Annotated in this window: 99 protein-coding genes (1 of these 99 running past the window's edge); 24 read left to right on the top strand and 75 right to left on the bottom strand. The window is 48.2% G+C overall.

Annotated elements, in window-relative coordinates:
- Positions 1 to 468, top strand: partial view of a hypothetical protein gene (locus C3F13_11700; protein PWB52418.1) — the 3' end only. Its footprint begins 924 nt before the window's first position; the window shows 468 of its 1,392 coding nt (coding positions 925-1,392); its start codon lies off the left edge, out of view; it ends in the stop codon at positions 466 to 468.
- 24 nt (positions 469 to 492) lie between these two features.
- On the opposite strand, the gene C3F13_11695 is transcribed toward C3F13_11700, so the two are convergent.
- From C3F13_11695 to C3F13_11640, 12 genes are all read right to left on the bottom strand, one after another.
- Entirely contained in the window at positions 493 to 792 is a 300-nt protein-coding gene (locus C3F13_11695) for a hypothetical protein (protein ID PWB52417.1), read from the bottom strand.
- A 324-nt stretch (positions 793 to 1,116) separates the two neighbouring features.
- On the bottom strand, positions 1,117 to 1,758 hold the full coding sequence (locus C3F13_11690; protein PWB52416.1) for a hypothetical protein: 642 nt from the start codon (positions 1,756 to 1,758) through the stop codon (positions 1,117 to 1,119).
- Between the two features lie 236 nt (positions 1,759 to 1,994).
- Positions 1,995 to 3,500 (bottom strand): hypothetical protein, encoded by a 1,506-nt coding sequence (locus tag C3F13_11685; protein PWB52415.1) that lies wholly within the window; start codon positions 3,498 to 3,500, stop codon positions 1,995 to 1,997.
- A 102-nt stretch (positions 3,501 to 3,602) separates the two neighbouring features.
- Positions 3,603 to 4,436 (bottom strand): hypothetical protein, encoded by an 834-nt coding sequence (locus tag C3F13_11680; protein PWB52414.1) that lies wholly within the window; start codon positions 4,434 to 4,436, stop codon positions 3,603 to 3,605.
- Positions 4,436 to 5,155: a hypothetical protein gene (locus C3F13_11675; protein PWB52413.1), complete on the bottom strand. Its 720-nt coding sequence runs from the start codon at positions 5,153 to 5,155 to the stop codon at positions 4,436 to 4,438. The genes C3F13_11680 and C3F13_11675 overlap by 1 nt, the downstream gene beginning before the upstream one ends.
- Complete coding sequence (locus tag C3F13_11670) at positions 5,133 to 6,158, bottom strand: hypothetical protein (GenBank protein ID PWB52412.1); 1,026 nt, start codon at positions 6,156 to 6,158, stop codon at positions 5,133 to 5,135. Before C3F13_11670 ends, C3F13_11675 begins: the two co-directional genes overlap by 23 nt.
- The gene (locus C3F13_11665) at positions 6,159 to 7,103 is read right to left on the bottom strand and encodes a glycosyltransferase family 2 protein (protein PWB52411.1); all 945 of its coding nucleotides are present in this window, start codon (positions 7,101 to 7,103) and stop codon (positions 6,159 to 6,161) included.
- The gene (locus C3F13_11660) at positions 7,100 to 8,008 is read right to left on the bottom strand and encodes a hypothetical protein (protein ID PWB52410.1); all 909 of its coding nucleotides are present in this window, start codon (positions 8,006 to 8,008) and stop codon (positions 7,100 to 7,102) included. Before C3F13_11660 ends, C3F13_11665 begins: the two co-directional genes overlap by 4 nt.
- 76 nt (positions 8,009 to 8,084) lie before the next feature.
- A complete protein-coding gene (locus C3F13_11655) occupies positions 8,085 to 9,296 on the bottom strand; it encodes a hypothetical protein (protein PWB52409.1) in 1,212 nt (403 codons plus the stop codon).
- The gene (locus tag C3F13_11650; protein PWB52408.1) at positions 9,293 to 10,444 is read right to left on the bottom strand and encodes a hypothetical protein; all 1,152 of its coding nucleotides are present in this window, start codon (positions 10,442 to 10,444) and stop codon (positions 9,293 to 9,295) included. Before C3F13_11650 ends, C3F13_11655 begins: the two co-directional genes overlap by 4 nt.
- Positions 10,428 to 12,935 carry a hypothetical protein gene (locus C3F13_11645; GenBank protein PWB52407.1) on the bottom strand — a complete coding sequence of 836 codons (2,508 nt, stop codon included), beginning with the start codon at positions 12,933 to 12,935 and terminating at the stop codon, positions 10,428 to 10,430. The genes C3F13_11650 and C3F13_11645 overlap by 17 nt, the downstream gene beginning before the upstream one ends.
- Positions 12,936 to 12,941: 6 nt before the next feature.
- On the bottom strand, positions 12,942 to 13,916 hold the full coding sequence (locus tag C3F13_11640; protein ID PWB52406.1) for a glycosyl transferase: 975 nt from the start codon (positions 13,914 to 13,916) through the stop codon (positions 12,942 to 12,944).
- Between C3F13_11640 and C3F13_11635 the strand changes: the two genes are divergently transcribed.
- On the top strand, positions 13,906 to 16,503 hold the full coding sequence (locus C3F13_11635; GenBank protein ID PWB52405.1) for a hypothetical protein: 2,598 nt from the start codon (positions 13,906 to 13,908) through the stop codon (positions 16,501 to 16,503). The two genes, C3F13_11640 and C3F13_11635, sit on opposite strands and share 11 nt — an antisense overlap.
- Positions 16,504 to 16,509: 6 nt before the next feature.
- Here C3F13_11635 and C3F13_11630 read toward each other — a convergent pair whose 3' ends face one another.
- The gene (locus tag C3F13_11630; protein PWB52404.1) at positions 16,510 to 19,875 is read right to left on the bottom strand and encodes a hypothetical protein; all 3,366 of its coding nucleotides are present in this window, start codon (positions 19,873 to 19,875) and stop codon (positions 16,510 to 16,512) included.
- Positions 19,876 to 19,877: 2 nt separating this feature from the next.
- Positions 19,878 to 20,318, bottom strand: a complete 441-nt coding sequence (locus C3F13_11625; GenBank protein PWB52425.1) for a dehydratase — start codon at positions 20,316 to 20,318, stop codon at positions 19,878 to 19,880.
- 140 nt (positions 20,319 to 20,458) lie between these two features.
- Here C3F13_11625 and C3F13_11620 point away from each other — a divergent pair, with 140 nt between their 5' ends.
- Positions 20,459 to 22,867 (top strand): hypothetical protein, encoded by a 2,409-nt coding sequence (locus tag C3F13_11620; GenBank protein PWB52403.1) that lies wholly within the window; start codon positions 20,459 to 20,461, stop codon positions 22,865 to 22,867.
- A 147-nt stretch (positions 22,868 to 23,014) separates the two neighbouring features.
- Positions 23,015 to 24,010 (top strand): ribose-phosphate pyrophosphokinase, encoded by a 996-nt coding sequence (locus tag C3F13_11615; protein ID PWB52402.1) that lies wholly within the window; start codon positions 23,015 to 23,017, stop codon positions 24,008 to 24,010.
- 15 nt (positions 24,011 to 24,025) lie between these two features.
- Here the strand turns inward: C3F13_11615 and C3F13_11610 are convergent, their stop codons facing one another.
- Positions 24,026 to 24,601 carry a hypothetical protein gene (locus C3F13_11610; protein ID PWB52401.1) on the bottom strand — a complete coding sequence of 192 codons (576 nt, stop codon included), beginning with the start codon at positions 24,599 to 24,601 and terminating at the stop codon, positions 24,026 to 24,028.
- A gap of 123 nt (positions 24,602 to 24,724) precedes the next feature.
- On the opposite strand from C3F13_11610, the gene C3F13_11605 reads away from it, so the two are divergent.
- A complete protein-coding gene (locus C3F13_11605; protein ID PWB52400.1) occupies positions 24,725 to 25,543 on the top strand; it encodes a hypothetical protein in 819 nt (272 codons plus the stop codon).
- Between the two features lie 358 nt (positions 25,544 to 25,901).
- On the opposite strand, the gene C3F13_11600 is transcribed toward C3F13_11605, so the two are convergent.
- The gene (locus C3F13_11600) at positions 25,902 to 26,171 is read right to left on the bottom strand and encodes a hypothetical protein (GenBank protein PWB52399.1); all 270 of its coding nucleotides are present in this window, start codon (positions 26,169 to 26,171) and stop codon (positions 25,902 to 25,904) included.
- A 106-nt stretch (positions 26,172 to 26,277) separates the two neighbouring features.
- On the opposite strand from C3F13_11600, the gene C3F13_11595 reads away from it, so the two are divergent.
- The 5 genes from C3F13_11595 to C3F13_11575 all read left to right on the top strand — a co-directional run bounded on the left by C3F13_11595 (position 26,278) and on the right by C3F13_11575 (position 29,887).
- A complete protein-coding gene (locus C3F13_11595; protein ID PWB52398.1) occupies positions 26,278 to 26,595 on the top strand; it encodes a hypothetical protein in 318 nt (105 codons plus the stop codon).
- A complete protein-coding gene (locus tag C3F13_11590; GenBank protein PWB52397.1) occupies positions 26,544 to 27,716 on the top strand; it encodes a hypothetical protein in 1,173 nt (390 codons plus the stop codon). The genes C3F13_11595 and C3F13_11590 overlap by 52 nt, the downstream gene beginning before the upstream one ends.
- A gap of 69 nt (positions 27,717 to 27,785) precedes the next feature.
- Positions 27,786 to 28,208: a hypothetical protein gene (locus tag C3F13_11585; protein ID PWB52396.1), complete on the top strand. Its 423-nt coding sequence runs from the start codon at positions 27,786 to 27,788 to the stop codon at positions 28,206 to 28,208.
- A 15-nt stretch (positions 28,209 to 28,223) separates the two neighbouring features.
- A complete protein-coding gene (locus tag C3F13_11580) occupies positions 28,224 to 29,054 on the top strand; it encodes a co-chaperone YbbN (protein ID PWB52395.1) in 831 nt (276 codons plus the stop codon).
- A gap of 284 nt (positions 29,055 to 29,338) precedes the next feature.
- Entirely contained in the window at positions 29,339 to 29,887 is a 549-nt protein-coding gene (locus tag C3F13_11575; GenBank protein PWB52394.1) for an ATP:cob(I)alamin adenosyltransferase, read from the top strand.
- Between the two features lie 56 nt (positions 29,888 to 29,943).
- Here C3F13_11575 and C3F13_11570 read toward each other — a convergent pair whose 3' ends face one another.
- The 11 genes from C3F13_11570 to C3F13_11520 all read right to left on the bottom strand — a co-directional run bounded on the left by C3F13_11570 (position 29,944) and on the right by C3F13_11520 (position 42,629).
- On the bottom strand, positions 29,944 to 30,684 hold the full coding sequence (locus tag C3F13_11570) for a hypothetical protein (GenBank protein ID PWB52393.1): 741 nt from the start codon (positions 30,682 to 30,684) through the stop codon (positions 29,944 to 29,946).
- 139 nt (positions 30,685 to 30,823) lie between these two features.
- The gene (locus tag C3F13_11565; GenBank protein ID PWB52392.1) at positions 30,824 to 31,681 is read right to left on the bottom strand and encodes a hypothetical protein; all 858 of its coding nucleotides are present in this window, start codon (positions 31,679 to 31,681) and stop codon (positions 30,824 to 30,826) included.
- Positions 31,682 to 31,695: 14 nt separating this feature from the next.
- Positions 31,696 to 32,013 carry a ribosome silencing factor gene (gene rsfS / locus C3F13_11560; protein PWB52424.1) on the bottom strand — a complete coding sequence of 106 codons (318 nt, stop codon included), beginning with the start codon at positions 32,011 to 32,013 and terminating at the stop codon, positions 31,696 to 31,698.
- Between the two features lie 54 nt (positions 32,014 to 32,067).
- On the bottom strand, positions 32,068 to 32,652 hold the full coding sequence (locus C3F13_11555) for an RNA 2',3'-cyclic phosphodiesterase (protein ID PWB52391.1): 585 nt from the start codon (positions 32,650 to 32,652) through the stop codon (positions 32,068 to 32,070).
- A 159-nt stretch (positions 32,653 to 32,811) separates the two neighbouring features.
- Positions 32,812 to 33,393: a hypothetical protein gene (locus C3F13_11550; protein ID PWB52390.1), complete on the bottom strand. Its 582-nt coding sequence runs from the start codon at positions 33,391 to 33,393 to the stop codon at positions 32,812 to 32,814.
- Complete coding sequence (yqeC, locus tag C3F13_11545) at positions 33,390 to 34,802, bottom strand: putative selenium-dependent hydroxylase accessory protein YqeC (protein PWB52389.1); 1,413 nt, start codon at positions 34,800 to 34,802, stop codon at positions 33,390 to 33,392. The genes C3F13_11550 and yqeC overlap by 4 nt, the downstream gene beginning before the upstream one ends.
- A gap of 60 nt (positions 34,803 to 34,862) precedes the next feature.
- A complete protein-coding gene (locus C3F13_11540) occupies positions 34,863 to 35,675 on the bottom strand; it encodes a molybdenum hydroxylase (GenBank protein ID PWB52388.1) in 813 nt (270 codons plus the stop codon).
- A complete protein-coding gene (locus C3F13_11535) occupies positions 35,672 to 37,861 on the bottom strand; it encodes an aldehyde oxidase (GenBank protein PWB52387.1) in 2,190 nt (729 codons plus the stop codon). Before C3F13_11535 ends, C3F13_11540 begins: the two co-directional genes overlap by 4 nt.
- A 122-nt stretch (positions 37,862 to 37,983) precedes the next feature.
- Positions 37,984 to 39,738: an ABC transporter ATP-binding protein gene (locus C3F13_11530; protein ID PWB52423.1), complete on the bottom strand. Its 1,755-nt coding sequence runs from the start codon at positions 39,736 to 39,738 to the stop codon at positions 37,984 to 37,986.
- A gap of 72 nt (positions 39,739 to 39,810) precedes the next feature.
- Positions 39,811 to 41,574: an ABC transporter ATP-binding protein gene (locus C3F13_11525; protein ID PWB52422.1), complete on the bottom strand. Its 1,764-nt coding sequence runs from the start codon at positions 41,572 to 41,574 to the stop codon at positions 39,811 to 39,813.
- Positions 41,575 to 41,729: 155 nt separating this feature from the next.
- A complete protein-coding gene (locus C3F13_11520; protein PWB52386.1) occupies positions 41,730 to 42,629 on the bottom strand; it encodes a multidrug transporter in 900 nt (299 codons plus the stop codon).
- Positions 42,630 to 42,782: 153 nt separating this feature from the next.
- Here C3F13_11520 and C3F13_11515 point away from each other — a divergent pair, with 153 nt between their 5' ends.
- Positions 42,783 to 44,132, top strand: a complete 1,350-nt coding sequence (locus C3F13_11515) for an aspartate aminotransferase family protein (protein PWB52385.1) — start codon at positions 42,783 to 42,785, stop codon at positions 44,130 to 44,132.
- Between the two features lie 51 nt (positions 44,133 to 44,183).
- Positions 44,184 to 45,647: an SAM-dependent methyltransferase gene (locus C3F13_11510; protein PWB52384.1), complete on the top strand. Its 1,464-nt coding sequence runs from the start codon at positions 44,184 to 44,186 to the stop codon at positions 45,645 to 45,647.
- 47 nt (positions 45,648 to 45,694) lie between these two features.
- Here C3F13_11510 and C3F13_11505 read toward each other — a convergent pair whose 3' ends face one another.
- The 17 genes from C3F13_11505 to C3F13_11425 form a co-directional block, all read right to left on the bottom strand.
- Positions 45,695 to 47,407 (bottom strand): hypothetical protein, encoded by a 1,713-nt coding sequence (locus C3F13_11505; protein PWB52383.1) that lies wholly within the window; start codon positions 47,405 to 47,407, stop codon positions 45,695 to 45,697.
- Between the two features lie 12 nt (positions 47,408 to 47,419).
- On the bottom strand, positions 47,420 to 47,821 hold the full coding sequence (locus tag C3F13_11500; protein PWB52382.1) for a hypothetical protein: 402 nt from the start codon (positions 47,819 to 47,821) through the stop codon (positions 47,420 to 47,422).
- A 40-nt stretch (positions 47,822 to 47,861) separates the two neighbouring features.
- Positions 47,862 to 49,301, bottom strand: coding sequence for a hypothetical protein (locus tag C3F13_11495; protein PWB52381.1), 1,440 nt, complete (start codon positions 49,299 to 49,301; stop codon positions 47,862 to 47,864).
- An 11-nt stretch (positions 49,302 to 49,312) separates the two neighbouring features.
- Complete coding sequence (locus tag C3F13_11490; GenBank protein PWB52380.1) at positions 49,313 to 50,077, bottom strand: xanthine dehydrogenase; 765 nt, start codon at positions 50,075 to 50,077, stop codon at positions 49,313 to 49,315.
- A 30-nt stretch (positions 50,078 to 50,107) separates the two neighbouring features.
- Positions 50,108 to 51,466 carry a hypothetical protein gene (locus C3F13_11485; protein PWB52379.1) on the bottom strand — a complete coding sequence of 453 codons (1,359 nt, stop codon included), beginning with the start codon at positions 51,464 to 51,466 and terminating at the stop codon, positions 50,108 to 50,110.
- Between the two features lie 45 nt (positions 51,467 to 51,511).
- On the bottom strand, positions 51,512 to 54,514 hold the full coding sequence (locus C3F13_11480; protein PWB52378.1) for a xanthine dehydrogenase: 3,003 nt from the start codon (positions 54,512 to 54,514) through the stop codon (positions 51,512 to 51,514).
- 13 nt (positions 54,515 to 54,527) lie between these two features.
- Positions 54,528 to 56,168: a hypothetical protein gene (locus tag C3F13_11475; protein ID PWB52377.1), complete on the bottom strand. Its 1,641-nt coding sequence runs from the start codon at positions 56,166 to 56,168 to the stop codon at positions 54,528 to 54,530.
- 9 nt (positions 56,169 to 56,177) lie between these two features.
- Positions 56,178 to 57,317 carry a hypothetical protein gene (locus C3F13_11470; GenBank protein ID PWB52376.1) on the bottom strand — a complete coding sequence of 380 codons (1,140 nt, stop codon included), beginning with the start codon at positions 57,315 to 57,317 and terminating at the stop codon, positions 56,178 to 56,180.
- 68 nt (positions 57,318 to 57,385) lie between these two features.
- Positions 57,386 to 58,153: a hypothetical protein gene (locus C3F13_11465; GenBank protein PWB52375.1), complete on the bottom strand. Its 768-nt coding sequence runs from the start codon at positions 58,151 to 58,153 to the stop codon at positions 57,386 to 57,388.
- An 8-nt stretch (positions 58,154 to 58,161) separates the two neighbouring features.
- Complete coding sequence (locus C3F13_11460; protein PWB52374.1) at positions 58,162 to 58,641, bottom strand: PaaI family thioesterase; 480 nt, start codon at positions 58,639 to 58,641, stop codon at positions 58,162 to 58,164.
- An 88-nt stretch (positions 58,642 to 58,729) separates the two neighbouring features.
- Positions 58,730 to 59,377, bottom strand: coding sequence for a 2-phospho-L-lactate guanylyltransferase (gene cofC, locus C3F13_11455; GenBank protein PWB52373.1), 648 nt, complete (start codon positions 59,375 to 59,377; stop codon positions 58,730 to 58,732).
- On the bottom strand, positions 59,374 to 60,333 hold the full coding sequence (locus C3F13_11450) for a 2-phospho-L-lactate transferase (GenBank protein PWB52372.1): 960 nt from the start codon (positions 60,331 to 60,333) through the stop codon (positions 59,374 to 59,376). Before C3F13_11450 ends, cofC begins: the two co-directional genes overlap by 4 nt.
- Positions 60,334 to 60,354: 21 nt before the next feature.
- Positions 60,355 to 60,744, bottom strand: coding sequence for a PPOX class F420-dependent oxidoreductase (locus tag C3F13_11445; protein PWB52421.1), 390 nt, complete (start codon positions 60,742 to 60,744; stop codon positions 60,355 to 60,357).
- Positions 60,745 to 60,749: 5 nt separating this feature from the next.
- Complete coding sequence (locus tag C3F13_11440; GenBank protein ID PWB52371.1) at positions 60,750 to 61,112, bottom strand: inorganic pyrophosphatase; 363 nt, start codon at positions 61,110 to 61,112, stop codon at positions 60,750 to 60,752.
- Complete coding sequence (gene cofE, locus C3F13_11435; GenBank protein PWB52370.1) at positions 61,109 to 61,879, bottom strand: coenzyme F420-0:L-glutamate ligase; 771 nt, start codon at positions 61,877 to 61,879, stop codon at positions 61,109 to 61,111. Before cofE ends, C3F13_11440 begins: the two co-directional genes overlap by 4 nt.
- A gap of 13 nt (positions 61,880 to 61,892) precedes the next feature.
- Entirely contained in the window at positions 61,893 to 62,555 is a 663-nt protein-coding gene (gene npdG / locus C3F13_11430) for an NADPH-dependent F420 reductase (GenBank protein PWB52369.1), read from the bottom strand.
- Between the two features lie 104 nt (positions 62,556 to 62,659).
- On the bottom strand, positions 62,660 to 63,319 hold the full coding sequence (locus C3F13_11425) for an NUDIX hydrolase (protein PWB52368.1): 660 nt from the start codon (positions 63,317 to 63,319) through the stop codon (positions 62,660 to 62,662).
- Between the two features lie 346 nt (positions 63,320 to 63,665).
- Between C3F13_11425 and C3F13_11420 the strand changes: the two genes are divergently transcribed.
- From C3F13_11420 to C3F13_11400, 5 genes are read left to right on the top strand one after another with little or no spacing between them, the layout of a single operon-like run.
- On the top strand, positions 63,666 to 64,352 hold the full coding sequence (locus tag C3F13_11420) for a hypothetical protein (protein ID PWB52367.1): 687 nt from the start codon (positions 63,666 to 63,668) through the stop codon (positions 64,350 to 64,352).
- Between the two features lie 54 nt (positions 64,353 to 64,406).
- Complete coding sequence (locus C3F13_11415; GenBank protein PWB52366.1) at positions 64,407 to 65,288, top strand: methionine synthase I; 882 nt, start codon at positions 64,407 to 64,409, stop codon at positions 65,286 to 65,288.
- A gap of 58 nt (positions 65,289 to 65,346) precedes the next feature.
- On the top strand, positions 65,347 to 65,814 hold the full coding sequence (locus C3F13_11410; protein PWB52365.1) for a hypothetical protein: 468 nt from the start codon (positions 65,347 to 65,349) through the stop codon (positions 65,812 to 65,814).
- An 11-nt stretch (positions 65,815 to 65,825) separates the two neighbouring features.
- Entirely contained in the window at positions 65,826 to 67,202 is a 1,377-nt protein-coding gene (locus tag C3F13_11405; GenBank protein ID PWB52364.1) for a dipeptidase, read from the top strand.
- Between the two features lie 43 nt (positions 67,203 to 67,245).
- Positions 67,246 to 68,130 carry a DUF1385 domain-containing protein gene (locus tag C3F13_11400; GenBank protein ID PWB52363.1) on the top strand — a complete coding sequence of 295 codons (885 nt, stop codon included), beginning with the start codon at positions 67,246 to 67,248 and terminating at the stop codon, positions 68,128 to 68,130.
- Positions 68,131 to 68,306: 176 nt separating this feature from the next.
- On the opposite strand, the gene C3F13_11395 is transcribed toward C3F13_11400, so the two are convergent.
- On the bottom strand, positions 68,307 to 68,804 hold the full coding sequence (locus C3F13_11395) for a hypothetical protein (GenBank protein ID PWB52362.1): 498 nt from the start codon (positions 68,802 to 68,804) through the stop codon (positions 68,307 to 68,309).
- A 404-nt stretch (positions 68,805 to 69,208) separates the two neighbouring features.
- On the opposite strand from C3F13_11395, the gene C3F13_11390 reads away from it, so the two are divergent.
- Positions 69,209 to 69,526: a hypothetical protein gene (locus C3F13_11390; GenBank protein PWB52361.1), complete on the top strand. Its 318-nt coding sequence runs from the start codon at positions 69,209 to 69,211 to the stop codon at positions 69,524 to 69,526.
- Between the two features lie 67 nt (positions 69,527 to 69,593).
- Here C3F13_11390 and C3F13_11385 read toward each other — a convergent pair whose 3' ends face one another.
- The 9 genes from C3F13_11385 to C3F13_11345 form a co-directional block, all read right to left on the bottom strand.
- The gene (locus C3F13_11385) at positions 69,594 to 70,013 is read right to left on the bottom strand and encodes a secondary thiamine-phosphate synthase enzyme (protein PWB52360.1); all 420 of its coding nucleotides are present in this window, start codon (positions 70,011 to 70,013) and stop codon (positions 69,594 to 69,596) included.
- 15 nt (positions 70,014 to 70,028) lie between these two features.
- A complete protein-coding gene (locus C3F13_11380) occupies positions 70,029 to 72,893 on the bottom strand; it encodes a hypothetical protein (protein PWB52359.1) in 2,865 nt (954 codons plus the stop codon).
- A gap of 1,216 nt (positions 72,894 to 74,109) precedes the next feature.
- The gene (locus C3F13_11375) at positions 74,110 to 75,357 is read right to left on the bottom strand and encodes a hypothetical protein (protein ID PWB52358.1); all 1,248 of its coding nucleotides are present in this window, start codon (positions 75,355 to 75,357) and stop codon (positions 74,110 to 74,112) included.
- Positions 75,354 to 75,983, bottom strand: coding sequence for a hypothetical protein (locus tag C3F13_11370; protein PWB52357.1), 630 nt, complete (start codon positions 75,981 to 75,983; stop codon positions 75,354 to 75,356). Before C3F13_11370 ends, C3F13_11375 begins: the two co-directional genes overlap by 4 nt.
- 141 nt (positions 75,984 to 76,124) lie before the next feature.
- Entirely contained in the window at positions 76,125 to 76,937 is an 813-nt protein-coding gene (locus tag C3F13_11365; protein PWB52356.1) for a hypothetical protein, read from the bottom strand.
- A complete protein-coding gene (locus C3F13_11360) occupies positions 76,918 to 78,258 on the bottom strand; it encodes a hypothetical protein (protein ID PWB52355.1) in 1,341 nt (446 codons plus the stop codon). The genes C3F13_11365 and C3F13_11360 overlap by 20 nt, the downstream gene beginning before the upstream one ends.
- A gap of 18 nt (positions 78,259 to 78,276) precedes the next feature.
- Complete coding sequence (locus C3F13_11355) at positions 78,277 to 79,713, bottom strand: hypothetical protein (protein PWB52354.1); 1,437 nt, start codon at positions 79,711 to 79,713, stop codon at positions 78,277 to 78,279.
- A 38-nt stretch (positions 79,714 to 79,751) separates the two neighbouring features.
- Entirely contained in the window at positions 79,752 to 80,027 is a 276-nt protein-coding gene (locus C3F13_11350) for a hypothetical protein (protein ID PWB52353.1), read from the bottom strand.
- Position 80,028: 1 nt separating this feature from the next.
- Complete coding sequence (locus C3F13_11345) at positions 80,029 to 82,224, bottom strand: hypothetical protein (GenBank protein PWB52352.1); 2,196 nt, start codon at positions 82,222 to 82,224, stop codon at positions 80,029 to 80,031.
- A 346-nt stretch (positions 82,225 to 82,570) separates the two neighbouring features.
- Here C3F13_11345 and C3F13_11340 point away from each other — a divergent pair, with 346 nt between their 5' ends.
- The 6 genes from C3F13_11340 to C3F13_11315 all read left to right on the top strand — a co-directional run bounded on the left by C3F13_11340 (position 82,571) and on the right by C3F13_11315 (position 87,367).
- Positions 82,571 to 82,765, top strand: a complete 195-nt coding sequence (locus C3F13_11340; GenBank protein ID PWB52351.1) for a hypothetical protein — start codon at positions 82,571 to 82,573, stop codon at positions 82,763 to 82,765.
- Positions 82,766 to 82,866: 101 nt separating this feature from the next.
- Positions 82,867 to 83,721, top strand: a complete 855-nt coding sequence (locus tag C3F13_11335) for a hypothetical protein (protein ID PWB52350.1) — start codon at positions 82,867 to 82,869, stop codon at positions 83,719 to 83,721.
- A 7-nt stretch (positions 83,722 to 83,728) separates the two neighbouring features.
- On the top strand, positions 83,729 to 84,694 hold the full coding sequence (locus tag C3F13_11330; GenBank protein ID PWB52349.1) for a DUF429 domain-containing protein: 966 nt from the start codon (positions 83,729 to 83,731) through the stop codon (positions 84,692 to 84,694).
- 10 nt (positions 84,695 to 84,704) lie between these two features.
- Positions 84,705 to 85,505: an NAD(P)-dependent oxidoreductase gene (locus C3F13_11325; GenBank protein PWB52348.1), complete on the top strand. Its 801-nt coding sequence runs from the start codon at positions 84,705 to 84,707 to the stop codon at positions 85,503 to 85,505.
- A 23-nt stretch (positions 85,506 to 85,528) separates the two neighbouring features.
- Complete coding sequence (locus C3F13_11320) at positions 85,529 to 86,560, top strand: class 1 fructose-bisphosphatase (GenBank protein PWB52347.1); 1,032 nt, start codon at positions 85,529 to 85,531, stop codon at positions 86,558 to 86,560.
- Between the two features lie 96 nt (positions 86,561 to 86,656).
- Complete coding sequence (locus tag C3F13_11315; GenBank protein ID PWB52346.1) at positions 86,657 to 87,367, top strand: hypothetical protein; 711 nt, start codon at positions 86,657 to 86,659, stop codon at positions 87,365 to 87,367.
- A gap of 82 nt (positions 87,368 to 87,449) precedes the next feature.
- Here the strand turns inward: C3F13_11315 and acnA are convergent, their stop codons facing one another.
- From acnA to C3F13_11210, 21 genes are all read right to left on the bottom strand, one after another.
- Positions 87,450 to 90,149 (bottom strand): aconitate hydratase AcnA, encoded by a 2,700-nt coding sequence (gene acnA / locus C3F13_11310; GenBank protein PWB52345.1) that lies wholly within the window; start codon positions 90,147 to 90,149, stop codon positions 87,450 to 87,452.
- A gap of 131 nt (positions 90,150 to 90,280) precedes the next feature.
- Positions 90,281 to 91,195 carry a dihydropteroate synthase gene (folP, locus tag C3F13_11305; protein PWB52344.1) on the bottom strand — a complete coding sequence of 305 codons (915 nt, stop codon included), beginning with the start codon at positions 91,193 to 91,195 and terminating at the stop codon, positions 90,281 to 90,283.
- A gap of 69 nt (positions 91,196 to 91,264) precedes the next feature.
- A complete protein-coding gene (locus C3F13_11300) occupies positions 91,265 to 92,242 on the bottom strand; it encodes a hypothetical protein (GenBank protein PWB52343.1) in 978 nt (325 codons plus the stop codon).
- Positions 92,226 to 92,786, bottom strand: coding sequence for a hypothetical protein (locus C3F13_11295; GenBank protein ID PWB52342.1), 561 nt, complete (start codon positions 92,784 to 92,786; stop codon positions 92,226 to 92,228). The genes C3F13_11300 and C3F13_11295 overlap by 17 nt, the downstream gene beginning before the upstream one ends.
- Before the next feature lie 69 nt (positions 92,787 to 92,855).
- The gene (locus tag C3F13_11290; protein ID PWB52341.1) at positions 92,856 to 94,319 is read right to left on the bottom strand and encodes a pyridoxal-5-phosphate-dependent protein subunit beta; all 1,464 of its coding nucleotides are present in this window, start codon (positions 94,317 to 94,319) and stop codon (positions 92,856 to 92,858) included.
- Between the two features lie 14 nt (positions 94,320 to 94,333).
- Positions 94,334 to 95,272 carry a glycosyltransferase gene (locus tag C3F13_11285; GenBank protein PWB52340.1) on the bottom strand — a complete coding sequence of 313 codons (939 nt, stop codon included), beginning with the start codon at positions 95,270 to 95,272 and terminating at the stop codon, positions 94,334 to 94,336.
- Between the two features lie 63 nt (positions 95,273 to 95,335).
- Entirely contained in the window at positions 95,336 to 96,583 is a 1,248-nt protein-coding gene (gene thrC / locus C3F13_11280) for a threonine synthase (protein PWB52339.1), read from the bottom strand.
- Positions 96,584 to 96,631: 48 nt separating this feature from the next.
- Positions 96,632 to 97,630 (bottom strand): ABC transporter permease, encoded by a 999-nt coding sequence (locus C3F13_11275; GenBank protein ID PWB52338.1) that lies wholly within the window; start codon positions 97,628 to 97,630, stop codon positions 96,632 to 96,634.
- A 3-nt stretch (positions 97,631 to 97,633) separates the two neighbouring features.
- Positions 97,634 to 98,680, bottom strand: coding sequence for an ABC transporter permease (locus C3F13_11270; protein ID PWB52337.1), 1,047 nt, complete (start codon positions 98,678 to 98,680; stop codon positions 97,634 to 97,636).
- Positions 98,673 to 100,181 (bottom strand): sugar ABC transporter ATP-binding protein, encoded by a 1,509-nt coding sequence (locus C3F13_11265; protein ID PWB52336.1) that lies wholly within the window; start codon positions 100,179 to 100,181, stop codon positions 98,673 to 98,675. The genes C3F13_11270 and C3F13_11265 overlap by 8 nt, the downstream gene beginning before the upstream one ends.
- A 70-nt stretch (positions 100,182 to 100,251) precedes the next feature.
- The gene (locus C3F13_11260; protein PWB52420.1) at positions 100,252 to 101,460 is read right to left on the bottom strand and encodes a BMP family ABC transporter substrate-binding protein; all 1,209 of its coding nucleotides are present in this window, start codon (positions 101,458 to 101,460) and stop codon (positions 100,252 to 100,254) included.
- A 175-nt stretch (positions 101,461 to 101,635) separates the two neighbouring features.
- Positions 101,636 to 102,598 (bottom strand): carbamate kinase, encoded by a 963-nt coding sequence (gene arcC / locus C3F13_11255; GenBank protein PWB52335.1) that lies wholly within the window; start codon positions 102,596 to 102,598, stop codon positions 101,636 to 101,638.
- An 11-nt stretch (positions 102,599 to 102,609) separates the two neighbouring features.
- On the bottom strand, positions 102,610 to 103,590 hold the full coding sequence (locus C3F13_11250) for an ornithine carbamoyltransferase (protein PWB52334.1): 981 nt from the start codon (positions 103,588 to 103,590) through the stop codon (positions 102,610 to 102,612).
- Between the two features lie 136 nt (positions 103,591 to 103,726).
- Complete coding sequence (pyrB, locus tag C3F13_11245) at positions 103,727 to 104,677, bottom strand: aspartate carbamoyltransferase (GenBank protein PWB52333.1); 951 nt, start codon at positions 104,675 to 104,677, stop codon at positions 103,727 to 103,729.
- Positions 104,678 to 104,738: 61 nt separating this feature from the next.
- Complete coding sequence (locus C3F13_11240) at positions 104,739 to 105,485, bottom strand: hypothetical protein (GenBank protein ID PWB52332.1); 747 nt, start codon at positions 105,483 to 105,485, stop codon at positions 104,739 to 104,741.
- Positions 105,482 to 107,269, bottom strand: a complete 1,788-nt coding sequence (gene ade, locus C3F13_11235) for an adenine deaminase (protein PWB52331.1) — start codon at positions 107,267 to 107,269, stop codon at positions 105,482 to 105,484. Before ade ends, C3F13_11240 begins: the two co-directional genes overlap by 4 nt.
- Positions 107,256 to 108,650, bottom strand: a complete 1,395-nt coding sequence (locus tag C3F13_11230; GenBank protein PWB52330.1) for an 8-oxoguanine deaminase — start codon at positions 108,648 to 108,650, stop codon at positions 107,256 to 107,258. The genes ade and C3F13_11230 overlap by 14 nt, the downstream gene beginning before the upstream one ends.
- A gap of 135 nt (positions 108,651 to 108,785) precedes the next feature.
- A complete protein-coding gene (locus tag C3F13_11225; protein ID PWB52329.1) occupies positions 108,786 to 109,670 on the bottom strand; it encodes a bifunctional methylenetetrahydrofolate dehydrogenase/methenyltetrahydrofolate cyclohydrolase FolD in 885 nt (294 codons plus the stop codon).
- A 230-nt stretch (positions 109,671 to 109,900) separates the two neighbouring features.
- A complete protein-coding gene (locus tag C3F13_11220; GenBank protein ID PWB52328.1) occupies positions 109,901 to 112,069 on the bottom strand; it encodes a hypothetical protein in 2,169 nt (722 codons plus the stop codon).
- A 105-nt stretch (positions 112,070 to 112,174) separates the two neighbouring features.
- Positions 112,175 to 114,175 (bottom strand): DNA topoisomerase (ATP-hydrolyzing) subunit B, encoded by a 2,001-nt coding sequence (gyrB, locus tag C3F13_11215; GenBank protein PWB52327.1) that lies wholly within the window; start codon positions 114,173 to 114,175, stop codon positions 112,175 to 112,177.
- Entirely contained in the window at positions 114,121 to 115,122 is a 1,002-nt protein-coding gene (locus tag C3F13_11210; protein ID PWB52326.1) for a hypothetical protein, read from the bottom strand. Before C3F13_11210 ends, gyrB begins: the two co-directional genes overlap by 55 nt.
- Between the last annotated feature and the right edge of the window lie 221 nt (positions 115,123 to 115,343).

Below are 115,343 nucleotides of genomic sequence, written 5' to 3'. Positions count from 1 at the left end.
AATCACACTTGGGTCGAAATTTCTCCGATGCCCACTGCTCGTTCTTACTCTGGAGCGGTCCTTGTTGGAAATAAGATCTATGTGGTCGGTGGCTGGGATGGAAAAATCGCCTTAACTGTAAATGAAGTTTTTCAACCCGAATCATCAAATCCGACCTCAGGTTGGTCACAAGCTCCTCCCTTACATTATGGGCGGTACGGGATGGGTACTGTAAATATCGCTGATATTATTTTCATTATTGGTGGAACTACATCGAATGACGATTCGACCTCGATTGCCTTCATCCCGGAAGAGACCGATTGGGGCCAGGTGGAAAATCCAATTAAAACAAGCTGGCAATTCCTCGGAGCGACAAATATCGGCACAAGGCTATACGCATTGGGGGGAATTATTAATAATGTTTTACTCGACCAAATGTGGAGCTATAAGGTACTTTTTTCGATCGTGTTACCCATCTTACCCAAGTAGTAAATCGATTTTCAGAAGATTTATTTATGGCACGTGGATATTTCCCAGGTCTTTTACTTCGCTAGAGGTAACTTCCACAAGTATTGTTTTTCCAGTTTCATCTTGCAATGGAGTCCCCCCATTTTGAGACCAGATCACGAACGCATATTGCCCAGGCGTGACCTCAGAAAAAACGAATTTCCCGGTTTTGATATCTTGGACCGCGATCGGATCAGTCAGTTCTGAATAATTTACTATCGGTGGTTCTCCTGCCGTTTCGGCAGGGCTGGCTGCTGACAGGTAAATCGACGTAATAAAAGGTCTAGTGCTCTCACCGCTTTCCATCAATACACCGGTAACAACTGCTTTTCCCGATATTGGTGTTGGAACAACCAATCCATCAACAAAATAAACCTGGGTAGACGATAATTGAGCTGCTTGAGTACTACTTGTTGGGCCTGGGTAAGCACTACTTTCATTTGAATTACCTGGTTCTATTGGACCCGGATAAGTAGACAACGTATTTTCAGGTGCTTGCTGATCATTTTTACTACTACATCCAACTAATAATACTAAACAGAACCCAATCAATAGGATTTTTTTAATCAAGGTTTTTATCTCCTACATGATAGCAATCTTGTGAAAAAACGTATATAACAAAAAATCATACTACTTAATTTTCTTTAAATAGCCATTAACGTTGAATGTTGCGTTTTTACCAAACAAGTCGCAGAAAGAGCGATCAATAATAAAATCATTCCTATCCCGTAAAAATTCTCGAATAGCTTTTAACGGACCCCCATGAAATCTGTTATTCATTCCCAGTTCATTAACAATTCCATCTTCGATTATAAAATATGAGTTTACCGTAACCATATCACAAAACTTATTAATAACATTTAATGTGTTTTCATATGTATGTGATGAATCTTCAATAATGAGTATTTTAGAAAAACCATTGACAGCTGTTGAGTCGTATTTTTCCCACCCATTCGTAAACAACCTTACTCTCGGATGGTCTTTTACCCTTTCATCACACAAATCTTCTATGTCAATTGAGTGGATTACACCATTACCAATGATATCCATTAGGTTTGCGAGATAGAGTGTCGTCCCTCCGTGAAATGTACCAACCTCAATGACTAAATCTGGCTGTAATTGTGTAATGATCATCTGGTATATAAGATAATCCATCGGACATTTCCAGACCTTTATGCCCCGATAGGTTGCCTGTAAATGTCCTTTATACATGGTCCTCATATTGAGATTAACTTGTTCATCCCACGGTGTAAATAATTTTGTCAAGATCATTTTAGTTCTTTCAATTGCTATAACAATATGAGATATTCATTCGAATGGTTGATATTGCGTTTCTAATAAATATCCAAATGTACTCTGTGAAAGGCAATTATAATCTAACCATTGGCTCTCAGAAAATTACCACTTTTGCAGATTTGTTGTAATGAATAACGTAATTTTTAAATAAACCAGACACATCTCTGGGTTTCACAAAGATGTGTCTGGTCTTATTAATAATTAGTTATGAGTTACGGCATTTTGAGCGCGTTATAGTTCGCTGCATCTACGAGGGTCGCTCCAAATCCTGAATCATTGACAACTGCGACGACTGCACCTGTCGAAGTCAAGACTGCAGAGCCATACCATCCGTAACCGCCTGCAGATGGAGGGACGGTGGGTAGACCCGTCAGGTTACCGTTCCAGTAGTTTCCGGAGCCATTGGCAGGGATCACCACATCAGGAGGATTGCTTGCGCTTTGTGAGCTTCCATCCCAGTTGAACAGCTCGAGATGTACGGTTACCGGTGAAGCAGTCAGATTCTGGATTTGAATACCAGTGGTAAGCTTAACGCTAGACAGGTGATATCTGCGTACTAGAGGCAGAGCAAAGCTTGTTCCACCAGCATCGGAAGCAACACAGTTGTATGTACCTGCGTTCTTCACGCTCCAACCAGCTCCAAACAAAGTATCATTGACGACAGCCATCAAATTCCCATCACCATGAATAGCTGCCACACCGTAGAAGCCGTTATTGGTCGGAGTAGGGTTGGCAGGAGTCTGAGAGCCGCCTGGTAAACCAGCGGCGCGTGAGCTTCCTCCTGGCCCCTGGAAGGAGATTGCTGAGCTATTTGCTGGAACAACTACATCTTCAGTATAGGTGCCTGTATGAGGGCTGCCAGCATCAGCATAGAATGTGATCGTAGCATCGATGTCAGCATTCGTCGGGTTCACCAACGAGATACCCGTGTCTCCATAGTAGTTTGCCCGGATCAATGGACAATATACGTCCGTCGCTGCCGATGCTGTCGGAACTCCGCTAAAGCCAGACACGCCTGGGCTTCCTGCAAGATCAATGAATGATTGGACAACGAGCTCTGTGGCAGACGTAATTTTTACTGAACCAACAAACCCGTGTGCTCCTAAACCAGCTGACCAACCAGTGTCAGGTAATGTACCCCAAACAGCATCTGCCATAGTGTAGGTTACTGACGTTCCTGCTGGGATGGGTTGATTGGTTAGTACTTTTACCGGAGCCGCTAACCCAGCCCCATAAAGGGTGATTGTTACATCATTGATTGCTGCAGCCGTATTCGTATTTTGAATTGAAAATTGGCTGGTCTGTTTAGCGTAGTTGCCGGTAATTAATGGTACAGTCACATCCGTGCCTGGGTCAACGGTTGAATAAATCGCTGCACCACCAGTGGCACTCCAGTCGGTGCGTGCGATTGCGGCGACGGGCAAGGTTGACATCGCAACCATCGAGAAGGAACCATTAGGTACCGCCGGAATGGTAGGTAAGTAATAGTTCTTTGCAGCAGATGGATTGATGCTATCACCACCCTCGGCGGATATTGTGATCGGGGCGGAGCCGTCTGTATTATACAGAAGCACGTCTACGCTCGCAGAATCAGTGTCGCTGAGGTTTTGAATCTGGATGCCGGATACACCGGAGCCACTCATTCCTGCACTTGCAGGTAGAGTAATTATGAGTGCAACCATCATTACAACAAACATTACATATAACTTTTTTGCCATGCGAACCTCCTTATCGGTTTGTTAATGTTTAATAATCTCTCTGAGCCTAATTCTACAGGATACTGAGAGGATGTCTATAATGCTTTAGTAGTAATCCTTGGATTAAGGTTTTCCACCCAGCATGCTTAATAAATTCCCCGCCTGGTAAAGTAGCTCGCTATCAACTTCCGGGTCACCTTTATCAATGATGGTGGCCATATCAGCCTTGGCTTTGTCGATTTCTCCACTCATATAATAAGCAAAACCGCGCTCCCAATAACATCTCAGCTGATCCGGATTAATGCTAATGCAATTCGATAATTCTTTAATCGCGTTAGGTAAATCACCCCCACTTGTATAAATCTGTGCAGAAACATAATACAAATCGGATGAGTTTTGTATGGCGGTTAACGCTTTATCGATAGTTTCTCGCGCAGCCGTAGCATTTTTCTCCTCCAGCTGAAGCATTGCTAGGGCTGCATAACCTTCAGCGTTATTTGGGTCAAGTTGTATGGCTAAACTACAATCTTGCTCAGCAGCTTTAAATTCTGCTAATAAACGGTATGCGTTACACCTGCTTGATAGCAATACAGGATTATTTTCAATCTTAAGCGCATTTGAATAATATCCAGCTGCCTCGTCATATCGACGCCACTTCATCGTAATGTCACCTAGCTTTCCATAGGCTTCTGCAAGGTTTTCCTGCGCTTGGACGGCTCTCTGATAATATAAAAACGCATCTTCAAATTTTTTTTGTTTAAATAGCTCATCCGCTCGTTGGATATCAGTCAGATTCTCCGATATCGGTTGTGGATTCTTTCGAAGGATATTCGTAAAAATCTCATTGATATTCCGATAATTGATCACAATACCAACTAGGATGACAATAAAAGTTATCAAAACCAGGCTTAAGATAGATCCCTTTTTCATCATTACTTTCCTTGTATGTAGATCCATTATATTTTTGGCTTACAAATAAAGACGAACTGGCCTGCTGCATTCACAGGAACAAAAGGAGCAACAAATAACATCGAAATTAATCGTTTTGGATGCTTAATGTAATTTAATAGATCTTTTTTCGTCCGAGGAAAAGCCCTTTCATGTTCATAACCCATCGCTTTTTTTATCGTTAATCCATTTTCCTCTAACAGTGACTGCCATTGGAGACGAGTGCCATAACGCTGCAAAGGCTGACCATCATCATCGACATCCCCGGTCCGCCAGGCAATTTGGACGTTCCACCGCAACCCGAATGTGTTCGGCACTGTCAGGCATGCGATTCCATCTGGTTTCAAAACGCGTGACATCTCTCGTATGGCCAATGCCATGTTTTCAAAGTGCTCCAGGCTGCCGAAATTAGTTACCACATCGAAACAATGGTCACAGAATGGGAGGATTTGCGCGTCACAATTGATTATCGCACCACACGATTGTTCGGCAGCAATTTTGCATGCAGTTAATGAAAAATCTAATCCATAAGCCTGTGCGCCGCGTTGCTGTGAATACTTCACCATCTGGCCTCTACCCGTCGCGATGTCAAGCACTCGCAGCCCTTGTCTGATAGACAATAATGAGCATGTCCAAATAAAAAAAGAGTCCATTTGGTGTATAGACGGACCCTCATAAATTTCGTTATATTTAGCCTGGGTTTCCTTAGTATGGCGAATCTCTATCAAGATTAACCGATCCTTTTCCTGTGTTGTAAGTTGATTTCAACTTTTGTAAATCGTGACCAAGGGCAATTGCAGATAATCCACCCAAAAATAATTCTAACAGAGTCCCCCATATTCGCCAGCTAAGGGTTACAACAGCTGCAAGAGAACCTCCGATGATGGTGCTTAATGCAATATACAGAAAACCATCTTTCAATCCAATATCTCCGGGTAGCCACATACCTATTGGACCCAGAGCCATGGCCATGCTTAAGGCTCCCAAAATTGTTGAAAAAGGGACTGCTGCATCAACGATAATTGATTTCATGAGGAAATAAAATACTCCACCGGCAAAAAAAGCGACGATCGTTTCTCCAATTATCCAACGTAAAGTATCCCAAGATTTTATTGTTGGTAGCTCAATAATTTCCTGACCGTTTTGTTTTTTTGTCGTGCGACGTACAGCATAATGGATAATTCTGGGACCGAGCATGGCGGTGCTGATAACTAAAATTGGTAATACAATAAAAAGTAATAACTTCGTGTCTATCCAACTCGCTTGTGCAAATCCAGCGATAATGCTTATGCCAAGCGCAACTAAGGCTCCCAAAGACATCATGATCATTTCAATTAAGACCGTTATCATGATTAAAGCCTTTGAAGCTTTATATCGAATATCATATAAATACATTCTACTAACTGCGGACCAGATAAATCCTGGTATTTTCCGTGCTACCGCACTGAGACACCAGGCTTCATAATCAAATATCTGGGATGATTTTACAGATAAACGATGAACAATATTACCCCAAACCAATCCTGCGAATGCCACGCCAATCATCTGGCAAACGAATGAAAGCAGAAGAAAAACAAAACTAAATTTAATTCCATTGCTGAAGATCTCTTTTACCCCAAAATAGGCCCTGTATATCAAGTATGAAAAAACCATAAGGGTAATACCGAGGGTAACGAGCCGCTTCCACGATAGCGATCGAGGTATTTTTATATTCCTGAAAAATGCTGACATTTATAAAATATTCTGCTTGATAAAATAACTACGACTTTCCTTGAGACCAGCCACTAATCCATCAATATAACTTCTAGGTAAATCCATCTTCAGGTGCATCATACCATCAATTATGACCCGGAAAAGTCGGATTATTTCCATAAATATGACCATAGGAATCTTTATTCCCCGAATATGTTTGCACAAAAACACAACCCTGGCTTTTTGATATAAGAAAATTCTCTTATTGGGCTGTTTTTTTGTACTGCTTGAAACTCGGTGAATAATGGTGCTTTTGGGCTGGTACCAAATCGAATAACCGGCTTGTTTTGCTCGATAACAAAAATCCACATCCTCGTGATAGAAAAAAAAGCGCTCATCGAGTAAACCAATTCGCTCAATAATTTCCCGTTTAATTAACATGCAGGTGCCGACTGCAAAATCTGTTTGGCATAACAGATTGGATTGACCTTGATCTGGTCTGCCCATACCAACCATCTCACCAATGATCCGTGGTTTTCGGAATTTTCCTCCGGCATACCATATCGTGCTGGCAGGTGCATCATACAGAATTTTAGGGCTGCATACACTTGCCTGAGGGTCATCTTGGAAAGGCTCAAGAAGTGGTTGAATAAAATCTCTTGGTAGTTCTGTGTCGTTATTTAAGAGCAGGATATAATCACAGGCTTGTTCTAGAGCTGCCCGAATTCCAACATTATTTGCTGCGGCAAAACCATAATTCTTGTCCAAAAGCAGTAAATGAATATTTTCTATCTTTTCTAGTTTGTTAATCGATTCATCCTGAGACCCATTATCAAGGATCCATATCTCCTTGTTGGGATATGAACAAATACGCAATGCTTCTATGCATTGAATGGTATCTGGCCAGTTATTCCAATTGAGAATAATTATTCCTACTTTTGGATATGGACCGGTACTACCAGGATTTTCCCTTTGGTCCGTCATATTTTTGTTTCCCGTAATGCCTTAATCATACCTAGCGTATGAGACAAATCGAGGATCAGGATCCCAGGTAAGTACTTTACCTTCTTGAGGAACGCTCCGTTAAACAATCTCATCATCCCCCGAATAATGATCCGCACGAAACCACCCAGTTCACCGATAATTGGAATTCGAACAAGCTTCATTCCCGTTCGCTGAAATATCGACCATTGGTCAGCATACATCGCTCGAAATTGACCCGTAACAATGCCATAATTAAAAATATGTCTGGCTGCAGAATGAAAATCCTTGCGCGGGTGATCATGGATAACGATTGCTCGTGGCGCATAGCGGATTTGAACACCATGTTGGATGATACGCCAGCAAAATTCACGGTCTTCTCCACCAGCGCCTAAAAATGACTCATTAAATCCACCAACCTCGTTAAAAAGAGGACGCTTGATAGCAAAATTTAATGTCGGCGCATAAGCTATTGATAAACGGTTTGCGAATCCGTATGCCGTTGTTGAAAATCCAAAATAATGATCACACATACCCCAATAAGACATGTTCTCCGGAACATCAACTGCGCCAGCGATGACAAGCTCTGTGGAAGAAATGGCTTCTGCTAATTGCTCTATCCAATTGGGTCTGGGAATACAATCCGAATCAGTAAATACCAACCAATCTCCCACGGCTGATCTTGCTCCAATATTTCTGTTGTGAGCAGGTGTGGGTAAGTCATCCACTTTGATATATTTCAGATTTTCCAATGCGGTAAATTTTTGGGTTTCTTGTTGACCGACAATAAGGATTTCATTAACCAAATCTAATCTCGTCTGACGTGCCAAAGAGTCAATCGTTGATTTCAATAGTTTGGCGTTACGTACTGGTATGATTACGCTAATGAAAGGTTGATTGCCTAACATAATATTAACGAGAAAATTTTATCCAATCACCTGAACAGGTAACACCCGAAGCTTTATGACTAGATTCGAAACTGCTCTATTTGGCTTGGTTTGCATAGGCTTTCTCTAATTTAGCAACAAGCTGCTCCCACGTAAAGTTTTCGATATTCTTAAGCCCTCTTGTTATTAACTCGTTTGCGATCTCCTGCGACCGAAGCACCTGGATGATTTCAAATGCTAGTGAAGTTGGTTCCCCTGCTTGTTTAGCCATCCTTCCGGCTGGTGGATCACCTAGCAAAAATGGACGATCACCTACCGGTGCAGTAACAAACGGAACTCCACATATCCAGCTTTCGAATAATTTTAATGGAGAACGTCCCCGCGCTGCATCGTTATCAAAAACCGGGTCGACGGATACTTCTGCGAGCGCGTAATAATCCGGCACCTTTTCAGGTAAGACCTTGCCCGAAAAGCAAACAGCTTGCCCTATTCCCAGGGCATCAGATTGCTTAATCAATATTTGATAATCTTCGCCACCACCCACTAATAATAATATTGTATCGGGAAACTCCTGATGAACCACGACAAATGCCTCAAGCAATAAATCGACCGGATGATTCACCAGGCTCATTGTTCCAATATAAAGAACAACACGTTTTCCTTCCAGGCTTAATTCCATCCGAAGTTGGTTCACCTCTGCTGGATCAGGTGCAAAAAACCGTCCTTTATCTATGCCATTGGGTAGATAGAGAATCCGTTCAGGCAGACAACCCCAATTCTGTAAATTTCGTCGCATAAAAGTAGTGTTTGTGCTCACCAGGCTTGCCCGGCGAGGCATTTTTGTTTCAAATAAAGCAACCAATTGTCTTTGCCAGGAACTTGAAAACCTGTTCGATCCTGCCTCATAATCATCACAATCAATACATAATACAGAACCTCGAATTTTCGCAGCCAGATAACCTGCAATGCTGTTCATTGGGTGGGGTTTGCATACATTGATGATATCTGCAGGTATTGATAGCGCCGCTTTAAGCAGAGCAAGGGTCGCAGATAATGTCACCCAGGCTAATCGACCCGGTGAGAAGTATTTTTTTTGGCTGCCGGTCTTCATGACATGCATCTGGGCAACATATTCTATACTGACTTTATCCCTAATAAATTTTCTGGTTTGTAAATTTGAAAAATCAGGGTGTAATGCGATGATAGTTACCTGATGTCCTCGTGTCGCCAAGGCCTTTGCCATTGGCCAAAAACGCCCTAATCCGGATGGGCTTTCCAAATCCTGGGTTAATAAAAAAAGGATTCTCATTGACTTAATTCATGTAAACATGTCTTATATCGTTGCCCATTGACGAGAAGGCTATATTTTTCCTGATAAAGCATGTATCCAGCTTGCGCGATATGTTCACGCAAGGTAGGCTTCTTCCATAAAGCAGTGATCGCATCCGCGATCGCTAGTCCATTAGCCCGTTCGCAAAGATAAATATTTTCGCCATGGGTAAATACCTGCCTGATTGCAGGTGAATCGCCACTGATCAACGGCTTACGCATCGCTACAGATTCATAGATCTTATTTTGAATCGTCATCATCGATTGCGGCGTGATGCCAAAAGCTCCCAGGCATATATCTACCTGGCTCATGTGGTGTTTAAGCTGCTCCTTTTCCAACCATTTGATAAATTTCACATTTGAGAGCTGATTGCGGTCAGAGAATTCAACGGCAGCTTGGAGTTCTGGCCCGGTGCCAATGAATTCAAACTGAATACATGGTTCGCTTTTGAGGATTTGTGCCGCTTCGATCATATATATCACCCCATGATTGGGGATGAACGTGCCGTAATAGAGCACAGTAAATTTGTCATCCTTATCTGGAGATTCCGAAACCGGCGAAAATGTTCGGTCATCGGCGCCGGTGGGCACCAAGTAGAATCGCTCCGGTTTGACCTGATACGTTTTGACAAACCATTGTACATAATCATTGGTATCCAATATCAATCTGTCGGGAAGTCTAAGTGCCAGCCACTCAATTGCTCGCAACATCTTCGCTGATAATTTATTTTGTTTATCCAATCCTCTCTCGATTGTGATCAGATAGATCGACATAAACACGTCCCAAACCAATGGTTTGTGTTTCATCCAGGAGAGGATGCGGGCTAGCAATACATCGAATTGACCAGGGTATCCAACGATCAAAATATCATGTGTATCTGTTTTCAGGTATTTTCGAAGCAAATGCCAGTACGCACTGATAACTCGTTTCCAGAATCCAGGCTTCAGCCATTCGCCACTGGCTATGCGAACTCGGTCTTCTATTCCATGCCATAATGTCTCGTGACATTCATTGACAACCACGCCATTCATGCGTAGTCCAGCGATCATCATCTGGTTTCGGCTGTAATTTTCACGGTAGGTGCCGAAATAACACACCCTCAGAGGTTGATTATTGTTCGCAGGCATTTTCGACCATATAGATGAAAACTTGATCGCTGTGATAGATAACCTTGATCTTCGGACTCATGGCCAGTTCCTGCGGAGTGAAGAGTGGATGATTATTACTGGTTGGGGAATCAAATTTCTGCCCAATATAGATGTGGGTAATCCCGTGCTCACACAGCAATCTCATTCCTTCCATAGAAACTGGGCTAGTCCGCTCTAATTCAGCTTGAAGCTCCACCAGCTTTTGCGTGTAATCCGGGTTAATCGGCTGCTCATTCGACATAGCATATTGTGGGGGGATTGTGTTTTCCCGCCCTGTCAGCAAGGGAATCCACCAGCCTGCATCCGTCCCGATCACATTCGTCACCCAATTCTCGTGAGTACCTTCGATGAGAAACCTCGCATTTTCCGAGACATTCTCCTTGATCCATTGCATAGCCCGCATATCAGGCCTTGTAACGAATGCATATCGATCAGGATTGGCAATATTTCTGAGATTCCATGCCCCAAAAATACCGAGAAAAATGATTACTGTAAATACGGCGAGTTTTCCCGGCTTCCAGTTTGCCACCCATCCGGCCAAATCGCCTCCAATATAACCAGTCAATAAACCAGCCGGTATGTAAAGCGTGATGAGTACAGCAAAGGACTGCACATATTGTACCCAAGGTACGTGTAGCACGATTAAGGCATAAAGTGAAGACATGCCAATCACCCACAGTCCAAGCGAGGCCGTCGCCCAATCCCTTTTAATGATCGCCCATAGAAGCCCCGCCAGGCTGATAACAAGTATTCCGATCGGGAGGTAAGACCGGATGTATATCCATGATTGATAATCGTGTGTGACCAACCCAGATAAAGCGCTCGTTGCTGCTCCAATCCCGGTGTAATCAACCAGCCTGCTTCCTTGAACGCGCAATCCCCATGGCATGAAAAACAGTAAACTGATAAATCCTATCAGCGCGATAGACCAAAGCACGCGTAGCCAACTGCGTAAATTCCGCAGAGTATATTTAAATAATTCAGCCACAAGCATTGCAATGATAAATGTCGCAATAATAAAGATCATGCGGAACTCACACAAGACCATCCCCGCAATTAAGCCTCCAGTGATGACAATCTTCATCCAAGGCAAATGGGTCCAGCCTGTAGAATATTTCTCATCATGAAGGCAATCCACCACCTCCCAGATCATCCACATGGCAACAGGTAGGATTACCTGGCCTGCCAGCTGGGCATACCTGCCCCAGTTGATGTAAAAAGCGGGCATGGGTGCTAACAATCCTGCGGTAAGAACAGCGATCACCCCTCCGATACGCTTACCATGGCACAACCTGATAGCCAGGGGGTAGAGTGCCAGAGGAGCGATAATATTTAATATTTGCCCCATGTAGAGCACAGCCTGACCACTCAAAACCCCGGTGACCCATGAAAGCATGGCAGCCAGAATTGGGAACCCGAAGTGCATGCTGTATGTTTGGTACTGTGCGTATGGCAGCCAGGAGGTAAACAATCCCTGGTGGTCGAGGATCAATTGCGTGACCACCGTATGGTGGAGTGAATCATTCCACATCGGCTGTTCCAGGCCGCGTACGGGCCAGAACCGCGTGAGAGAAATCAAGACAAGGATGATGATGAGGCTGATATCGATCCAAATGGTTGACTTGGAAAATATATGTCCCCCATGTTTAGCCTGGTCCGATTTATGAGACCTATTGCGCTTGGAAAACGTGATTATGTTTCTTGTGATGATATAGATACCACCGGAAATCACCGGCAGCCAGGCATACCACTTTCCAAGCTGGAGGTGAACCAGGTAGGTAACCAGCACAAAGAGGGTATAGAATGCCACGGATGTGCCGATTGCGAGGGGGAGCTTCTCAAGACTAGTGAATCTCTCCCAACCCATCCATAACGCGCTAAGAATAGCCCATCCCGGGATGGTCAAGACAAGTAAACCTGCGCTAAAGATGATTAAGTAGTGGAATATCTGCTCGGCTAATCCGAGAAACACTGAAAGCTTGTCATAACCAAGGCTAAATGTCAATTGTGCATCGATCGGCTGATGATTTTCGTATGCAGATCCATTCTGGTAGCTTACCGCCTGATCCGTTGCTATACGGACCATCCCACTCCCATCGATCGTCAGATAAGCATAGAAATATTGATCATTTGAATCATTGATCGCTTCAAAATCAAACCGGTAAGCCTTACTTGATTCAACCTCTGAAATGGGGAGTTTAACAACGGCAATATCAGCGGATGCTTGTGGATCCGCCCGCAGATGCACGGATACTGTACCCGAGCCTTGTTCGAGTGGCTCGAGTAAAAAGTTTACCGCTTGTAAACCTGAATAATCACTGACGAAGGTCTGGCCAATGCTGTTATTGGCACTTAACGTCATCCATTGGGATATGTTGCCCTGATGGATAACCACCCAGGGTGAACAGCCGGTAAGCGCTAAGATTAAAACCGAACCGATGAGTATCAGGATAAGCCGCAGTGATTTCATTACCGATCAACTGGGTCCTGAGGCGTCTTTCTTCGTGTCGGATTTATTTAGCTCTAACAATCGGACCTTATACAGTAATTCTTCCAATATCTTTCGATTGAAACCGATCAGATCCGCCACCAGGCCGATTAAAAGCACTTGAAAACCGACGATCAATAACACAGCTGCCAGGATCACCGATTGAAGGTGGCCACTTCCCTGTCCATTGAAATAGAAATATAGAAAACGCCCGGCTAGGGCTAACCCACCGAGGATGAAAACGCTTCCTAGGATGGTAAAAACGCGTAAAGGACGGTACAACGTATATGACCGAACGATGGTTGTGCTTGAATTGGCTAAATAATGCGGCACGCTGCGGATTAATCGCGAGGGTCGCGTTTGTGGATTTGTTCGAATTTTGACATACTCTACTGGTATCCTTCGAGCACCCGCTTGGATCAGGGTCTCTAAAGTATACGAATAGTCATTGAGTACCAGGGTGTGAAGGGCTGCTTCCCTGGTCAGTGCTCGAAACCCACTGGTTGCATCAGGGATGTTCATCCCTGAGATGCGCGCTACCACCCAGCTTCCCATCCTTTGAAGCAATCGTTTGACTGGTGAAAAGTTTTGTGAAGTGGCTACTCCCCGATCACCTACCACAATCTGGGCTCTTCCTTCCAAGATTGGCCTGACAAGCAGGTTGATATCCGCTGCATGATATTGATTGTCTGCATCGGTATTCACAATGATATCTGCGCCATTTTTAACGCTTGCATCCAAGCCGGATGTGAAGGCTACGGCTAACCCCATATGCCCAGGTAAGCGGACAATATGGTGCGCCCCTGCCTCAAGGGCAACCTCTGCAGTATGATCATCGCTGCCATCATCAACGATCAGGTATTCAACACAGTCAAAACCTTCCAGAGAGGATGGGAGTGACTTTATGGTATTGCTTATTTCTTGAGCTTCATTGTGGCAGGGGATTTGAATAATGAGCTTCATAGACAAAAGTATACCATTTTTATCCCTTGTGTTTTTGTTTTATACCGCTATACTATATTCAACGTATACAGACATGTTCGGATCGATACCATTCATAGAAGGTACTCTGTCCAAGAGAGCCGAACCACTCTCTCAATACCTGCCTCAAATCCAGGATGGCATCTGTTCAACCTGGCTGCAAAAAAACGTCCCTGTTGGAGCCTGTATCTTGGATCCATTCGGGGCGTCCCCCAAGGTTGCGATTGAAGCCGCCCGTGCTGGATATCCTGTCATAGTTAGCGCCAACAATCCCATCACCAGGTTTATCCTGGAAATGCTTGCAGATCCCCCGAAACCAGAGGATATGCAGGCTTCCCTGGCTGAGCTGGCAGCTTCATATGTGGGGAATGAGCGGATTGAGCCCCATATCCGCTCATTATACAATACAGTGTGTGCACGCTGTGGGTCACTGATCTCTGCGGAGGCCTTCTTCTGGGAGCATGGGAATCCATCTCCATACATACGCATCTATACTTGCCCGTTTTGTGGCGATACTGGAGAGCATGCCTGCACTGCAGCTGATATTGAGCTCGCCAGTCAATTTTCCATCAGTGGGATGCACAAGGCTCGTGCCTTGGAACGCGTCGTATCAGCGACCGACCAGGATCGTATCCACGTCGAGCAAGCATTATCAGTTTATATGCCGCGTGCCCTCTATGTACTGATCACGATAATTAATAAGATCGAAGGTTTACAAGCCACCCCGCTCCACCAAAAGTGTTTATCGGCTTTGTTGCTCCACGCCTTTGACCAGGCAACTGCGACGTGGAGAGTCCCAGCTCAAAAGGAACGACGCAGGCAGCTCACTATTCCGCGCCACTACCGGGAGAATAACATCTGGATTTCTCTTGAAGAAGGTATAAAGCTGTGGAGTACCGCTGATAGTAGCGACATGCCCGTCTCTGTTCCAGTTACAGCCTGGCCCCAGCTGCCTCCTTCCACTGGCGGAATTTGTATTTTTACCGGCAGGTATGCCAGCCTGGCTGAATCGGTCAAAAATATCGGGATAAGAGTAGTCTGTTCTGTCATACCTCGCCCAAATCAGGCATTCTGGACCTTATCTGCATTATGGGCAGGCTGGCTATGGGGTCGCGATGCAGTGGGATCGTTCCGCAGTGTGCTACACCGGCAGCGCTACGATTGGGCATGGCATACCGCTGCTCTCTTTTCAGTCTTCAAACAGCTGGTCCTGACCCTCGATGATGATACACCGATCTTCGGAATCGTTAATGAAGCAGAACCGGGTCTTTTAGGAGCGACCCTGGTGGCAGCAGGCATGTCTGGTTGCCGGTTGGAGACTATTGCCATCAGGGCAGAACAAGCCCATGCACAGATTTTCTGGAATTCTCACCACATCGCCCCATCAATTTCTCCAGATATTGGCTATGCGCATGCTGCCAGCCTGTACGCAAAAAGGTACCTCGAAGGCAGGGCTGAGCCAGCAGCTTACATTAAGACCATTTCTGCGGCATTCATGGGCATCATTAACTCCTGGCAAGCGGAACACCCGATGACAACTGATGGTGAAATAAATGATCTTCAGCGAATACCAGCATTGGAAAACATCGACCAACAAGATGAATTATCGCCATCAGCCATGTATTCCAGCGTATACAATACCGCCCGTGAAGTGCTCTCCTACCGTTCAGGTTTTTTACTGTACGGGCTACAGGATGTCACAACGGTTGAAGCTCCCAGTAAAAATTCGATCACACAAAATAGTTTCTTGTCAGTCGCCTCTGATAACATCGTTGTTGAGGACGAAACGACCGTCCTTACCCAGGTAAATTCTGTTGAGATTGAACAGGGAGCAGATCGGGAAAAACCGACCCGATCATCCGAGGTGTCATCCTCTGCATTAATTTGGCTGCGTGAACCCGACCCAAGCGATCAGACACCGATCACCGACCGTTATGAGCAAAAACTGGTCTCCCAATTAATTGATCATCCTGGTACGACACTCATCGAGATAGACACCGCCTTGTGCCAGGCATTCCCCGGTTTATTCACCCCACAACTGGAATTTATTGAATTGTGCCTCGAATCTTATGCGCTTCCATCTTCAGCAGATAATAACCGCTGGTACCTGCGCCCGGAAGATGCCCCTGTTGAAAGGCAGCGCGACCTGGAGCATGCGGCAAGATTTATCCAGGAAATCGGTGAACGCCTCGGATTTGTCTGCAAACAGCAGCGTACACCTCAATCTAAACCTTCCCTCGTGTGGTCGAATGGGGATAACATGCCGGAATATCGCTTCTTTCCCAACACATCTGCCGCAATCACAGATATTGTATTAACCCAAAATCTCTCTTCGATGAAAGGTATAATCGTGCTCCCAGCCAGTCGAGCGAACATATTGGTATACAAGCTGCGACGTGATCCACGTTTGAGCCGGGCGTTCCACCCAACGCAAGGGAATTGGCACTTCTTGAAATTTCGCCACCTGCGTTCATTAGCTGATTCTCCAGTATTGAATCGTGAAAACCTGGACCAACTGCTCAGTCTGGATCCGATATCATTTACCACACCTCAACTGTGGCTGATCTAACTTTGATTACGGATTAACGAAATCAGGGGACTGGGTTGGTGTTTCTGTAGCCGGCACATCGCTGGGCAGGGCTGTCGGTGATGGTGTAGCTGAAGGAGTGATTGTCGGAGAAGGTGTTGGCGTTATTGTAGCTGTGGGGGTAAGTGTTGGTGTTACGGTTGGTGTCGGCGTGGGCGTGGGGACCATGATGTTGAGGTGCACTTTCCGCTCAGCATAACCTCCCCTGATACTGATCATGGTTATCCGCAGGGTAACCAGACCGGGGGGCATATCTTTTAAATCCCATGCATATATTTTGCCTGTCTGACTGACCGGCTGATTACTGTCAAATAAGAATTTCCATTCACCCGGGTTGTCGCCTAAACCGTACTCGATTTTATACCCTTGAAAATCCGCAGATGCATCGATCTTTCCAAAGATATCTTGGGGAGAGACTGTGATAGATTGCCCTTCCGCCAACGATGACAATTCGATTGTTGCTTGTGGGTCGTTGGAGTTACATTCGCGTGTAGGCGCAAAGTGAACGGGGTCATCAAAACCCATTTGCCTGACGAACTCCTGCCCTTGTGCATCATTCTGCATCCAGCCAATTGCCCATGCATCCGTTACGTTGACCACGAATTCTTCCTTGGTGAAGTTTTGACAGTCACTAGAAGCGCGTAAGCCCGTCCAGGTATCCAAATTGACCTTCGTCCACAGGTCCTGAGAACTGGGTAAGGGTAGCTGGTCTGCAGCGAAATATTCTGTTCGTTGATCGGGGCACCATTGAGAAGGCTCGGTTCCGGAGATTTCACAAATCACCCGCTCAACGATGCCACTTGGCATTGAGAATGGCGTTGGGTTACCACTGGTGATCTGCGGAATAGCTGCCTCCATAAACTGCGCCCAGATCGGGGCAGCCCCGGCCACTCCAGAAATGTTTTGCATGGGTGAATAATCTGCGTTCCCCACCCATGTGCCCACCGTAAGGTCAGGCGTGTATCCAAGGGTCCAGTTATCTCTGTAGTCATTGGAAGTGCCCGTCTTGGCTGCAGCTGTAAAAGGCAATTGCAACACTGAACCAGGGCCGAACATTGGTGTCCGTGCTTCATTATCCGATAAGATTGATGTGATCAGAAAGGCATGTTCAGGCCGGATCACTTGCTCCCCGGCTGCGGGAGTGTATTCGAAGACCTTGTTCCCAGTGTGATCCAGGATTTTTAAGATTGCTACCGGCGGAACGTATCTGCCATCATTCGCCAGCACAGAATATGCTCCAGTCATCTCTAGCAAGCTGACCTCACCCCCACCGAGGGTGAGTGATAAGCCATAATCATCCCGAGTAAGCGAGGTAATCCCCATTTTTTTCGCAGTGCTGATCATACCATCCGGTTCAGCCGTGGCTGGGTCGTCATAGATGCCGGCAAATTCCAGGGTTTTTACGGCAGGTATGTTGAATGAATTAGCCAGGGCAGATCTAACCGTGACGGGGCCATGAAATTTTCCGTCATAATTTACGGGAACATAGGGTGGTCGTGGGTCGTTTGGATCCCCGGATGGTGGAAATTCCGATGGAACATCCCAAATCAATGTTGCCGGTGTCCATCCTTTTTCGAATGCCGAAATGTAGGTGATTGGCTTGATCGATGATCCTGGCTGCCTGGTTGGGCTGGTTGCCATGTTTACCTGGCCATCGATGGCATCATTGTAAAAATCTGCCGATCCAACCATTGACAGGATTTCACCACTGGATGGCTGGATGGCGACCAAAGCACCATTCGTGGCATTATATTCAGCCAATGAATCGACTTGCTGCTTAACAATTGCTTCTGCTTTGTCCTGTAGATCAGGATTAAGCGTCGTGTATACAGAAAAACCAGACCGGTAGATTGTCTGTGCGTCAAATTGTGTTTCAAGTATGGAGCGAACGTAGTTCACCCAATGTGGGTAGCGCATTAATACGTCGGGGGCGTGAAATTCGTAGTTCTCTAAGTCAGTATAAGCTGAAACAGCCGTATTAGCATCAACGCATACCCGCTGCGGGCTGTTACTGACGTAAATGCAACCCTGTTCATTGCTTACTTCATACATCAATGTCAGGACTTGCTTTTGTCTTTCCCTGGTAGCTTCGCGATCATGATACACATCATAGACTGCCGGAGCTTGTGGTAAGCCAGCCAGGAATGAAGCCTGTGACAGGTTCAGTTGGTCTGCGGTCATATCAAAATAGGTCTCAGACGCAGCTTCAATTCCATAGGCCAGGCTGCCATAATAAAATTCATTCAGATAAAGCTCCAGGATTTGGTCCTTTGAGTATCTGCGCGTGATTTCAGCTGCCAGCAGAGCTTCTCTCACTTTGCGCATGTATGAGTGTTCGTTACGCTCTTCCGGAGATAGTAACAGGTACCGGGCCAGTTGCTGGGTGATCGTGGAGGCACCTGATACTGTGCCTCTACCCTGGAAGTTTTGCCAGAACGCCCTGAGAATGGCAGTCCAATCGAAACCTGGGTGGCTGTAAAAGGATTTATCTTCAGTTGCGATCGTTGCAGCTACCAGGTACGGGGAGATTTTATCCAGGGTCCGAAAGGTCCGCCTTCCTGCAGTAGGGTCCAGGATCTCATATAATAGATTTCCATTACGATCATATATCCTGGTTGTCTCAAATGTCGATGCCCTTTGCTGCAGGTCAGCAACGCTGGGTAAAGTCGCTGCGATTTTATAATATTCATAAAGGACGAAAGAACCGCCGATAAGTAGGATAACTATGCCAGCAATCAGGGCTAATATCAGCATGCGGATGAAGCAACCTGCGCCTTCTTCACGGCTGATCAGCGCTCTTGCGCGCTTATTCTTCCTTTTCACCTTGCTTACGTTTATCCCATTACGCTGGCCATTAATTGCATTCTTATTGCCTTCATTCGTTTTTAAGCCAGCTTGAGCAGGTGCTGAAATGCTTCTCCCCACCTGGGTTCCTTTAAGGTTTGAGTTGTTCTGGTGATTAACCCGTGCTGGGATTGGCATTCCGTATTCATCGATTGCCAGTGGTGCAGATGTTTTCTGGTTATTCGTGTATGCAGGCACAACAAGACTGGATTTTTTCGTTTCCTGTTCTGGTGTTCCACTCAAATCTCCACCCGATGAAGTATTACCAGCCGGTACGATACCAGGTATTTCCTGACCTGTCATTGGCTGATAATTTTCTTCGTTGGTTTGGTCTGGTGAAACTGTGCTTTCGTGCGCGCTATCCGCTTTATCTTCGGCAGCTATGTTATCTTCATGCGACGGAGAGTCCTCCTGCGAAATATCCTCAGCTGACTCCTCGCTCGAATTCGCCAATCTGCGGAAGCGTTTGCTGATATATTGAGGTTCACCAGGAATTTCAGGATTCGACATATTTATTCAGGCTTGCTGGCAACCAATGCCGTCCATGTTCCTTTCATGGTAACTTCGTCCCGCTGATTTTTCAGTGCTATTTCGATAATGAGTGATCCACCCCCAATGCGTGGGATGGCTTTCGTCTCCAGGATGTTTAGTTCTGCGTGCACGGTATCGCCGATAAAAATTGGATTGGTGAACTTCCAATTATTGATCTCTCTGAAAGCGATGACTGTGCCTTCCAGCACACCGGTCCGCATGGCTAAGCCCGATGCAATGGAGAGACCAAGCAATCCATGTGCTACTCGCTGCCCAAATGGAGTGGTCTTGGCAAATTCGCCATCCGTATGGATCTGGTTATAATCACCGGATAAACCCGCAAATGTCACAATATCGCCTTCGGTGATGGTCCTGCCTGCCGAGATGACCTTCTGACCAACGATAAACTCTTCAAACCACATGCCGCGCTGCCCTTTGACGATTTCCATGCTGACCTCCGTAGTTTTCTACAAAGTATGAATACACCGGACGGAGATTATAACATTACCCTTTTGCAGAATATATCTTTGACCAATATTCCAATTACCCTTACAATATCCGAATGCGTGAATGGAATTTTTCTCCTGAGCAGCCCATCAAGTTAACCATCGCTGCAGATGCAAGATTAAACCCAACCGAATATATCGATGATCAAATCTGGGAGATTAATCTGGGGAATTCTGAGCCTCCAGCGCTCTCCTTGCAGACCACGTTTGGCCTCCGGGCACCGCTTTGTCGCATATTTCCCAGGTTTATCTTCAAGGACCAGGTCATCAATAACCCGGCTGAATTTCATCACGCGATCACCATCCACCAATATTACGCGAATTACCTCAGCCTATCGTTTAGACCATTCTCATGGTTAAACGTCATATGTGAGTATTGGGTTCCCGACTCTCACGCAGTTTGCTGCCGAACCAGGCTGGTGAATGCCAGTCATGATACCTGCCAATTCCAGGTTGAATGGGCAGAGCTTCTAATCCCCGCTGAAGATGGACATCGGATGGCAGCCACTGAGATTGGTTTGACCACGATTTTGGTTGGACAAACAGCCAACCTGACCCCATTACTCTATCTATTAGGCGGTGCTCAATCTGGTAAAAGCCCCTTTCCTTCTCTAAGTTCAACCTTCAGCCTTCGCCCGCGTGAAGAACAAACAATGCATTGGTGTCATGCTGCACTTGCTGATACACCTGCTTCATATGAACATGCTAGGTCAATGCTTGAAAATAATTTGGATGCCGAATATGCCCGAATTGTCAGGTTTGATTCGCAACAGCCTGAGATCATCACTGGAAATCATGAATGGGATAATGCCTTTCGCCTTGCCCAAGTCATCGTAAACCAGCTTTTGATCAGCCCAGGCAGCGATGGGAATGCGCCATTATGTGTCTATGCGAGAAATCCTGATCAGGGTTATTCCATCCTTAAAAATGGCTTGGATTATACTCACCTGTGGAATGGCTTGACACCACTCGACGCACATTATTTACTTCACTTCCTCCTCCCATGGGAACCAGGCGTGGTGAAGGCACTCCTTTATAGCTTTATCAATTCAAGAGCTGATACTGGCGAAATCGATCTGAAGCCCGGCGCGGCAGGCCAGCGTGCTCAATTACTGGCAACCCCCATAATTTCTCACATGGTTTGGCAATATTATTTATATACGAAGGATGCCGATTTTTTACGCAAGTCTTATCCGCAGTTAGTATCGTTCTTCAATTCCTGGTTCAACGCCCCACACGACCGGGATAACGACACCATTCCAGAATGGGATCAGCCAGTTCAAACGGGGTTCGAAGATCACCCCATTTTTTCAATCCACGGCGAGTCGCCAGATTGGCTCAATATTGAATGTGTAGAAAGCCCGGAACTATGCTCTTATCTCTTTCAGGAAAGTCTGTCCTTAATTTCTATCGCTAAAGAGATCGGCAACAGCGAGTCGGTCCTGCACCTGGAAAACATCTCCCTTGAATTGAAATCGATGATCGACCAGAGTTGGGATGATAGCACCGCATGCTACCAGTATCGAGATCGCGATTCCCATTTATCCCTTCCGCCCGAGGTACTTGGCAAGCGCAATGGACCAGGATTGGTTGATATTCACCGAGAATTCGATCAGCCACTGCGACCAGTCATCCGCATTTGGTGCACAAAGGAAGGTACACGGCCAGCACACATCTATCTGCATGGTACTTCAGAGACAGGCACCCACCGTGTGGACCATATCACACCCGCCGACATTCGCTGGTCTCAGAATTCAGGTAGCTACACGAGTAAATATATTTATCGCGGTATTGAGCAGGTCGAGATTTCAGGGATTTCAGCAGAAGATGAAGTTGACATCCAAAGCACAAACCTGAGAATATTCGATCACACCCTCCTGATGCCGCTCTGGGCTCATATACCGACTGCCGAAAAAGCCAAAATCCTGATCAACCTTACCATCCTGAATAAGAAAAAATTCCTCGGCCCATATGGATTGAATGCCTGGCTCAATGGTCCGCAAATTTCAGAAGGCAAACCCAAGTATTCCCTCGTCCACCTGCCTGCAGTTAGCATGGTCCTGGAAGGTTTGCTATATTACGGCCAGCGGAAAAAAGCGGCAGAACTGTTTTCCAGGATCATGAAAGCAGTCCAACTGTCTCTTAAGCAGGATCTGGCTTTTCACCAGAATTACCACATAGAGACAGGCAAGCCAATAGGTGCCGCGAACATACTGACCAGCCTGATACCCGTGGGGATATTCCTTGAGATTGCTGGGATAAAAGTTATCAATCCACATCAGATAGAAGTTCTGGGAGGCAATCCCTTTCCCTGGCCAGTCACGGTTAAGTATCGTAGTCTTACCGTTGTCCACCAGGATAAAAAGACCCTGGTCATCTTTCCTGATGGTCAAAATATTACCGTTGCTAATCATCAACCCCAGGTGATTAACACAAGCTTAGCGCCTTCATCTGCTTCCGAATAGTCCAAATCATTCGAGATAAAAGAAATTCATCAGGCAGATAATGTCCTGATTATTTTGCGTTCCTTTGCCATTGCTTGTATAATCTATAGGAGAGACTAACTATCACCTGATCACCACACGGTCGTAAAAATATAAAGGACTAACTTCATGGACTGTCAGCTCAATCCCGATGATGTTCGAATTTTTAGCGGACGTTCTCATCCAGAATTAGCAGCCTCCATCGCCTTACACCTTGGCATCCCGCTAGAGACGACTCATTTTTCTCGTTTTAGCAACGATAACCTGTATATACAGTTAGGTGCCAGTGTCAGGTCCCGTTCGGTCTACATCGTGCAATCGCTAATTCCACCCGTTAGCGAGCATCTCCTCGAATTGCTGATGATGCTAGATATTGCTCGAGGAGCTGGCGCTCGCGAAATCCACGCCATCATCCCCTACTTTTCATATGCCCGATCAGACAAAAAGAACGCCCCGCGAATTTCCATCACCGCCCGTCTCATCGCTGACCTGCTTGAAACAGCAGGGGCTACACATGTCATGACCGTGACACTCCACTCGCCCCAAGTGCATGGGTTCTTCAGGATTCCCACCGATCCCCTGACTGCGCGCGGAATCTTTGTTAACCACCTCCGCGAGCTTCAGCACGAGGTAAAATTTGATCACACCAACACGATCGTCGTCGCCCCTGATTACGGTCGTGCAGGGTCTGCTGCTCGCCTTGCTCACAATTTTAATTTGTCATCCATTTCAGCAGAAAAAACTCGTATCTCCGATACCGAGGTTTTGATTGGCGATTTGATCGGCAAACAGGTTGCTGGGTTTACACGCGCCATCATATATGATGACGAAATAGCTACCGGCGGTTCTGTAATAACACTGAGCAGGTATTTGGTAGCCAGCGGTGTCGAAGATATCATAACGGTTTGTACCCATGGGCTTTTCTTCAGAGATGCTCTGCCGCAATTATTAGCCATCCCCCAAATCTCGCATATCATCGCTACCGATACAGTTCCGATACCCTTTGAGAAACGTCCTCCGAACCTGACGATCTTATCTGTAGCTCCGCTGATCGCGGACGCAATTTTCCGCAATTACACGCGACAGTCAATCGGACCCTTATTCGACTTCGGTGATGAAGACTAAATCAAATAATTGTCTTCACTCATGAAATTCTTCGACCTGGTAAGTTAATACCTCAAGCTTCTTCCTTTTCCATGTGTCGGCTGGGGCTCCCATCTTCATACATAGCTGCTCCAGGAATTCTTCAGGATCAGGTACTTTTTCCCATACTTGCGGGAGGAAGGTAGCTCGCCTCACCCCGTCGCGGATAACCACGCCATCCATATTCGGTCGAATTTTCCTCAGTAAATCATCACTGTCTGTATACTTGAGTGGTTCCGGTCTGGTCAGGTAGGATATTTCAATTTCGATCTCATTCATCTCTTTGAGTTGAACAGGTGGAAAGCGATAATCCTGAAAGGCTGCATCCAGGGCGTGTTCGCGCACGTCTTCTGCCAGGCTCTGTATCGGCTCAAGTGAACCGATACAACCCCTAAGATATCCCCGGTAGGTCAGGGTGACGAAGGACGCTCCATCCGCTCTTAGTTGAGGAGATAGTCTTTCAAAATCCAATGCAGGTACCTTGTGACCCCGTAAATGATTTTCAATGGTTTGCCTGGCCAGCGATAATAAATAGGTCCGGTCGGCCTCCGATAGATGTTGTTCTGGCACCATACATGCACTCTCCTGGTAACATAATAAATTCAGCTACACTATACAATTGCATCAATCCCTCGTCAAGTGCTATCAAGGACAAAACACTTGCCAGCAAATAATTAATAAGGTAGTATCAAGGTGATGGACAAAGCCTCTAACGCTTCCACCGAAAATTCCGGGCAAACCATAGCTGTGAATCCCAAAGGGAATTCTGGCGGTATGTTCCGCCAGCTTGAAATCATCATCGTGGTGGCATTTGTCATCGCCACCTTGTTCACAGCCTGGACCGAACCTGGATTGTTGCCTGGCGGGCTCTCCGACAAGCTTACCAGCGCCTTGCAGTTTCAGAAGCTGACACCGGTCCCCGGGGTGCCTACTACAACGCCGCGTTCGAAACCCAGGATAGGAATTGTCGCCGGTCACTCCGGAAATGATTCAGGCGCAGTTTGTTCAGAAGCATTGGGTAGCACCCGCGAAGTTGAACTTAATATGAATATTGGCAGCCTGGTGCGCGAAAAGCTTATCGAACAGGGATATGATGTTGACTTGCTGGCAGAATTTGATCCCCGCCTGACTGATTACCGAGCATTGGCATTGGTGTCAATCCACGCCGATTCTTGTGAATATATCAATGATCAGGCTACTGGTTTTAAAGTTGCCGCTGCCATCTCGACCAAATATCCGGAACAAGCCCAAAGGCTTACTTCATGCCTTCGGAATCGGTATGAAGCGGCCACTGGCTTACCTTTCCACACTGGCAGTGTGACCAGCGATATGTCCAATTACCACGCTTTCAATGAAATCGATCCGAACACACCAGCAGCGATCATTGAGACTGGTTTTATGAACCTGGATCACCAAATCATCACCGAAAAACCCGACGAAATTGCCTCCGGTATCACTTCGGGCATATTATGCTTCGTGCGGAATGAAACCATTGAAGCAACCCAGGTACCATGAGTGATCAAGCTGAACTTCTTCGACAGGCATTAGAGAACGCCCGGATATCATACCGTCAGGGTGACCATACGCAAACCAGGTATTGGGCACGCGTGGCTGCCGGTATTAATCCCACTATCGAAGAACCCTGGCTGTGGCTGGCCGCGGTATCTTCACCTCGCGCCAGTATCGAGTACCTTGAGAAAGCTCTCTCGATCAATCCGAACAGTGAGCGAGCCAAACAAGGACTGCATTGGGCGGTCAAACGAGTGCGGGCACAACCCCAGGTGGAGCTCCAAAACGCTCCTGCCAGGCAACCCCAGGCGCAATCCATCCAGGCAGCGGCAGTTGCTAAACCTTCAGCTAAAAAACACCTTAGCTATCTCTGGTGGTTCCTGATCCTGGGCATGATCGTAGTTCTGACCAGCGCCCTGGTGTCGCCAGCTACAGGCGCTTTTGTCACCACGTTGCTGACCGGGCCGGACGTCCTGATGGCACCCCAGAGTGGCCTTGCCAAAGCCTCCAATACACCCACCCCCACAAATACCCCGACCATCACCCCCTCACCCACACCGACCAATACGCCAACTGCCACGCCTACGGAGACATCAACTTCAACACCGACCGACACTCCCACTGCCACCTTCACTCCCTATCCTACCGATACACCTTACCCGATCGAAGAACCGGTAGAATATCAGCCCCCGTCATCAGGTGGAGGGGAGCATTGGATCGATGTAGATTTATCTGATCAGATGACCTATGCCTATGAAGGTGATCAAATTGTGGCATCCTTCCTGGTCTCTACCGGAACCTGGCAGCATCCTACCGTCACTGGCCAATTCCATATTTATGTGAAATATGTCTATGCAGATATGGCTGGTCCAGGATACTATCTGCCTGATGTGCCATATGTGATGTATTTCTATTCTGGTTATGGCTTGCATGGAACATACTGGCATAGTAATTTCGGTACTCCTATGAGCCATGGATGTATCAACCTCACCATACCAGATGCTGAATGGCTCTTTTATTGGGCAGATGTGGGTACGCTGGTAAGTATTCACGAGTAAGGCTGATGCAGGAGCATAATATTGCTTCAGGATCACTGACAAGGCGGTCATTTTTAAAGCTAGGCAGCCTTGGTCTAGCAGCCGCCCTCGGAATGGTTATACCCATACCCTTAAACAAAACAAGTGCGATAACCATGGAAAACCTCCAGGAGTATCTCCAGGGTTTCCATGATACCCAATCTTTGGCTAAGTCTTTACCTCCCGACCAGCAAGGACGCGTGCTTGACCCATCGGTGATTGTCTACGATACTCCCTCGTTTGATGGGACTCAGGTTAACCGGTACTGGCACGATACAGTCCTTCACCTGACCGGGCTTACGGTCGGCAAGTCTATCGATTCGTTCAATATGGTATGGTACAAGCTTGGTGCTGAAGGTTATGTACACTCCGGATCGATCCAGCCCGTGTTCACCATCACCAACCCTATTGTCTCACACATCCCTCCCGAGGGTACATTAGGTGAAGTCACCGTACCATTTACCGATGCTCACCAGGATCCGGGCAATGATGAGCCAGTCGCCTACCGGTTTTATTATGCAACAACCTACTGGATCATATCTATTGTCAGCGATTCTTTGGGGAACCAGTGGTACGAGGTCCAGGATGACAAGTGGGAAGAACGGTATTATGTGCTCGCCCATCATATCCGCATCGTCCCTGCCGAGGAGTTGACGCCCATATCTCCCAACGTCCCTCCAGACCGTAAACGGGTTGAGGTCCATATCCCTGAACAAGTGATGATCGCCTTTGAATATGATTCGCCGGTATATATGGCTCGTGTGGCTTCGGGCGCGGTCTTCAGCAACGGTGATTTTTCTACCCCAACCGGCCCTCACACGATTTTTCACAAGCGTGCTTCGCGCCACATGGCACGTGGTAACCTGGCCGCCAACAGTTATGATCTACCTGGTGTACCCTGGAATTGCTATATAACAGAAGAAGGGGTTGCATTCCATGGGACTTACTGGCATAATAATTTTGGAAAACCTCGCAGTCATGGATGTATCAATTTGACCACTCAAGCATCAAAATGGTTGTATCTATGGACAAAACCTGATATCCCACCAGATCAGGAAGAAATATATGAAAAAACAGGAACAGTTGTAGAGATCATCGAATGATGACGCAGTTCTATCTACCAAGCGATTCGCAAATCGACGTGAATATTGATAAAGGTAGGTTTACTCAAAATGGCATATCAACCACTTTTTAAAGGTTTGATCTTTGATGAAGATGACCAACCCGTGGACGTCAGCCTGGTAGGTAATGAACCCTGCTATGTGGTGAATGATGCCGGATTTCACCGCCACATCCCCTCAGAAGAAGTAGATCGCCAGGTCTTAATGTCGATGGGTAAGATGATTGAAGGTCATGAGGACGAGCTGGCAGAACAGACGGCAAAGATGCTCGGTCAAGACGACATCTTCTCCAAAGCGCTGATCGAAAACCAGCTAAAGAACATGGATCAGCAATTCGAAGCAGTGCTTAAGGCTGGGATTCCCGAAGAGGGTCGCGCTTATATGGGGATGATGGGGTTTCGTGTGAAAATCAATGTCCATGGTGAAGTGCTGGAAGTGAACCAGCCAGGCACAATTGCCCCTGAAGACGAGTGACAGATTTCTCAGAATATGACATCAGATTTCATAAAAACTGTAAACGAAGCAGATTTTGAATACGAAGTGGTTGCTTACTCCAACCAGGTCCCTGTGATCGTTGATTTCTGGGCTGACTGGTGCCGCCCATGTAAGACGCTCACTCCGCTGCTCGAAAAACTGGCCCAGGAAGCTCAAGGTGCTTATCGATTGGCAAAGGTGAATGTGGATGATAACCCCAACCTGGCATTACGCTTTAACGTGAGGAGCATCCCGAACGTCAAGGCATTTCGTGACGGGCATGTTGTCTCCGAGTTTCTGGGGTTACAGCCAGAGCCACGCATCCGCGATTTCATCCGCAATCTGGCCCCGAGCCAGATCGACTTGCTATTGGAAAAAGGCCAGAGCCAGCTGGAATCGATGAGCTGGAATGAAGCCGGAAACTCTTTTCGCCAGTTCCTGGAAAAATCCCCCGACAATCCGGCAGGCCTCCTGGGATTGTTTAAGGCATGCTTGATGCAAGGCGCATATTCAGAGGCAAAGCGGTTGATGGACCATTTTTCAGCCAGCCCGGAATTTGCCCGCTTGGAGCTGCTCAAACCGCTCTACCATGCATTGGCAGATGACACCATCCATGTCCAGGACAGTGATGATCCACTCAATGCAGCCTACAATAACGCAATTCAATTAATTAAAAGGGGATTCTTACCGGCTGCCATGGATGGGCTGATCGACATCCTCCGCCAAGACAAGCACTACCACGATGACGCATCCAGGGTGATTCTGTTGGGGTTATTTGAAGTGTTAAGTGATAACCACTCCCTCACACAACAGTATCGTCGTGAGTTGGCGATGGTCCTGTTCTAACATACAACAAAAAGGTGTATCCGTTGATACACCTTTTTCGTATCGCTTTTTTAGCTGTCCGGTTGAGCTGCTTCCTTCCAATCAGGGGCTGCTCGTTGAAGCTCAACCCGCGAAACCTGGTTTGACTTCCCACAATGGGGGCAATGAACGTTATAATGCCCCTGATGTTCACTAGCTAGCTGGTCGAGTGCGGCATGAACGATGACTTTATCCAGACCGAATGGACGGTGGCAGTGTTGACATCGAATTTGCATAGGTTCACTCCTTTCTGGTAGATTATTGCCATGACAAAATTTTACACCAAAAAAGGCGATGATGGCTATACTGGCTTACTTGGCGAGGGACGGGTTCCCAAGTGTGACCTGCGTATTGAGACTGTTGGTGAAGTGGATGAGGCCAACGCAGCTATCGCAGTAGCCCGCACACTCAGTACAACCCAGGAAGCAGCCTCCATATTTTTGACTGTCCAAAAAGATTTATATCATGTGATGTCAGAGATCGCGGCATCCCCTGAGAATGCCGTTCGCTTCCGAACAATCAACCACGAGAAGGTTGACTGGCTGGAAGAGCAAATCGAATTGATTACTTCCATGGTTTCTATTCCGGACGAATTTATCATCCCTGGTGATTCCAAGGCAGGGGCAGCCATCGATCTTGCCCGCACGGTCGTCAGGCGCGCTGAACGGCATATCGCCCGTTTGGTGATTGCAGAAGAACTAGAAAATAGAGAGATCCAGCGATACATGAACCGCTTGTCTTCCTTATGTTTTATCCTCGAGCTCTATGAAAATCAAGCTTCAGGAGCTTCAGCCCCTACTTTAGCAAAGAAATAACAAAAACCTGCGAAAAAAATAAGAGAGCGTGCTTATGACGATCTCATTTTAGTAGTTTATCCACCACCCGCCAGCGCCGCATCGATGGCAGCCCTTATCTGCTCAAATGTAGGGATTTGCCCAGGCGTGATCTCCCTGCCATTCAACAATACTGTTGGCGTGCTGTTTATCCCGAGGGAGATAGCATCGTTGTATTCATTCTCGATCTCAGCAGAATACGCATTGGCTTTAAAGCACTTGTCGAAAGCGGTCATATCCAACCCCAGCGATTCCGCGAATGCTTGTAAACGTTTGTCAGTAAAATCTCCAACGTTTTCGCCTGTATGATTGGCAAATAAGATGTCATGATAATCCCAGAATTTACCTTGAGCCATTGCACACATGCTGGCATTGGCGGCTTGTAGCGATTCTTTAGTCACAACCTGAGAGTCAATGAACGGAAATTGCATGAACTCGTAATATAACTGGCCGTTGGTGATATAGCTGCTTTGGATTAACTGCGATTCGATCTGCTCGGTGAACTGTCTACAGGCTGGGCATTGGAAATCTTCATATACTGTGATTTTTACCTTAGCATCTGGATTGCCAATTGCCTTTCCATGCTCCATCGGCCTCGCAACAGGTGTTATTTGAACAAAACTACCTGCTGGTTTAAGTAAGTTGTAGATCAATGGAGAGATTAACAATAATATAACGATGAGGATGAATCCCCCCACCCATAGTATTGTGTTCATTCGTTGCTGGCGTTTTTTCCTGGTCCTCTGAGCCTTGATAGCATCACGTCTACTTTGGGTCATGCATGTCACTCCTGTTTAAATAGTCAAGCGAGAATTTTCCCACGAGAACCCATCTTTGTCTAGTATAAATCCTGCGTCTGACTCGCTTCTTAATCCCCTTATTATTTCTGGTGAGTAAACAAAAACCTAGGTATGCTTGCTAATGTTGGAGAAAATTTTGGTAGACCCGGTAAGACTCACCTGTAAGCTTAAATCCTGCCTTGGCATACAATGTTAAGGATGCCTGGTTATTCTTCTGTGTATTCACCGTCACGTGGGTTGCCCCCAGTTTATTAAATTGACTCAATACCTCGTGAATCAACAAATACCCAATTCCTTTTCCTTGCATGGAGGGCTCTACCGCCAGCCTGGCGAGATGCCCACCCATGGCACCCACGGTGCTGAATTGGTACCCAATGATTCGATCGTCAGATTCGGCGACACTCGCCAGGGAGGATTGCTGAAATGCCAGGCTTAGCGATTCCGATGAGTTTCTCCAGATCGAATCAAAGGCAGCATGATCTATCCTGGTAACTCTCTCCAGGTCTTCAGGTAGCATTGGCCTCACCAGGCATTGGCTAGCAGAAGCATCGGGGAATGAGGTGAATTTTTCCCACAATAAAACCACTACATCATCTGTGTGAGTGAATTTACTTCCGGTTAGCAAATCATTAAACCAGCTTTGCAGCGATATCGCGGCAACTTTAATGTCACCCCTATCACGCAGCTCCTCACTGGTGGCATTCCATAAATGTTCCCATGCTTTGCCTGCGCTTATTTGCGAGCTGCTGGCAAAAAGCCTGATCCAGCTGATTTCTGGTAATTCAGGTGGACAGGCCAACGACGCCAGGGCTTCCTGGCTGCTTTCTAACAACAAATATGGCCTGCTCCCGATCCAATCCAGGGGTGCCTTCCAATCCAGGTGCTGGTGGATATGCGTCCCAAAATGGATGAGATTTGCCAATCGAGAACGGTCAGCGGATAGTACAGTGCGAATGGTATAGTCGCTCTCGATCATTGCATGAGAATCGGTTATTGCAAATGTAGCAGGACTTTTCCGTGCGACCACAGGTCTTCTAATTTATAGTAATTTCTCTGCTCAGGTGAGAAGACATGAATAATAATTTCCCCTGCATCAATCAAGACCCAGCCCTCGCGTGGTTCACCTTCAGTGTGTACAGGCAATTGGTATTTGGTGTGGATGAACTCAGACACTGAGCTTGCCAGAGCCCCTATCATGCGGTCGCTTGTGCCTGAGCAGATAATGAAGTAATCGGCAAATACTGCCAGGTTCTTAATATCGATCAATACCAGATTTTCGCCTTTTTTTTCCTCTAACTGATTAACGATCTCGCGTGCAATATCCAATGTTTCCAGATCTCACCTCTTCATACAGATTTACCCTTATTTTATCAAGGAAGCAGAGAAAATATGAGTATAAACTGCGCCAGATGGCTGCAGGTCACTCCGGTAAAGATGCACCTTTTCAACGCAGGTAGCTCCAAGGAAACCTACCCTGGTAGTTTCCAATACTTTTGCGATCATCTTTGCATCCTGGGAAGTTGCGTTCCGTGATACTCTGCCCAGGGTCAGATGAGGCGAAAAAGCCCGATCTTCCCTGGCATACCCCAACCGGCTGGTGGTGGTTTCAATTCCATTCTGGATAGCTGCTAGCTCTGCAGGAGCTTCGACCCCCACCCAGATAACGCGCGGCTGGCGGTTATTCGGGAATGCTCCTGCGCCACCAACGCTGATATCAAATTGGTGATGTCCAGATATTTCTGTCTGGAGCATGTCGGTGAGGATCGTTAAGTTAGACAAAGACACATCCCCCAGGAATTTTAGAGTAAGGTGGATGTTGGCAGACGGTACCCAGCGGACCGCGCTGTGAGGTAAAAGGCTTTTAAAATTCACCATTACTTCATCTAATCGGTATTGGATATCAGTCGATAAGTCAATGGCTATAAATGCGCGGATGACTCCTGCCATAAGGTTATCCTTGAAATACAGGTCGAAGCCTCACCATCGCCTGGTCGGGTTTCGATAAATGGATCGTTTTTTTTCTGACTTCCAGAAGCGGTTATTGTTCATTTTTTAAACCATAGCATATGTGAAACAAGTTTACAAGGGTAAGAAACTCGCAGTTTATCACGGTTTGTAGTGTTGATAATCTTCCTGGGTATCCAGATCCTGCAGGATGCTAGGCGTATTTACCGTGATGTAGTCGATTTTATCTTCGCTAATACTCAAGAATGTACGCAGAGTATCCGGTCGTGTGAGTTTTAGGATAAATGGCCACATCGACTTCTCTACCAGCCAGGGATGGCCCCGGTGCATTTTGTAACTAGGTATGATGATTGGATAGTGAGTCTTTTGGTACCGGTCAATGATCTCCCTGGTAACTTCAGGTTTAATCTGCGGCTGGTCACCCAGCACAATCAAGGCAGCTTCCGATACATCGCTCAAGCTATGCAGACCCACCTGGACCGAGGTCAGCATCTCCCCGTTCGCATAATCCTCGTTTTGCTGTATACGTACAGGAGAGTCAGCTAAAACCTTGATAATTTCGTTGTGAAGACTCCCAGTGATCACACAAATATCCTTAATGCCCCCTTCCATCACGCTGTCAACGACTCTTCTAATGACTTTAGTCTCACCCCAGGGCATCAGCAGTTTAGGCTGTCGCATCCGTATCGATTGGCCGGCGGCGAGGATGATTGCGCTGATCATGCAACCTCCTCTGTCTCGGGAAAAGCTTCGAGGAATTTCCGATAATCTTCAGGACTGTCAATATCGATCAGGACCTTTGGGTCGTGCCAGGTGATCCACTGGATTGGATAGTGACTGAACAGGGCCCTACCCCCCCAATCTCCATCCAGCCCGGATAATGCTGGAAATGTCTCCCTATCAAATAAGACCGGGTTGCCTCGCATTCCATCGATTTGAGGGGCAACGATCGGACCGAGCGTGGTACGGTGTGCTTCTACCAGGCTTTTTACCAGCTGGCTCGGGATTTGCGGCTGGTCTGCCTGAAGGAATACCGCGCCACCTACATCTTCGCGCAAACCAGCCAACCCCGTGCATATGGAAGTGCTCACACCTTCCATCCATCGCTCATTATTGGCTATGCGAACATTCAGGTCTTTTAAGCTGGGCACGATCTCTTTCATCGCATCCCCTAACACCGCAATCACCGGGTCTAATCCTGCTCGCAAGGCGGTTTTCGCTACATGCCTTATCAACGGCTCGCCGCGCCAGGTTAAGATTTGCTTTGGCTGGCCAAACCGTCTCGAACCTCCTGCTGCCAGGATGATCCCGCAAACCGGTTCTACCACTGCGTGGATCGCATCTTCACCTGTTACAGTTTCATTACTTTTGGGCTGTGCTCGCCCGCTAACCGGTGCCAGCGAGCTGATGATGGCAGCCTGGTAGGCTGGGATGAGCATTTCCGCTATTCTCCCCGCTATTCCCTGCAGCTCTGGGGTATCTGCCTGGTTGAGCAACGCAATCCGCCGCGCTGACCTGGGAATATTCTTTAACCCGCCTTCCTGGCTCAGAAAAGCTTTAACCATGGCTTCTGCTGTAATTTCCTGCCCTGGTCGCAAGCCGGAGAGTTTACAAAATTGCTCCGGTCGGTGCACCCATTCCAGGCCCACGGGTTTGCCCAGCGCTTGCATTCCTAGCGTTACTACCACCACCTGTGAGAAACCGGGGATTGCTGGTTCGTGCTCTGCTGGAGCCTTGATCGGGTGCATGTGCGACCCGTCTGCTTCGATCAGCAGGGGAAGTTGTTGGCTCTCAGCCAATTGGTGGAGGTCGTCTAGCAATCGCTGGCTTAATCCTCCTAATAAGTTGCTATCTCGCTTGCCAGTCAGCAGCACGATCCCACTTGGAAGATTCTTCCTTAAATTGCGGACATCCTCTTCATTAACTAATATTAGATGATGGTCAGCTTGATCTGCTTGCCAGGCACTAAAATGGGTGCTCGTCGTTAGGAGGACAGTTTTTTGGGAAGGTACCTGTCTACCCGCTGTTAATAACTGCTTTGCAGCTGTGAAGATCGCAGTAGATTTACCTCCGGCGCCAACGAACGCAATAGCAAAAGGTTGGTTATATCTTAGTGATGTGATTAACTGCATGGCGTTTATTAAGATAAATGCAATCGAAGGTTATACTTTGGTACCTTCACATTCTTCTCATTACGTCCATAAATGGGGGCGTATGTCTGCCTTAGATAGGATCGCTTCAAGTACTGCCCCTCCAATCGCAAGGGCTTTATCTGATACATGGTTGCATAGCTGTGGGTCACCCCGTGGATCTACATCCCCGATCTTCATTCCCGCCTGAATTTTCACATCAGGATGAATCAGGCCACGCAGGACACCCGCACACGGAGCCAGGACAGCCTGCCCAGCCAGTTCCGCCACAGGTTCTCCTGCTTCAACGAGGTCACCAATTGCCTTATGTGGTGTCAAATTACCACTGACCATTGCGTACAACACCCGCTCAGATTTCTTTCCAGAGATGGGCTCTGGGAGGCTGCTGTCAGGTTGGGTTGGTCCGTCCCATAACACCCTTCCCAGCCACGGCCCTCTCTGCGTTTCTATGGCTGCGTGGCAGTTCTCTCCCCCGATAAACCCAGGGCCTAAGCCAAGATAAAGCTTCGCAGAATGCCGCAATGGCTCAGGTGCTGTTTTTAACATGCGCGCGTCCACAATGACCGTAGGATGGACGGATTGAATGGATTTTCCATCTGGGTCGACCAGCACCGGTATGCGTCCTTTCGAAAGCAGCTGTAAAATTCGCAGCGGATCATCGATGGCAGCCACTTTCTTTGCTGTTACCTCCTCAATTGTCATCTCACCCGCATAAATCGCTTCACTAAAGCTCGCCTGCCGCCTGACTGCCAGGGGTTTAGGCAGCTCATTGATGACAACTTTAAAACCCGACTTGTGTAACCTGTATGCAACCCCGCTTGCTAAGTCACCCCCGCCACGGATTAGGACGATCATAATTTGCCCAATCCTTTCAACACTCTTTCCGGTGTCAGTGGGAATTCGAAGAACCATACGCCTGTTGCCTGGTGAACAGCATCGATCACCGCCGCTGCCAGGGGTAAGAAGGGCATTTCTGCCATTCCGCGCGCCCCATACGGACCGATTGGGTCAGCATATTCAAGGATGACGGCTTTTACCTGCTGAGGTACATCATCAACAGTCGGGATCAGGTAAGTGGATAGCAATGGTGTGAGCACGTATCCATCCTTTTGGATGAAATTCTCCAGGACGGCATATCCTGTCGCTTGAACGACTGCTCCTTCTACTTGCCCCTGTACATTCAATGGGTTCACCGCCTTGCCCACATCATTAACTGAAATCACTTCTTGAAGGTGAATATACCCGGTTTCAGTATCAACATCCAGCGTAACTCCCTGGGCGACATAACCGTAGGCAAAGTTAGGCTCCGATTTTCCTGTTTGCGGATCAAGTGGTGTCGTACGTGGAGGCCGGTAAAGGTAAGTTGCCCCAGCAGGTCGGTCTTCTGCCTCCCATCTCTGCAACGCCAGCTCACACGCACCCTTAATGGAGTTGCCCGCCATGAAGGTCAACCGCGATGCCGAGGCACTGCCCGAATCCCCTGTGAATGCTGTATCAGAAGCAATTAAGCTGACCTTCTCGATCGGTAGGCCGAGTGTTTCTGCGGCGATTTGTACCATTACGGTGTGCGCCCCCTGACCAACATCAGCCCCAGCATGGTGCAGGATGGCCTTTTCGATTTCGCCGCCCCCAAACAGCTCCACAGTAGCTTCCGATTGTTCTGGTGCTCCGAATGAGAACCCAACGTTCTTAAACGCACACGCAAATCCGGTGCCCCGCAACACGTGGGATTCCTTTGCAGGTTCATTTACTGCTACCGATCGCTTAACTTCCTCTCCGCACTTTTCGACGACTTTATCGATAGTCACACCTTTTGGCAGTGGTGTTCCCACCGATAATAAGGCACCTTCAGTTAATACATTTTTTCTCCGGAGCTCAATTCGATCCATGCCGAGTTTCTCAGCCAGGCGGTTCATCTGGGTTTCGGCGGCAAAGGCTCCTTGTGGTCCACCAAAACCTCGGAATGCTCCGGCTGGCAGGTTGTTGGTGTACACTGCGTAGGAATCGACTTTGACATTCGGGATCTCATACGGCCCGGTGCACATCAACGTGGCATTTCCCAGCACTTTGGTAGACGTGTAGATATAAGCGCCACCATCAGCAATCACCTCCACCTCAACAGCTGTGAGCTTTCCTTGCTTCGTGGCACCCCAGCGTGTTTTCAGGATATATAAATGGCGCTTATGATGACCAATAATCGATTCCTCCCTCGACCAGATGATCTTCACCGGCCGCTCAATTCCGCGCTGGTGCAGTCTCCAAACAGCTAAGGCCAACACGATCTGCACCGACATATCTTCTCGTCCGCCAAATGCCCCACCGATCGCCGGGTAGATCACACGGATTTGATCGGCAGGGATGTCCAGTGCGTGAGCGATTTGCGCCTGGTCCTCGTGCGTCCATTGTCCCGCAACCTGGATAGTCACCCTGCCTTCTTCATCAATATAACCTACACCTGCTTCAGGTTGTAAATACGCATGTTCCTGACAGGGTGTATGGTACTCACCTTCAACAATAACGTCTGCCTTGGCGAATCCTTCTTCGACATCCCCTTTGCGGATGCGATAGTGGCAGAATATATTGGATCCGCGGTCAGGATGCAACTGTGGTGCATCGTCCCCCATGGCGCGTTCTACATCCGTGATGACTGGCAAGTCCTCGTAATCAACCCTGATCAAGTCACGAGCCACGGCCGCGATTTCCTCGCTTTCGGCGATGACCAATGCCACCTGGTCGCCGATGAAGCGTACCCGGTCGGTATATGGCTTGGCTGACCCGGGACCGCATAACACGGGTTGGTCGTTGTAGATCAAGCCATATTCGTTGACCGGTACATCTTTAGCGGTCAGTACTGCGATCACACCCGGGGTCGCTTCTGCCTGTGAGGTGTCTATGGAATGGATGATGGCATGGGGTCTACCGGCAAATAATATTTTCATGTAAAGTTGGCCGGGAAGTTCTATGTCACCAGGATACAGGGTTTCTCCGGTGACTTTCCCGTATGCATCAATGCGCTGAACAGGCTCTCCAATGATCTTCATAGCTCGCTCCAATGTTTGATCGGTACGATTTCGTTACGCCATGATTATTATACTCTGCTCAGAAATTAATCGAAAACCTCCAGCAACAACTGGAGGCAGGGTACTAATTTATTTCTCCTTGGTTAATCGGCTGAGGAAGTTGCTCCGGATAGAAATGGATCGAATTCCAGCTCGCGTTCTTCACGGAATTGCTGGGTATATAGCCGGTAGTAATGCCCCCGAGCACGCAGTAGCTCGTAATGGGTGCCCATCTCGGTAATCCGCCCATCTTCGACCACGATGATGCGGCTTGCCCGTTTAATTGTCGATAGACGGTGGGCAATGATGAAGCTGGTCCGTCCCTTCATCAGGTTTTCCATTCCACGTTGTATCAGCGCTTCTGTTAATGTATCCACTGAGCTGGTGGCTTCGTCCATGATGAAGATGTCCGGCTTCGCTAAAATCGCCCGGGCGATACTCACCAGCTGCTTCTGGCCAACTGAAAGCAGATTACCACCCTCCCCCACATCCTGGTCGTATTGTTTTTCAAAATTCAGGATGAAGTCATGTGCTCCTGCCAATTTTGAAGCCTTCTCCACCTCTTCGTCTGTGGCATTCAAGCTGCCATAGCGGATGTTTTCACGCACCGTACCTGAAAATAGATGGGGCGTCTGGAGCACAATCCCCACCCGAGATTGGATGCCATGTAAAGTGAACTCGGTATAATCACGCCCGTTTATCCGGATGACGCCTTTCTTCGGCTCATAAAAACGGCACAACAGGTTGACAATCGTAGTTTTCCCTCCCCCGGTTGGACCAACCAGGGCAATCATTTCGCCAGGTTTGATCTTCAGGGAAAAATCAGTTAAGACCGGTTTACCGTCTTCATACGTGAAATCCACATGGTCAAACTCAATATCACCTTTGATCGTGCCGGGATCCACTGCGCCTGATCGGTCAGACACCTCAGGTCGCGCATCAAGCAGGGTGAAGATCCGCTCGCCCGATGCCACCGAATGCTGCATTTCCGCATACACGCGTGCCAGGTCCTGGATCGGCCACATCATGAAGGTGAGATAGCTCACAAAAGCCTGGATGCCTCCAATGGTCATGATACCCAGGTTGGCCTGTAAACCGCCATACCAGACGATAAAACCCAACGCCACTGCCGATACGATTTGTACGGTTGGCAGGAATAACGCCGACAGCCAGGCCGCCCGATAGCTCGAGTTATACATTTCATCGGTGAGCACCTCAAATTCCTTCAGGTTCTCTGCTTCTCGTCCCAACGCTTTGACCACGCGTACACCGCTGATATTTTCGTTATACGCACCGGTGATTTTCGAATTCGCTCTCCGAGATCTGCGGAACTCCACCAGAATGCGCTTACGGAACTGGATGGCAATGACCAGCAAGATTGGAACAGCAAGAAGAACGATCAATGCCAGCCTCCAATTGATGATCAGCATGAAGATCGTCGATGTCACGATATTCATGATCGCCCAGGTGCTGTCTACCAATCCCCAGGTGACCAGATCGGCCACCCGCCCTGAATCTGAGGTCACCCTCGCCATCAATCTGCCCACGGAGGTCTGGCTGTAAAAAGCCAGGGATAACTCCTGAAGATGGTTGAACATTGTTTTGCGCAGGTCGTATTGAATCCGCTCACCCAGGATTCCTGCCAGGAAGATGAAAAAGAATACACATAATGATTGAACCAGGATCAAGCTGCCATAGATCGCCAATATCCTGACGAGTGCTGACTGGTTCTGTGCAATGATACCTTGGTCAATAATGTTTTTATTTAAATATGTAAATATCGCATCCAGTATCGATGTGCCGGCGATCATCACCCAAAATCCGACCACCCACTTCCAGTGTGGCTTGGTCAACCCCATAATCCTGGAAATGGTTTTTCCAGTGATCTGGCTGGTATACTCGTCTTCTTCTAGCTCAATTTCGGCCACGTTTTACTCTTTCGTCAAACTTTCGGTTAATTCCATTTCCAGCTCTTCATCAATGCGCGTTTGCAGCTCATATATCTTGCGGTACATGCCATCTTGGGTAAGCAGCTCTTCGTGCGTCCCTTTTTGGATGATCCGGCCTTTATCCATCACCAGGATCAGATCGGCATTCATCACACTTTGAATACGGTGTGCAATAATGAAGGTTGTTCGCTTGGGTGTTAGATCCTTTAATGCATCACGGATGCTGGCTTCGGTTTCTGTATCCACCGAGGAGGTGGAATCATCCAGGATTAATAACCGTGAATCTTTCAGCAATGTCCGGGCGATCGTCACTCTTTGTTTCTGACCGCCAGAGAGTGTCACACCTTTCTCACCCACAAGGGTGTTGTACTCATCCGGGAACGACAGGATCACGTCATGGATAGCTGCTGAATTGGCTACACCTTCCACTTCCACCTGGGGCACATCCCGGCCCACCCCGTAAATGATATTTTCCCTGATGGAGCGTGAGAACAAGAACGGCTCCTGGTCGACAATTCCGACCTGGTTGCGAAGATATTCCTTGGGGTAGTCTTTGAGCTCAATCCCATCCAGTTTGATACTACCGGTCGTATATTCATAAAAACGCGGCAGCAGGTTCACCAGGGTAGTCTTTCCTGAGCCAGTCGAACCTAACAGGGCCACCACCTGACCCGGCTGACAGGTAAAGCTGATGTCCTGTAAAACAGGAGGGTTATTCTCATACGCGAACCCTACCCGGTCGAATACCATCTCACCCCGGATGGGTAGTTGCGGCTTGTAAGCGCCTGTGGTCAACGATTCGCGTTCGTGCTTGATGATCGTAACCACCCGCTCAAAAGATACCATTCCTGTCGAAGTATTGACGATGAGCCGGCCGAGATTGCGCATCGGCCAGATTAGCCAGCCAACCAAACCAGCATAGGCCATATAGGTTCCTACGGTGATGGTTCCCTGGATAGCCATCGTACCGGCAATGAACAATCCGGTCAATGTCTGTGCGCTGCACACGATATCGGATATGGGCCAAAAAAAGGCCTGCATGGTGACCAGTTTTCGACCACGCCCGAATTTTTCCCAGTTTTCAGTGTTGAACTTGTCTTTTTCATAGTCCTGCCGAGCAAAAGCCTTGACTACACGAACCCCTGCAAGATTCTCCTGCAATGTAGTCGACAGGGTCGCTTCTTGTTCCTGGTACTTCTCGTATGCTGTCCTTACCCTTTTGAAAAACCACATCGAGGTAATGACGATCACCGGAACGATGATGATCGATATCAGCGCCAGCTTGACGTTCAATGCCATGATGGCAGTGAAGTTGATTACAAACAGGATGATGATCCGCCCTACACCGATCATCTGCTCGCTGTAGAACCGCCGTAAGGCATCCACATCCGAGGTGCAGCGTTCGATCATCTCCCCTGTAGGAGTCTTATCATGGTAGGTGAATTCCAGTCTTTGAATATGGTCGAATAGGAAATTCCGCAACCTGCGGGTGATTCCCTCAGCTGTATAGGCTGCCAAGCGGCCCGAGAAAAAGCTAAAACTCCCCTCAATGGTAGCTAATCCCACGAAACCAAGTGCAACAATCACCAGTGTGCGGCTCAGTGTACCGCCCACCTGGTAATTTCCTTGACCGAGGACGACGTCCACAAAATAACGCAGAAGCAGGAAAGTAGCTGTCTTCGCACAGGCCGCCACCGCCAGGCTGGATGTGGCGATGACATAGTACCATTGGAATCCGCTCATCATCTGCCACAGACCTTTGATGCGGTTTTGTGTCAGAGCTTGCCTGAAATCATATTCGTGAGCGGGAGTTGGAAACTTCAACAAAACCTCCAAGAAAATGCTTTCGACGCAATCTCTGAGTTTACTTGAATCACAAGAGAATGTCAAACTATGCCGATTTACATCTTTTGGGGTGGTGGCTTCTGAACTAGCCTGACCCCGATGAGGATGATCGCCCCTCCCACCAGGGCAATCGGTAAAATTTGTTCCCCAAGCAGCATCCAGGCTACTAGTACTGTTATCAGTGGCTCTATGTTCAAGAATGCTCCTACCTGCGTCGCCGGCAATACATGCAAAACATCATACCAGGCGATATAGGCCAGGCCAGAGCAGATGATTCCCAAAAAGGCAATCCCCAACAAACTCGTGCGGGTGATATGTTGGAGGTCTGCCCAGCCTCCTTGAGCGATAAAAAGCACCGTAGTTAGAATCCAACCGATCAGCATTACAAAAAACATCATCTGGGTAGGCTGGTATCGCTTCAATCCAGAACTTGATAGAATCGAGAAAACTGCCCAGTTCACCGAGCTGACTAAGACTAGGATATCCCCTGGTGTACCAAACTGGCCGCTAAAAACTTTATTGATATCCCCTTCGCTTACCACCAGTAAGACACCCATTGCCGCCAGAATAATCCCAAACACCTGCAACCAAACCAATCTCTCGCGCAAAAAAATGACACTCAGTATTGCAATGAAGATAGGTGAGGTTGCCAGAACCCAGGCCGTTGTGGACGCTTGCACGGTCACCAGCGCAGTCGATTGTAGCCACTGGTGAAATGTGATTCCCAGGAAGCCCAGCAAGATGAAATAGGGCCACTCATTTCTTTTAGGTATTGAAAACTGCCGTCTGGCTACCACTGCGCTACCGATGATGACCAAACCAATGGCGAAACGCACCCAGACGACCGTGACTGGAGCAAGATCACGTAATACAATCTTGGTGGCAATGAATGATGTCCCCCACGCAACCACGGCGAAGATGATTTCGATATAAGCAGTGATGGTCTTCGTGCGCATCGCCCTAGCATTATACTGCTGGAAATCTATTCCTTGGTGTAGAACTGACACGTGTTACCTTTTTCCCTTATCAATAGTACTTGACCCACCAACCGCCTGCTATTACACTATCTCCACCAGTATTGATTTAACATCTAGTTAGAAGAGGCGAATATGTTTGATATCCCTGATTCAGAGATCCTTCCCCTTTCGATGGAGCACAGCTTCTGGACCTGGTCAGCTCAGGCCAAGGTATCGCCTATCCCGGTAACACGTGCCAAAGGGGTTTATTTTTGGGATGTGAGCGGTAAACGCTACCTTGACTTCAATTCCATGACCATGTGTGTCAATATCGGCCATGGGGATGAACGCGTCATCAACGCTATCATCGAACAAGCCAGGGCACTGCCATATGCTGCCCCCGGAATGGCCACGAAACCGCGTGCCGTCCTTGGCCAGCTATTATCGACGATTACCCCTGGCAATCTGGATCATTTCATGTTCACCCTTGGTGGAGCTGATGCCAATGAGAATGCCGTGAAGCTGGCGCGCGGCTATACCGGCAAGCATAAGATCCTCACCCGTTACCGCTCATACCATGGGGCTTCTGCTGGAGCAATGGCACTCACCGGTGATCCCCGCCGCCTGCCCTGGGAGCCAACCTTGATGCCCGGTGTGGTTCACTTCCTCGATCCTTACCGTTATCGCTCGACCTTCCACCGTACCAATCCGGATATATCAGACGCAGACTTTACCCAGGATTACCTGAATCACCTGGAAGAGGTCATTCGATATGAAGGCCCTGAGACGATCGCTGCCATCCTGTTGGAATCAGTCACTGGCACCAATGGGATTATCATCCCTCCGGAAGGCTATTTATCAGGTGTGCGTGATCTGTGTGATAAATACCATATCCTGATGATTGCGGATGAGGTGATGAGTGGCTTCGGCCGTACGGGTAAGTGGTTCGCTGTCGATCACTGGAAAGTGGTCCCCGACATGATGACCATGGCCAAGGGGCTCACCTCCGCCTATGCCCCGCTGGGTGCTGTCGCCATGAAACCAGAAATTGCCGCTGCCTACAACGATGTCACCTATCAGGGGGGGCTTACCTACACTGCGCATCCCATCTCATTGGCTGCCGCGATTGCCAACATCAAGGTCATGCAAGATGATCACCTCATCGAGCATGCATATGCAATGGGTCCCGTGCTTCATCGCCTGCTCAATGATCTGGGTGAACAGCACCCATCGGTTGGGGAAGTCCGTTCCATCGGTTTATTCAGTGTCATCGAGCTGGTGCGCGACCGTAAGACCAAAGAGCCGCTTGCCCCCTGGAATAGCAGCAGCCCTGAGATGAATTTGCTCAAGAAAGAGCTATTGGAAAATGGTCTGTTCCTTTACTCACATTGGCACACATTGCTGGTCATCCCGCCATTGATTATCAACGAGGAACAGCTCAAAGACGGATTCGCCATACTTGATGAAGCCTTATCCAAGACGGATAAATCTGTCCGCGGATAACTCTAGCTTCTATCAACGACATGTAGTTCAGCAATACTTGCGCATCGGAGCATGGCGAAAAAACCACAGAAATCCTCTTCCCTCGCTGAGGTCGCCCTCCCCCAGCCCTTTCTCGAGCGCATGCAGCTCTTGTTGGGAGGTGAGTACCAGTCTTTCATGGATTCACTCGCTCTGCCCGCTTTTGCTGGCTTACGGGTGAATACCCTGAAGCTATCACCTGAGTCGTTTCTGCAAAAAAAACAATTCGATCTTGCACCTGTGGCCTGGTGCCCTGCTGGGTTCTTAGTAGATACTCATGGCGATAAGGTTATTCAGACCACGCCTGGTAAACACCCTTACCATGCAGCTGGTCTGTACTATCTGCAGGAACCATCTGCCATGGCCGCCGCCCTAATTTTAGCTCCCCAACCCGGCGAAAGCGTGCTCGATCTGTCTGCCGCACCCGGTGGCAAGGCGACGCATCTGGCAGCCTTGATGGGTAACACCGGGTTCTTGGTCGCAAACGAGATTCACCCCAAACGCGTATGGGACCTGGCTGAGAACCTGGAACGCTGCGGTGTCACGAATGCCATCCTGACCAATGACACTCCCGGTAAATTAGCCGTTACCTTCCCTGAGTTTTTTGACCGGGTGTTGCTCGACGCCCCCTGTTCAGGTGAAGGGATGTTCCGTAAGAGCCCAATCGCTCGCACCGAGTGGAAACCCAGCCTGGTTCATAGCTGTGCCATTCGGCAAATCGCCATCCTGAATGAAGCTGCCAAAATGGTCAAGCCTGGGGGTTACCTGGCCTATACCACCTGCACATTTTCTCCGGATGAAAATGAGGATGTACTGGTAAACTTCCTTGCCCACCACCCCGATTTTGAGCTTTCTGAGGTTCAGGCTGCTCCTGGCTTTCAGCCAGCCAGGCCTGAATGGGTTGGGCTTCCTGCCGATCATACGCTACGGCATGCCGTTCGCCTTTGGCCGCATCACGCCCCAGCGGAAGGGCATTTCATTGCCTTATTGAATAAACATGGTTCCGCAGTAATCCACCCCGGCATGAGCCAGGGCTGTTCCAGGGACCACCCGTCTCGCCCTCCACGGCATAAAAAGGTCAGCTCAGCCTGGCCTGCCTGGCATGATTTTTACCAGGCAAATTTGAACATTGAGCTGGATGAATCAACGCTGATCCTCGACGGTTCTTACCTTTATCGTGTGCCTGAAAATGCTCCTGGGTTTTCCGGGGTAAAGGTGATCAAGCCCGGCTTATGGTTGGGAAGCATATCTAAAGATCGCTTTATACCTTCTCACTCCTTGGCCATGTCATTGAAAAGCGAGCAAGCACAACGCCTGCTGGATCTAGCGGTGAATGACCGTAGACTTACAACCTACCTCGCCGGCGAGAGCATTTCTGAACCGGGCGAAGATGGTTGGATCTTGGTGACTGTGGAAGGTTTCCCGATTGGTTGGGGGAAAAGGGTTCAGAACGTAGTCAAGAACTTCTACCCCCACGGTCTCAGGCGACAGGTATAGCTTGAAGCACCTCTCTTCGAGTTAATCATTTCGGCTGGTTTTGATTTTTATTCCGCCAAGCGGGCTCGCTCCAATTGGAAAATCCTGCGTAAGATGGCCACCGAGGCAGCGTAGGTGGAATCCATACCATAGTAGGATAAGCTGCCCGCTCCCAGATTTTTCCCCTTCCCTAAGGGGTTGTCAGAAACATAGTGGATGATACCGGTATCGAACGGTACTTCGTATAAATTTACAATTTCATTAACCGGGTGTCGCTGGGGCCGGTACATTTCATACACCGCCGATAAATACGGCCCCGCTTCCATCTCAATATCGGTGTACCCTTCCCTGTAAAATACTTCCATATATCGTGAGTTTTGTAGGAAGGTTCCGCGCACCGAAACGCACTTTTGGTTATCCAAGACAGCTCCATACATCAAATATGGGCTGACATGTGCGGCTGTGAAACAATTCTTGAACAGGTAGGTGTTCATGGAGTGCTCATCGTGAACCACGTTAGGGATCACCACATCCCCCACAGTCCCATTCAGTGAGGCCGACTTCCCCATGATATAAATGCCCAATACTTTCACGACGTGCTCCGACACTTCCGATAGGATGTTGTAGGCTGCCATCCCCAATGGATAGTCAATATTTAATAGGATTGCATCACTTTTGCCTAGAAAGGAAAGGTCTTCATCGACAAGCCGTGGATCCAGGGTATCTGGGCAGATTTGCCGTATCTCGATGATTTGGGCATCCACATCGAAGCTGTGTTCGTTTGTGAAGCGCAGGATTCCGCAGTCCGCCTCAGCATTTTGCTGCTCCTTCACAAAACTTGATTCGGAGCTTGTTTGCTGAAATTTTTTCAGGATATAGTATAAGAAATTCTCCTCGCTGGAGGCTACCTGCTGCGCCTGGATATTTTCCCACTCTTCCAGTAATGCCCGGTTATCGGTTTCCTGCAGAAAATCGATCAACCTCTTTTTATTCCTGAAGGCATATCCAGACAACAAGTTAATCATGCTGTGAGGGTTGCTGGATATGAAATAAACTGGACGGTCGTTTAACGCCTCACATACCTGGGCAATACCTTCCCACCAGATATCTGTTGCCCGGCGGTATTCAACCATGGAACCGTTTAATAACCTGACCTTGATCTTGCGCGACCGATTAGCTATCTGAAGCAGGTTCTCGATAAACATATCCGCCCACACTGTCTTCAGCCGCTCAATATCTTCCCTGGGTAGATTGAGGGTTTTACAGAGCTCTTGATAGATGTACTCGTTTTCAAGCTCCACGGTTTTTAAATATGCTATTAGTGAAGGGTTGCCACTCAATAGCCAATGGATTTTATTCCACTCGATCTGATAAGCGGTCAGCATAGGGATTACATCATCGATGTCGCTTACGCTGGCGATAAAACAAGCCAGGACTTCGTTACCATTGAAGTAACATTTTCGCCGGCGGGCAGGTGCCGATACCAACTCCCAGGTCTCGATATCCTTGAACCCTGCTCGATTGAATACTTCTATGCTCTGGCCAAGCACAACCGATTCGACCATTGAGATACAGGCAGGCAGCCTTAGTAGGCAATATAAAAATGCCGACATGTCGGGAATCGCTTCGCGCACCATTGGATGCAATAACGATTTCATCCCAGCATGGGCTTCTTCCAGGGTTCGGATTTGAACGTCTGCAGAGGATCGCAGGAGAGAATAATATGTGCGGAGATAAAGCTCAACTTCTTCAGAAGCAGTGCTCGGTACGGTTCTTTCCATCAGCTTAATCCTTTACACTTTGTTAGGAGGCACGTCAAATGGGCCGTAGCGGGGCGGACCAGTCATCCGGTATATGATCCCATACAACAGGGCGATAATCCCAAAACCGATAAAGGAAAAGATAACTGTCAGGAAAATTTGCCCGAACATGAAATGTGTGTTGCTAAAATATTGGTTGGCTTGAACGATGATTTTGTCAACCGCTGCCACATGGATCCTGGGGATGGAAATGACCTGCGAAAACTCGTAAGGTAATACCACTTTCTTATTGCTCTCCAGGAACAATGTTGCAATATACCAGGACATGATTGGTACCAGTATTAACAGGATGCAGCCAATTCCGCGCCAGATTGGATGAATTTTGTAGCGTTCTTCCTCATGCCCCTTTTTATATTGCTGCATAGAGAAACCCATGATCCACCTCCGTTTTTATCGGTGCGGTTGATTGGTCCGCTCAATTAGCTTGTGCAGCTTGTTCGACAGCAGCCACGATCGAATAGTAACCCGTGCACCGGCATAAGTTCCCGCTGATGGCTTGCTTGATCTCATCGCGCGTGGGAGATTTCATTTCATCCAGGAGCATGACCGACGACATGATGAAACCTGGCGTGCAGTAACCGCATTGCACTGCACCTTTATCGATGAATGCCTGCTGGACGGGGTGCAGCATTCCTTCCTTCATGATGCCCTCAATGGTCACGATTTGGGCTCCGTGTGCCCGAACTGCTGGCACGAGGCAGCTCATCACTGCCATTCCATCCAGGAAAACTGTACATGCACCGCATTCTCCTTCAGCGCAGCCTTCCTTAGTACCAATCATGCCAGCTTCCTCTCGTAACAATCTTAACAGTGATTTTTTATGCCCCGAAGTGAAGGTGTAACGCTTACCATTGATGGTTGTTTCAATCGCAGGAAGCATGGTCACCGTTGAATGTTGGATGCTCTGGGCGAGGTTTTCGCACTTATTAAAATGATATCCATGCCGATCAGTGCATGCCCTCAGCATGATGGGATGCGCAGGATATCCTCTTCGTTCTTCATGATTCGCCAGCTGACTCAGAATGCGCCTGGTACATACTCGCACCATCTCATTTCGATATTCACCTGAGCTGCGGATATCATCGATCGGTTTCGCAGCTGATTGCGCTAGCTCTGCGGCTTTCTGAATCGTGTCTTCATCCAGAACTTTCCCTATTAAAAATTCTTCGGCTGCTTTGGCGTGTACGATCACTGGAGCAACTGCCCCAAGGGTAATCGAAGCCTCTGTCACCTTACCTTCGGAAAATAACAGGACCACTGCTGCGTTCACCAGGGAAATTGCCTGTGCTTTTCTCAAGCCTAGTTTATAAAAAGTCCCTCTCTGCTGGGCAGTTAATGTTGGGAACCAAATATCCACCAGCATCTCATCCGGCTGCATCACTGTCCGCCTGACACCCAGGTAAAAATCTGCCAGGGCGACTGTCCTCTTTCCACGGGCAGATTCCAATACGATCTGGGCTTTCAAGGCCATCAACGGAGGGATCGTGTCATTGGCTGGTGAAGCAGTGATCAAGTTCCCAGCAATCGTACCCCGGTTCCTGATTTGAGGTGCTCCCACTTCGATGCAAGCTTTTGCCAGGGGAAATGCCTGTTCAATGATCAACTTGGAAGCCGCACATTGCCCATGCGTAACCAGTGGACCGAGGTGGATTACACCGTGCTCATCCAACCGGATTTGGTCCAGGCCTGGTATGCGCGAGATATCTATTAATGTATCTATTCCTTTTCGTACTCCCCGCTCCATTTCCAGCATTAGATCTGTCGCACCCGCAATGATGCGGGCTGTCTGTCCTTCACTCTCTAGGATTTGAATGGTTTCTTCGGTAGAAATGACGGTATGATAGTTTTTCCACATAAAATCCTCAATTATTGCTGGTATAACGCGATGATCTCTGCCATGATGCTGACCGCAATTTCTTCAGGCGTCTCAGCGTGGATTTCCAACCCGATGGGAGAGTGTACTTTATCGATCAATTCGTAAGCTACCCCGTCTTCCACTAGCTTTTTCGTCGTAGTGGCCCACCTTCGCTTCGATCCAATCACGCCGATATAGCAGGCCTCAGATTTTAATAAGGATGGCAACCCCTTAATATCAACATCCACCCCGCGCGTCGTCAGCACGATATAAGTCCATGGGGTGATCTCCATTTTGCTGGCAAGTTCTTCCATCGGCATTGCATAAAAGAAATCCCCATCCGGAACCGCTTCAGGGTTGCAGAATTCGCTTCTATCGTCATTGACTGCCACGATAAAACCAAGCCACTTTGCCAGGTGAGCAACGGCCTTGCCTACATGACCAGCTCCTATGACCACCATTACTGGTTTTGGGATGATCGGTTCCACGTAAATCTCCAATTGACCCCCGCACACGCCAGGATCTCCGCGCTCGGGGTCAGCCATATTATAAGACAGCAATCTAGGCTTTTTGTCTGCGATTGCTTTGATCGCTTCCTTGATTACCCGATTCTCCACTTCACCCCCACCTACCGTTCCAGTGATGTGCCCATCCGGGTATACCAGCATCTTGCTGCTCACATGGCGCGGCGTCGAGCCTTTACTCTGAATAATGGTACACAGAGCACCAGCACCATTCCTGTCTTCAAGTTCAACCAGTGATTTAAAGATTGACATATTTACTCAGTAATATTATAGCTATCTCGATTATTCTTCTAATAAACCCAACACCACGGGCAGCAATTGCTTTTTCCGTGATACCACTCCTTCTGCCTGTAACGTACCATCTGGTAGGTGTGGATACGGCAGATCATCCAGCAACGGGGGCGGATTGACCAAAACCAGCCGGCTGGAGTTCCCCACCACATCAGTCACCATAAGCATGGCAAAATCCATCCCACGCTGTATCTGTAAGGCCTTTAGTGCGGTAGTCACACGCTCCAGGTTGTCAGATAATTGCATCAGGTTGGTGACCTCCGCCTGTGCGATGGCAAAATTTAATCCACCAGCTTGGTAGAGCTTTAAGTCAGTGGTGACGATATCCATTGCGTCGCGTGATTCCAGCCCAACGCCCGCCTGAATAATGGCTTGCCCATAGCTTTGGATCGACTCACCGGCCAGTGGGCTCGGTCGTTTAAATGCCCAGCGCGCCAGGCGTTCTGCTGCCTCCCGGTCTCGAGGTGTTGTCGTCGGCGAGGTGAGTACCAGGGTATCCGACATTAATCCTGCCAGCAGCATCCCAGCAATTTGCGGAGGCGCGCTCAATCCAGTGTCTTCGATCCTCTCTGAGATAAGCGTGCTCGTGCTACCCACAATGTCAACCGTAAAGCGAATTGGGATGTGGGTAGAATGGTTCCCTAACCGGTGATGATCGAGAATTTCGATTAACTCAGCCTCCTCCAAGGCTCCCAGCGCCTGTCCTGGCTCATTATGATCCACCAGAATCACTTTGATGCGCGGCGGATTGAGCACGTCTCTCTGGTGGGTCACCCCCAGGTAATGCCCCTTGTCGTCGACGACCAGAAATTCGTTGTATTCCTCACGCAACACACGCGAAATCACATCGCGGATCCTGGTGGTGGATTGAAAACATGGCACCTTATTGTCGCAGGCTTCCAGGCAATTCTGATTTAGCAGGTCAGTAATCTGCATCTCGCGCCGTTCCGGGTGCGGTCCAACCAGCTTGCTTAGGTACTGGAATAAGCTGAAACCGGTGATTAAACCAACTGGCGTGCCGTCCTCGGAGACCACTGGTGCGACCCCGCCAGTACGGCTGGCGATCACCCAGGCATCCCTGAGCGGGCAATCAGGCGTAATGCTATCCAACCGGTGGCACACGGCCTCAAAGCGCGGCGATGCATCCGTCAGCAGGAATGGCGGTTCCAACCCCAGGCGTTTCAAGATCCACGTTGTTTGAGGATTGATTGCTCCCGCCCGGGCAGCGATTGTATCCATGCCATCACGTTCACGCAGCAGCCAGGCATATCCCATGGCTGCCGCGATTGAATCTGTATCTGGGTTTACGTGACCGATGACGTATACTCGATCTGCCATAACCTCATCCATTCTCTTCCACGGTAGTTTTCCAATTCCCTGCCTGGTATATAATGCCTACGGTTCGCCAGGATTGTGGTTTAAATTGCTCGTTTTAATCGCTTTCCATACCTTTTCGGGCGTGAGTGGATTTTGATCGATATTTACACCACTTCCCCCAGCTATGGCACGGCTGGCATCCATTACGGCGTTGGCAACTGCCGGGGCAATCCCATCCATCGGGATTTCTGCGACGGCTTTTACTCCGTAAGGATGGCTCGTTTCAAATGTTTCCACAAAAATTGTCTGTAAATCAGGCACCTCATGCGCCTGGTAGATGTGGTAATCGGAAAAATCGCATTCCCGAGGTTTTCCGTTCTCATCATAAACCATTTCTTCGCACAGAGCATACCCCAGCGCCTGGGTCATGCCACCTTCGATTTGTCCGGAGGCAGTCAGCGGGTTCACAATGATCCCCGAATCGACCGCCGAAACAAGTTTATCGGCAGTGACCATGCCAGTCTCGATATCCAGGGTGATCTCTGCAAATTGGGCTTCAAAAGGAGTCGGTGCGTTGGGTGAGTAATACGATGCCACAGCCATGATTTGCTCTTGCTCGGCATGATGCAGGCTATCCAGTGCGATTTCTGCCAATGATATCTTGCGCCCGTCCGGTGCGATTGCGTATCGATCCAGTAGCTTGATCGCTTCTGGTTCCACCTTCACAGCCGGTTGATCGTTATTAAGCAGCAAGGTTGCCCTGGCTTTGATCCTCTCAGCTACCTGCCTGGCCGCCTTCACCACCGCCATCCCCGATATATAGGTGGTGCTGGATGCGTAGGCACCTTTATCAAAGGGAGTAAAATCGGTGTCTGACGAATAGACGATCACATCTTCCAAGGGAACACCCAATACTTCTGCAGCCAGCTGCCCCAGCACAGTATCGGAGCCTGTCCCAAGGTCGGTTGCGCCGACCAGTAAATTAAACGAGCCGTCATCATTGATCTTGATGCTAGCTCCCCCCATATCGAGGTAAGGGATCGCCGTACCTTGCATGACCAGGGCAGCGCCAATCCCCTTTCGCAGGTGAGGTTTTCCAGGCACCTGGTGCCAATCCTTCACGTTATATTTCTTTTCCCATTCGATAGCCTGTTGGCCCTGCCTGGCGCACTCAACTAGCCCGCAGCTCCGGATCATCTCCGGTCGCGGCGCTCGTCCTTCGCTCCAGGCCGTACTGAACGGCTGCATCTCACCGGCATGCAGGGCATTTTTCAATCGGAAATCGATCGGGTCAAGCCCGAGCATCTGGGCGATTTTTTCCATGTGGCGGTCAACAGCCCAAAAGCCTTGCGGTACACCGTAACCGCGATAAGCACCCGCAGGTGGGTGGTTGGTATAGACGATATCAGCATAAAAGCGAATATTGGGCGTCTGGCGATATTTTCCATCACCCACATAGAGCGCCATGGCCTTGTGCCCAGTGTTGCCGGTGACGGTAAGCGCATGACAGCCATAAGCACCCGTGTCGGTCAAGACATGCATGGCATTAGCAGTGATCGTACCGTCATGCTTCACCCCTGTCTTCATATGGATGCGCATTGGATGGCGGGAACGCGAGGCCGTGAATTCTTCTACGCGTGTGTATTCGAATATTACTGGCCTTCGTGTGGCGATGGTGAGGTGGGCAGCTACATCCTCAATCAGCACTTCCTGTTTCCCGCCGAATCCCCCACCGATGCGGGGTTTGATCACCCTGATACGCTTGGCTGGCAAACCCAAGACTGGTGCCAGCATTCTCCGAGCATGGAAGGGTACTTGCGTGCTCGTGCGGATGACCAGGCGGTCATCTTCATCCCAGTAAGTGACAACGACATGTGGTTCGATGGCAGCCTGCTGTACTTTTGGAACTTCGTAATCCGCTTCGATCACATGATCGGCTTCTTTGAAGCCTTGCTCAACATCGCCGATATCGATTCTTATTTCTGCGGCCAGGTTCTTGTTCGGGTCAGATCCGGCGAAATTAACATAATCCACTTCGTCATGCAAAATCGGTGCACCAGGATTCATCGCCTCCCCAGGATCCAGCAATGCAGGGAGCTTTTCATACTCAACCTTGATCAGCTTTATGGCCTCATCAGCGATGGCTTCGGTTTCTGCTGCCACGAATGCTACCCGGTCACCCACAAAACGCACCTTGTTATCCAGCGAAAATGAATCCAACGGTCCAGGGATGGGATCGGATTGCCCGGCAGTTGAGTAAGCCACGCGTGGGATGTCCTTCCACGTCAACACCGCTGCAACTCCTGGAAGCGCCTGCGCCTGTGTGGTATCAATGTTTGTAATGCGTGCGTGGACGTATGGGCTATGCAGCACCCTGGCAACCAACAAATCCTTTAAATCGATATCAGCCGTAAACGATGGTTTTCCTTGGGTTAGCTTGAACGCATCAATCTTGATCTCCGGTTTACCAACCCGTTGGAAAGCTGCTGCTTCTTTGATCGGAATGAGCTTCGGCAGGCATTCTTTGACCAGCTGATCGTATTCACCCGCATTCAATACAGTCGATTTTTTGTCATCAGTACCCGTTTCGGTCTTTCTGTCTCGCAAGACTTTGGCTGCATAGAGTATGGCTCGCACAGGCTTGTCATACCCCGTACAACGGCACAACACCCCTGAGATTGCCTGCCGGACCTCTGCCTCGGTTGGGTCGGGGTTATTGTCCAACAAATGCTTGGCTGCCAGGATCTGACCTGGAGTACAGTAACCACATTGGATCGCCCCGTTTACCGCAAACGCCATTTGGATCGGATGTAAACCCGGGCTGGCTTTCCATCCTTGTTCAGGATGCTCTCCCAAAGCTTCGATGGTTTGGATCTTATGCCCCACTGCCTGGGCAGCCAGGACCAGGCATGAATTGACGGGTTTTCCATCCAGCAACACGGTACATGCTCCACAATCACCACTTTCACAACCATGTTTCGCCCCATGCAACCCGAGATCCCGTAAAGACTTTAGCAGGGTATCACCGGGCTGAATAATTAATTGTCGAGGTATACCATTTATATTAAGCGTGATATCCATCATATCTCCAAATTTATTTTCCCTGTGAAAAATACCCCAGCAAGGGTGATATTCCTGTCAGGAAAAGGCCGATCAAGGCCACAACTAGCGCTTGGATCAAAAATATCAACCCTAAGAAGCTAAATAAGAAATTGGGTAACACCCAGGTCACAACAGCTCCGTCAATAAAGTAGTTGAAAAATATCGGCACTGCCAGGAAGGACAGGGCTACCAGAACAAATTTCATGGTCAGCTCTGCCGCCTTGCGAGGTTTAAGGTGATAAATTCTAGTACCCAGGATCACCAATAACCAGCCCAAAAATAGTGCCAACAAAGTGGTTAATGCTGTTGAAGTGATCAGGTTGGTAGCATCAATGACTGAGCTAAGTGAATACGTTTTTTGATCAATGAACAGATATTTTATATTAAAGATCACCAGGTAACTAACCACGCCAAGCACCATCCAGCAATAATTTGGTCCGGCATACCAGCCAGCTAGGACCAGCAACCCTAAAATTACAACAAACGCAACAATCCCACGCGGGATTCTTTCGTTGGTGAGCTTTGTGCTCTCGGCTGCAGCCATCGCCTTTTGGGTAGCAGTGACGACGTCTTCACTCGCAGCGACTTTGACTGGCTGACCAATCGCATCCTGGTATGCCAATGCTAGCTGGGCTTGTTGGGCAGCTAAAGCAGCGTTGATCGCGCCGACCTTGTCTAGTGAAAAGTCAAACATAGAGATGAGCACGTGCCCCTGGCTTGTAGCCGGGATATTGGTTCCCAGGATTGCCGCCAGTGTGGGGGCAACATCCACCATCTGCACATCACTATACTCTCCCTGGATAACACCCTTGCCTGCCAGGACAAATGGCTCCCGTAAGACAATGGGATCCTGACCTCCATGACCACCAATATCAATTTGTCCGTGATCACTCAGAACCAGCAGGGTATCCTGCGTCAGGTCCATCGTAGTGGCAATCTCTTTGAGTAAAGCATCCGCTCTGGATGCAGCTTCATCCCAACGTAGGTCAATCGGGCCGCCTTCGTGATGACCCGCGTAATCAACCTGGTCGATATGGATAAGCACCAGCTGGTAATTGCCATTTCGCAGCCAGGGCAAGGCAGCCTCAACAACCTGTTGATCTGCAACCTGGTCTTCTCCCGCGGTATAAAAACTTGCAGTTACAGCTTGTTGGGGGACAAGCTTTTCAAACCAATTGAACGCTGAGATGGCTGTGCTCAGGCCAGCTCTGTGTGCGGCTGAGTAAATATTATCCTGGGTAAAAGTGGGGATATCGGCGTAATCCAGGTTGATGGCTGGTCCATCACTGAGATCAGGCCATGCACCAGTTAATAAGACCGAGTATCCAGGTTCAGAGTATGAAGGGGGTCGGCTGTGCATCAACGCCGACGCTCCTTCGCTTCTTAGTTGATTGAGGAACGGCATCACATCTGCATTCATCGATGTGTCATACCGTAAAGCATCAATCAAAACGATGACCAGGCTGCGCGGGATTGGTTTTCCAAGGTTCTCACCCGGTTGAGGGGGTGTGTAGCGCAGTGGTGATCGGTAGGCATATACAGAATCCATCAGACTGGTAGCCCAATAATAGGAAGCACCGATCACAGCCAGGCAGATTAAGATCCCGATGATTAAGCCAATATACTTCTTCATAACTCCTCATCACGACTTACTAAATGATTGATCACCTGATGCCACCTCATTTTGCAGGCGTTTTCGAAGCTCATTAATTTGCCGCCAGAATCCGCTTTCTTCGTCAATATAATACCATGCAGTCCATCCGTTGCAGGGTGATTTCTGTAGTTCACGGCCCACCTTATGGATTGAGCCAGTAAACTCACCACACTTTATCTTCCCATCTGCCTGAAGAATTGCCTGTATGTCGCTACGTAGACCAAAATACAGGATCTGTCCTTCTTTTAATAATCCAGTTTCGATCAAACAGGTAAATGGAATCCGCTTTCCTCTGCCATTTCCGCGGGCAGTGATCTCTTCAGTTAAGTCAGGTGTAAGCACATGATTAATCCGTTCCTGAGCAATGGATACGTATGACGGATTTGCCTCGATGCCGATCCAATGGCGACCCAACCTCTTCGCTACCGCACCGGTTGTCCCAGTACCGAAAAATGGATCCAGTATATTGTCGCCTGGACTCGTGCTGGCCAGGATCACGCGATCGAGTAAAGCTTCCGGTTTTTGGGTGGGGTGGGCTTTTTCGCCGTTGATTTTTATGCGTTCCTTTCCAGTGCACAAGGGTAGTTTCCAATCGCTCCTCATCTGAACGCTGCCATGTAGCGCGCCTTCATGATTCAATGACTTCATTGCTTGATAATTGAATGTGTATCGATTCCCTTTAATTTTCTGAGCCCAAATAAGCGTTTCATGGGCGTTGGTGAACCGTACACCATGAAAATTTGGCATCGGATTGTTCTTGATCCACACGACATCATTTAAAATCCAATAGCCTAAGTCTTGTAATATCCTGCCCACCCTGAAGATATTATGATACGAACCGATCACCCATATCGTTCCTGTATCCTTGAGTACCCTTCTACATCCCGACAACCACTCCTGCGTGAATTGATCATAGGCCTCGAAGCTGCTAAACTGATCCCATGTTTCATCAACACCGTTTACCCGGGACAAATTCGGTCGCCACAGTTCCTTCTCGAGCTGTAGATTATAAGGAGGGTCAGCGAAAACAAGGTCGATGGATTTGTCGGGTATCCGGCCCAATAAATAAATGCAATCACCCTGCAGGATTTGATCCACCTGGAAATCGGCGTCAATCATCGAGTTCATTCAGCTTCGCTACAATAAACACAATATTTTTTTCGATCCATCTTCATGCAAGACATCTTTTCAGGAGGCTAGTTATTTTTGAGCTTTTCCAGGCACCGAAGTGCTAGGATACCAGCGATCTCTTCCCGGTAATCTGCGCTGGCCCATTGATCGCCAGCCTGGCTATACGCATTGCGGGCGGCATTCTCAATGCCTCCCGCTTCAGGCCCGTCCAACGCAAATGTCGGGGCTGCTCCCCAACCTCCCAAGGCTAGGCGTGTCCGCCCGGATGGCCAGATCGCCACTGCGGCGCACACGATGGGCTTATCCGCTGGTGTGCGCGCCACGTACTCGTATCCCAGTTGTATATTTACCGGCCAGCTCACCTGACCGATAATTTCTCCCCTTTGCGCAGCATGCCTTTGAAGCAGCCACTCTCCCAGGTGAACCTGCCTGGTTTTGTCAACTGCGCTCAAAATCCCCAGGCTTGCATCAAGCGCTAACAAAGCGGTGGTTAATGGAGACCTTCCATCTGTTGAAACTAGCGTCCCGGCAATTGTCGCCATCTGGCGTAGATTGTAACTGGCTTCATGCTCGATGCTGCAGTATAAGTCATCAGCTAAACCTTTATATTCCAGCACTTCCTGCAGGGTGGCTGTAGCCCCAACCACGCAGTTGTTCCCTTTAATGGCGATACCACCTAATCCAAGATCCTGCAGATCGACGACAGCATATTTCTCGTCGCTGTTCTGGTTTAATTCGGTACCACCTCCCAACGCATATGTAACTGGTTCATTTCTTGCCAGTAGTGCCAGTGCTTCAGTTATAGTCTTCGGGCGGTGATATTCAATGATCATGGTTACCTCTACTCTCCATCATTAATGGTCGGATCTTCATATACTTTCCAGCCAAGTGCTTCTAAATCGACCTCTTTGGTCATCTCTTCAGGCACATTAACCAACACTGTTTCAGCCTCGGCTAGGATCTCGCCATTTGGTCCGATGATCTGCCCGGTAGCAAATGCTGTGCGCTCCCTGCTCTTGCCTGCATGCCCCAAAATTCGTAATGGTTGTCCGACCGGGACGTTTTTTCGGTATCGCACATCAAGCCTGGCAGTGAACATAAACCTGGGCGGATTTCCACCCATCTGCGTCCGTCCGGTGACTTCATCAAGCATTGCAGCCACAATTCCCCCATGCACAACACCCGGGTAGCCCTGGAATTGCTCGGGGATAATCGTGTTCACTTCCACCTCACCAGGAGAGATTTCAATAAACTCAAGCTTCAATCCATGATTATTTTCCCGTCCGCACACAAAACATAACTTGGAATTTGGTTGCTTCATGGTTTATCCCTTAGTTACAGGTACATCGATCACGAAATATGGGCATCTATAGCTAGATTGTTTTTTATCATTACAACGTCTTCCAATTTTATCCAGGTTTTTCTGCATATGGGATAAGTTGAGGTGACCGGTTCGTGTCCATAAGCTCATATCCAGCCAGCTCCAGGTCTTCTGGGAAATCAATATCCAGTGCCACTGTTTTCCTTTCGCAGATCTCGAGCCTCGCGCCGGCTTTTACAGCTTGTTTGCAATGTTTCTCAAAGGAACCGGGACCATATTCGTAATGGATAAGGCCAGGTGGTGAGATTAATAAGGCATTTGTGCCGTTCTGGTGTCTATCAGGTGTGATTACCACAACCGGTGGGTCATTTGCGCGCTTGATTACTTCCTGGATATCATCCGCGGTGAGCAGAGGTAAGTCGGCCGGCACGATGAGCACCGCTTGGACTGAATGGCTCACCGCGACCATCGTTGCCCTGGTCAGGGCCACGTTTAGCTGGGGTGAACCTTGTTCCTGGACCGTGCGCGCCCCATAATCCCTGGCGACAGTTAAGGCTTCTGGGTCTCGGCTGACGACCAACGAGTATTCAATATCTGGGATTGACCCCAGAATTTCTAATGTGTTCGAAAGGAGATAATGGTTAAGGGCAGTTCGAGCTTCTGAGCTTAATACACTCGACAGCCGGGATTTTCCCCGCCGTAAAGGTTTCACTGGAACGATCGCCCATAATGTCATGTTTCAGTCCCCTTAAGTTTAACACGAATATATTCAATGACTTCACTGGCTAATCTACCCCGATCTGCTTTATCAATCATCAGTGCATCCGTCAAAACAGAAGATATCCCGAGCGCTTCGATATCTTTTGCCTGCTGGTGGTCAACCTGGTCAAGGAAGATAGCGTCAATGATTTCCTGGTAGTGTAAAGCCACCGCTAATGCTGATGGCTTGATACCCAGCTCGCTGAACATCTTCGCCGCCGGCCCTCTCACAGTTTGATCCCCAATGATGGGAGAAACAGCTACGACCGTTTTTTTTGATAATGCACCTCTTATTCCGGGGATGGATAGGATGGGATTGATGCTGACCCATGGGTTGGATGGGCAGATCACCACCGCTTCACAAGCTTGGATGGCTTCCAACACACCTGGAGCAGGATGGGCTTTCTCTACCCCTACGAACTTAAAACCCCCCACGACTGGCTCGCATTTTCTGCGTACGAAATACTCCTGGAACTCAAGATCGCCTTCATCTGTATATACCCAGGTCCTGACAATATCATCCGTCATCGGCAGCACCTTGACTTTGATTTTCCACATCCGGCAGAACTCTTCAGTTACCTGGCTCAAGCTCCACCCGTCCGTCAAATGCATGTCTCTCACCAGGTGTGTGGCCAGGTCGGTATCACCCAGACGAAACCAGTCTGGCATACCTATGGCAGACAAGGCTCTGAAAGCGTTCCAGGTTTCATCCTTTCGCCCCCAACCTGTGGCAGGATTGGCCATATCAGCCAGGGTATAACACACCGTGTCCAGGTCCGGTGATATTCGAAGGCCAATGTGGGTAAAATCGTCTGCGGTGTTCACGATGATGGTTAAATTATCAGGTTGCAACACCTGCGCCAGACCATCGGCAAGTTTGGCCCCACCAACTCCGCCAGCCAGTGCCACGATTGTTAATTCATTATTGATCATATATTCAGACAGTAAATAAAATCATCCAAGTTGGATCTTTTCTGGCAAGACCGTATACTTTACCCGCACTTCATCTGGATTCTGGCTCGAAAACTTTTCTGCCCCGGTGTATTTCTTGGCAAGCGCATCGATATGTTCTCTGGCTCCTTCGGTCGTTATTGTGACGACTTTACCCCGGATTTGGAAATATCGGTAAGGGTTCTTTGGATCAATGATGACAAATGCCAGGCGTGGGTCGCGCCGTAGATTCCGGTCTTTTATCCGGCCTTTCGCTGTATTGATATAAATAAATTTCTCGTCTGCATTGAACCACACGGGTGTCAGCTGGGGGCTGCCGTCTTTCATCAAAGTTGCTAAAAATCCAAACGCTTTGGTTTCGTCTTTGAGTAAATCCAGGTACTCTTCAGGCATCCAGGTCATTGTTCTGCTCCTTCTTGTTGATCTTTTGGGATCATGATTCCCCTCATCTGCCCTTGATTAATAAAATCTAGGATAGCTTCTACCTGCTTGCTTGTGCAATCACAAAGGACTTTTAGCTCTGTATCTCGCTTCAACAGATCCACGGTGCATAACACGCCAACCACCTCTTTCTTGCCTAGCGTTCCAATCCATATATCGATTTCTGCTCCATCTGCGGAAGTGGTCCCCTTCAGATAGCCATAGTCAAATGGGTATGGGCTAGTTGGGTAACGATGATGTATGCTGCCTTTAGGCCGGTCCACAATAATCTCACTCGTGTCCACCAGTTGTTGTAAATAAACCCAAAATTCATCCTTCATCTGAACAAATCCTGGTCTTTTGGACGTAATAACTCACCTAACGCCCCTTCTCTAAGCGTATATGGAAATCCCCTCACGTGTATGATCGGCGTTGCTTCATCCGCCTGCCCCATAATAAGCGATGCTGCGGCAGCTAATTCGTCTGCCGCCCCAATTGTGGTGATCCGCAGGCTATAACCAAACAGGTCGCTTCTTCCCCGCATATCCACCAATCCCGGCAAGCCTGCAATTCCAATTGCCACCCCAACCACACCTTGCCGCCAGGCCCTTCCGTGTGAATCAATGATGAGCACGCCCAATCTCTTCCCAATCCTCGTTTCCAATTGTTGGCGGATAGAAGCTGCTGAGCTATCCGGATCTTCGGGTAATAATAATACCCATTCATCTCCCATGCTGCCCTCACCGGCTACATTGGAATGGTCAATACCGGCATTGGCACATATAAAACCGAGGCGGTGTTCAACAATAATCGTCCCAATCCGGGTACGTAAAACCTGGTTGCTTTCTCGCAAGATCAATTCGACCAGACGTGCATCCTTTTCGACTACTCTCCCCAGCTCTATCGCTTTCGGTGATGGCTTAACCGCCGCCAGGTTAACCCAACGGCCTTCCGCCTTGGAAACGATTTTCTGTGCGATAACGACGACATCCTCATCTTCAATATGAATTCTGGCCAGTGAAAGTCCATCAAGAATGATATTCGCCAGGTCATCACCGGTGTGGACCATCGGGATATCAGGCAGCGCGCTGAGTACCAGGGATTTCATGAATTTGCTTTCCTTATTGAGCTATCCCGGTGACTTTTATGCTGGCATTTTTTTGTTTGTAATACTTGTTCATACTGATCAGGATCGAGGTTAGCCCTTCTACCACGATCGCATTCGCCAGCCTGCCCGCGTAATATCCCGATAGACCAGCTGCGTGTGCTAATTCCACTACTTTCTCCGCCGCCTCATGATCGTCTGAACAAACCAGTACATCCGCTTCCAACGGTTCATCGATCGTTTGCTTTAGCAGTTTGGCAGGCACATTTTGGAAGGCAGCCACCACCTTAGCTCCTGAGCCTAAGATATCTTGTGCTCGTTGGGCAGCACTTGGAGGTTCTGGAGGTTGAGGGTCAAGGTAATCTACTCTTGAAGTGGCATCCACTACAATTTTTCCCATCAATTTTGGTTTTAGATACTCGACCGTCTGATCGTGGGCGGCAGGGATAATGGTTAGAACACAGATTTCTGCTAGCTCAGCAGCCTGTGCGTTCTCCAGACCTAGCGTCGAGTTGACCCCTAATTGGTGATTTATTGCTTGCGCAGCCAGGACTGCTTTCTCTGCCTGTCTCGAACCGATGATCACTTGATAACCCGCCCGAGCCCAGCGCAAGGCCAGGCCAGTGCCTTCTTTGCCAGTACCGCCAATCACTGAAATGGTCGGTTTCCCGATTGTCATGTTTTCACCTCTGGTTCACATCCGTGTGAATTATCTACTCGTTATTTCCTCATAACCTACACGTTTTGTCTTTGTTATCCACCGAATTTCTATGTCGGAAAATCTCAATCAAATACGGATGGATGGAGTGGGTCATTCAGACAATCGAATGCATCCTGGATGTGCCTGAGCTTTGTTCGCTCACCTGATAAGACCGGTGGAAGTGCATTTTTTTCAAAGAAACCTACTTCCGAGGTCTCAATGCTCGGTTTGGCTTCTCCGCTTATTAAATCACATAAAAACACGATTTTATAAGCATGGTAAAGCTCAAGACGTCCCATCCGGTTGGCGTCATATACCCCAATCAGCTTCCTGGCTTTTACCCGATATCCCGCTTCCTCCCAGACTTCCCTTTCAGCTGCTTTGGACGGAATCTCACCCACATCAGCCCAGCCTCCTGGTAAAGTCCATCCCCCATCCACGCGTTCTCGCACCATTAATAATTGTCCGTCTATAAAAACCGCACCTCTAACATCGATGCGCGGCGTGGCGTAACCAATTTGCTCTTGATAAGACAACAGCACGTACGGATATTCCAGGTCGGAGTATTCACTGGCGATCTCAGCTGCTATCTCTATGAGGCGCCCAAATCTTTGGCGGTGATACTCGTCGTTCGCATAATGATAACCTGTTTGGGCAATCGCCTGGATCTCGCGTGCCCAATCCAGCCATTGGGGGACGCTGGAATGGTCGTCATCTTGGTTGTGTTGATCAATATCTGACATATCCTTCCTCGCCACCGCGATGAATATACGCGATATTATCGGAGGTAAGCTTCAAGGCGGCTATAGTGAAAGAACCGAGGTATATAAACCCAGTATGCATTCGGTGATGCATATTGGAAACTACTCGGTTCTTTATGAAACTCACCAGGCTGAATATTTTTGGATTCGAGAAATTGCTTCGTCGGTTAATCATCGTATCGGCGGAGATAGTGTAATATCTTCAAGCTCGTAATCGGATCAATCAAGCTATAATATCGGGCTCGCCAATCTCAGCCACCGACTTGTAACAAGTTTATTTTAACACAAATAAAGCAGTGAAAATCACTTATAATGGACAGACTAAGCCATGCAAAGATCATTGACAACCTGGCACCACTTCTTCCTGAGATATTCTTTCTATCCACTGTTTTTATCCTCCTTGATGGCGTGTGCTTTTCTTGCTTTCCGGGTAGTTTACAGCGGCTCATACAATTATTCAAATTTGTTATGGAATTTGTTTCTTGCCTGGTTACCCTATATATTCTGTGTAATCGCCTCATCATTTTATGCACAAACACCTAGCCGTTGGTGGATAGTGCTGTTGTTTAGTGTCTTATGGTTGGTATTCTTTCCAAATGCCCCCTATATTGTGACCGATTTTTATTATCTCGAGCCCCGGCCTCCTGTCCCGCTTTGGTATGATATCAGCCTGATCGCACTCTTTGCCTTCACCGGTTGTTTCCTGGCTATCGCTTCATTACGCACGATACATCTCATGATCGACAAATCCTTCGGCAAGCTGGTTGGCTGGTTCTTTGCCTTGCTTGCACTCAGCCTCGCCAGTCTTGGCGTATATCTCGGCCGTTTTGGCAGGTTTAATAGTTGGGACATCCTTATCGAGCCGAGGTCATTGATCAAAGAGATTGCCACAAATCTGCTAAATCCACTGGATAACCTGGGCTTCCTTGGATTTACGATTATGTTCACGTCAATTTTATTGGTTTTTTATCTGATGTTTGTGACTGCTCCCTCCTTGCGCGATAGCTCACAATAAATTCAAACCTCCAGCCTATGCTCAAACCATGAATTAAGGATACAATAGTGCCTTATGCAAAAACAGCCATTTTTATCTCGAATAGAAACCGGTGTGATCCTGGTTGCAGATGGAGCAACGGGCACGAATCTGATCTCCAGGGGGCTACCAGGTGGGTTAACTGCCGAGAATTGGGTGCTGGAACAGCCCGAAAAGATCATCCAGCTCCATAGCGATTTTATCAACGCAGGAGCAGATATCATTCTGACGGCTACCTTCAATGCCAATCGTGTCCATTTTAAAGGCACTTCGCTGGAATCAAAGCTGGATGAGATCAACTGCACAGCGGTTCGCCTCACTGCACAAGCGATCGGTGATGCCAATATCTATAATGCTGGCTCAATGGGACCTTTAGGACAGTTATTAAAACCGCTTGGCCCGCTATCCGTTGATGAGGCTAAGGCAGCCTACGCCCAACAGGCAAAGGCACTCACGACCGCTGGTGCAGATTTGTTGGTGATCGAGACTCAATATGACCTGGGTGAAGTTACTGCTGCCGTGGATGGTGTGCGTGAAGTAAGTGACTTGCCCCTTATCGTTTCCCTCAGTTACGATCGTGGGAAACGCACGATGATGGGTGTTAGCCCTGCTCAGGAGGGGAAGCAGCTCAGTGTACTGCCAGTGGATATCATTGGTATTAATTGTGGGCGCAGCCTTGATGAGAACCTGCAAAACCTGGTTGAGCTTCGCCAAAACACCACGAAACCTATCTGGTTCAAGCCAAATGCCGGCTTGCCCCATCTGGATAGCCAGGGAAACACGACTTATGATGTATCTCCACAGCTCATGGGTTCGATGGTGTTAGCCTGGTTGAAGGAAGGCGCCAGCATCGTTGGGGGTTGCTGTGGAACTACCCCAGACCACCTGGCTCAGATCGCTGCACAAATAAAGCACTGAGGATCATCGTTATTCAATATGGAATATGATGCCTATCACGAGCAGCCGAGGTGTGGACATGCCTGAGGGAACTGTTGTACTAATCTATATTTCTCCCGCACGGGGAGAGCCAACGGTCGGTGTTGATCAGGTCCATGTGATCCCGGGGAAGGGTATTCAAGGCGACCGTTATTTTTCAGAACAAGGAAAGGATGGCGAAGGTTATCGCCCTGATCGCCAGCTAACGTTGATCGAAAGTGAAGCAATTGATGCGATTCGCCAGGAGGATAGCATCCCAATTTTCCCCGCCGACACCCGGCGCAATATCATCACTAGGGGCATCAGGCTCAATGACCTGGTAGGCTGCGATTTTTTTATTGGAAAGATCCGCGTACACGGAATTAGACTATGCGAACCATGCAATTATTTAGCCAGCCGCACCCACCCGCAAATCATCACTTCCATGGCTGATCGTGGAGGTTTACGCGCCGAAATATTATCTGATGGGACGATATCCATTAATGACATTATTACAATTGCTGACTAAGAAGGAGATTTATGACTAACCCCCGTTCACTAGCGCTTGAGTATGCCCATCGGAATGCTGACCGGTTCCTGGATGAATTGAAGCAACTAACATCGATACCATCAATTTCCACGGACGAATCCGCCAAGGATGATGTTATGCGAGCGGCCAGATGGATCGCATCTCATTTACTCTCTCTAGGGGTAACTAATGTTCAGGTATTTCCCACCGCTGGGCACCCTGTTGTTTATGGCGAGTTGTTTCAAGCTGGGCCAGATGCACCCACCGCTTTGCTCTATGGGCATTATGATGTCCAACCTGCCGATCCGCTCAATCTATGGGTATCCGAGCCATTTAGTCCGGATGTGCGCGGTGAGAATATCTATGGGCGTGGGGTCACAGACATGAAAGGGCAGCTGATGCTCTCTCTGGATGCGATTGAAGCGATCTTAAAGACATCGACCCTACCGATAAATTTTAAGTTCCTCTTTGAGGGTGAGGAAGAGATAGGTTCTCCTCATCTTGTTACATTTCTTGAAACGCATAAACAAGTACTTCGCGCTGATTTTGCGATAAATCCTGATACTGGAGCCATCTCGCCTGATATCCCTTGCATCACCTATGCCTTGCGCGGCTTGGCTTATATGGAACTCTGCATCGATGGGCCAGATCATGACCTGCATTCGGGGGTCTTTGGTGGTGCAATTCTCAACCCTGCCCAGGCATTATGTGAATTGATCGCCGGGATGCATGATGAGCAGGGTCGCATCACCCTTCCAGGTTTTTATGATAAGGTCCTTACAGTCGATGCCGAAGAACGGGCCGAGCTTGCCAGGCTCCCGATTGGTGACCAGTTTTACCTTGATGCTACAGGTTCTCCAGCTTTATTTGGTGAAGCCGGATATACCACCATCGAGCGTTTGGGTGCCAGGCCTACCCTGGAAGTGAATGGGATGTTGTCAGGCTTCACTGGCGAAGGAGCGAAGACGGTCCTGCCAGCCTGGGCGATGGCGAAAATATCATGCCGTCTGGTTCCCAATCAGGAACCTGAAGATGTCTATCAGCAAATGCGCCTCTATCTGGAAGCTCATGCTCCAAATACAATCCGCTGGCAGCTCACCCCGATGCATGGCGGTCCTGCTTCGATCTCTGACCGCAACTCAGTCTATATCCAGGCTTTATCGAAAGCCCTGGCTGAAGTATGGCAAAAGCAGCCTGTATTCAAACGCGAGGGTGGCAGTGTGCCAGTTGTCCTTGATTTCCAGCGCATCCTGGGTATTCAAACCGTTAATACCGGTTTTTCCATGCTCGATGACAACATGCATTCCCCCAATGAGAAGCTTCACCTGCCCACCTGGTATCGAGGGATCGATACCTTTATCCATTTCTATTTCAATCTTGCTGAATAATAAGAGATAGATATTTTTACAGGTATACATCTAAAGGTAGAGGATGTCAGAAAAATCGCGCTTTCCCTTATACGGGGGCCAGGCAGTTATTGAAGGGGTAATGATGCGGGGCACACACAATGTCGCCATCGCTATGCGAGCCCCCGATAAAGGCATTGTCCTTCATAAGGAACCCCTGGGTTCCATGTACCAAAGCAGGCTGATTAAAATACCATTTTTACGAGGCGTAGTCATGCTGGTGGATGCCCTGCTTCTTGGAATCCGGGCAATCACCATCTCCGCCAATACCCAGACAGGTGAAGAACAAAAAATCGAAGGCCCAATCCTCTATCTCACCTTAGGGATTTCATTGGTGATTGGTGTGGGTTTATTTTTCCTGGCCCCAGCTGCCCTTGGCCAGCTTTCTGAGCGTTTGTTCAACATCGGATCCTGGTGGGGGAATTTGCTCGAAGGACTGGTGCGATTAATGTTGCTGATTGGTTATATTTGGGCGGTGGGTCAAATGTCGGAGATCCGCCGGGTATTTGCTTACCATGGCGCAGAGCATAAGACCATCAATGCATATGAAGCCGGCGTTGAACTAACTCCTGAAAATGTTTCAAAATTCTCTGTGGAACATCCCCGCTGCGGAACAGCTTTCTTACTCACTTTAATCTTACTCTCGATCCTTTTCTTCTCGTTGCTTGGACCATTACCTTTCGCCTGGAGATTGGTCAGCAGGGTTTTATTTCTTCCCTTGCTGGCGTGCATCGCTTATGAATACATCCGCTGGACAGCCAATCACCTCGATTCTAAAATTGTACGCTTGTTGATCAAACCCAGCCTCGCCTTGCAGCATCTGACCACACGGGAGCCTGGCATGGATATGCTCGAAGTGTCAATCGCAGCTTTCAACAGCATGCGCCAGGCAGAAAACATCCCAGTCTAGCGATTTAACCATTTTTCTTTATAAGGATCATCAGCTAGTACGAACAGGTGCAGGTTCATTTTCCTTTCCGACATGGAAGTTAAAATGCCCATGATGATTATAAGGTCTATTAATGATTGCATTTTGTCGGAAGTAATCCAGGTAATCTTGAGATGGCTTTTTTAATAGATGGTTTTTCACTCTTTACTATCTAAAAAGACTTCGATATCGTGAATAAACTGTAACGTTTCACGCTCAATTATTTTCGTCAACTCTTCGGGCTTGCTGAAATCCGGTTCTTTCACCAGAATATGCTCAACGATGGCATCGGCACCTTTAATTGTCGGTACGAGAGAATACTTATCCCAGCCACTCCCCTTAATTAACTTCCAATACTCACTTTGCACTTTTTTGTTGACGCCAGCCAACCAGGCTTCGAACCGGAAATTTTCGTGTAGAAACACGATTGCGATTCTCAGGTTCTTATCTCTAATGGGCCTTGGTGAGAAGGAAAAGTATGTCATATCCATGTACCCATAATATATGCCCCCCGAAACGTAATAATCCGGATACCTGTTTTGAAAATAAGTACGGAGAGCCAGGATAAAATCCATAATGCCCCGGTAAGCTTTCTGAATATCGCCTTGCTCCAATTGCCTCTTGTAAATTTCAATAGATTCGGAAATTGATGTCATTAATTCTCGTCCATTCTGTTAACAATAAAGATTTTGTGAACAATGGTATATACCGTCATTACTTATGCCAATCAGTAATTAAATAGAACCTAACGCAATTTGTTGGGAACTCGCCAGAGTCTGACAACCAAATAATCGGATGGTTTGCATTTTGTGGTTGTTAACTCATTATAAACCTTTATACCAACGCTCTCGGAGCATCAAAGATAACAAATATATCATGGGGCCGAAACTTAACTTAATATCTCGATATTACTATCAGTCAGGCAAACAATTTATCCATCGCCGCTGTATTACCACCTTGCCCATATCTGAAGGACATCTACTGGCCTCAATTACTGCTTCCAGACACGGATCTCTAACCGACCACTTCCCAGCCAATACGAGGACCATTAACAAAGCAAATGTTATTCCATCAAATGGCGGTAGACATTCACCACAGCGGCGCTGGGACGTCCGCTGCAGGTTTTCGTGCCGGTGTGCCGAGTATTAATCTCACTTATAGCATTGATCAAATTGTCTGGGGTGTGCGCGCTTTTAAGCTTGGTGTAGGTCCGCAACCCATACTACAAAAACGCCGAACCACCGAAGCCCTGGCCAGCACAATTTGCCCAGCATTGAAACCGCAGATCCTGGCGGCGGCAAGCAAACTAGGAGAAAAGATCCGCCGGGAGCGTGGTGCAGAAAATGCTGCAGAGATCATCAACCAGTGCTGGGAATAAGCAAATTTAATTCAAAAAGAAGATTTGATGCTCTAGCTCCACTCCCCATTCATAAACTAAACTTAACTCACTCGCCCATAATTTGGACGATGATCTCTCGTTTCCTCGGCCGGGTATCGAAATCAACATACACAAGTTGTTGCCAGGTACCCAGCGTCATCCGCCCATCCACCATCGGAACAGTGAGTGAAGTTTTTAATAGCGCTGACCTGATGTGGCTGTAACCATTACCGTCATGCCAGGCTTCATTATGCAGGTAGGTGTTCTGCTTGGGTACGATTTCATCAAATATCCGCTTAAAATCCTGTAGCACACCAGGTTCATATTCCAGGGTAGTAATGCCGCTCGTAGCCGAAGGGCAGAAAACTGTGACGAGGCCGTTCCTTAGCTCACTCGAGCTGATGCATTCACTTACCTTTTGAGTGATATCGACGATTTCCGTATTACCTGTAGTGGATAAAAATAAATGGTTTAGCTTTACTTGCATATTCTCTCTTTTGCCTTATTGCGCAGTGTGTACTTGGTTTCTACCAGCTGCTTTGGCAGCATACATCGCCTGGTCGGCCTTGCGGACGATCTCATCGCTGGATGTACCATGTAGCGGGTAAACGGCTACCCCAGCAGACAGTGTTGCCGATAACACCTCTCCTTCATGGATTAATACCTGGGTTTCAAATTTGCTTCGCCAATCATTAGCACGCTGTCTTGCTACCGTTAACGATGCTTTCGGCATGACAACAACAAATTCCTCACCTCCGAACCTGCAGGCAATATCACCTGCTCTGACGTGTGAGCTCAGCAACTTGCCCAGCTGTTTCAACATCATGTCACCCACATCATGCCCATAAGTATCGTTGAACGTCTTGAAATGGTCCAGGTCGAGCATGACCACGCTGACCGAATATTTATCGCGCTCAGCCCGCGATAGCTCGCGTGCCAGCGTTTCATCCAGGAAGCGGCGGTTATACAGCCCGGTCAGAGAATCACGGATCGCTTGCTCTTCTAGCTCTTTCTGAAGCTGGAGCAATTTCTTTTCTGCCTCCACGCGTTCCGCAAGCTCTTTTTGAGCGTCGGAATACAACCGGGCATTTTCAATCGCGATTGCAGCCTGTGAGGCAAATGCCAGCGCAAACTGAGACTGCTCCTGTGTATAGAAGTTGGGGACGTTCTTATCAAATGCTAGCATACCAGTCACCCGATCACCAATAATCATTGGTACACCCATCCATCCCCGGTTCTTAATGCGGGATTGCATTTCTTTTGATCCCGTGTAGGTAGATAACAGGTCTCCTTCAATGATTGGCATCCGCAACCGGATCACCTGCGCGTTTGGATTATCTTTCGAAGACAGGCTGTAAGAAGTCCCAATGACCGAATCGGGATTTGAGAAACCATGGGCGGCAATGATCTCCATGCTATCATCTTTACACAGCCAGACTGAAGCACTGTCATAGGGTATAACTTGCTGGATTTCATGCAGGATCATATCCAGCACTTTAGACAAGTCGAGCGTGGAGCTCAATAGCCGCATGACCCGGTTCAAAGTACCAATTTGCTCCGAGCGCTTGCTTAACACCTCTTCGGCGTGTTTACGTTCAGTGATATCTTGCTTGATCGCGATAAAATGGTTGATTTGCCCGGAGGTATCCTTCACAGGAGCGATTGTTTGCTCTTCTATGATGATACTTCCGTCTTTCTTTCGATTGATCAGCTCTCCATGCCATACATTTCCACTGAGGATCGTACGCCACAAGTTACTATACACATCCTGGGCCACCATTCCCGACCTTTGGATGCGCGGGTTTTTGCCAATCACCTCTTCAACTGTGTATCCGCTGATCCGGGTATATGCTGGATTTGCCCATTGGATATTCCCGTTGCGGTCGGTGATCATAATACCGTTTGCAGCTGATTCAAGGGCAACACTTTGTAATCGGAGTTGTTCTTCAGCTTCTTTGCGAATGGTCAGATCTCGAATAATGTTGGTAAAAATTAACCCTGAGGGGATCTTTATCGGACTTAATGCGATTTCGATGGGGATTTCGCGGTTATTCTTCCTGACACCTGCCAGAGGCAGGCTGATCCCCGGTCGTGTGTCAATTTCATCTACGAAGGCTCGTTGGTACTTGTAATATGCCTCTCTGAAGCGTTCTGGTATGACGACCTCAATCGAATTACCCAGCAGCTCTTGCATGCTGTACCCAAACAAGGTGATGGTCTGGTTGTTCACTAATACGATTCGGCTGTTTCTATCTGTGATAATGATCGCATCCGGAGCACTTTGAAATAATGCTTTAAATCGTGCTTCCGAATCCCTTAAGGTTGCTTCAACCTGGCGATATTGGGTGATATCACGCCACACGACCATCCTGCCAGTCGGGCGCCCATCTTTATCTTTCAGGTTAGTTGTTCGAATATTCAATGTTTTAGGCGCATCACCGTTGATTCTGACTTCGGTTTCAAAATCATGTGGTACGCGGAAGGTATCCGCAATACCTGGCCAGATGGCGATGATGTCACTCAAGGTTTTCTTTTTTACGGCCCGCTGCTCCAACCCTAACATATGCAAGGCAGTAGCATTTATGTTATAGATGCGATCCTGGCAATCAAGGACGATCACGCCTTCATTCATATTGTCGATGATCACATCCCGCGACAATGAGGCATATTCCAGGGTCTGGAAGTAATATATCCCCCAGAAATAAATCACACCACTGGTACATACTCCAGCCATCACGAGTATTTGGATATTATTGATTGGAAGCAAGCCAGTTTGATAGACTAAATTACTTAATAGCGGTGGGATGATTCCCAGTAAAAACAATAATGATTTCCACGACATCGATTTTGGTGTAGTGAGTATCCTGCGGATCAGGATAAACACGCCTACGAAGAAAAGCAAGGTAAAGTAGGCTGTAGAAATTGAAGACCACCATGCTTGGGTATATTCCAGGGGTGCACCTGGTGTATTGGATAGCGGGGTAATCGTACCCCATAACCAGTGATGTGATCCTTCGCTGGCTGCCATATAGATCGACAAGAATGGGATGACCATTAATACAAAAACCCACCAGTTGGAGAGCTTTTTTTCCTGGTGGGTATACTGCACAATAAGCAGGAACCAAAATGCAGCAATAAATGCAACCTTCACAAATTGCACTTTTGCCGAGAATATTTTTAGGGTGATGGGTATGGCTGCAGCTTCTAAACCGGCAAATAGCGCCCAACCCCCTATCGCAATCATCATCGCTGAAAAGAAGATGATCCCGGGGGTTTTCCACCACCGCAAGCTGATAATTCCGAAAATTAATGCAGTGGCAGCAGTAAGTAAAACAACCAATACCTCAGATGTAAACTGCCAGGTCAATGCTATGTCCTCTGTTATTGACGGTCAGATAATATCATAAATCATATGGGCTAACATGAACTTTTTGCAAAGTACCTTGACAGAATTGTTAGCCAACTCTAGAGAGATATTTACAAATCCGACGCTAAGCTCATCTATCATCAAAGCCAAGTTTTTGGTGATGAACCCGTAAAAAGCATGGGCTTCCTCCTCCCCGATGGAAATTGCTTGATCATGTGATATACATCGAAAATCACACCAGCAGAAATTAGTTTTTTGATCAAACGCGGGAGTGTAGACTGGTTACAGAAATTATATAACGAAACAATAAAATGACTCACTATATGGAAAAAGAAATTGCAAATATCTATCTGAATTACTTACACACCTTACTACATCTCTCTACAATTCTCTTTTTTCATTAGACATAATTACGGGAACTAGAAAGGCCATCTTGTTCATTCTCCTTTGCTTTTACAAGTCTGATGATTTGACGACTGCATCCGGGTCTACCAGGTGGTCAGGGTCCGGGCCTTTGGCAATGTCTCGTTCATCTGCCACCATCTGGCCAACTAGCATGTGAGAATATTGCAGTAAACCTTCCTTACATATGATTTAAACGGAATATTGGTTGCTTATCAACGCTAAGTGCACTTCCCCCCAATCATTAGACATCGCTTAGAACCGCGCGCTCAGGATTTGTGTTTCCTTGAGTCATCACCCAAACACCAGGCTTGTTTGGTTAACCACTGCCTTGGGGCTATTCAGGTATTCCGTTCCCTTTGCGAAGTCCATCTTGAATAGCATCAACAAATTATCGCCAACATTATTAACAGAAAGATCGCTTCATTTGACCAAAAGTATTGGAGTAGCAGGTCTCCAACGGCCATTTCGTATTTGGATTGTTTGATAGATTACTCACTATTCCCAGGCTTTTTGTAGACCAAAACGAGTTCTTCTGAGGATAAGTCCGATTTACTAGTTACGAAAAAGGAATAGTCGAATTCTTCTCTTATTTGGAAAAACATTTTTTCTCTGTCTTTTTTATACTTTACCAAGCGGGGCATAACAAACCGTCTGGCTTTGGCATAAGGTTTTAGGGCTGGGGTAAGCTCAGTGATTTCCCGCCCTTCCTCACCCGTAATAAAAACAACGGCCTTATCGGTTACCCGACAAGGTCGTTTTTGGTTTTCCCCGGTTTATTAGCGGGAAATGGCAAAATTACGAGAGAATCTATTTATGGGTCAACGCTATGCCCATCGGTGGGTTCGGGAGTCTGATAATTTTCCGGGGAGGCTGTCCCATTTTCTTCTTCTTCGGTGGGCATCGGTTCAACTGTCTGCGATGGTTGATCTTCTCTTTCATGTGGTTCAGGAGTCGCAGACGCTTCATCCAGGTCTTCTTGTTCACTACTTATCGTAGTCTCTGTTACTATGGGATAGGTGTCCGTCGTACCTTCCATTGATTGCTCTTCTGGAACATCATCACCAGACCATTCGTCCGGCTGCTCAGGTGATATCTTCGATGGAGTTGAGCCAGGTGTATCATCTTTGGTAATCGATAACGCATATAATCCGCTATCCCACGAATGCACCCAGGCTGTTACACGATCACCCACCACAATGCCTTCTCCGATCATTGTTTTTTCGGTTGTAGCCAATCCAATGCCTGCTATTGTCCAATGGTTGGTACCTATTTGGTCCACCGTACCATGAAACGAATACTCGCGGAGATGGATTTCATTAGCGATCACCACTCCGTCCGAGCGAGTAAATCCTTCCACTTCTACGTATGAACCCGGAATAAAAGTATTGCCACCCGCCATGCCTTCACCAAACATCGTGCCATCCTGGATAAGTACCGGGATACCGCTGATCCTCCACTGATCTCCACTTGTTTCTTCGAGCATCCCTTCAAAGCTGATCTGCTGAACCTGACGCAGTTTAAGAAGCTGGAGGACTTCAACCACGCGTACCTGGTTAAAGCCATCCTCGAATTCATGCCGGTTCTCACTCCCAGGAATGAGGTAGATCTCCAACTCTTCGACTGCTCGTTTTACATGATATAAAGGTTCGCCAGGCAGGGATTTCGCCGAAGTAACTACCAGACCACTTGAAAAAATGAGTAATAATAGTGTGCCTGCCAGCACAATGAACAACCGTCCTGCCGCTGGGTGCATAGAACGAAAGCCGCTGATAGATTTTCCAAATCTCTGGAAGAAATTATCCTCTTGAGGTTCTGCTCCACCGATACTCTCTAAGCGACCTAAAGCTGCTGCCCGGGCTAGTAGCTTCTCCCGGCTTCGGATGATGGCCTCCGCACTTACTTGGTTTTGCCCGAGAACCCTCACCCGATCCGCTAGTTCTATTAGCTCAGTTGTTTCTGGCGAAATGTTTGGTTGTGTTTTAATGCATTCATCTAAGGGATGCCCATGTTCCAGTGCCGAAATGCAGCTCTCAAGAGTGTCAAATTCTTTGCGGCTCATGGCAGCTCACTACCAAGGATTCGGCGTAAAGATTCTAACGCTCGGAATTGCAAAGCTTTGATGGTATTAATTTCCTTATCCATGATTTGCGCAGTCTCTTCCAGTGAATATTGATTCCCGAAACGCAGTGTAACGACCATCTTCTGCATATCGGTCAGCTGGTTAATCGCCATCCGGACTGACCGATTCGTCTCTTCTTGTTCTGTCAATATCACAGGATCCATGTGCATCAAATACAGATCCTTGCGATTCTCCATAAAGTCGGATGATTCCTCTAGCGGGTGACGGTATACTTTCCGGTAGTGGTCATTTATAGTATTGGATGCGGTACGGATCAGCCACATTTTTAAATTGGTCTTCGGTCCTTGACCCTTCCTGACGGCCTCCAGAAAGCGCATAAATACTTCGCTAGCGATATCTTCTGCGATGGTTTCATCACTGACCCGGAAACGCGCGAAACGGAAAATCTCAGGGTAATACTGGTCATGGATTTCTGTGATTACCTGGGGCTCGAGTTTATTTAGTCGATCAATTTCCGATACTTTAGCAGGCATTCGCTTGGTGCTTACTCCAATAGGATAAGCCCCAATTCTATTATAGAATCCAGGTGTTCGCCAGTAAACCATCTTCCTACCTATAATAAAAGTCGCCAAATACTACAAAAAGTTATGCATCATTATTAATTTTGCTTCAGTTTTTTTTCTTTTTAACCTAGCTGTACCAACAATTAAATTTAGAATTGCAAGGCTATTCTTCTTCTGGAATTGTTACCGTAATAAAGTAGCATAATAAATCGCGGCTAGAGTATGGATAAACGCGGCGATGAATAACACAATCCCCACTGGCACGTGGATTGCGTGCCATAAACCTAGAAGCCGCCTGGTCATGGCGATTGATCCCAGCTGTCGTCTAAGGCTACGGCTTTTTTTCAACAATTCATTCAGCTGCTTTGCCTGGCTGCGGGCATCCTTATCCATCTTGCTACTAACTAGCCACCAGCCTACCCGTGCATTCCAATCGTCAAATGCCCTGGTGAATACGACCGTACTGCTTCTGCCCACTGATGCAGGCGATACCTGTTTGGATAGCTTCTGGTACAGGTCAGGTTGCGAAGCCAGCCATCCTTGTAGCTCTCCATCGATTAGCCTGATTTGATATGCCAGCTCAGCCGCTTCAATTTCGATCCCATCCGCATTGCGAGGCACAGAAGTATATATGTAACGACCTAGGAATCCACTCACCACGATAACGATCGTTAGCAGCATCACCAATCCAGCCAATCCATTGAATTTCCACGAACTGTGTAACAGCACCATATATGGGCCTACAAGGCCAGTGAATATGTGCAATTGCAGCCAGGAAGACATCCTACCCCAGCGGGCACTCTTGCTACGTTTACGGAGTGTGTAAAGTGTTTCGGTTAATATCATCAGGATGAAACCGATAATCCCAATACTATGACCGAATAAATCACTTGCACCGGGTATTCCCCCAATCATGATCGTCACAAACACATAAATGAGCGTGATCAGGATGATGGCGAAAAATGATAGCCACAATTCACGGCTGGATTGTTGCATAGTTTTCTCTCATTGGACTGGCAACAATTTTCGACCAATAATCAGCGAGGACGTTTGAAATGTGATCAGCTTGGCCTACCAGTTTTTGTCGGATTGGGCTGATATCTACCTGATCAACGATAAAATGATGGAGCGCTCTAGACAGGGTTTGGTCACCCATCAACAAAGCGCCAACCAGTTTGTCTTCGCCAACTAGTATGCGTAAACGGTTTACATCGAACCGGGATTGCGTGACGATTGCTTCTGGCATCTGGCGCCAGCCTTCACTATCCCCCCTTACGATTCCCACAACATCGGCATCAACCTCCCGTCCCCCAAGGGCTCCAATGATTGTTGTGGTCAATCCAGCGAGGCGAGTGACGTTGAATGGCACTCCTTTGATATAGATGTTCCTTCTTCCGCTCATATTAAGCCCGGCGGTATAGCCCTGTCTGCGAGCTGGTGCCCACAGCGAATCCAGGATCGGCTTGCCGATGGTCGGGTCATACACCTCAGCGACATCACCGGCAGCAAAGATATCGGTGTCTGTAGTATTGAGATATTCGTTTACCGAGATCCCCCGCTCAGTTTTCAAACCGGCCTCATCAGCCAGTGCTTTCTTGGGTTGGATACCGATTGCGATCCCTACAATGTCGCACTTTATCTGCTTGCCATCTGTGGTTTTCACACCGATAACTTTCCCTTTGTTTCCCAGGATCTCCGCCAGCTCAGTTTGGTATTGCAGCTCAATTCCCTCCTCCTTCAGGCGGTGTTCAACGATATGTGACTCAGTTTCATCCAGCACATTTGACCAGTAGCGATCGCCACGCAGGAAGTAAAAAACTTTAAGCCCACGCGCCCGGAACCCTTCCACCAGCTCAAGCGCCGTGATCCCACCTCCAACGACGACTGCTGTACGCCTGCGGTGGGCATGTTTCATAATCCGTTTCACATCTTCGATGCTATCCATTTTCACCACACCCTCCAGCTCCAATCCGGGCACTTTCGCCAGGGACGCCCTTGCTCCGGTTGCAATCAAGAGTTTGTGATAGGCTAAAGTATTCCCATTGTGCAGTATAACTGAATGTTCAGCAGGGATAATCTTCCTCGCCTGGCTATGAAACAGGTGCACACGAAGCCTTTCAAAATAAGATTGGCCGACAGGGAAAAGCGTGTCTTCTGAGATTTCTCCCGTCAGATAATATGCCAGGCCTGGCCTGGAATAATAACCAGCGTTTTCTTCGCAAATTTGCGTGATTTCACCATCAGGATCCTGGCTGCGGATCGCTTCGGCTGCCGATACCCCCGCTGCGCCTGCGCCTATGATCAGATACTTAGTCATGAGTTTCCCGTTTTCCCTTCACGGCACGCGCTCTGCCGCATTCACAATCCCGTCTGGGTGACACTTTACGCACGCTGGGATGTCTTGTTCTGTTATACCTGCCTCCGAATGCTGTTGGATGATCTCGTTTTCCTGGTGGTCATGGCAGCTATAGCAGGTATATTCATAATAATTCTGCCCATGGCAGGTATCACAATTTAGCTGTAATGCTGGATCATCCAATCCATGGTTGATCGGGAAGGTGTGTAATTTAAGGGTGGCTGGGCTCCATGTATCGGTCGTGTGGCAATATGCGCAACGTTGTCCGAACACACCTTTGTGGATATCTGGTTCTTCATGGCATTGGTAACATTCGGTCGGTGTGTTTTTGAAAACCTTATTTGCATGGCAAGTTTCACAATCGACTGAGGTATGCTTTCCATCAAGGGGAAAGAAAGTATTGTGGTCGAAATTGCTGAGCCGGTCCATACCATCGTGACAATCCAGGCAGCTGCTGCTGAATTGCACCTGATGGTCGGTCATAAAAGTTTGATCTTCCTGTTTATGGCAGGTGATGCAGACCTGCAAGTCAAAAGACTTTAAGTCAGATGGGTGGCAGGTCACGCAAGTGATCACCTGACCAGCATAATCCTTTTTGTGCAATGCCAAACTGAATTTCACTGTATCCTGGTGGGTGAAAGTCTGCCCATTTAAATTAGCCGGCAACCAGCCTTTGGGAGAGTGGCAGGTCTCGCATGTTTGATCGAATACACCTTTATGCTCCGCCGGTTCTGCATGGCACTCCTGGCAATTACGCGGTGTATCGGTAAAATTGCTGTCACGATGGCATTCACTACATGCGACCTGTTCATGCTTTCCCTCCAACGGATAGCCTGTTTCAGAATGGGCGAAATTTATCATTCGGTCTGCTCCATCATGGCAGGCCAGACAGTCTTCACCATAATTGCTGGGGTGTATCGCAGCAAACTGGTTGTCATGCTCGCCGTGGCAATTCAGGCAGATTTGGTTGTCTACACTGTTATAGGAACCATTCTGATGGCATTCGGTGCAACCCAACGAAGAAGCATCATAATTAAACTGGTGGAAATTCAACCTGAAACCTGTGGTGGAGTGATCGAAGTGAAGGAAGGATGCCTTTGTCGGGTCAAAATCTCGGCCACGATGGTCAGGGTGGCAAGCTGCACACATAGCAACATTTGCGATCTGGCTGTGGATGCCTTGTCCAGTCTGGATCTGCTGGTTGACGGCTTCGTGGCATGCCAGGCATTTTGCCCCCAGGTTTGTGCTCAATGGCGCGTGGCAGGCGCCGCACTTCTTCTCAAATTCGGCGTGTGATTGGTAACCTTTAAGGCTGACGCCCGGACTGCTCTTGGCGCTGATCTGGCCAGGGCTGAACGCCACGCCCTGTTTTGACCACAAAAGTAGCGCCAACCCCACTAACAGCATAGTCGTCATAAAAAACCCTGCTAAAGAGCCGAGCGGTTTTGGTTGTTTCATCCTGTCGTAAACCGTGAATTGCTAAACAGATTGGTTCGTTCGAAACTTAATACCCCACGTGGGCAACGCCGAACGCACTCACCACACGTCAGGCATCGACTATCCGTGACTGGTGCACCAATCCACGCATGGCGCCTGATATCAATACCGATCGGGCAATGGAAGGTGCATACCCCGCACTGTACACAACGGGATGGGTCTGGCACCACCTGCCCCTGGACCAGCACCTGTCTCTTGGTTTCGGCTGCTTCCAGCCAGTTTTTTAAACTCATGTTATTGCTTTCTCTCCTGAAGTGGTAAGGCAAGTACGATATCGTTATGGCACGCCGAACAGCTGATTCCAGCTAACAATACACCAGGGTTAATACCATCACCTCCATCACCCCAATGGTCCGTACCGTGGCAATCCGAGCACTGGCCCTGGTCATGGTGATCCGGTCGGTCTTTCAGGTGACATGAGATACAGTCAGTGATACCCTGGTGGTTGAAATAGCCTCCCGACCAACTATTCGTATTATGGCAGGTAGAACACTGGTAGGAATAATGGTTGCCTGGTGCGTTTCCCGCATGGCAGGATGTGCAATCGGTGTAGCCGTTATGGTTAAAGTTTGCTCCCGACCAGCTATTTGTGTTGTGGCAGTTGGAACACTGCCCTGGATAGTGTCCTTGAGGGGCATCTCCGGAGTGACACGACTGGCAGTCAGTGAAATTATTGTGGTTGAATCCTGCTCCCTGCCAGCTACTGGTATTGTGGCAGCCGGAACATTGGCCCGGGTAATGATTTGGAGGAGCGTTGTTCGCATGACAGGAGGTGCAATCGGTGAAGCCGTTGTGGTTAAAAACCACGCCTTGCCAGCTGTTCGTGCCGTGGCAATTAGAGCATTGGCCTGGGTAATGGTTGGGGGGTGCATTGTTCGTATGGCAGGAGCGACAATCGTTGAAACCGCTATGGCTGAATACCGCACCGCTCCAGCCACTGGTGTTATGGCAGCTTGAGCATTGCCCAGGATAATGGTTACCCGGTGCATCGCCAGAATGGCACGAATTACAATCGCTTAAGCCGCTGTGGCTAAATTGTGCACCACTCCAGCTATTTGGATCATGGCATTGTGAGCACTGGCCTCCATAATGATTCGCAGGTGAATCTTTTGCATGGCACGCCCTGCAATCCGTCAAACCAGAGTGGTTTACGCGGTAACTAGCCCAACCACCAGAGAAGTTATGGCAGGTTGAGCACTGGCCCGGGTAATGCGCTGCGGGTGCATCCTTAGAATGACATGAGATACAATCGGTCAGTCCATCATGCGATCTTGCCCCGCTCCAGCTGCTGGTGGAATGGCACGTTGAGCATTGCCCTCCATAATGGTTAGCTGGTGTATCCTTAGTGTGACAGGAAACGCAATTTTCATTTCCTTGATGCTTAAATTGGGCATTTCGCCAGCTCGAATAGCTATGGCAGTTCGAGCATTGCCCCGCAAAATGACCACTGGGCGAATTTTTTAAGTGACAGGTGACACAATCAACTGCACCGGCAACTTCATGATTAAAGGTTACATCTGTCCAGTCCAGAGTATCATGGCATATGGAACATTGCCCCGCATAATGGTCTGATGGGGTGTCATCCTTGTGGCATGAAAGGCAGTCGACATTCCCTATGCCTGCATGATCAAAATGGATATCGTCCCAAGCCAGGGCAGTATGGCAGGCTTCACAATCGCCTTCGTAATGTGGGTTGGGACGTTTCTCAATATGGCACGGGGCACATTTATTAGGGGTTCCGATGTATTTTCCAGCATTATGGCACGTGCTGCAACTCAACAGCACATGTTGTCCATCCAAAGGATAAAAAGCATGAACTGCGCCAGCGCTTCCCGGTGGGAATGGGATCAACCCTCCTGCCACCATGGCAATAGCGATCGGATCCCCGGTTTTACCTGGATCTTCCAGCCTGATGCTCATCACCCGGCTCAGCTCAGTATTTTCCACGCCCGGTTTTTCAACCATCATAATCAAGGTATCCAGCTTGGTTTGAAAAGCTCCGAAAAGATCTCGATTTTCGTCAGGGACAATCTTGAGCAGCAGGATTTTTTCCCTGGCAGCTTGTGCCAACGAGAGTAGCCGGGTTCGTATCTCCTCGCCTTGCCCTTGTTGAACAAGACTGATAACAGCAGTCGCTCGATCGATTGCCTTGTCCAGTGAACGAAGGGCAGCCAGCTCATAGTTTGTTCCGGTTCGGATTCTTAGGTCATCGATACGTTGCTCGAGCAGGTTTAGCGCGTAATTTGCTCGATCCAATGGATTTGAATACAGGTGGAAGCCTTGTTGTTCAGCAAAATCCTGCAGTGGAAAAAGCAGGTTGCCCGGGCTGAATGGCTCGAGGTAAGCCAGCGCGATCAGGTTTGTCACCAGACCAAAAATGACAAATATAGTAATAAGGCCAGATTTAATTAAAAAACCACGAAGCAACATGCACCTCCTCACCAAAGGTAGACATGGTTCTAAGCATAGCTGTTTCTCAAATTCTACGCTCGTGCCACTCGATCTGCGTTGACTCTGAACAGCAATCAATTACTGCCCTAAGCATCTGCATGGTAGGGCTAATAAATATTCTCCTTTTCTGAAGGGATGTAACGTTCGTCTGGTTTAATATTGAACTCTCTTTTTTGAATAGTCGAGAATTATCCCCGAAAGTTATGCTTCAAATATTAATAATTGGATAATAAAAGGTAAATTTGTGTCATTTTTGTGTAGAATTCCAGAGATTTGCCGGAAGATTCGAGTGTAAATCCGATAGCTTTGTGGTTAAATTACAAACATGACTGCAAAAATGATTTTTCGAAAACATGTTTTTGAAATTAAGCACGGGAGCACCGTACGTAAAGCATTGCAAAAATTGGGTTTCGAGCCAGATAGTGTTCTTGCTACCCGTGATGGCCAGCTCATCACTGATGATGAGATTGTCATGGAAAATGACGAGATCAAGCTTGTCCCGGTGATCTCCGGCGGTTAATTTCTTCCTATCTACTGAGTGATGATTTTGGGAGTCAAACCGCACAAGGTTAATTTCGATTAAACGGCAAGATCAAATTTTTTTGTGGCCAGGAAAAAACATTGGCGAGCATCGTAGATCGAATAAAGGAATACCGCGCATCCACTTTTGGATTTCGCCCTGGTATTCAACTCAAAACGAAAGCCGAAGCCATCCAGTATGTAAATCAGCGCGGTTTTATTTATTTCTGGCCGATCAATGGAATTACCCTGCCCAGTTTGTGGGGTGCAGTATCTGGAGATCGCCCGGTTCCGAATGAGCACGATGATCCGGGTCACGTCACCTGGGATTGGAAGGATTCATTACTGGGCCAGCACGTCTGGTATTACGCAAAAATTCTGCGTAAAAAAGCCACCATCTTATCGATGGCTGTTACCCCTTACTTCTATGCCCTGACCGAAAATTATGGTTCCCCCGAAGAAGATTATCTTACCCAATACGAGCAAGGCCGCATGACACAGGAAGCCAAGGCAGTATATGAAGCTTTACTTGATCAGAGTCCACTAGATACAATCTCACTGCGGAAAGCTGCCCATCTGACCAGCCATGAGAGCGAAAGCCGTTTCAACCGCGCTCTGGCTGACCTGCAAGCCGATTTCAAGGTGATGCCAGTGGGAGTGGTGGATGCTGGCTCCTGGCATTATTCGTTCGCCTATGATATTGTTGCTCACCACGAGCCGTCCCTGCTTGAACAATCTCGATACCTGGGTGAGATTGACGCCCGCTGTAAAATCCTGACGCTATATTTTCTTTCTGTAGGCTGTGCCCAACACCGTGATCTACTCAAATTGTTCACTTGGAAACCAGCGGAAATTGACCAAGCAGTGAGCCGTTTGGAACACAAACAGCTGATTAGAAACCATCAGGCACTGGAAGGGCAAGCGGGGGAATGGATGATTCTGGCGGAATTAACCTGATCCAACTATGGCCTTTCGTGATGTCAGCCTGATTGCTCACGTGGATTGGAGCGTCAATCCAACAAAATGTTGGGTAGCAGTTGCTGCCAAACAACCTGACCGCCACTGGATAATTACTGAACTCAATAACGTAAGTGCTCCAGGCGGAATATTTCGTCATCTGGTTTCCTCCCTGCAGGTACATGGTTGTGTCCTGGCCGGTTTTGATTTTCCCATTGGTCTGCCAATTGCCTACGCCCAGAAAGTGCACATCACCGATTATTTATCAGCACTAGTCAACTTTGGGTACCCGGATTGGGAGTCTTTTTACTCTCCCTGTGATTTCGCAGAAGAAATATCTCTACACCGTCCTTTCTACCCTGCCAGGCCGGGAGGTGCAAAACGCGCATTTCTCGAACATAGCCTGGATTTATCATTCGCCCAGCTATACAGGCTATGCGAAATAGCCCATGATTCTCGCCGCTCCGCATGCCCCCTTTTCTGGACCTTGGGCAGTCAACAGGTCGGGAAAGCGGCCATTTCCGGCTGGCGAGATCTGCTCACTCCCGCCCTTACCGACAAATCTCAGAACTTAACCATCTGGCCATTTTCAGGCTCCCTTGAAAATTGTTGCCTGCCAGGCAATCTGGTTGCGCTCGAAACCTATCCTGCGGAATTTTATCACCATCTCGGCTTATCCTTTACTTCACCCATTTTAAAAAGTAAGCGCTGCCATCAAGATCGGCTTTCCTTCGCTGAACCTTTGCTTAGTTGGGCACAGTCCCATAATATCCATCTCAAGCCAGGGGTCAGGTCGGATATCCTGGATGGCTTCGGCGATTGCCCAGAAGGTGAAGATCGTTTTGATGCCTTGGTGGGTCTGTATGGTATGATAAACGTCGTCCAGGGTCACCATCCAACAGGTGAGCCACTGGCACCCTACCTTTCGAAAATCGAGGGCTGGATATTTGGCCAGGAAGGGCATCACAGGTAACTGACACAACATGGCATCATCAAAAAGGACAGCACTAATCACCGGTGCTTCTAGTGGCCTGGGAGCTGAATTTGCCTGCCAGCTGGCTGCCAACGGTTATGACCTGGTCTTGACAGCCAGGCGTGAAGACCGCCTGCAGCAGCTAGCAGAATCTCTGCAGACTCGTTATCCGATTAGTCTGACCATTTTTCCAGCAGACCTTTCGAACCTCACCGACATCGAGCAGCTTGCGTCAACAATTTCCAACCTGCCTCAATTGGACTTATTGGTCAATAATGCTGGCTTTGGCACTGTCGGAAGGTTCTACCGCGTAGATCCCGCCAAGGAGTTGGCCATGTTGAATGTCCATATAACTGCCAGCGTGATGCTATCCCGTGCGGCTCTTCCCGGCATGCTCTCCTGCAATCAAGGTGGCATCATCAACGTATCTTCCATGGCTGGCCTCGTTCCCATACGGAATGTCTTATACCATTCCACCAAAGCCTTTCTCATCAGCTTCTCCGAAGTCTTAAGCAACGAATTACGCGGCACCGGGGTATGTGTACAGGCTCTCTGTCCAGGCTTCACGATCACCGAATTTCACGACACTCCGGAATATACCCGGTTTACCCGCCGCTCGATCCCGCGCTTTTTATGGCTCACCTCCAAGCAGGTCGTGGCTGAATCATTAACTTCCCTACCAACCGGTAAACTAGTCTGTATACCTGGAACAGTTTACAAGATCGGCGGCGCCTTCGCTCGCAACAGTTTCTCAGCTGGGATAATAAAATATATAGCAGGTTTGATTATTAATAAACCAAAAGCTTTATAGTTCACAGAAAAATGGAGCTTGACATGGCGAACATCACCTTCAACCAATCCAAGATTATTACCATCGAACGGCACATCCTCGATGAACAGCAAATTCATCCTGGAGCCACTGGCGTGCTCACTAATATACTGTACGACCTGGCGTTGGCAGGAAAGTTCATCGCCAGCCAGACCACCCGGGCAGGTCTATCCGAGATCCTTGGTGCGACGGAAGATATCAACATCCAGGGTGAGACCGTCATGAAGCTTGACCAGCTTGCAGATCAGACCATCTTTCGCTTAAATGATCACACCGGGCGTATCGCAGTTATGGCTTCAGAAGAGCATGAGCACCTCATGCCAATTCCTGAAGGGTTCCCGGTTGGAAAGTATATCTTGCTCTATGACCCATTGGATGGTTCATCCAACATTGATTACAATGCTAGCATTGGGACGATCTTCGCCATTTACCGGCGTCTGTCCTCAGATGGACCCGGAACGTTAGCAGATTGCCTCCAGTCTGGTAGAAATCTGGTCGTTGCCGGATACCTGATCTATGGCTCCAGTACCATGCTGGTTTACACCAGCGGTTCGGGAGTCCATGGTTTTACCCTGGATCCTTCCATTGGAGAATTTCTGCTTACTCACCCGAATATCCGTATCCCAGAAAAACCGAAATACTATTCGGTTAATCATGGGAACGAGATCCACTGGTCTGAGGGTGTCGTGAAGTTTACCCGCTGGCTACAAGGTTATGAACCTGGCCAAAAGGCCCTTTCATCACGATATATTGGCTCGCTGGTTGGTGATTTCCATCGTACACTTCTTTCAGGCGGGTTATTTTATTACCCTGCTGATTCACACGATCCTGAAATACCTCATGGGAAGCTGCGATTAACATACGAAGCAGCACCCTTAGCCTTTATCGCATGTCAAGCAGGTGGCTATGCTTCAGATGGTTGCCAGGATATTCTCGATATCACCCCTACGTCGCTTCACCAACGCACTGCTTTGTTTATCGGCGATAGCCACCTGGTGAAAAAAGCCGAAGAATTCATCAAAAAGTTCGATTCGTAGAAATTCACCCTTGACAACTAGAGCATTTGTTCTATAATTACCATAATAGAACAATTGTTCGGTTTCCCAATAATTGCATAGTCAAGGAGGCATTTGATGAATCCCGCAGCCAGTCAGTCACTCAGCATCACCCGTATCTCACGGAAACTTAGTTATTCGCGTGGCAAGCTATTTGGTTTTTTGATCATTGGCGCTCTACTCGCTTTCGAATTATTCAATTACAGCACTACCGAGTATGCCCTTAATGATCTTCTCGGAGGTCTGCAATTTGCCAGTCTCCGTTGGGCTACGATCCTGGCAATCGCCTTTTGTGCCATAGACTTCGCGGGTATTGCCCGCCTGTTCACTCCTCAGCAGAGTGAGAACGGTCTCAAGGAAGTCTGGTATCTCTTCGGCGCCTGGTTGTTAGCCGCCTGCATGAACGCCATGCTCACCTGGTGGGGTGTTGCCCTGGCTATTGTCAACCATCAATCCCTGGGTAGCAGCGTGATCTCCCATGATAAGTTACTCACCATTGTTCCTATCTTCGTTGCCATTCTTGTGTGGTTGATCCGGGTTTTAATCATCGGCACATTCTCGGTTGCTGGAACACGACTCTTCAGCCAGGCTGAGGCACATCACCGTTCACAATCTATTCCCGTCATGCATCGCACCAACGCCCCCGGCAGGACTGCTCCTGCCCAAACGGTTGCCATCCGCCCCGTCGCAAAGCCCTCACCGGATTCTGCTCGTCAATCCCAAATCCGCCCGGAGCCTACCTATCATCCCGCAGGGATGAATTCCTATAAATCAACCAATCACCAGTAATTGCCAAAAAATACGAGAGAGCAGCCTTTTCCTATCGGATCAGGCTGCTCTTTTGAATAAGTTAGTATTGATTTTTATTCGGTTATCTCAGCTTTTTTAAGACAGTGTTTAATACGCCACCATTGCGGTAGTAGTCAACTTCGATTATCGTATTGAGCCTTGCGATGGCTTTAAAGTACATCACGCTCTGGTCTTCCCGAACCATCCTCACAGTAACCTGGTAATTTGGAGTAATTTGGTCATCCAGACCTTCAATGTTAAATACTTCCCTACCCGTTATATTAAATTTTCCTGCGTTGTCGCCAGGCAGAAACTGCAACGGCAACACACCCATCCCTACCAGGTTCGAGCGGTGGATTCTTTCATAAGATTCTGCGATGACCGCTTTGATCCCCAATAATTTGGTTCCTTTCGCAGCCCAATCACGGCTGGATCCAGATCCGTAATCTTTTCCCGCCACGACGACCAAAGGGACACCCTCTTGAGCGTACTTCATAGCTGCATCATAAATGCTCACCTGCTCACCATCCGGCAAATGAAGGGTGACACCACCCTCGATACCAGGTACCAACCGATTTTTCAAGCGAATATTTGCGAACGTACCGCGTGTCATCACCCGATCATTCCCTCGCCTGGCACCATACGAGTTAAACTCACGTGGCTGAACGCCATTTGCTATCAGGTATTTTCCAGCCGGGCTATCGGCAGGAATTGTTCCTGCAGGAGAAATATGGTCAGTGGTGATTGAATCACCTAAGAATGCCAAGACCCTTGCACCTTTGATGTTCCGGATTGCCTGTGCTCCTTGTTCTGATTTAATGAAGAATGGTGGTTCTTGAATGTAGGTTGACGAGTTATCCCAGGAATACAGCTCACTCTCACTCGATCTTATCGCATTCCAGGTTTCATTCCCAGTGAACACGCTCTGATACTTTTGGATAAACATCTCGGCCGAGACATTCTGCTCAACGACTTGCGCCACTTCCTGGTTGGTTGGCCACAGATCACGCAGAAAAACAGGCTGCCCATTCGCATCTTCACCAATTGGCTCATTTTTCAGATCGATGTTGATCGTTCCAGCCAGCGCAAACGCGACCACCAATGGAGGCGACGCCAGGTAATTGGCCCTGACGTATGGATGGATCCGTCCTTCGAAATTCCGATTACCCGATAGGACACTGACTGCCACCAGGTTCGCGCTGGTGATAGCTTTGACCACTTCCCCTGGAAGCGGCCCCGAATTTCCAATACACGTGGTACAACCATATCCAACCACGTTAAAACCCAATTTTCCCAGGGGCTCAAGCAATCCTGCTTTTGTCAGGTATTCGGTCACTACTCTCGAGCCAGGTGCCAGACTCGTCTTGACATAAGATCTGACTTTAAGCCCTCGCTCAACTGCTTTCTTAGCCAATAACCCTGCTGCGATCATGACGGATGGATTTGATGTGTTGGTGCATGATGTGATCGCTGCCAATACCACCGCGCCATGGCTCATCATTGATGTGTGGCCGTTTGTACCCACACTGACTTCTTTTGATAATTCCACATCCTTCAGCTCGAACCCGCCATCTTTTACCGGCGCCGACAAGTAATATTGAAACGACCTGTGGATATCGAAGATCGATACCTTGTCTTGCGGCCGTTTTGGTCCTGCCAGGCTGGATTCAATGCTCCCTAAATCCACCTCCAGGATCGAAGTATATTTGGGTTCTGATGTGTCATCAGTCCGGAATAATCCTTGTTCCTTGCAGTAACTTTCTACCAACTCAATCGTATCTGTTGAGCGGCCGGTCAGTTTTAAGTATCGTAATGTCTCATTGTCAATAGGAAAATACCCGATGGTAGCCCCATATTCCGGTGCCATATTAGCGATTGTTGCCCGGTCGGGTAGCGAAAGACTGGATAATCCTGATCCAAAGAACTCGACGAACTTATCCACCACCCCTTTTTTCCTGAGCAGCTGGGTGATTGTCAAGGTCAGGTCGGTTGCTGTTACCCCTTCAGAAAGCTGGCCAAATAACTTCACACCGATCACATCCGGTATCAGCATATCAATGGGCTGGCCAAGCATGGCTGCCTCTGCTTCGATGCCACCTACTCCCCACCCGACAACTCCTAAGCCATTGATCATGGTAGTGTGGGAATCGGTCCCCACCAATGTGTCTGGGAAGGCCAAATATTCACCACCTGCTTTTTGTGTCATCACCACCCGGGCAAGGTACTCCAGGTTCACCTGGTGGACAATGCCGGTCGCAGGTGGTACCACTCTGAAATTTGTGAACGCATTCTGCCCCCAGCGCAGGAATTCGTATCGTTCATGATTTCGTTGAAATTCAAGCTCGGCATTTCTCACAAGTGCGTCTGCACTGGCGAAAAAATCAACCTGCACCGAATGGTCGATGACCAGGTCAACCGGTACCAAAGGATTTATCTTTTTGGGATCCCCGCCGATGCGCTTCATGGCTTCACGCATCGCGGCCAATTCGACAATTGCTGGGACGCCTGTAAAATCCTGCATGATCACCCGCGCCGGGCTATATGGCATGGCAGGTCTGCTGTCAGGGTTGGGTGTCCAGTTCGCGAGATTAATGACATCTTCGCGTTGAATTTCTCGACTATTGCAGTGCCGGACTAGTGACTCGAGCAGGATACGAATGGAGTATGGCAGCCGTGATAATTGAGTTATCCCATCCTGCTCCAGCTTGGGCAGGCTGAAAATGATATATTTCCCTGCTGAAGTGCTTAGTGTTTTTTTGGTCGCAAATAAATCCTGATCCATCTTTACTCCTCAATCATCACAAATTGGCAGCGGGGAGGTATTATAGTTGAACATGGTATGGCATTTATTAATCGTTAGTTAATGTTTTTTTAGAATACAGCGCTTATGCCTTATCGGATACAGGTGAGTTGTTATAAATGCAGCTCAAATTGATTACGACGGACAATAGCATCCGTCATCCTGATCACCCGTGTCATGAAATTTACATCATGGATCCTGATGATGTCAGCACCACGGTCAATCCCAATCGACACCGCCGCAGCTGTGCCTTCCAGGCGCTGGTCTGGCGGCAGGTTCAATGTGTATCCGATGAATGACTTGCGCGAAAGCCCCAATAGAATGGGATATCCTAGAGCTCGGATCTCGCCCAACCGGTTGACCAGCTCCAGGTTTTGCTCCACCGATTTTCCAAACCCAATCCCAGGGTCAAGGATGATTTTGTCATCCGTGATGCCTGCATTACGAGCAATTTTCACGCTTTCAAGGAGCTCGCGTTTTACATCTTCCAGTAAATTGACATATGGAATACCAACGTACCTGCCTCCCAGCTTTTCCTTAATTTCTGCATGAGCCCAGGAGCTGCGGTTGTGCATCAGGATGACAGGCGTGTCATACCTGGCGGCTATTTCGGCGAGGCTGGGGTCTGCATGGAAGCCCCATACGTCATTGATGAAATGTGCACCACTTCGAATGGCAGCCTCTGCAACCTTGGCTTTGTAAGTGTCAATGGAAATGATTGTATTCAGATTTGTCGCTAATTTTTCCACCACGGGTATCACCCGGTGCATTTCTTCTTCTTCGCTGACGAGCTCTGCTCCCGGCCGTGTGCTTTCCCCTCCCACATCGATGATGTCTGCACCATCCTCAACAAAACCACGCGCCTTTTCCAGGATGCCCTCCAGATCAAGCTCAAAACCTGTTGATGAGCCCCTTTGGATTAATCCATCACCAGAAAAGCTATCTGGTGTTAAATTGAGGATACCCATAATGTATGTTCGGGATCCCCACACCAGTTCGTGACCATTGATCTTAAGTGAAGAATTCATTGATTGAGCACTTTACCCGTATCGGTTCATGTTGTTGCTGTGAATATTGCTCATCGTAAAATCGAATATCTATGCTTCTGTCCTGCCTGCTGCCTTCAAGACTGCCAGCACATCCAGGCTCACGAATGGATTCATCCGCACCTTGCTCGTGCCTCCCCAATTCACGCGGGAATGTCCGGATAGCTTCTTGTCATCCACACGATAGTATCTCGCTTCAGCAGGGTACCCACCATCCGGAAGCCGCTTACTCTCAAGCAAATCCAGGGCTTCCGAGCAGCGTGGATCGTCGATGAAACCGGCTTCAGCCATTGCTTTTAAGCCAGACAGGATATCATAATGCCAGTAACTTGGATAGTGCATTGCAATAAAGTTCTGGTCGATGATCTTTCCGTCTGACACTTTTTTAAATAGGTGACGCTTAAGGAATACTTCTGCAGCTCGCTCGACTGCTTGCCTGGCTTTCGGGTCGCCTGAAATACTCGCATACCATGCTAACCCACGTAATGGAATGAGAGACTCGTGGAAAGAGGATTTATTGGCTTCTGGTCGCTTGTCGCAATTCCATCCGCCGTCGTCCCATTGCCAGCGGATGAGCCTTGCGGCCAGCTCTTCCGTGCGACCATCTGCCAGCTGCAGGGCTAGTGAATAATAAATGCAATTCCCTTCCTGTGAAGCACACCTTCGCACCCTGCTGTTGATCGTCAGGATTTGCCTGGCATGCTCCTTTGATAATAACCATGCATAACACTGTTCCAGGAGCGGTTCCAAAGCCGGATCACCTGCCGGATAGTGCATATCGGCCAGAATTGATAAGATCCAATGCGCGCCAAACCACTTATTATAGGGGTGGAAAGCGATCTGTCCCTCGCTGTTTTGATCCAATAATAATTGCCGAACGATCTCCGATTCACCGAGCAGTTGTTTCGTGCTTTTATCCTGTGGAATCGGTGGTTTAGTCGCTAATGCCTGGTTAGCCAGTTTCCAACGCACCAGGGGATCTTGGTGTCCATTCAGGGCATCTGCCAGGGCTTTAATCGAGATCGCCATATGGCTCATCAGCCTCCTTTATTCCTAGCAGGATTGCCAATACTTCTTCCGGGATCTCAGCTTCAGGTAGATCCAGTGTGGCATACCCTTGCTCAGCCCGTTCACGTAGCGCCTGCCACAATATCTGGCGCTCCTCGGATTGGACCACAAGGTCATTAATCGTAGATGCTTTTGATAAATACTCTCCGGTGGTATACAGGAAGGTGATTCTTCGCCAATTACCCGCCAGAATTGGTTGAGGCAGGCGTTCTAGAGGTCCAATTTGGATCTTGTAATACTCTTCTTTCGCCCGTGGATGCTCTGGCTCAGTCCGCAATAATTCCGCCCTGGTGGTCAATTCATGGCCGCGCACTGGGGCGATATATTCGATCTGCCATTTATCATCCCCGAACGCCCCGGTTTGATAGAACGCCATGTAATCGACTGCGATCACTTTAGGCGCACTACGCAACGGAATTCGATACCAACCCAGTAACCGGGCAATTTCAAGATCCCGGGGATTATTTACCACACCGACTAGTACAAGATCAGTTGAACCAATCATCAATCAATCCAAAAAAGTAGAAGTGAATGAGTTGTGATGAAGACCTGATATCTAAAAAATGAAAGGTAGCTAGCTGACGGCGGCTTCTGCGTTGAATTCTTCGATCACAGCGTCGATTTCCGGTACCTGGGTCTGGATATCTGTCCAATAATCCGGTTCATACCACTGATCCTGGATCTCATGGTAGGTTTTACCTTGCTGTTCCACCCAGGTAAAGTATTTCAGGTTGTGGACACGCTTCCGATCTGCGTATGTCAGCTCGATCATGTTGTCGGTAGATACGCCTTGCAGGTACCTGGCGAAATCGGCAGCAGCCTGGTTTTCGGTGTATTCACCATACTCCTGCTGCATTTCCACAATGCGGCTTCCATATAACTCCATTGAATCGGTTAAGATGGTCAGGACTACATCATGCTCGCCCATTTCATAATACTTGGCCATCTTTATTGCTGAAAGGACATTGGATATCCCTGAAAAACCGAGCAGGTCCAGGCTGTTCACCAGCTTCTCAGGAACGCCAACCTTCGCCAAATATGATTGCCCGACTGGTTCGTTGAACAATCTTGAGAGATTGACAATGGCATTATCATCGATTGCTACTATGATATCGGTATTCTTTACGTTGTGGATCCAGGGCACATGCTTATCCCCAATTCCCTCGATGCGATGTGAACCGAACCCATTCTGGAGCAGGGTGGGGCACTGGAGGGCTTCGCTGGCCGCTATCTTGCTTCCCGGGTAACGTTGCTTAAGGTAATCTCCACTCCCAATTGTCCCCGCTGATCCTGTGGCTGACGCCATCCCGCGAAATTCGTCTTTGGGACCCAAGACCTGATTCAGCACTTCCTCCATGGCATGTCCGGTAATCTCGTAGTGCCAAAGGTAATTACCAAATTCATCGAACTGGTTAAATATCATCAAGTCCTGCCCCGATTTCCGCAGCTCCCAGCATTTATCAAAAATCTCCTTGACGTTCGATTCGCTACCCGGTGTCTTGATGGTCTCACCGGCGATCTTGGATAACCATTCAAACCGTTCCTTACTCATGCCTTCTGGCAGAATTGCGATGGATTCGCAGCCCAATAACGCCGAATCATACGCGCCACCCCGGCAATAATTACCTGTTGACGGCCAGACTGCCTTCTGGCGCGATGGATCGAATTGTCCAGTCACCAGGCGTGGTACCAAACAGCCAAAAGCTGCGCCAACTTTATGCGCTCCCGTCGGAAACCATTTGCCGACCAGGACGATAATCCTTGCACTCGTTCCGGTCAATGTACTGGGCAGCTCAAGGTAATTCACTCCACCAAACCCGCCACCTTTGGCAACCGGATCATTATGCCAGGTGATGCGAAAAAGGTTTCTTGCATTGACATCCCATAATCCAATCTTACCAAGCTCAGCCTTCACCCTATCAGGGACGAGGCTCGGATCTTTCATCATGGCATAGGTCGGGATGATGATGTTCTGCTCTCTCACTCGCTGGATTGCACGCTTACGGCGGTCTTTATCAATGGTTAGATCGATTTTCATGGAAATTCTCCTTATTAATGTTTTGTCGGGGCTTCTCGTACGATATAAAGCGGTCGTCCCTTTGCCTCATCGTACAACCTGCCTATATACTCCCCCAGGATACCAAGTGAGATCAGCTGTACCCCACCCAGGAAAAGGACGGCGATCAGGGTTGTGGCCTGTCCAAGGAAAGCGTGGTTGCCGATGATGCGCATGATGACGACAATCGGGATGGTAATAATGCTTATTCCCGCAGAAATGAAACCCAAATACATGGCTACTTGCAGAGGGAAGTAGGAAAAACTGGTGATGGCATCACTGGCAAACTTGAGCATCTTTCGAAAGGGGTACTTCGTCGAACCAGAATATCGTGATGCCCGCTTATAGGAAACCCCAGTCTGTTTAAAGCCTACCCATACGGACATGCCGCGTAAGAAGCGATGGCGTTCTCTCATCTGAGTCATCACGTCCACCACTTTTCGATCCAGCAGTCTGAAATCACCCGTATCCATGGGTATGTCGACATCTGTAATACGGTAAATCAATCGGTAGAACAGTGAAGCTGTGAATAATTTGAACCAGGTCTCTCCTTCACGCTCAGTCCGCTGGGCATAGACCACTTCGTATCCTTCTTTCCACTTGGCGATCATATCCAGGATTACTTCCGGAGGATCCTGCAGATCGGAATCAATGATCACCACAGCCTGACCGCGTGAATAATCCAACCCCGCTGTCACCGCAATCTGGTGGCCGAAATTACGCGCAAAGATTACCGGTTGGATATGCTCATCTGTCTTGGCCAGTTTGCGAATTTCATCTGTCGAGCCATCCGTTGAGCCATCATCCACCATGAGCAGCTCCCAGGTTTCACCGGTTTTCTCTAGGGCTTCTTTTATCCTACGGTACAGCTCATGGATATTACCGATTTCGTTGAATATCGGCGCAATTATCGAATATTGAACTTTGTCTTCCATGTTTACCATCCAAAAATGGTATTACTCATTTTAATACTTCCCAAAAATTGGTCATGGACCAACTTAACCGATGACTTTCTGTAGAGCAGATAAACTCGGCTCAATAATGATGGGTTCTTGAATTGCCTGCATGGCTGCTCTAACGTCCTTAAGGCCACTCCCGGTGTTGATGGCCAGCACTTGATCTTCAGGTTTAATGATTCCTGCATGAACCGCTTTAACCACTCCAGCCAGCGAAGTAGCCCCTGCTGGTTCGGCAAAGATCCCAACTTTGCCGAGCTCGGCTATGGCTGCGATAATCTCTTCATCCTTGACGGTAATATACCCGCCACCAGTATCACGCGCCGCTCTGACAGCCCTCACCCCATCGCGTGGCAAGTCGACCGATATGCTGTCTGCGATGGTTTTTGCACTTACTGGAGTGATCCGTTCGGTTCCTGTATGGAAAGCTTTGGATATCGCGGCTGAACCGTCTGCCTGCACACCAAAAATGCGTGGCATCACTTCCAGCCATCCCAGCTGGTGGAGGTCTTTGAACCCCTTATGTAAACCAGATATGATATTCCCATCTCCAACTGACACAAAGATGACCAATGGTTTCGTGATAGGCAACGCTTGATGCATCAGCCACTCCCATATTTCAAGCGCGCCCGTCTTCTTCCCTTCTGCTGTGAAGGGATTGTAGCCTGTATTCCGGCAATACCAGCCAAATTCATTGGAAGCTTCAATCGTCAGGTCAAAAGCATTATCGTACGTCCCGTCCACCAGGTAGACAGTCGCCCCGAAGATGAGTAATTGGGCGATTTTTGCGGGAGGAGCTGTGCGTGGAGCAAAAATCACCGCTTTCTGGTCGATCGCCGCGGCCATGCCTGCCAGGGCGGCACCAGCATTACCGGTGGATGCCGTGACAATCACCTCTGCGTTGATCTCTTTTCCCCTGGCAATCACCACCGCACTCGCCCGATCTTTAAAGGAAGCAGTCGGGTTGCGTGATTCGTCCTTCACCCACAGGTTTTTTAAATTATATTTACTAGCCAGGCTGGGTAGTTGAAACACAGGTGTCCACCCTGCATCATGGAATGGCGTATCCCTCCCGCCAGGATCATCGACTGCTAGCAGAGGTAGATATCTCCAGATGGATGCTTCACGGGATAGAAAAATATCTTGCGGGGTGTAATGCTGGTTAATATATTGGAAATCCAGGATTACATCCAGGTTTCCACCATCGGCAGGGCAGGTATATATGACTTCTTCAGGAGAATAACTTCTTCCACACAGAGAGCATCGATATCCAGTAAATTTGGATTGCATAAGATGGTTACCTGGGTTTTTCAATAGCAACGAGATTTTCGAGGTGTCTTATTCCTGGTCAAATGGCACTCCGAGTGAGGCAGGTGGTTTTGCGCTAAGAGAACGTAATATGCGCGATATAAACCGCCTGGTAGGTTCGTTCAAACCTGCCAGCATGCGATTAACCCATTCGGTGTTGCCGATATTCACAAATAGCAACGTCAGGATCATGAGCGGGAAAGGAGCCACTTGAAGTACCTGCGATGGGATATTGGGCATCTGAGGTTGAAGGTAAAGACCAAACCATTGTAAAAATGCGAACAAGTATGCACCAAAGGCAGCCCGGATTGGGTTCCAACCACCGAAAATAGTTATCGATAGGGCAATCCAACCTAAACCATCCAATCCCGAAATGGTGCCCTTCCAACCGGCCTTTACACTCAATGAATAAACCGGCCCAGCCATGCCGACGAGCATACCACCGATTACGGTATAGACATACCGCAAGCGATTCACATTCGCACCGCGGGCAAACGCCGCACTGGGTCGTTCACCGATCCCACGTAGGATCAACCCTGGACGCGTTTTATATATGAAAATATATGCGGCTATGACCAACAAGATGCTGAGATAGGTAATTATATCTTGCCGGAATAAAAAAGGCCCAAGAATCGGAATGTTTTCCAATACCGGTATATGCAAGGAAGACAGACGTGGTCCTGGTAGCCCCATATACGGATTACCAAGGAAGTACGCCAGATCTCTGCACAGTAACGCCAACACGAATCCAACGGCTACTTGCGACTGGTGCAGGGTAATGCTGCAAAAGGCAACAACAAGTGCCACCAGCCCTCCCACCACCATCCCGGCTAAAAATCCTAGAATCAGGTTGGTGGTGTTTACTGCGACGGCAAAACCCGCCATGGCTGCCAGAAGGATTAGTCCATTAACCGATAGATTGATTACCCCAGCGCGTTCGGAAATCGTCTCACCGATCACTGCAAACAATATCGGTGCTGCGGCAGTCAAAACTCCAGCTAAACCAATCAAGATGATATTATCTGCCATGTATCAAACTCGCTTCTTTAATAACCGTTGTCTGACACCATCGACGATTAAGACGAACAACACCAACATCCCCTGGAGAATGCCCGACAATGTGGAATCCAATTTAAGCACAATTGGCAGCTGGATTGCCCCGATATTCAAGGCAGCGTAAAAGAAGGCGATGAAAGCTGCCCAAATAGCCTGGTAATTGACCAGCATTGCCACCAGGAGACCAAGAAAACCATAGCCACTTGATATGGATGGTATCAGCCGGTGATAAACCGCTACCACTTGAATCGCACCAGCTAAGCCGGCGAACAATCCACAAACGATGAAAGACAGCATCATGTACTGCCAGGTTGGCACTCCAAGCAGGAAGGCAGCGCGGATATTTTTACCGACTGCTTTGAGTTTCAACCCAAAATAAGTACTACGCAGCATCATGTATATTATTACAACAGCCAGGATTCCCAACAGGAGAGACCACAGGCTCATACGCAGGCCCGGTAATTGAGGCAGCCATAATGATTCCGGGAATGGCTCAGTACCACTCATTGAACCCACACCTGGCCGTTGCCAGGGGCCAAAGATAAGCCAGAGAGTGAATGCTGTGGCGACGAAGTTTAAACCCAGACCTCCAAATATTTCGTTCACACCACCAAATGTCTTTAATGCGCCAGCGAGAGTAGCCCATATCGCCCCACCAAGCATTCCAGCCAGGATGCTCAAGAAGATGATCAACAGCGGGGGCACAGATGTGTCTAGAAGCATGCGGATTAACCCGGTGGTAAAGATCGCACCCAGTGTGATCTGCCCCTCAATGCCGATATTCCAAAGTCCCGCGGAAAATGTGACCAGTAGGCCCACGGTTGCCAGAATTAGCGGAACCCACACCACAAAATCATTGGAAATACTGTTCAACGAGCTAAAAGCACCAGTGATGATCAGCTTGTAAGTCTGCAAAGGTGGTGCCCCGGTGAATAATAGGATCAATGTAGTAAAGAGTACAGCCAGTAATACTCCCAAAAGCTGAAAACCGATATCCAGCAAAATCTTGCGGCTCTTACTCATAATTTCCCACCATTTGAGGGATCGATTCCCAGCCTTTCCCACCAATGATCTGCCCAAGCTGGTTCACGTCTGTGAGTGCTGCATCCAGGGCAGGCGATACTTTACCACTAAAGAAAACCAGGATGCGATCGCTGTATTGTAGGATTTCCTCGAGGTCAGCTGAGATGAAGATAATTGCTGTACCTTGTGCGCAACGTTCTTTAAGCTTGCCCCAAATATAGATAGACGATTCAATATCCAGACCCCGGGTTGGATGCTCTAAAAGCAATAATGATAATGGCGTTTTTAGCAAGGCAAGCAATGCACGTTGCTGGTTTCCTCCAGATAATGACTCAACCGGAGTAGACGGTGCTCCTTTGATGTTAAACTCCTTTATCCGCTCATCGGCGAGAGTCCGTCCATATTCCAGATCAAGGAAGTAACCCCTTTGCCCTTCAGCCAGGAGGAAATGCTCGGTCAGTGTCATCCCGGGGACGAGCCCTTCTTCGAGACGTGATGCAGGCAGAAATGCAATATTATTATCCAGAAAGGCACGGTAAGGTTTACCGGTGAGATCTTTCGCTCCAAGCATCAGCTTTCCACCCACTGGCCTGACCAGGCCTGCACATGTCCGCAGGAACAAAGCCTGTCCACTGCCTTCCATGCCAGCCAAGCCAATCACTTCTCCAGAGCGGAGATCAAGGTCCCCCAAATTAATATTCAAGCGATAATCTTCCATTTTTAATGACTTGATTGTGAGAGCAACATCACCTGAGATGCAAGATTGCCGCTCTCCCAGGGTTATTTCTTTGTTAAACATCATCGACACTAATTTTGAGGTCACAAAGGGTGGTGCCATCTCACCAATAAAAATACCCTGCCTGAAAACGGATACTTTATGGCACAATATCTCAACATCTTCAAGTTTGTGAGAAACGAAGATGATCGTTTTGCCATCTTCGGCCAAGCGGCGGAGAGTGGCAAATAAAACCTCTTTTTGGGGTGCGCTGATCCCCGTCGTAGGTTCATCCAGGATGAGCACCTGGACGCCCATCCATAGCAGGCGCATGATCTCTAGCTGCTGCCGTTCTCCCACGGTAAGCGCATCCACAAAGGCATCTGGAGCAATGTCAAATCCGAAGCGTTCTTCCATACCCAGCAGCTCGGCTTTAATTTTCCCCTGCTCAGGGACAAATTTTCCTGGATGCCCAAGAATAAAATTATCGATCACCCGCATTGGTGGAAAATCCAAAGGATCTTGGTGCAGCATCCCAATCCCGAATTTAATTGCATCTGTGGGAGAGTGTATTGGAGCAGCTTGCCCATCCAATAGGATTTGCCCGCTGTCTGCCTGGATAAATCCAGACAAAATTTTCATTAACGTGCTTTTCCCTGCCCCATTTTCCCCTAAAATGCCATAGATCGTTCCAGCAGGAATGGTAAGCGTAATATCCCGGTTGGCATGAACAGCACCAGGTCCTACCCCAAAAGTCTTGTTAATTGCTTTGGTTTCGACGATCATATCCTGTCCAAATAGGCAAGGAAGGCAGGATTCTCATAATCCTGCCTTCCTGGTCAAATGCTATGTCTTTCTATGGAACGCTTTGTCCTTCCATACCTTCCAGCAATTGTGGCAGATACCAAACCTGCTGGTCAGTGGCCACTTCACCATCATTGAGATAAGCAGTACCATCCTGCAGGTTCAAAGGACCTTTCCATAAATTGAGGCCTCCGGCAAGCTCGCCGATAAATTTATCCAGCTGCGTGCCAGCTTCCGCGCTCAATGCCGCACCCTTCTCAAAACCAACGGCTGATGTATCAGGATTATTGATGTTACTCCAATCAGGTCCATTCCACTCAAATGCAGAGGCAAAATTACCCTCAACAGCCAGTTTGATATACTTCAAATAAGAGGGACCCCAGTTAAAGTACGGTACCCCGAGACAAATCTCAGCGCCTTCTTCACAGGAGCCTTTATAATCGTACGGGATCGCCCAAGCAGGTTTATCCGCAGTGGTTAGCTTTTTAGCTTCTGCGACAGCTTCTGTAGTGTCGATTCCGGAGATGACTACATCATATCCACTGTTGAAAAAGTCATCCGCCACCTGTGTTGGGTCTGAGGTCACACCTGGGATGTTGAACCAGAACCCGATCCAGGTAACCTTGAAGCTTAGCTCAGCCGCATCTTTGCCCATGTAGTCCGTCCAGCAGTACTTAGCCCCAAGATATGCGGAGGAGGCAAGGCGGCGGGTTTCATCATTGATTAATGGACCGAGGTAACCAATCTTTCCAGTTTTGGTCGTCAATGCAGCTACGCATCCAGCCATCATCTTGCCATATTCCATGCGACCCATGATGTTGACCATCTTAGGCAGATCAACATACGCTTCGCCTTCCTTCCAGGACTGATCTCCCGACGCCATGATGACCGGGATGTCTGGATGGTTCTTGGCAAACTCAGTGGCACTATCCTTCATATCATCTGAGTTGAAGATGACGAGTTGTGCGCCTTGATTTAGCAAGTCCTCAGCCAGCTGGGCAGGGGTTGTCCCAGGCCGATCAGCTGTGTTCACCTTGTCCACATAGATCATTTTCGCGCCGGGTAGTTTTTCTTCGACGTACTTCCCAGCAGCGTAGTGAGCTTCACTCCAACCATGGTCATTGTATGGGCCAACCATGAGTATGCCAAAGGTAAATGTCTGGGCAGTCGTAGGGGCAGCAGTCTCCACTGGAGCCGTCGTGGCGGTTTGGCAGGCAGTGAAGATCATTACAAAAACGATCATTGCAGAAATCAATATCATTGTTTTATTTTTAGACATACACACTCCTCCTTAATATGAAGCTAATAAGATAAATATGTTGGATATGGGATACACTGGAGATTAATATCGCAATCCACTACCTCCTTAGATAAGATTCAAGTAAGACCATCGAATTGTTGATTGCTCATCGACAATTTTACACTACAATTGTATCTTAAGGCACAATCCAGGTACCCGTTTCACCACGTAATGCCCGGCCAATATTTTCAGGATTGGTGATCAATGCTTGCTTGCCACCAGCTTCCAGATACCAGAGAATGGCCTGGATTTTGGGTGCCATTGAACCCTTCGCAAAGTGAGTTCCTTCAGCAAGGTACTGTTTTGCTTCAGCTAAGGTCATGCGGTCCAGCCATTTTTGATCGGGTTTTCCAAAATTTATAGCCACTTTTTCGACTGCAGTTGAAATCAAGAATAAATCTGCATGGATCGCCCTGGCAAGCAGGCTGCTTGCATAATCCTTATCGATCACCGCGGCTACGCCGTGATATTCCCCATCGTCCGTATCGATTACTGGTATACCACCACCACCAACCGTGATTACCACCACACCTGCATTTACCAGCACCTTGACCGTCTCAAGCTCGACGACTTCTTTAGGAAGAGGTGAAGCGACCACCCGGCGCCAGCCTCGGCCGGCATCTTCCACGACAGACCAATCCATATCCCTTGCCCTGCGTTTTGCTTCAGGCTCGTCCATGAAACCGCCAATGGGTTTTGATGGATTCTGGAAGGCTTTGTCATTCCGATCGACCAGCACCTGTGTAATCACCGTGGCAACGTTCTTTTGAATGCCCCGCTTGTATAGCTCATTTTGCAGGGTTTGTTGCAGGGCATACCCTATTGCTCCCTGGCTGTCGGCGCCGCATACATCCAGGGGAATCTCGTGCATCCCTTCCACACGGGCAGCAATTTCTGACCTTCGCAGGATAAACCCGACTTGCGGTCCATTACCATGCCCGATTGCCACATCCCATCCCGCTTCGATCATGTCTGCGATATGGAAGGTGGATTCCTTGGCTGCCAGGTACTGGTCTTCAACCGACTTATGCTTCTCATCCTTGATCAGTGAATTACCACCGATGGCAACGACTGCGATTTTCCGTTGATTCTCGCTCATTTTTACCCTCATCATTTCATGGTCAAAGCCATGACAGCTTTTTGTGCATGCATCCGATTCTCAGCTTCATCATAGACAACTGACTGGGTGCCATCGATTACCTCATCGGTGACTTCAATGTTCCGATCCGCGGGAAGTGGATGCATGTAAATTGCATCACGTTTAGCCAGTGCCATTTTCCGCTCGTCCGTGATCCAGTGCTTATACTTCTCGATAATTTTAGCACCCTCGTTCGCATCGGGCGTATGTACCATCGCACCCCATGATTTGGCATAGATGATGTCTGCATCCGTAAATGCAGCTTCCATATCCTCTATCACCTCAAACCCAGTGCCAAATTTTTTAGCTTGCTCCTGAGCCTGATCTATAATTTCAGGCATCAGCCTGAATTCAGGCGGATGGGCGAGCACAACATCCAATCCGAAGCGAGGCATCTGGAGCACAAGCGACTGTGGAACCGACATGGGCTTTTGGTAAGAGGCTGCGTATGCCCAGCTAACCACCATTTTCTTCCGGCGTAAATCACGACCTTTCTTCTCTATGATCGTCATCAGGTCGGCCAGGCACTGGAAAGGATGGTAAATGTCGCATTGCATATTTAGGATGGGTACCCTGGAAGCTTTGGCTACAGCATTCAGGTAACCGTTCCCGATCTGCCAGTCAACATGCCGGATTGCAATGCCATCAAAGTAGCGCCCAAAGATCTCGCCAATTTCCTTAGGAGTATCGCCATGGGCAATTTGGGTCGTTTTGCTCTCGATAAATGCTGCATGACCACCTAATTGAGCCATTCCAGCTTCGAAAGAACCACGCGTACGGGTGGACGAAAAGAAGAATAACATCGCCAGGACTTTATCCCGTAAATATGCATGAGGTTCTCCTAATGCACGTTTCCGTTTGAGGTCAAAGGCAACCTCAAGAACGGTCTCAACTTCTTCCTTCGAGAAATCCAGGTCGCCAATCAAGTCACGATTTCGTAAATCTGTTTGCATATATCACTCTCCATACTGTGTCAGTCAACGTAACCTACATTATAAAAAATGATGAACGATAGTACTCAAATGATGCGGATTATGAGGAGTAATAATAAAATGGGTGCTTCATATTGGACGAAGCACCCATCTGTATTTACTCCATTGCACCCAGGACTAAAGCCAACAGCGCCATGCGAATCACCACACCATTGAATGCCTCAACCCAATATCGCTGGTGGCGGGTGTCATCGACTTCTACGGATAACTCATCCATGCGCGGTAACGAATGCAGGATAATCGAATCTTGCCGGGCTTTTCGCATAAGTTCTCTGGTCACTTTGTAATTATCTGGTGTAAGTCCAATCGTTGCGCCACGCTCATCACGTGCCTTCGTATAATCTGGTTGAACTACAGGTTCCATGTAGATTACATCCGCTTCAGCGATGGCCTGTTCGACATGCTCAATCTCCGTATAGCTGAGATTCAAATCATTCAATTCCTTTTTGAAATCTTCAGTCAGACTCATCTCAGGTGGCGATACATAAAATGCGTTGATATCAAATTGTGACATGGCATAAGAAATACTGTGCATTGTTCGCATGCGCATATCGCCAATCAACAGGAAGTTTAAGCCGTCCAATGTACCTTTTTCAGTCATAATGGTATACAAGTCGGTGAGTACCTGGGTAGGATGCTCGCCCCAGCCATCCCCCGCATTGATCACGGGGATGCTTGCCCATTTCGCGGCTTCATGTGGAGCACCTTGCTGGAAGTGTCGCATTACCATGACATCGCCATAGAACTCAAGCATGCGCACGGTGTCCTTGATCGATTCCTGGTAAAAATCTCCTGCGCGGGTGTTTTTGACATCTGAAAAACCCAACACGTGCCCACCGAGGCGGTGCATTGCAGCCTCATGGGCTAACCTGGTTCGGGTGCTCGGTTGGTAAAAAGCAGTCACCAGGGTTTTATCTTTGAGCATGTCGGAGTTTCGACGATCTCTGGCAAATGGTAGCAGCTCGTCAGCCGCTTCGAATACCCTGAAATACTCTTCCCTGCCAAAATTTTTCAGTGACAGGATGTCTCTACCTAAAAAACTACGCATTTTTATCTCTCCTTTTTTGTTTGAAAATATATTTATTTGATTAATGTCTATACGCAATTCATTAAAGACTCAGGCCTACCCGTCTGATGATATGAAAGTTGAAATACCCAGGCAGGAAATAACTATATGAGTAATCCACCACCCTTCCGTTTGTACTGTACAAATATGCAATAAATCGCAGCAACACATCCCCTCGTTGAATTCGCAGTGCTTTGGCTACCTCTGATTTGGCCGTATCGGCGTTGATTTCACATCGCGACGATCCCAACGGCGGAGCTCCCCGACGAAGCAACAGATCCAACATCGAGCCCGTAAATCCATGCTCCAGCTCTTCGGGTGTCAGGATATCATCGGGGATGACATCAATGAGATAGGCAACAGGCCGACCTTCAGCTTTGATGATGCGTGACACACGGAGGATTGGTTCGTTTATATCTGCTGACAAAGCTTGAGCACATTCTTCATTTGCAGGGCAATGCTCAATGACCAACTCTCCCATCGAAACCTGCAATCCTATCCGATTTGATAGCGTTTCAATGCTTTCCAATACTTCCAATCCAGTGTCGATCACCTGGGAAGGATGGATCACATAGGTGCCCGAGCCTTGATGACGATAGATCAAACCTTGAGTCTCAAATGTCCGCATGGCCTCTCGCAACGTTGCCCTTGATACGTTCAATTGGCGGGCTAATTGCGGCTCCGTCAGTAACCTGTCACCCGGCGGGGTATCGGCGATGATCCGTCCAAGCGCTTCATGCAGGCGTTGTGAAGTGGAGACACCATTTTTTGCCATCTCAAATATCCTCATCCATCGATGACGGGAATAAACTGGAACTTAGTGACATCCAGCAGACCCAGATCCGAAAGTCGTAACTCTGGGATGACCACCAGCGCTAACAGGCTCAATTGCATATTAGGATTATTGAGCTGGCATCCACAAGTCTTAAAACCCTCCAACACTGTCCTTGCTTTCTTCGCGACAATATCAGCGCGTTCGCCAGACATCAGCCCGGCAATCGGAAGCTCCACTTGCCCGATCACCTGACCATCTCGGATCACCACCTGGCCACCACCGATTGCCCGAAGCTGGTTGGCAGCGACCGCCATTTCAACATCGCTCGTCCCAACTACAATCATCTGATGGCAGTCGTGGGCAACTGTTGTAGCGATGGCACAAGAGGTGGTAAATCCAAAACCATGCACCAGGCCAACCTGTACTCGCCCTGTGCCTTGATGGCGTTCGACCACTGCCAATTTAGCAATATCCATTTGTGGATCAATCTGCACTTCACCTGATGTTACCTCAACCTGCATTCGGAGATGCCTGGTGGGTGCCTGGTTCTCGATTACTCCGATCACTTGGGCTTGATGGGTTCCATCCTTTGCCGCAGGTAAGCTGAAATCTTTTGCCTGTAGTTCATGTCCCAGATGCACCGATGCAATAGCCCAGGCGGGGTATTGATATTGGGGCAAATCGACCAGTACATCACCATCTGTGCAAATAAGTTTACCCTTGGCTACTACCGCTTTTACATCCAGGGTTTCAAGTTTATCTACAATCAGCACATCGCCGTATCGACCTGGGGCAATCAAACCCACATCTTGTGTTACACCGAAATGTTCCGCAGGGTTAAGCGTGACCATCTGGATGGCAGTCAGTGGGTCGAGGCCATGTGCAATTGCTTCTTTTACAGCACGGTTTACATGCCCTTCATCAACCAGTGTTTCACAGTGAGAGTCATCCGTGCACAAAATGAAGTGCCTTGGATCTACTTTATGCTCAGTAACAGCTTTGATCTGTGCCTCAACATCGTGCCAGGCAGAGCCAAAACGCAACATGGGTTTCATCCCCTGACGGACCCTTTCCAGGGCATCTTCCAGGCGTGTCCCTTCATGATCATCCTGCGGCCCCCCAGCCACATAACCATGGAAAGGCAGGCCTAAATCGGGGCTGGCGTAATGACCGCCAATCACCTTGCCGGCTTTTCGGGCTTCTGCCATTTCAGCATGCATCTTGTCATCGTTTAAAAACACTCCAGGGAAATTCATCACCTCCCCCAGACCGACAACCCCCTCCCAGCTCATCGCTTCGGCAACTTCACGCGGGCCAAGAGTTGCTCCAGGCGTCTCCAAACCTGGCGCTGACGGCACACAAGATGGCATCTGCACCCATACATGGATTGGTTGGCAGGCTGCTTCCTCCACCATCAATCGTACACCTTCCAATCCAAAGACATTGGCGATCTCATGGGGATCTATGAACATACCAGTCGTACCATGCGGGATTACTGCGCGCACAAATTCAGTGACCGTTAGCATTCCAGATTCGACATGCATATGGCCATCGAGCAACCCTGGCACCAGGAACCTGTCCTTCGCATCAATCACCTGGGTATGTTCACCAATTGTGTGCCCGGCATTTTCACCGACATACGCGATACGTTCATCTTTTATCGCAATATCTGTATTTGGGAGAACTTCCGCAGATTGGACGCATACCCAACAGCCATTACGGATAACCAAATCTGCAGGAACCTTACCCATGGCAACATCGACCAATGACTTGCTGATTGTTGAGCTAATTATTCCCATTTACCAGCCTCCAGGCAGCTTGATTGTGCTTTTCGATTAGTTTATGAGAGTCCAATCCTGCCAGCTCACCTTGATTCACAACCACTCTTCCATGAACAATCGTATAATCCACTTTTACTGGCGCACAAAAAACAATAGCAGAGATCGGATCATGCAATGCACCAGCATATTCCAGTCTCTTCAGGTTGATGGCGAAGAAGTCTCCACACTTTCCCACTTCGAGGGACCCCAGATCAGGGCGCCCCAATACACTCGCCCCCCCGAGGGTAGCTATCTCAAGCGCCTGCCGGGCGGTCATTAAGGGTGAGCTTGTCTCGCTGGACTTTGAAGCGCCAGCCAGCCCTGCTTTTACCCTGGCAGCCAGTAATGCCTGCCGAGTTTCCTCAAGTAAGTTAGAGCCGTCATTGCTTGCCGAGCCATCTACACCTAGACCGAGTTTTACCCCAGCCTGCAACATGGCCATAACTGGTGCAATGCCCGATGCCAGGCGCATGTTTGAGGTTGGGCAGTGCGCCACTCCGCACCCGTGATCGGCATAAACTTTGATCTCACCTTCATTAACATGTACGGAGTGTGCAAACCAGACGTCACGGTTGATCCATTCATACCTATCCATTAGCTCAACCGGACGTTCACCAAATTTTTGCAAACAAAATACTTCTTCATCTTGGGTTTCAGCAAGGTGGGTATGCAGCTGCACCCGATACTGGCGTGCCAAAGCTGCACTTGATCGCATTAAATCACCTGTCACGCTGAATGGCGAGCATGGGGCGATCACGATCTGGATCATCGCACCGGGTTTCGGGTCGTGATAGCGTTCAATTAGTCGCTGTGAGTCTTTTAAGATAAATCCTTCATCTTCCACAACACGATCTGGCGGTAAACCACCTTTACTTTCTCCCAGGCTCATGGACCCGCGCGATGCATGCAAACGCAGTCCGATTTCTTTTGCTGCTTCAATTTCATCATCCAGTTTTGATCCGTTTGGGAAGATATACAGGTGGTCAGAGGCTGTCGTACAGCCGGATAACGCTAACTCTGCCAGAGCAGCCTGCGTGGATATGAAAATATCTTGAGGTGTCATCCTGCCCCAAATCGGATAAAGTGTTTTTAGCCAGTTGAATAAATTCGCATTTTGAGCAGCAGGGACTACCCGGGTAAGAGTTTGATAAAAATGGTGGTGAGTGTTAATTAAACCAGGCAGGATAATATGGTCTCGCAGATCCAGGATTTCGTCGGCAGTTTGTGGGAGGTGCTCGGTTGCGTCAACTTGCTCAATGAAACCATCCCTTATGAACAGTCCCCCTTGGCGGATTTCCCTCCTCTGCTCATCCATCGTTACCAAAATTTCAGCATTACGAACTAATAATGTGCCCATGATCTACCTAATTATGCTCTTTGGACGTAAGTTGTCAGACAAATAAGTTTAGCAAATATTTATCTACTTGTCAATTGTCAGACAACTTTTTCCAAGAAAAAACGACTGCAGGAATGATCTGCAGTCGTTAATTAATTTTTAAAGAGTTTTTGCCTGGATCTTGGCTGCCCTGACGGTGTTACGCAGCAGCATGGTGATCGTCATCGGCCCCACGCCACCGGGATACGGTGAGATCCAACCTGCGACTTCCTTGGCTTCGTTGAATGCTACGTCGCCTGCCAGGCGGTAACCTTTTTCTGTGGTGGGATCATCCACCCGGTTGGTTCCAACGTCAATCACCACTGCACCAGGCTTGATCCAATCGGCTTTCACCATTTCTGGTCTACCGACCGCAGCGATCAATACGTCAGCACTGCGGCAGATGCTGGGGAGGTCTTTTGATCGTGAATGGCAAATCGTGACAGTTGCATCACGCTTCACCAGTAAGAGTGCGACAGGCATCCCCACGATGTTTGATCGCCCTAAAACGACCGCATTTGCTCCTTTGAGATTAAAACCGGTTTGGTCGATCAGATATATACATCCATCAGGTGTGCAGGGTACAAATAATGGCTCGCGACCTTTTTGGGCTAACCGGCCAATGTTGATTGGATGGAATCCGTCTACATCTTTTTCAACGCTGATGGAATTAAGGATTTTTTCATCATCCAGATGATCGGGCAAGGGAAGTTGAACTAAGATCCCATTCACTTTTGGATCTGCATTCAGCTCCTTGACCAACCCCTCCACTTCAGCCTGGGTGGCTGTCTTTGGTAGGACATATCCATAGGACTCAAGCCCATATTTTGCACAGGTTTTCCGCTTCATGCTTACATATTGCTGTGATGCCGGATTTTCACCCACTAATACTGCTGCGAGGCCGGGGCAGGGTAGTCCATTCTTGACCATAGCCTGTACATCTGCAGCAATTTCAGTGAGTAACTTTTCTGAAATTGCCTTCCCATCAATGATTTGCGCTGTCATAATCACTCCTTCTACTAGATATAGTGGCCGTTGTATTTAATTGGAATGAAATTGTTCTGATGGAATACGTAGTTCATTATCCATGAAAACAGGGAAATTTACAAGTATCATTAGTCCTAAATTCAAGGAATAAAGCCGATCTTATTGTTTTCTGTAGTATATAAACCTGGTGAGAATCAGGAGCTTACGCTCCCCAAAAGATTTCCCCTTAATACAATGGAGGTGAATGGTCATTTAACTGGATTCGGTCTCCAAGCTGGGTCAAAATCATATGCTGGATCTATCAGGATGGCATGTCGATCAACACCGTTGGGCCGCATCACTGAGATCTCATGATTCCCCGAATACCAGCTGGTAAATAACAACCAGTATCCATCGATAGAGTAACTTGCGTCGGTGATCAGCAGAGAATTTGGCACACTTACCGGCATTGCTCCGGTCAGGGTATACGGCACCGCTATCAACGTGGTTGCTCCTGTCGTATCCGATAGAACCGAGGTCGAGAAGATAACAACCGAACCATCTGGTGACCATGAGGGACTACTCACTCTGTAATCACCACCGCCTACCGTAAGACCATGCCTGTTCTCACCATTCACATCCATGACACCAATCCGGTTATCGCTATTGACATAAGCGATTTCCTGCCCGTTGGGGGACCAGGCCGGTTGGTAGATGGCCCTGGTTTCATCATCGAAGAGTGAAGTCACAGAATTTGTCTCTAAATTAATAACATAAATTCCCGGAACACCATTGTTGCGTAGCGATGTAAAAGCAATATGCTTACCGTCCGGTGACCAGCTTGGATCATAATCCCCTCCGGGGACGTTGGGCAGAGGCGTCAGGCCTGATCCATCTGCATTGATCAAGAATAAGCTTGCGCCAGGGTAATAGCTTTGTTGCCTTATGCAAGGGGAGATGAATACTAACCTCAACCCATCAGGAGACCAGCGAGGCTGACAGGCCCCTTCAGGGATATTGGTTACTTGCTTTATCTCACTACCATCATTGTTCATCAGCCATATCTCAACTGCACCACTTCGGTTAGTCGTAAAGGCAATTTGGTCTGAGCCTCCAATTGGGGTTGGAAGGGGTGTATTCGTTATTGTCGGAGATGGACTCGGGGTAGCTGAATATGTAGCTGTTGGAACGATGGTAATTGTACTTGTCGGTGTAAAAGTAGGCGTAGGAGTTTTTGATTCAATAACCACCAGGGGAATTGAAGTGCCAGTTGGTGTAATACTTAGTGGTGTGTAAGTGGGACTGTTCTGAGGAAAAAACTGTCCGATTGCTTGCGTTACCATTCCCGGATTAATGATATAGGTTGCTATCCCACCTAACAAGATTAGTGGGAAAAACATTAAGAGCAGCCACCTCGAGCGCCGGCCTTTTTTCGATCCGATATTTGCTGAACGTGAGTCTCCTCGTTCCAATTCAAGCGGCTGGGTGGAAACTTTTTTTCCACCAACCTCCCCAGGCTTTCCGGAGGCTTGGGCAGGTTGATTGCCGCGCTTTCCTTCAGGCAGCCGATCGTGCAAGGTGATTGGTGGGGGTTGCAGTACTAATTCAAGGGGCAATTTCCTACGTGAGATGCTCCTGGCTTCCATCAGGTCATAACGAAGTTCATCTGCCGTTTGGTACCTGTCCTGAGGCTGGATTTCCAGGCATTTTTCAATGATCCTGGCAAGTGTATCGGATATCTTCGGGTTATGTTTCTGAATAGGTGTCAGGCCCACTCGCTTCATCGCCCGGTCAAGGCCATCTTCAGGTAGGGCATTGGTCAGCGCACAGTAGAGGGTAGCTCCTAAGGAATAGATATCTGAACGTGGATCTGTCCGCGCCGTACCATACTGTTCCGGTGGTGAATAACCTGGTGTCATCGCTCGCGCCCCTGTGTGGGTTGCTTCGCGCCCTTCTACAACCTTTGCCAGTCCGAAATCCACCAGATAAATATGTCCATGCGGCGTGATGCGAACATTCCCAGGTTTGATGTCGCGATGCAGGATCATTGGTTGGCGTGTATGCATATAGGATGTCGCATCACAGATCGCGACCCCGAGGACGATCACCTCTTGTTCTGGTAAACAACCTAACCTGTCAACCCGTTGGCGCAGGTCTTCACCTTCAATAAAATCCATGACTAGATACTGCCCCTGTGGCTCAATCACAAAGTGATCAGACACTCGGGGCAGGTTGGATTGACGCAGGCTGGCTAAGATTGTCGCTTCTAAACGGAACTGTCGGGCGAATTCCTCTGTAGTGAAGAGGTTTTCCTTTACTGCTACCTCAACTCCCAGGTTTTCATCGATGGCTTTATAAACTGCCGCCATTCCCCCTTGTCCAAGCACTTCAACAATGCGGTAGCGATTATTAAGCAGTGAGCCAGGTTCCAAAGCCATTTAGCTAATTATACGTTAGCACAGGTATTCTGGAATAGGCACAAATATAATTATTCAGCAGTAAAACACCTGATTTCGGGCAATGACCATATTCGGTCCGGGAGGTTATATATCCAGGTTTTTTACATCCCGGGCATGGGTCTGGATGAACCTGCGGCGTGGGGGAACCGCCGAGCCCATCAGCATATCAAATGTACGGTCTGCTTCCGCTGCGTCATCGATGGTAACCAGCAACAACGTGCGGACCGTAGGATCCATGGTTGTATCCCAAAGCTGTTCAGGGTTCATTTCACCCAAGCCCTTATATCTCTGGAGGGAGATCCGGTCAGCTGAGACCCCTAGTTCTTTCATAATCGCATCTTTTTGTGCGTCAACGTACGCAAACTTTACCTGATTTTTATATGCGATCCTATACAAAGGTGGTTGCGCAATATAAAGGTGCCCTTCTTCAATTAAAGTTGGCATAAAACGAAAGAAAAATGTCAGTAATAGAGTTCGGATATGGCTGCCATCCACATCAGCATCGGTCATCACGATCACGCGACCATAGCGTAATCCAGAGATATCAAAATTATCACCGATTCCAGTACCCAGGGCAGAAATCAGCGCTTTCACTTCATTGTTCGCCAGGATTTTATCCAGTCGGGCCCGTTCAGTGTTCAAGATCTTGCCACGCAATGGCAGAACCGCCTGAAAATGCCGGTCACGCCCTTGCTTGGCTGATCCACCTGCCGATTCACCTTCGACCAGATACAACTCAGTCTTTTCCGGATCCCTCTCCGAACAGTCAGCAAGTTTCCCAGGTAGGGTCAAACTCTCCAGAGCAGATTTACGGATAACCAGGTCGCGTGCCTTTTTGGCGGCATCCCGCGCCCGGGCAGAGGTTAGGCACTTCTGGACAATCGCCTTTCCTGCTGATGGGTTTTCCTCCAGAAACGTACTGAACCTGTCGCCAACTACCTGCTGGGTGAGGGTCTGGGCTTCAGGGTTCATTAATTTCACTTTCGTTTGGCTCTCAAATTGCGGATCAGGATGCTTGATACTGATGATCGCAGTCAGGCCTTCCCGCGTATCATCCCCAGTGAAATTTGGATCCGCATCTTTGAGTAACCCGTTGCGGCGAGCATAATCGTTTATTGTACGGGTGACCGCAGCGCGTAAACCGGTCAGGTGCGTGCCGCCATCGATGGTGTTGATCGTGTTGGCAAATGAATAGACCGACTCCGCATAAGACTCGGTGTACTGGATTGCCGCATCAATGGTGATCCCCTCGATCTCTTTCTCCGCATGTACCACCGGGTGCAGGACATCACGATTGCGGTTTAAATACCTGACGAATGAAGTGATGCCGCCTTCAAAATAGAAGGTCATTTCATGGCCTACCCGTGCGTCTTTGAAGTAGATCGTCACACCCCGGGTGACAAAAGCCATCTCTCGGAATCTTTGAGAAAGTGTGTCAAACCGGTAATCCAGGTCACCCTTAAAAATATCTGGGTCGAATTTAAAAGTTGTCTTTGTGCCAGTTTCTTTCGGAGACGATTTCCCAATTTCTGAGATCGGACCAGTCGGGTAGCCTCGTTCATAACGTTGAAAATACCGCTTGCCATCCCGCCGCACTTCAACTTCGCACCACTCCGACAGGGCATTGACAGCCGACACACCTACCCCATGAAGGCCACCGGAAACTTTATAACTCCCACCACCGAATTTTCCCCCGGCATGCAGCACGGTCATGACCACTTCTAGCGCCGATTTCTTCATCGTTGGATGCATATCCACTGGGATACCGCGTCCATTGTCAATAACGGTCACGCTGCTGTCTGGATTGATGATCACCTGGATCCGATCACAGACTCCCGCGAGTGCTTCATCAATGGAATTATCAACTACCTCGTAAACCAGGTGGTGGAGGGCTTTAATATCCGTCCCGCCAACATACATGCCAGGCCGCCGGCGGACTGCTTCAAGCCCTTCCAATACCTGGATATCCTTTGCTTCATATGAAACAGGTAATTTCTGGTCAGCCACACGATCCTCCAGGTATTTTCCGATTAAACGAGAGTTGCTTGCCGGGACTTTAAAATCCGTAGTGTCCCTTGTGTCCATTGGTCTGCGTCGCGGTAATAAATAAAGCTGGCAGCTAAAAGCGCGCTTGTTATGAAAGCATGCCCTCCAAGTCCAATCAGGGTTAGCCAGGATTTTTCTGGTGGCACCCGCCAGAGTATATCTAGTCCCTCACTGATGAGCAAAATCGATAGGAGAAACAGAGCAGTTGTCGGTAAAGTCATGCGCGTCATGACCATGCTTCTCTGCACTGAAGCAAGTGCATTGTTATGATTCACGAATATCCCATGTGCAGAGAATATTAATGGAAATGCAATCCAGATGACAATGGCAAAGTACATAAAAAAAGCAAACTGACCAAGAGGGATCCCGAATAACGCAATTGAGGAGATTAGGCAGCTGGATGGAATACTAACCACGATAAACAATAAGATCATCGCCAAAGCCAGGCTAAAAACCTGAATTGAGCTCCACACCCAATCACTCATGCACATGTGGAAATCGATTTTTCCATATAGCGAGATTTGTGCAACCAAAATATAGTATAAACTTCCAATCACCAGTCCGATCAGGATTAATAGGAGCACAATACCTACAATAATCATTGGATTGGTCAGGTCAATAAATAACGGCAAGCGGATTGGAATTTCCAATGGAGATCTGGAAGCCATGAGGCTTGGCACACCCACCGGAAATGTTCGTAAGAGACTGAGCAAGTTAAATTGAGATGCAAGACCCGCCAGCGCATCCTTCAGGTTTGCAACAACATCGCCAGTCTCAAGTGTGCTGATCGTGGATGAAGAGATTAAATTGATATAGCTGGTTAGTAACTGTTTTATTTGTAGATGTGGACCTAACCAAAGAAGCAAGTCCAATCCAACAGGAATGAGGATGATGGCGATTTTATTCGCCACAGCATCAAAACCTGCACGCAGTGATGCAAGCATATTCGGTGGAACCGGCATAATTTGTGTGTCGATTTTATCCATACGGCATTTCATTTTACCATATCGGAATGTGAGCCTGGATTGGTTTAGCTGGCCAAAGCACCAACACGCATTAAGCTTCTAGATGATTGCTTCACAAGAAGCGACTCAATTGATTAAATTCCTGCGTCGTGGAAAGCTCTTCCAATCAGGATTGATACGGCAACCAATACCCCTAGTCAATTCAAAAGATAATGTTAGCGAACGGTCATCGCTCTGTCAAA

It is taken from the genome of Anaerolineales bacterium, from assembly GCA_003105035.1.
GTDB lineage: Bacteria > Chloroflexota > Anaerolineae > Anaerolineales > UBA4823 > FEB-25.
The sequence above is the reverse complement of the archived record's forward strand: the minus strand, read 5'-3'. Positions and strand labels throughout refer to the sequence as shown.

What these genes read in the sequence shown, in the direction of transcription:
- C3F13_11695 (PWB52417.1), bottom strand. Translation starts at nt 792, where the DNA reads ATGGAAAGCGGTGAGAGCACTAGACCTTTTATTACGTCGATTTACCTG.
- C3F13_11690 (PWB52416.1), bottom strand. Translation starts at nt 1,758, where the DNA reads ATGATCTTGACAAAATTATTTACACCGTGGGATGAACAAGTTAATCTC.
- C3F13_11685 (PWB52415.1), bottom strand. Translation starts at nt 3,500, where the DNA reads ATGGCAAAAAAGTTATATGTAATGTTTGTTGTAATGATGGTTGCACTC.
- C3F13_11680 (PWB52414.1), bottom strand. Translation starts at nt 4,436, where the DNA reads ATGGATCTACATACAAGGAAAGTAATGATGAAAAAGGGATCTATCTTA.
- C3F13_11670 (PWB52412.1), bottom strand. Translation starts at nt 6,158, where the DNA reads ATGTCAGCATTTTTCAGGAATATAAAAATACCTCGATCGCTATCGTGG.
- C3F13_11665 (PWB52411.1), bottom strand. Translation starts at nt 7,103, where the DNA reads ATGACGGACCAAAGGGAAAATCCTGGTAGTACCGGTCCATATCCAAAA.
- C3F13_11660 (PWB52410.1), bottom strand. Translation starts at nt 8,008, where the DNA reads ATGTTAGGCAATCAACCTTTCATTAGCGTAATCATACCAGTACGTAAC.
- C3F13_11655 (PWB52409.1), bottom strand. Translation starts at nt 9,296, where the DNA reads ATGAGAATCCTTTTTTTATTAACCCAGGATTTGGAAAGCCCATCCGGA.
- C3F13_11650 (PWB52408.1), bottom strand. Translation starts at nt 10,444, where the DNA reads ATGCCTGCGAACAATAATCAACCTCTGAGGGTGTGTTATTTCGGCACC.
- C3F13_11645 (PWB52407.1), bottom strand. Translation starts at nt 12,935, where the DNA reads ATGAAATCACTGCGGCTTATCCTGATACTCATCGGTTCGGTTTTAATC.
- C3F13_11635 (PWB52405.1), top strand. Translation starts at nt 13,906, where the DNA reads ATGAGCTTCATAGACAAAAGTATACCATTTTTATCCCTTGTGTTTTTG.
- C3F13_11640 (PWB52406.1), bottom strand. Translation starts at nt 13,916, where the DNA reads ATGAAGCTCATTATTCAAATCCCCTGCCACAATGAAGCTCAAGAAATA.
- C3F13_11630 (PWB52404.1), bottom strand. Translation starts at nt 19,875, where the DNA reads ATGTCGAATCCTGAAATTCCTGGTGAACCTCAATATATCAGCAAACGC.
- C3F13_11625 (PWB52425.1), bottom strand. Translation starts at nt 20,318, where the DNA reads ATGTGGTTTGAAGAGTTTATCGTTGGTCAGAAGGTCATCTCGGCAGGC.
- C3F13_11620 (PWB52403.1), top strand. Translation starts at nt 20,459, where the DNA reads ATGCGTGAATGGAATTTTTCTCCTGAGCAGCCCATCAAGTTAACCATC.
- C3F13_11615 (PWB52402.1), top strand. Translation starts at nt 23,015, where the DNA reads ATGGACTGTCAGCTCAATCCCGATGATGTTCGAATTTTTAGCGGACGT.
- C3F13_11610 (PWB52401.1), bottom strand. Translation starts at nt 24,601, where the DNA reads ATGGTGCCAGAACAACATCTATCGGAGGCCGACCGGACCTATTTATTA.
- C3F13_11605 (PWB52400.1), top strand. Translation starts at nt 24,725, where the DNA reads ATGGACAAAGCCTCTAACGCTTCCACCGAAAATTCCGGGCAAACCATA.
- C3F13_11595 (PWB52398.1), top strand. Translation starts at nt 26,278, where the DNA reads ATGACCTATGCCTATGAAGGTGATCAAATTGTGGCATCCTTCCTGGTC.
- C3F13_11590 (PWB52397.1), top strand. Translation starts at nt 26,544, where the DNA reads ATGGCTCTTTTATTGGGCAGATGTGGGTACGCTGGTAAGTATTCACGA.
- C3F13_11585 (PWB52396.1), top strand. Translation starts at nt 27,786, where the DNA reads ATGGCATATCAACCACTTTTTAAAGGTTTGATCTTTGATGAAGATGAC.
- C3F13_11580 (PWB52395.1), top strand. Translation starts at nt 28,224, where the DNA reads ATGACATCAGATTTCATAAAAACTGTAAACGAAGCAGATTTTGAATAC.
- C3F13_11575 (PWB52394.1), top strand. Translation starts at nt 29,339, where the DNA reads ATGACAAAATTTTACACCAAAAAAGGCGATGATGGCTATACTGGCTTA.
- C3F13_11570 (PWB52393.1), bottom strand. Translation starts at nt 30,684, where the DNA reads ATGACCCAAAGTAGACGTGATGCTATCAAGGCTCAGAGGACCAGGAAA.
- C3F13_11565 (PWB52392.1), bottom strand. Translation starts at nt 31,681, where the DNA reads ATGATCGAGAGCGACTATACCATTCGCACTGTACTATCCGCTGACCGT.
- C3F13_11555 (PWB52391.1), bottom strand. Translation starts at nt 32,652, where the DNA reads ATGGCAGGAGTCATCCGCGCATTTATAGCCATTGACTTATCGACTGAT.
- C3F13_11550 (PWB52390.1), bottom strand. Translation starts at nt 33,393, where the DNA reads ATGATCAGCGCAATCATCCTCGCCGCCGGCCAATCGATACGGATGCGA.
- yqeC (PWB52389.1), bottom strand. Translation starts at nt 34,802, where the DNA reads ATGCAGTTAATCACATCACTAAGATATAACCAACCTTTTGCTATTGCG.
- C3F13_11540 (PWB52388.1), bottom strand. Translation starts at nt 35,675, where the DNA reads ATGATCGTCCTAATCCGTGGCGGGGGTGACTTAGCAAGCGGGGTTGCA.
- C3F13_11535 (PWB52387.1), bottom strand. Translation starts at nt 37,861, where the DNA reads ATGAAGATCATTGGAGAGCCTGTTCAGCGCATTGATGCATACGGGAAA.
- C3F13_11530 (PWB52423.1), bottom strand. Translation starts at nt 39,738, where the DNA reads ATGGGGTTGACCAAGCCACACTGGAAGTGGGTGGTCGGATTTTGGGTG.
- C3F13_11525 (PWB52422.1), bottom strand. Translation starts at nt 41,574, where the DNA reads ATGATGAGCGGATTCCAATGGTACTATGTCATCGCCACATCCAGCCTG.
- C3F13_11520 (PWB52386.1), bottom strand. Translation starts at nt 42,629, where the DNA reads ATGCGCACGAAGACCATCACTGCTTATATCGAAATCATCTTCGCCGTG.
- C3F13_11515 (PWB52385.1), top strand. Translation starts at nt 42,783, where the DNA reads ATGTTTGATATCCCTGATTCAGAGATCCTTCCCCTTTCGATGGAGCAC.
- C3F13_11510 (PWB52384.1), top strand. Translation starts at nt 44,184, where the DNA reads ATGGCGAAAAAACCACAGAAATCCTCTTCCCTCGCTGAGGTCGCCCTC.
- C3F13_11505 (PWB52383.1), bottom strand. Translation starts at nt 47,407, where the DNA reads ATGGAAAGAACCGTACCGAGCACTGCTTCTGAAGAAGTTGAGCTTTAT.
- C3F13_11500 (PWB52382.1), bottom strand. Translation starts at nt 47,821, where the DNA reads ATGGGTTTCTCTATGCAGCAATATAAAAAGGGGCATGAGGAAGAACGC.
- C3F13_11495 (PWB52381.1), bottom strand. Translation starts at nt 49,301, where the DNA reads ATGTGGAAAAACTATCATACCGTCATTTCTACCGAAGAAACCATTCAA.
- C3F13_11490 (PWB52380.1), bottom strand. Translation starts at nt 50,077, where the DNA reads ATGTCAATCTTTAAATCACTGGTTGAACTTGAAGACAGGAATGGTGCT.
- C3F13_11485 (PWB52379.1), bottom strand. Translation starts at nt 51,466, where the DNA reads ATGGATGAGGTTATGGCAGATCGAGTATACGTCATCGGTCACGTAAAC.
- C3F13_11480 (PWB52378.1), bottom strand. Translation starts at nt 54,514, where the DNA reads ATGGATATCACGCTTAATATAAATGGTATACCTCGACAATTAATTATT.
- C3F13_11475 (PWB52377.1), bottom strand. Translation starts at nt 56,168, where the DNA reads ATGAAGAAGTATATTGGCTTAATCATCGGGATCTTAATCTGCCTGGCT.
- C3F13_11470 (PWB52376.1), bottom strand. Translation starts at nt 57,317, where the DNA reads ATGAACTCGATGATTGACGCCGATTTCCAGGTGGATCAAATCCTGCAG.
- C3F13_11465 (PWB52375.1), bottom strand. Translation starts at nt 58,153, where the DNA reads ATGATCATTGAATATCACCGCCCGAAGACTATAACTGAAGCACTGGCA.
- C3F13_11460 (PWB52374.1), bottom strand. Translation starts at nt 58,641, where the DNA reads ATGAAGCAACCAAATTCCAAGTTATGTTTTGTGTGCGGACGGGAAAAT.
- cofC (PWB52373.1), bottom strand. Translation starts at nt 59,377, where the DNA reads ATGACATTATGGGCGATCGTTCCAGTGAAACCTTTACGGCGGGGAAAA.
- C3F13_11450 (PWB52372.1), bottom strand. Translation starts at nt 60,333, where the DNA reads ATGATCAATAATGAATTAACAATCGTGGCACTGGCTGGCGGAGTTGGT.
- C3F13_11445 (PWB52421.1), bottom strand. Translation starts at nt 60,744, where the DNA reads ATGCCTGAAGAGTACCTGGATTTACTCAAAGACGAAACCAAAGCGTTT.
- C3F13_11440 (PWB52371.1), bottom strand. Translation starts at nt 61,112, where the DNA reads ATGAAGGATGAATTTTGGGTTTATTTACAACAACTGGTGGACACGAGT.
- cofE (PWB52370.1), bottom strand. Translation starts at nt 61,879, where the DNA reads ATGAAATCCCTGGTACTCAGCGCGCTGCCTGATATCCCGATGGTCCAC.
- npdG (PWB52369.1), bottom strand. Translation starts at nt 62,555, where the DNA reads ATGACAATCGGGAAACCGACCATTTCAGTGATTGGCGGTACTGGCAAA.
- C3F13_11425 (PWB52368.1), bottom strand. Translation starts at nt 63,319, where the DNA reads ATGTCAGATATTGATCAACACAACCAAGATGACGACCATTCCAGCGTC.
- C3F13_11420 (PWB52367.1), top strand. Translation starts at nt 63,666, where the DNA reads ATGCAAAGATCATTGACAACCTGGCACCACTTCTTCCTGAGATATTCT.
- C3F13_11415 (PWB52366.1), top strand. Translation starts at nt 64,407, where the DNA reads ATGCAAAAACAGCCATTTTTATCTCGAATAGAAACCGGTGTGATCCTG.
- C3F13_11410 (PWB52365.1), top strand. Translation starts at nt 65,347, where the DNA reads ATGCCTGAGGGAACTGTTGTACTAATCTATATTTCTCCCGCACGGGGA.
- C3F13_11405 (PWB52364.1), top strand. Translation starts at nt 65,826, where the DNA reads ATGACTAACCCCCGTTCACTAGCGCTTGAGTATGCCCATCGGAATGCT.
- C3F13_11400 (PWB52363.1), top strand. Translation starts at nt 67,246, where the DNA reads ATGTCAGAAAAATCGCGCTTTCCCTTATACGGGGGCCAGGCAGTTATT.
- C3F13_11395 (PWB52362.1), bottom strand. Translation starts at nt 68,804, where the DNA reads ATGACATCAATTTCCGAATCTATTGAAATTTACAAGAGGCAATTGGAG.
- C3F13_11390 (PWB52361.1), top strand. Translation starts at nt 69,209, where the DNA reads ATGTTATTCCATCAAATGGCGGTAGACATTCACCACAGCGGCGCTGGG.
- C3F13_11385 (PWB52360.1), bottom strand. Translation starts at nt 70,013, where the DNA reads ATGCAAGTAAAGCTAAACCATTTATTTTTATCCACTACAGGTAATACG.
- C3F13_11375 (PWB52358.1), bottom strand. Translation starts at nt 75,357, where the DNA reads ATGAGCCGCAAAGAATTTGACACTCTTGAGAGCTGCATTTCGGCACTG.
- C3F13_11370 (PWB52357.1), bottom strand. Translation starts at nt 75,983, where the DNA reads ATGGTTTACTGGCGAACACCTGGATTCTATAATAGAATTGGGGCTTAT.
- C3F13_11365 (PWB52356.1), bottom strand. Translation starts at nt 76,937, where the DNA reads ATGCAACAATCCAGCCGTGAATTGTGGCTATCATTTTTCGCCATCATC.
- C3F13_11360 (PWB52355.1), bottom strand. Translation starts at nt 78,258, where the DNA reads ATGACTAAGTATCTGATCATAGGCGCAGGCGCAGCGGGGGTATCGGCA.
- C3F13_11355 (PWB52354.1), bottom strand. Translation starts at nt 79,713, where the DNA reads ATGACGACTATGCTGTTAGTGGGGTTGGCGCTACTTTTGTGGTCAAAA.
- C3F13_11350 (PWB52353.1), bottom strand. Translation starts at nt 80,027, where the DNA reads ATGAGTTTAAAAAACTGGCTGGAAGCAGCCGAAACCAAGAGACAGGTG.
- C3F13_11345 (PWB52352.1), bottom strand. Translation starts at nt 82,224, where the DNA reads ATGTTGCTTCGTGGTTTTTTAATTAAATCTGGCCTTATTACTATATTT.
- C3F13_11340 (PWB52351.1), top strand. Translation starts at nt 82,571, where the DNA reads ATGACTGCAAAAATGATTTTTCGAAAACATGTTTTTGAAATTAAGCAC.
- C3F13_11330 (PWB52349.1), top strand. Translation starts at nt 83,729, where the DNA reads ATGGCCTTTCGTGATGTCAGCCTGATTGCTCACGTGGATTGGAGCGTC.
- C3F13_11325 (PWB52348.1), top strand. Translation starts at nt 84,705, where the DNA reads ATGGCATCATCAAAAAGGACAGCACTAATCACCGGTGCTTCTAGTGGC.
- C3F13_11320 (PWB52347.1), top strand. Translation starts at nt 85,529, where the DNA reads ATGGCGAACATCACCTTCAACCAATCCAAGATTATTACCATCGAACGG.
- C3F13_11315 (PWB52346.1), top strand. Translation starts at nt 86,657, where the DNA reads ATGAATCCCGCAGCCAGTCAGTCACTCAGCATCACCCGTATCTCACGG.
- acnA (PWB52345.1), bottom strand. Translation starts at nt 90,149, where the DNA reads ATGGATCAGGATTTATTTGCGACCAAAAAAACACTAAGCACTTCAGCA.
- folP (PWB52344.1), bottom strand. Translation starts at nt 91,195, where the DNA reads ATGAATTCTTCACTTAAGATCAATGGTCACGAACTGGTGTGGGGATCC.
- C3F13_11300 (PWB52343.1), bottom strand. Translation starts at nt 92,242, where the DNA reads ATGGCGATCTCGATTAAAGCCCTGGCAGATGCCCTGAATGGACACCAA.
- C3F13_11295 (PWB52342.1), bottom strand. Translation starts at nt 92,786, where the DNA reads ATGATTGGTTCAACTGATCTTGTACTAGTCGGTGTGGTAAATAATCCC.
- C3F13_11290 (PWB52341.1), bottom strand. Translation starts at nt 94,319, where the DNA reads ATGAAAATCGATCTAACCATTGATAAAGACCGCCGTAAGCGTGCAATC.
- C3F13_11285 (PWB52340.1), bottom strand. Translation starts at nt 95,272, where the DNA reads ATGGAAGACAAAGTTCAATATTCGATAATTGCGCCGATATTCAACGAA.
- thrC (PWB52339.1), bottom strand. Translation starts at nt 96,583, where the DNA reads ATGCAATCCAAATTTACTGGATATCGATGCTCTCTGTGTGGAAGAAGT.
- C3F13_11275 (PWB52338.1), bottom strand. Translation starts at nt 97,630, where the DNA reads ATGGCAGATAATATCATCTTGATTGGTTTAGCTGGAGTTTTGACTGCC.
- C3F13_11270 (PWB52337.1), bottom strand. Translation starts at nt 98,680, where the DNA reads ATGAGTAAGAGCCGCAAGATTTTGCTGGATATCGGTTTTCAGCTTTTG.
- C3F13_11265 (PWB52336.1), bottom strand. Translation starts at nt 100,181, where the DNA reads ATGATCGTCGAAACCAAAGCAATTAACAAGACTTTTGGGGTAGGACCT.
- C3F13_11260 (PWB52420.1), bottom strand. Translation starts at nt 101,460, where the DNA reads ATGATATTGATTTCTGCAATGATCGTTTTTGTAATGATCTTCACTGCC.
- arcC (PWB52335.1), bottom strand. Translation starts at nt 102,598, where the DNA reads ATGAGCGAGAATCAACGGAAAATCGCAGTCGTTGCCATCGGTGGTAAT.
- C3F13_11250 (PWB52334.1), bottom strand. Translation starts at nt 103,590, where the DNA reads ATGCAAACAGATTTACGAAATCGTGACTTGATTGGCGACCTGGATTTC.
- pyrB (PWB52333.1), bottom strand. Translation starts at nt 104,677, where the DNA reads ATGCGTAGTTTTTTAGGTAGAGACATCCTGTCACTGAAAAATTTTGGC.
- C3F13_11240 (PWB52332.1), bottom strand. Translation starts at nt 105,485, where the DNA reads ATGAGGATATTTGAGATGGCAAAAAATGGTGTCTCCACTTCACAACGC.
- ade (PWB52331.1), bottom strand. Translation starts at nt 107,269, where the DNA reads ATGGGAATAATTAGCTCAACAATCAGCAAGTCATTGGTCGATGTTGCC.
- C3F13_11225 (PWB52329.1), bottom strand. Translation starts at nt 109,670, where the DNA reads ATGACAGCGCAAATCATTGATGGGAAGGCAATTTCAGAAAAGTTACTC.
- C3F13_11220 (PWB52328.1), bottom strand. Translation starts at nt 112,069, where the DNA reads ATGGCTTTGGAACCTGGCTCACTGCTTAATAATCGCTACCGCATTGTT.
- gyrB (PWB52327.1), bottom strand. Translation starts at nt 114,175, where the DNA reads ATGGACACAAGGGACACTACGGATTTTAAAGTCCCGGCAAGCAACTCT.
- C3F13_11210 (PWB52326.1), bottom strand. Translation starts at nt 115,122, where the DNA reads ATGGATAAAATCGACACACAAATTATGCCGGTTCCACCGAATATGCTT.